The 113,568-nt window shown below is 63.2% G+C and carries 108 protein-coding genes and 3 pseudogenes (1 of these 111 cut by a window edge); 64 read left to right on the forward strand and 47 right to left on the reverse strand.

The window, feature by feature from the left end; all coding sequences use genetic code 11:
* Positions 1-911, forward strand: partial view of an NAD(P)-dependent oxidoreductase gene (locus LB552_RS12875; protein WP_224606312.1) — the 3' portion only. Its footprint begins 79 nt before the window's first position; only the last 911 of its 990 coding nucleotides appear in the window; the start codon falls outside the window, past its left edge; its stop codon occupies positions 909-911.
* Between the two features lie 19 nt (positions 912-930).
* Here LB552_RS12875 and LB552_RS12880 read toward each other — a convergent pair whose 3' ends face one another.
* Complete coding sequence (locus LB552_RS12880; RefSeq protein ID WP_095768596.1) at positions 931-1,707, reverse strand: FadR/GntR family transcriptional regulator; 777 nt, start codon at positions 1,705-1,707, stop codon at positions 931-933.
* Between the two features lie 3 nt (positions 1,708-1,710).
* Positions 1,711-3,153 (reverse strand): FAD-binding oxidoreductase, encoded by a 1,443-nt coding sequence (locus tag LB552_RS12885; protein WP_224606315.1) that lies wholly within the window; start codon positions 3,151-3,153, stop codon positions 1,711-1,713.
* A 162-nt stretch (positions 3,154-3,315) separates the two neighbouring features.
* Between LB552_RS12885 and gloA the strand changes: the two genes are divergently transcribed.
* Entirely contained in the window at positions 3,316-3,729 is a 414-nt protein-coding gene (gloA, locus tag LB552_RS12890; protein WP_041004220.1) for a lactoylglutathione lyase, read from the forward strand.
* An 83-nt stretch (positions 3,730-3,812) separates the two neighbouring features.
* Here the strand turns inward: gloA and LB552_RS12895 are convergent, their stop codons facing one another.
* The 4 genes from LB552_RS12895 to LB552_RS12910 all read right to left on the reverse strand — a co-directional run bounded on the left by LB552_RS12895 (position 3,813) and on the right by LB552_RS12910 (position 8,524).
* Positions 3,813-4,781 (reverse strand): ABC transporter permease, encoded by a 969-nt coding sequence (locus tag LB552_RS12895; protein WP_224606318.1) that lies wholly within the window; start codon positions 4,779-4,781, stop codon positions 3,813-3,815.
* Positions 4,782-4,785: 4 nt separating this feature from the next.
* Positions 4,786-6,288, reverse strand: a complete 1,503-nt coding sequence (locus LB552_RS12900; RefSeq protein ID WP_224606321.1) for a sugar ABC transporter ATP-binding protein — start codon at positions 6,286-6,288, stop codon at positions 4,786-4,788.
* Positions 6,289-6,293: 5 nt separating this feature from the next.
* Positions 6,294-7,277 (reverse strand): ABC transporter permease, encoded by a 984-nt coding sequence (locus LB552_RS12905; protein ID WP_224523127.1) that lies wholly within the window; start codon positions 7,275-7,277, stop codon positions 6,294-6,296.
* A 164-nt stretch (positions 7,278-7,441) separates the two neighbouring features.
* Positions 7,442-8,524 (reverse strand): sugar ABC transporter substrate-binding protein, encoded by a 1,083-nt coding sequence (locus LB552_RS12910; RefSeq protein ID WP_224523128.1) that lies wholly within the window; start codon positions 8,522-8,524, stop codon positions 7,442-7,444.
* Between the two features lie 207 nt (positions 8,525-8,731).
* On the opposite strand from LB552_RS12910, the gene LB552_RS12915 reads away from it, so the two are divergent.
* Positions 8,732-10,324, forward strand: a complete 1,593-nt coding sequence (locus LB552_RS12915) for a GMC family oxidoreductase (protein WP_224606324.1) — start codon at positions 8,732-8,734, stop codon at positions 10,322-10,324.
* 38 nt (positions 10,325-10,362) lie between these two features.
* Here LB552_RS12915 and LB552_RS12920 read toward each other — a convergent pair whose 3' ends face one another.
* The 5 genes from LB552_RS12920 to LB552_RS12940 form a co-directional block, all read right to left on the reverse strand.
* A complete protein-coding gene (locus LB552_RS12920) occupies positions 10,363-11,418 on the reverse strand; it encodes an ABC transporter ATP-binding protein (protein ID WP_140839203.1) in 1,056 nt (351 codons plus the stop codon).
* A gap of 26 nt (positions 11,419-11,444) precedes the next feature.
* Positions 11,445-12,185, reverse strand: a complete 741-nt coding sequence (locus tag LB552_RS12925) for a ribonuclease activity regulator RraA (RefSeq protein WP_181174716.1) — start codon at positions 12,183-12,185, stop codon at positions 11,445-11,447.
* A 94-nt stretch (positions 12,186-12,279) separates the two neighbouring features.
* Positions 12,280-13,158, reverse strand: a complete 879-nt coding sequence (locus LB552_RS12930) for a carbohydrate ABC transporter permease (protein WP_140839207.1) — start codon at positions 13,156-13,158, stop codon at positions 12,280-12,282.
* Positions 13,155-14,078, reverse strand: coding sequence for a carbohydrate ABC transporter permease (locus tag LB552_RS12935; protein ID WP_224523131.1), 924 nt, complete (start codon positions 14,076-14,078; stop codon positions 13,155-13,157). The genes LB552_RS12930 and LB552_RS12935 overlap by 4 nt, the downstream gene beginning before the upstream one ends.
* A gap of 2 nt (positions 14,079-14,080) precedes the next feature.
* Entirely contained in the window at positions 14,081-15,361 is a 1,281-nt protein-coding gene (locus LB552_RS12940; protein ID WP_224523132.1) for an ABC transporter substrate-binding protein, read from the reverse strand.
* Positions 15,362-15,705: 344 nt separating this feature from the next.
* Here LB552_RS12940 and LB552_RS12945 point away from each other — a divergent pair, with 344 nt between their 5' ends.
* Positions 15,706-16,401 (forward strand): FadR/GntR family transcriptional regulator, encoded by a 696-nt coding sequence (locus LB552_RS12945; RefSeq protein WP_224606327.1) that lies wholly within the window; start codon positions 15,706-15,708, stop codon positions 16,399-16,401.
* Positions 16,402-16,479: 78 nt separating this feature from the next.
* Here the strand turns inward: LB552_RS12945 and LB552_RS12950 are convergent, their stop codons facing one another.
* Positions 16,480-17,466: an aldo/keto reductase gene (locus LB552_RS12950; protein WP_224523136.1), complete on the reverse strand. Its 987-nt coding sequence runs from the start codon at positions 17,464-17,466 to the stop codon at positions 16,480-16,482.
* 294 nt (positions 17,467-17,760) lie between these two features.
* On the opposite strand from LB552_RS12950, the gene LB552_RS12955 reads away from it, so the two are divergent.
* A complete protein-coding gene (locus tag LB552_RS12955) occupies positions 17,761-18,918 on the forward strand; it encodes a mandelate racemase/muconate lactonizing enzyme family protein (RefSeq protein ID WP_224523138.1) in 1,158 nt (385 codons plus the stop codon).
* A gap of 73 nt (positions 18,919-18,991) precedes the next feature.
* Positions 18,992-19,876 (forward strand): NAD-dependent epimerase/dehydratase family protein, encoded by an 885-nt coding sequence (locus LB552_RS12960; RefSeq protein ID WP_224523139.1) that lies wholly within the window; start codon positions 18,992-18,994, stop codon positions 19,874-19,876.
* 456 nt (positions 19,877-20,332) lie between these two features.
* Here LB552_RS12960 and LB552_RS12965 read toward each other — a convergent pair whose 3' ends face one another.
* The gene (locus LB552_RS12965; RefSeq protein ID WP_224523141.1) at positions 20,333-21,115 is read right to left on the reverse strand and encodes a helix-turn-helix domain-containing protein; all 783 of its coding nucleotides are present in this window, start codon (positions 21,113-21,115) and stop codon (positions 20,333-20,335) included.
* Between the two features lie 110 nt (positions 21,116-21,225).
* Here LB552_RS12965 and LB552_RS12970 point away from each other — a divergent pair, with 110 nt between their 5' ends.
* The 10 genes from LB552_RS12970 to LB552_RS13015 all read left to right on the forward strand — a co-directional run bounded on the left by LB552_RS12970 (position 21,226) and on the right by LB552_RS13015 (position 34,256).
* A complete protein-coding gene (locus tag LB552_RS12970) occupies positions 21,226-23,367 on the forward strand; it encodes a hydantoinase/oxoprolinase family protein (protein WP_224606331.1) in 2,142 nt (713 codons plus the stop codon).
* A 14-nt stretch (positions 23,368-23,381) separates the two neighbouring features.
* Positions 23,382-25,577, forward strand: a complete 2,196-nt coding sequence (locus tag LB552_RS12975) for a hydantoinase B/oxoprolinase family protein (protein ID WP_224606334.1) — start codon at positions 23,382-23,384, stop codon at positions 25,575-25,577.
* A gap of 6 nt (positions 25,578-25,583) precedes the next feature.
* Positions 25,584-26,090 carry an acetone carboxylase subunit gamma gene (locus LB552_RS12980; RefSeq protein ID WP_224606337.1) on the forward strand — a complete coding sequence of 169 codons (507 nt, stop codon included), beginning with the start codon at positions 25,584-25,586 and terminating at the stop codon, positions 26,088-26,090.
* Positions 26,091-26,098: 8 nt separating this feature from the next.
* Positions 26,099-26,869: a glucose 1-dehydrogenase gene (locus LB552_RS12985; RefSeq protein WP_224606340.1), complete on the forward strand. Its 771-nt coding sequence runs from the start codon at positions 26,099-26,101 to the stop codon at positions 26,867-26,869.
* Positions 26,870-26,887: 18 nt separating this feature from the next.
* The gene (locus tag LB552_RS12990; protein ID WP_224606343.1) at positions 26,888-27,715 is read left to right on the forward strand and encodes an SDR family NAD(P)-dependent oxidoreductase; all 828 of its coding nucleotides are present in this window, start codon (positions 26,888-26,890) and stop codon (positions 27,713-27,715) included.
* Between the two features lie 130 nt (positions 27,716-27,845).
* Complete coding sequence (locus LB552_RS12995; RefSeq protein WP_224606346.1) at positions 27,846-28,736, forward strand: ABC transporter substrate-binding protein; 891 nt, start codon at positions 27,846-27,848, stop codon at positions 28,734-28,736.
* Positions 28,737-28,829: 93 nt separating this feature from the next.
* Positions 28,830-29,891 carry a glycine betaine/L-proline ABC transporter ATP-binding protein gene (locus LB552_RS13000; RefSeq protein WP_224606349.1) on the forward strand — a complete coding sequence of 354 codons (1,062 nt, stop codon included), beginning with the start codon at positions 28,830-28,832 and terminating at the stop codon, positions 29,889-29,891.
* A gap of 41 nt (positions 29,892-29,932) precedes the next feature.
* A complete protein-coding gene (locus LB552_RS13005; RefSeq protein ID WP_224606352.1) occupies positions 29,933-31,984 on the forward strand; it encodes an ABC transporter permease in 2,052 nt (683 codons plus the stop codon).
* A gap of 255 nt (positions 31,985-32,239) precedes the next feature.
* Positions 32,240-33,316, forward strand: coding sequence for a pyridoxal phosphate-dependent aminotransferase (locus LB552_RS13010; protein ID WP_224606355.1), 1,077 nt, complete (start codon positions 32,240-32,242; stop codon positions 33,314-33,316).
* Between the two features lie 22 nt (positions 33,317-33,338).
* Complete coding sequence (locus LB552_RS13015; RefSeq protein WP_224606358.1) at positions 33,339-34,256, forward strand: allantoinase PuuE; 918 nt, start codon at positions 33,339-33,341, stop codon at positions 34,254-34,256.
* 27 nt (positions 34,257-34,283) lie between these two features.
* On the opposite strand, the gene LB552_RS13020 is transcribed toward LB552_RS13015, so the two are convergent.
* The 4 genes from LB552_RS13020 to LB552_RS13035 all read right to left on the reverse strand — a co-directional run bounded on the left by LB552_RS13020 (position 34,284) and on the right by LB552_RS13035 (position 40,552).
* Positions 34,284-35,186, reverse strand: coding sequence for an SMP-30/gluconolactonase/LRE family protein (locus LB552_RS13020; protein ID WP_224606361.1), 903 nt, complete (start codon positions 35,184-35,186; stop codon positions 34,284-34,286).
* A gap of 75 nt (positions 35,187-35,261) precedes the next feature.
* On the reverse strand, positions 35,262-37,679 hold the full coding sequence (locus LB552_RS13025) for an FAD-dependent oxidoreductase (RefSeq protein ID WP_224606364.1): 2,418 nt from the start codon (positions 37,677-37,679) through the stop codon (positions 35,262-35,264).
* A 146-nt stretch (positions 37,680-37,825) separates the two neighbouring features.
* Positions 37,826-39,481 (reverse strand): ABC transporter substrate-binding protein, encoded by a 1,656-nt coding sequence (locus LB552_RS13030; protein ID WP_224606380.1) that lies wholly within the window; start codon positions 39,479-39,481, stop codon positions 37,826-37,828.
* A 177-nt stretch (positions 39,482-39,658) separates the two neighbouring features.
* Positions 39,659-40,552: a LysR substrate-binding domain-containing protein gene (locus tag LB552_RS13035; RefSeq protein WP_095768685.1), complete on the reverse strand. Its 894-nt coding sequence runs from the start codon at positions 40,550-40,552 to the stop codon at positions 39,659-39,661.
* 169 nt (positions 40,553-40,721) lie between these two features.
* Between LB552_RS13035 and LB552_RS13040 the strand changes: the two genes are divergently transcribed.
* The 9 genes from LB552_RS13040 (at position 40,722) to LB552_RS13080 (ending at position 52,080) form a co-directional block, all read left to right on the forward strand.
* On the forward strand, positions 40,722-42,119 hold the full coding sequence (locus tag LB552_RS13040; protein ID WP_224606383.1) for an MmgE/PrpD family protein: 1,398 nt from the start codon (positions 40,722-40,724) through the stop codon (positions 42,117-42,119).
* Positions 42,120-42,126: 7 nt separating this feature from the next.
* Positions 42,127-43,368, forward strand: coding sequence for an FAD-dependent oxidoreductase (locus LB552_RS13045; RefSeq protein WP_224606385.1), 1,242 nt, complete (start codon positions 42,127-42,129; stop codon positions 43,366-43,368).
* Between the two features lie 20 nt (positions 43,369-43,388).
* Positions 43,389-43,655 carry a sarcosine oxidase subunit delta gene (locus tag LB552_RS13050; RefSeq protein ID WP_263481601.1) on the forward strand — a complete coding sequence of 89 codons (267 nt, stop codon included), beginning with the start codon at positions 43,389-43,391 and terminating at the stop codon, positions 43,653-43,655.
* Positions 43,652-46,507, forward strand: coding sequence for a 2Fe-2S iron-sulfur cluster-binding protein (locus LB552_RS13055; RefSeq protein WP_224606391.1), 2,856 nt, complete (start codon positions 43,652-43,654; stop codon positions 46,505-46,507). The genes LB552_RS13050 and LB552_RS13055 overlap by 4 nt, the downstream gene beginning before the upstream one ends.
* Positions 46,508-47,089, forward strand: coding sequence for a hypothetical protein (locus LB552_RS13060; RefSeq protein ID WP_224606393.1), 582 nt, complete (start codon positions 46,508-46,510; stop codon positions 47,087-47,089).
* Between the two features lie 2 nt (positions 47,090-47,091).
* Positions 47,092-48,000 (forward strand): dihydrodipicolinate synthase family protein, encoded by a 909-nt coding sequence (locus LB552_RS13065; RefSeq protein WP_224606396.1) that lies wholly within the window; start codon positions 47,092-47,094, stop codon positions 47,998-48,000.
* Between the two features lie 7 nt (positions 48,001-48,007).
* Positions 48,008-48,976, forward strand: coding sequence for a D-2-hydroxyacid dehydrogenase (locus LB552_RS13070; RefSeq protein ID WP_224606414.1), 969 nt, complete (start codon positions 48,008-48,010; stop codon positions 48,974-48,976).
* A gap of 62 nt (positions 48,977-49,038) precedes the next feature.
* Positions 49,039-50,580 (forward strand): trimethylamine methyltransferase family protein, encoded by a 1,542-nt coding sequence (locus LB552_RS13075; RefSeq protein ID WP_224606418.1) that lies wholly within the window; start codon positions 49,039-49,041, stop codon positions 50,578-50,580.
* Positions 50,581-50,589: 9 nt separating this feature from the next.
* Positions 50,590-52,080: an N-acyl-D-amino-acid deacylase family protein gene (locus tag LB552_RS13080; protein ID WP_224606421.1), complete on the forward strand. Its 1,491-nt coding sequence runs from the start codon at positions 50,590-50,592 to the stop codon at positions 52,078-52,080.
* Here LB552_RS13080 and LB552_RS13085 read toward each other — a convergent pair.
* From LB552_RS13085 to LB552_RS13115, 7 genes are read right to left on the reverse strand one after another with little or no spacing between them, the layout of a single operon-like run.
* Positions 52,065-52,730 carry a cysteine hydrolase family protein gene (locus tag LB552_RS13085; protein ID WP_224523192.1) on the reverse strand — a complete coding sequence of 222 codons (666 nt, stop codon included), beginning with the start codon at positions 52,728-52,730 and terminating at the stop codon, positions 52,065-52,067. The genes LB552_RS13080 and LB552_RS13085 overlap by 16 nt on opposite strands.
* The gene (locus LB552_RS13090; protein ID WP_224606424.1) at positions 52,727-54,004 is read right to left on the reverse strand and encodes a Zn-dependent hydrolase; all 1,278 of its coding nucleotides are present in this window, start codon (positions 54,002-54,004) and stop codon (positions 52,727-52,729) included. The genes LB552_RS13085 and LB552_RS13090 overlap by 4 nt, the downstream gene beginning before the upstream one ends.
* Positions 54,001-55,161 (reverse strand): NAD(P)/FAD-dependent oxidoreductase, encoded by a 1,161-nt coding sequence (locus tag LB552_RS13095; RefSeq protein WP_224606427.1) that lies wholly within the window; start codon positions 55,159-55,161, stop codon positions 54,001-54,003. Before LB552_RS13095 ends, LB552_RS13090 begins: the two co-directional genes overlap by 4 nt.
* Positions 55,158-56,477 carry a Coenzyme F420 hydrogenase/dehydrogenase, beta subunit C-terminal domain gene (locus LB552_RS13100; RefSeq protein WP_224606430.1) on the reverse strand — a complete coding sequence of 440 codons (1,320 nt, stop codon included), beginning with the start codon at positions 56,475-56,477 and terminating at the stop codon, positions 55,158-55,160. The genes LB552_RS13095 and LB552_RS13100 overlap by 4 nt, the downstream gene beginning before the upstream one ends.
* A 7-nt stretch (positions 56,478-56,484) precedes the next feature.
* The gene (locus LB552_RS13105; RefSeq protein ID WP_224606450.1) at positions 56,485-57,399 is read right to left on the reverse strand and encodes a nitrilase-related carbon-nitrogen hydrolase; all 915 of its coding nucleotides are present in this window, start codon (positions 57,397-57,399) and stop codon (positions 56,485-56,487) included.
* Positions 57,384-58,814, reverse strand: coding sequence for a dihydropyrimidinase (gene hydA, locus LB552_RS13110; protein ID WP_224606453.1), 1,431 nt, complete (start codon positions 58,812-58,814; stop codon positions 57,384-57,386). The genes LB552_RS13105 and hydA overlap by 16 nt, the downstream gene beginning before the upstream one ends.
* Before the next feature lie 39 nt (positions 58,815-58,853).
* On the reverse strand, positions 58,854-59,204 hold the full coding sequence (locus tag LB552_RS13115) for a RidA family protein (protein WP_201410454.1): 351 nt from the start codon (positions 59,202-59,204) through the stop codon (positions 58,854-58,856).
* Positions 59,205-59,498: 294 nt separating this feature from the next.
* Here LB552_RS13115 and LB552_RS13120 point away from each other — a divergent pair, with 294 nt between their 5' ends.
* The 19 genes and pseudogenes from LB552_RS13120 (at position 59,499) to LB552_RS13210 (ending at position 76,738) form a co-directional block, all read left to right on the forward strand.
* Positions 59,499-60,692: an MFS transporter gene (locus LB552_RS13120; protein WP_224606456.1), complete on the forward strand. Its 1,194-nt coding sequence runs from the start codon at positions 59,499-59,501 to the stop codon at positions 60,690-60,692.
* Positions 60,692-61,453, forward strand: a complete 762-nt coding sequence (locus LB552_RS13125) for an SDR family NAD(P)-dependent oxidoreductase (protein ID WP_224606459.1) — start codon at positions 60,692-60,694, stop codon at positions 61,451-61,453. The genes LB552_RS13120 and LB552_RS13125 overlap by 1 nt, the downstream gene beginning before the upstream one ends.
* Positions 61,454-61,477: 24 nt before the next feature.
* Positions 61,478-62,500: an NAD-dependent epimerase/dehydratase family protein gene (locus tag LB552_RS13130; RefSeq protein ID WP_224606462.1), complete on the forward strand. Its 1,023-nt coding sequence runs from the start codon at positions 61,478-61,480 to the stop codon at positions 62,498-62,500.
* An 11-nt stretch (positions 62,501-62,511) separates the two neighbouring features.
* The gene (locus LB552_RS13135) at positions 62,512-63,441 is read left to right on the forward strand and encodes a polysaccharide deacetylase family protein (RefSeq protein ID WP_224543016.1); all 930 of its coding nucleotides are present in this window, start codon (positions 62,512-62,514) and stop codon (positions 63,439-63,441) included.
* Positions 63,442-63,444: 3 nt separating this feature from the next.
* Entirely contained in the window at positions 63,445-64,779 is a 1,335-nt protein-coding gene (locus LB552_RS13140; protein WP_224606465.1) for a dihydroorotase, read from the forward strand.
* Positions 64,780-64,784: 5 nt separating this feature from the next.
* On the forward strand, positions 64,785-65,558 hold the full coding sequence (locus LB552_RS13145) for an SDR family NAD(P)-dependent oxidoreductase (protein ID WP_224606467.1): 774 nt from the start codon (positions 64,785-64,787) through the stop codon (positions 65,556-65,558).
* 26 nt (positions 65,559-65,584) lie between these two features.
* Positions 65,585-65,726: pseudogene (locus LB552_RS13150) on the forward strand (MucR family transcriptional regulator); the annotation flags it as partial.
* A gap of 570 nt (positions 65,727-66,296) precedes the next feature.
* Positions 66,297-66,443, forward strand: a pseudogene (locus LB552_RS13155) (Arm DNA-binding domain-containing protein); the annotation flags it as partial.
* Between the two features lie 417 nt (positions 66,444-66,860).
* The gene (locus LB552_RS13160; protein ID WP_224606470.1) at positions 66,861-67,223 is read left to right on the forward strand and encodes a multiprotein-bridging factor 1 family protein; all 363 of its coding nucleotides are present in this window, start codon (positions 66,861-66,863) and stop codon (positions 67,221-67,223) included.
* Positions 67,224-67,360: 137 nt separating this feature from the next.
* Complete coding sequence (locus LB552_RS13165; protein WP_318012033.1) at positions 67,361-68,284, forward strand: heme-binding protein; 924 nt, start codon at positions 67,361-67,363, stop codon at positions 68,282-68,284.
* A gap of 41 nt (positions 68,285-68,325) precedes the next feature.
* Positions 68,326-70,158, forward strand: a complete 1,833-nt coding sequence (locus LB552_RS13170; protein ID WP_224606472.1) for a methanol/ethanol family PQQ-dependent dehydrogenase — start codon at positions 68,326-68,328, stop codon at positions 70,156-70,158.
* Positions 70,139-71,008 (forward strand): substrate-binding domain-containing protein, encoded by an 870-nt coding sequence (locus LB552_RS13175; protein ID WP_224606475.1) that lies wholly within the window; start codon positions 70,139-70,141, stop codon positions 71,006-71,008. The genes LB552_RS13170 and LB552_RS13175 overlap by 20 nt, the downstream gene beginning before the upstream one ends.
* Complete coding sequence (locus LB552_RS13180) at positions 71,005-71,538, forward strand: c-type cytochrome (RefSeq protein ID WP_411965970.1); 534 nt, start codon at positions 71,005-71,007, stop codon at positions 71,536-71,538. Before LB552_RS13175 ends, LB552_RS13180 begins: the two co-directional genes overlap by 4 nt.
* Positions 71,535-72,548, forward strand: coding sequence for a cytochrome c oxidase subunit II (coxB, locus tag LB552_RS13185; RefSeq protein ID WP_224606477.1), 1,014 nt, complete (start codon positions 71,535-71,537; stop codon positions 72,546-72,548). Before LB552_RS13180 ends, coxB begins: the two co-directional genes overlap by 4 nt.
* On the forward strand, positions 72,545-74,521 hold the full coding sequence (gene ctaD / locus LB552_RS13190) for a cytochrome c oxidase subunit I (RefSeq protein ID WP_224606480.1): 1,977 nt from the start codon (positions 72,545-72,547) through the stop codon (positions 74,519-74,521). The genes coxB and ctaD overlap by 4 nt, the downstream gene beginning before the upstream one ends.
* Positions 74,518-75,123: a heme-copper oxidase subunit III gene (locus LB552_RS13195; protein WP_224606483.1), complete on the forward strand. Its 606-nt coding sequence runs from the start codon at positions 74,518-74,520 to the stop codon at positions 75,121-75,123. The genes ctaD and LB552_RS13195 overlap by 4 nt, the downstream gene beginning before the upstream one ends.
* A 1-nt stretch (position 75,124) precedes the next feature.
* On the forward strand, positions 75,125-75,466 hold the full coding sequence (locus tag LB552_RS13200) for a hypothetical protein (RefSeq protein ID WP_224606486.1): 342 nt from the start codon (positions 75,125-75,127) through the stop codon (positions 75,464-75,466).
* Positions 75,463-76,341 carry a cytochrome c oxidase assembly protein gene (locus LB552_RS13205; protein WP_224606489.1) on the forward strand — a complete coding sequence of 293 codons (879 nt, stop codon included), beginning with the start codon at positions 75,463-75,465 and terminating at the stop codon, positions 76,339-76,341. Before LB552_RS13200 ends, LB552_RS13205 begins: the two co-directional genes overlap by 4 nt.
* Positions 76,322-76,738 carry a c-type cytochrome gene (locus LB552_RS13210; protein ID WP_224606492.1) on the forward strand — a complete coding sequence of 139 codons (417 nt, stop codon included), beginning with the start codon at positions 76,322-76,324 and terminating at the stop codon, positions 76,736-76,738. The genes LB552_RS13205 and LB552_RS13210 overlap by 20 nt, the downstream gene beginning before the upstream one ends.
* Here the strand turns inward: LB552_RS13210 and LB552_RS13215 are convergent, their stop codons facing one another.
* The 11 genes from LB552_RS13215 to LB552_RS13270 form a co-directional block, all read right to left on the reverse strand.
* Positions 76,739-77,545, reverse strand: coding sequence for an ABC transporter permease (locus LB552_RS13215; RefSeq protein ID WP_224606494.1), 807 nt, complete (start codon positions 77,543-77,545; stop codon positions 76,739-76,741).
* Entirely contained in the window at positions 77,542-78,267 is a 726-nt protein-coding gene (locus LB552_RS13220) for an ATP-binding cassette domain-containing protein (protein WP_224606497.1), read from the reverse strand. The genes LB552_RS13215 and LB552_RS13220 overlap by 4 nt, the downstream gene beginning before the upstream one ends.
* Complete coding sequence (locus LB552_RS13225) at positions 78,264-79,226, reverse strand: PQQ-dependent catabolism-associated beta-propeller protein (RefSeq protein WP_224606500.1); 963 nt, start codon at positions 79,224-79,226, stop codon at positions 78,264-78,266. The genes LB552_RS13220 and LB552_RS13225 overlap by 4 nt, the downstream gene beginning before the upstream one ends.
* Positions 79,214-80,434 (reverse strand): ABC transporter substrate-binding protein, encoded by a 1,221-nt coding sequence (locus tag LB552_RS13230; RefSeq protein ID WP_224606503.1) that lies wholly within the window; start codon positions 80,432-80,434, stop codon positions 79,214-79,216. Before LB552_RS13230 ends, LB552_RS13225 begins: the two co-directional genes overlap by 13 nt.
* Positions 80,435-80,617: 183 nt before the next feature.
* Positions 80,618-81,127, reverse strand: a complete 510-nt coding sequence (locus LB552_RS13235; protein WP_224606506.1) for a ferritin-like domain-containing protein — start codon at positions 81,125-81,127, stop codon at positions 80,618-80,620.
* Positions 81,128-81,202: 75 nt separating this feature from the next.
* Positions 81,203-82,069 (reverse strand): DUF3618 domain-containing protein, encoded by an 867-nt coding sequence (locus tag LB552_RS13240; protein WP_224606509.1) that lies wholly within the window; start codon positions 82,067-82,069, stop codon positions 81,203-81,205.
* Positions 82,066-82,458, reverse strand: coding sequence for a phage holin family protein (locus LB552_RS13245; protein WP_095768531.1), 393 nt, complete (start codon positions 82,456-82,458; stop codon positions 82,066-82,068). Before LB552_RS13245 ends, LB552_RS13240 begins: the two co-directional genes overlap by 4 nt.
* Entirely contained in the window at positions 82,455-83,066 is a 612-nt protein-coding gene (locus LB552_RS13250; protein ID WP_224606512.1) for a hypothetical protein, read from the reverse strand. The genes LB552_RS13245 and LB552_RS13250 overlap by 4 nt, the downstream gene beginning before the upstream one ends.
* 161 nt (positions 83,067-83,227) lie before the next feature.
* Positions 83,228-83,770: a PRC-barrel domain-containing protein gene (locus LB552_RS13255; RefSeq protein WP_224606515.1), complete on the reverse strand. Its 543-nt coding sequence runs from the start codon at positions 83,768-83,770 to the stop codon at positions 83,228-83,230.
* A gap of 576 nt (positions 83,771-84,346) precedes the next feature.
* The gene (locus LB552_RS13265) at positions 84,347-85,327 is read right to left on the reverse strand and encodes an alpha/beta fold hydrolase (protein WP_224606528.1); all 981 of its coding nucleotides are present in this window, start codon (positions 85,325-85,327) and stop codon (positions 84,347-84,349) included.
* Positions 85,328-85,384: 57 nt separating this feature from the next.
* Positions 85,385-85,627, reverse strand: a complete 243-nt coding sequence (locus tag LB552_RS13270; RefSeq protein WP_224606531.1) for a hypothetical protein — start codon at positions 85,625-85,627, stop codon at positions 85,385-85,387.
* Between the two features lie 237 nt (positions 85,628-85,864).
* On the opposite strand from LB552_RS13270, the gene LB552_RS13275 reads away from it, so the two are divergent.
* Positions 85,865-86,059 (forward strand): hypothetical protein, encoded by a 195-nt coding sequence (locus LB552_RS13275; protein WP_140839317.1) that lies wholly within the window; start codon positions 85,865-85,867, stop codon positions 86,057-86,059.
* Position 86,060: 1 nt separating this feature from the next.
* Here LB552_RS13275 and LB552_RS13280 read toward each other — a convergent pair whose 3' ends face one another.
* Positions 86,061-86,387 (reverse strand): hypothetical protein, encoded by a 327-nt coding sequence (locus LB552_RS13280; RefSeq protein WP_224606534.1) that lies wholly within the window; start codon positions 86,385-86,387, stop codon positions 86,061-86,063.
* 236 nt (positions 86,388-86,623) lie between these two features.
* Between LB552_RS13280 and LB552_RS13285 the strand changes: the two genes are divergently transcribed.
* The 7 genes from LB552_RS13285 (at position 86,624) to pqqE (ending at position 91,014) form a co-directional block, all read left to right on the forward strand.
* Entirely contained in the window at positions 86,624-86,953 is a 330-nt protein-coding gene (locus tag LB552_RS13285; protein ID WP_224523243.1) for a low affinity iron permease family protein, read from the forward strand.
* Between the two features lie 144 nt (positions 86,954-87,097).
* Positions 87,098-87,616: a ferritin-like domain-containing protein gene (locus LB552_RS13290; protein WP_095768525.1), complete on the forward strand. Its 519-nt coding sequence runs from the start codon at positions 87,098-87,100 to the stop codon at positions 87,614-87,616.
* Between the two features lie 59 nt (positions 87,617-87,675).
* A complete protein-coding gene (locus LB552_RS13295; protein WP_108702850.1) occupies positions 87,676-87,771 on the forward strand; it encodes a pyrroloquinoline quinone precursor peptide PqqA in 96 nt (31 codons plus the stop codon).
* A gap of 126 nt (positions 87,772-87,897) precedes the next feature.
* Positions 87,898-88,836, forward strand: a complete 939-nt coding sequence (gene pqqB, locus LB552_RS13300) for a pyrroloquinoline quinone biosynthesis protein PqqB (protein ID WP_224606945.1) — start codon at positions 87,898-87,900, stop codon at positions 88,834-88,836.
* A 35-nt stretch (positions 88,837-88,871) separates the two neighbouring features.
* Positions 88,872-89,591, forward strand: a complete 720-nt coding sequence (gene pqqC / locus LB552_RS13305; protein ID WP_263481602.1) for a pyrroloquinoline-quinone synthase PqqC — start codon at positions 88,872-88,874, stop codon at positions 89,589-89,591.
* Positions 89,588-89,884 carry a pyrroloquinoline quinone biosynthesis peptide chaperone PqqD gene (gene pqqD, locus LB552_RS13310; RefSeq protein WP_224606539.1) on the forward strand — a complete coding sequence of 99 codons (297 nt, stop codon included), beginning with the start codon at positions 89,588-89,590 and terminating at the stop codon, positions 89,882-89,884. Before pqqC ends, pqqD begins: the two co-directional genes overlap by 4 nt.
* A complete protein-coding gene (gene pqqE, locus LB552_RS13315) occupies positions 89,881-91,014 on the forward strand; it encodes a pyrroloquinoline quinone biosynthesis protein PqqE (RefSeq protein ID WP_224606542.1) in 1,134 nt (377 codons plus the stop codon). The genes pqqD and pqqE overlap by 4 nt, the downstream gene beginning before the upstream one ends.
* 60 nt (positions 91,015-91,074) lie before the next feature.
* Here the strand turns inward: pqqE and LB552_RS29850 are convergent, their stop codons facing one another.
* Together LB552_RS29850 and LB552_RS13325 are read right to left on the reverse strand one after the other, a co-directional pair.
* Entirely contained in the window at positions 91,075-91,329 is a 255-nt protein-coding gene (locus LB552_RS29850; RefSeq protein WP_095768520.1) for a DUF6894 family protein, read from the reverse strand.
* Between the two features lie 363 nt (positions 91,330-91,692).
* Positions 91,693-92,793, reverse strand: a complete 1,101-nt coding sequence (locus LB552_RS13325) for a mandelate racemase/muconate lactonizing enzyme family protein (RefSeq protein WP_224606545.1) — start codon at positions 92,791-92,793, stop codon at positions 91,693-91,695.
* Between the two features lie 157 nt (positions 92,794-92,950).
* Here LB552_RS13325 and LB552_RS13330 point away from each other — a divergent pair, with 157 nt between their 5' ends.
* The 7 genes from LB552_RS13330 (at position 92,951) to LB552_RS13360 (ending at position 101,169) form a co-directional block, all read left to right on the forward strand.
* Complete coding sequence (locus LB552_RS13330) at positions 92,951-93,697, forward strand: FCD domain-containing protein (protein ID WP_224523269.1); 747 nt, start codon at positions 92,951-92,953, stop codon at positions 93,695-93,697.
* A gap of 24 nt (positions 93,698-93,721) precedes the next feature.
* Positions 93,722-95,383, forward strand: a complete 1,662-nt coding sequence (locus LB552_RS13335) for a GMC family oxidoreductase (RefSeq protein WP_224606548.1) — start codon at positions 93,722-93,724, stop codon at positions 95,381-95,383.
* A 58-nt stretch (positions 95,384-95,441) separates the two neighbouring features.
* The gene (locus LB552_RS13340) at positions 95,442-96,422 is read left to right on the forward strand and encodes an ABC transporter substrate-binding protein (protein WP_224606566.1); all 981 of its coding nucleotides are present in this window, start codon (positions 95,442-95,444) and stop codon (positions 96,420-96,422) included.
* 61 nt (positions 96,423-96,483) lie between these two features.
* Positions 96,484-98,037, forward strand: a complete 1,554-nt coding sequence (locus tag LB552_RS13345; protein ID WP_224606569.1) for a sugar ABC transporter ATP-binding protein — start codon at positions 96,484-96,486, stop codon at positions 98,035-98,037.
* Positions 98,034-99,038 carry an ABC transporter permease gene (locus tag LB552_RS13350; RefSeq protein ID WP_224606572.1) on the forward strand — a complete coding sequence of 335 codons (1,005 nt, stop codon included), beginning with the start codon at positions 98,034-98,036 and terminating at the stop codon, positions 99,036-99,038. The genes LB552_RS13345 and LB552_RS13350 overlap by 4 nt, the downstream gene beginning before the upstream one ends.
* Positions 99,039-99,042: 4 nt before the next feature.
* Positions 99,043-100,011, forward strand: coding sequence for an ABC transporter permease (locus tag LB552_RS13355; RefSeq protein ID WP_224510244.1), 969 nt, complete (start codon positions 99,043-99,045; stop codon positions 100,009-100,011).
* A 198-nt stretch (positions 100,012-100,209) separates the two neighbouring features.
* Complete coding sequence (locus LB552_RS13360; protein ID WP_224606575.1) at positions 100,210-101,169, forward strand: manganese catalase family protein; 960 nt, start codon at positions 100,210-100,212, stop codon at positions 101,167-101,169.
* Positions 101,170-101,869: 700 nt separating this feature from the next.
* Here LB552_RS13360 and LB552_RS13365 read toward each other — a convergent pair.
* Together LB552_RS13365 and LB552_RS13370 are read right to left on the reverse strand one after the other, a co-directional pair.
* A complete protein-coding gene (locus LB552_RS13365; RefSeq protein ID WP_224606578.1) occupies positions 101,870-102,367 on the reverse strand; it encodes a response regulator in 498 nt (165 codons plus the stop codon).
* Entirely contained in the window at positions 102,342-104,990 is a 2,649-nt protein-coding gene (locus LB552_RS13370) for a PAS domain S-box protein (RefSeq protein WP_411965980.1), read from the reverse strand. Before LB552_RS13370 ends, LB552_RS13365 begins: the two co-directional genes overlap by 26 nt.
* A 725-nt stretch (positions 104,991-105,715) precedes the next feature.
* Between LB552_RS13370 and LB552_RS13375 the strand changes: the two genes are divergently transcribed.
* Both LB552_RS13375 and LB552_RS13380 read left to right on the forward strand, forming a co-directional pair.
* A complete protein-coding gene (locus tag LB552_RS13375; RefSeq protein ID WP_095768511.1) occupies positions 105,716-105,937 on the forward strand; it encodes a hypothetical protein in 222 nt (73 codons plus the stop codon).
* 286 nt (positions 105,938-106,223) lie between these two features.
* Positions 106,224-106,445, forward strand: a complete 222-nt coding sequence (locus LB552_RS13380; RefSeq protein ID WP_318012035.1) for a hypothetical protein — start codon at positions 106,224-106,226, stop codon at positions 106,443-106,445.
* Positions 106,446-106,536: 91 nt separating this feature from the next.
* Here LB552_RS13380 and LB552_RS13385 read toward each other — a convergent pair whose 3' ends face one another.
* From LB552_RS13385 to LB552_RS13405, 5 genes are all read right to left on the reverse strand, one after another.
* Positions 106,537-106,824: a hypothetical protein gene (locus LB552_RS13385; protein ID WP_095768510.1), complete on the reverse strand. Its 288-nt coding sequence runs from the start codon at positions 106,822-106,824 to the stop codon at positions 106,537-106,539.
* Between the two features lie 548 nt (positions 106,825-107,372).
* Positions 107,373-107,759 carry a hypothetical protein gene (locus LB552_RS13390; protein ID WP_224606584.1) on the reverse strand — a complete coding sequence of 129 codons (387 nt, stop codon included), beginning with the start codon at positions 107,757-107,759 and terminating at the stop codon, positions 107,373-107,375.
* 162 nt (positions 107,760-107,921) lie between these two features.
* Complete coding sequence (gene xth / locus LB552_RS13395) at positions 107,922-108,692, reverse strand: exodeoxyribonuclease III (RefSeq protein ID WP_224606587.1); 771 nt, start codon at positions 108,690-108,692, stop codon at positions 107,922-107,924.
* A gap of 29 nt (positions 108,693-108,721) precedes the next feature.
* Positions 108,722-109,087, reverse strand: a complete 366-nt coding sequence (locus LB552_RS13400; RefSeq protein ID WP_224606590.1) for a VOC family protein — start codon at positions 109,085-109,087, stop codon at positions 108,722-108,724.
* A 70-nt stretch (positions 109,088-109,157) separates the two neighbouring features.
* Positions 109,158-109,721, reverse strand: coding sequence for a DUF1003 domain-containing protein (locus tag LB552_RS13405; protein ID WP_224606593.1), 564 nt, complete (start codon positions 109,719-109,721; stop codon positions 109,158-109,160).
* A 184-nt stretch (positions 109,722-109,905) separates the two neighbouring features.
* Here LB552_RS13405 and LB552_RS13410 point away from each other — a divergent pair, with 184 nt between their 5' ends.
* A complete protein-coding gene (locus LB552_RS13410) occupies positions 109,906-110,544 on the forward strand; it encodes a hypothetical protein (protein WP_224606596.1) in 639 nt (212 codons plus the stop codon).
* A 15-nt stretch (positions 110,545-110,559) separates the two neighbouring features.
* Here LB552_RS13410 and LB552_RS13415 read toward each other — a convergent pair whose 3' ends face one another.
* Both LB552_RS13415 and LB552_RS13420 read right to left on the reverse strand, forming a co-directional pair.
* Positions 110,560-112,077, reverse strand: a complete 1,518-nt coding sequence (locus LB552_RS13415) for a PAS domain S-box protein (RefSeq protein WP_224606599.1) — start codon at positions 112,075-112,077, stop codon at positions 110,560-110,562.
* 214 nt (positions 112,078-112,291) lie between these two features.
* A complete protein-coding gene (locus LB552_RS13420) occupies positions 112,292-112,444 on the reverse strand; it encodes a hypothetical protein (protein WP_224606616.1) in 153 nt (50 codons plus the stop codon).
* Between the two features lie 240 nt (positions 112,445-112,684).
* Between LB552_RS13420 and LB552_RS13425 the strand changes: the two genes are divergently transcribed.
* Together LB552_RS13425 and LB552_RS13430 are read left to right on the forward strand one after the other, a co-directional pair.
* Positions 112,685-113,020: a hypothetical protein gene (locus tag LB552_RS13425; RefSeq protein ID WP_224606619.1), complete on the forward strand. Its 336-nt coding sequence runs from the start codon at positions 112,685-112,687 to the stop codon at positions 113,018-113,020.
* A gap of 218 nt (positions 113,021-113,238) precedes the next feature.
* Positions 113,239-113,467: pseudogene (locus LB552_RS13430) on the forward strand (enolase C-terminal domain-like protein); the annotation flags it as partial.
* Between the last annotated feature and the right edge of the window lie 101 nt (positions 113,468-113,568).

Here is a 113,568-nt window from a genome sequence, read left to right on the forward strand (position 1 = left end):
CCAACATGAAGCAGAAAATCGGCTTTATCGGCCTGGGCGCGATGGGCTCGGGCATGGCGGCCAACCTTCTGGCTAAAGGCTGGCCTCTGACGGTCTGGGCGCACCGAAACGAGGATGTGGCGCTGAAGCTGGTCAGCGCCGGCGCCCGCCAGGCGGCGACACTACGCGCGCTCGCTGAAGGTTGCGACATTGTTTTGATCTGCGTTACCGGTTCGCCGCAGGTCGAGGCGGTCGTGAAAGGACCGGACGGGCTTGCAGCCTCCGGCAAGCCGCTATTGATAGTCGACTGCTCGACCTCTAACCCCTCCTCGACGATAGCGCTTGCCGCAGAGCTTGCGGCGCAAGGCGTGACGCTGATCGACGCGCCGCTGGCGCGCACGCCCAAGGAAGCCGCCGAAGGCAAGCTCGACGTCATGGTCGGCGGCGCGGCGGAAGCGATCGCCCGCGCGCGGCCGGTGCTCGAAGCCTTCGCCGCGCGAATTATCCACACCGGCCCGACCGGCAGCGGCCACACCATGAAGCTGCTCAACAATTTCGTCTCTATGGGTTATTCGGCGATCTATTCCGAAGCGCTGACGCTGGGAGCAAAGGCCGGGCTGACGCCGCAGGTCTTCAACAGCGTCATTTCCGGCAGCCGCATGGACTGCGGCTTTTACCAGGCCTTCTTCGACTTCGTGCTCAACCGCAACGAGAACGCCCAGCGCTTCGCCATCGCCAATGCGCTGAAGGACATGACCTATCTCGCCTCCTTCGCCCAGGCCGCCGGTATTGCCAACCCGGTCGGCGCCGTGGTCCGCAACGGTTTTGCCACGGCGGTCGCTACGGGGCACGGAGAAAAATTCGTGCCGGCGCTGTCGGATATTGTTGCTGAGCTCAACGGCGTTTCATTGATTGAGGCTGCGGCCGAGTGAGGGAGGTGGCTGCGCGGCCCTACCCTGCCCGCCCGCGCACGGCCTTTCGCAACCTCGAATGCCGTGTCGGCGACGCGGCCTCAGCGTCGCCGCCAGGCAGTCCGACGCGTGAGGCCGCACCGGCGAGATGCCGCGTCATTGCCGCGCTCGCGCCCTTCGCGTCGCCGGCCTTGATCGCCGCCAGAATGCGTTCGTGCTCGCCCAGGGTCGTGCGCGCCATGTCGTCGGACTTCTGCTGATTGCCGGCGGCCAGGATGCTTTCGCGCACCCGCTCCGAAACGAAGACGAGAAACTGGCCCATATAGGGGTTCTGGGTGGCATCGGCGACCGCACGGTGGAAACCGAGATCGTTCTTCAGCCAGGCAACGCTGCCATAGGGAGCCATGCGCATACCGTCGAGCGCCTGTTCCATCGCCACGATATCCGCATCGGAACGGCGGGTCGCGGCCAGCGCGGCGATCTGCACTTCCAGCATGCCGCGCAGCTCGAAAAGATTGCGAAAGGAATCCGCCCGCTGCAAGGTCTCATAGTCGATCGTCAGCACCGTGGCGTTGGTCGCGTCGGCGACGAAGGCACCCCTGCCCTGCTGCGACCAGATGCGGCCCTCGGAGCGCAGCCTGGCGATCGCTTCGCGCACCACGTTGCGGCTGACCCCGAAGGTGGTCGCCAGCGCCTGCTCGGTCGGCAGCTGATCGCCGGGTTTGAGGCGTCCTTGCGCGATCTCGCGCGAGATGGAACTCGCAACCAGGGTGGATAGGTGCGGACCGCGATTGACCTTGTCGAGCTTCAGCGTCATCGCTCACCTATAGTCGAGCGCGGATGCGGACGCCAGAATGCGGCCGTTGCTCAATATATGGCGCGGATCGAAAGCATCCTTGATGCCTGCGGCGAGATCGAGCGTCACCGGATCGATGCGGTCGAGGAAGGCCCGCTGCTTGACCCGGCCAATGCCGTGCTCGGCACTGATCGAGCCACCATAGCGGTCGACGACGGCGAAAATCTCCGCTTCCGCCTCCTCGAACAGATGCTCGATCGCCTCGGCCCCCATGCCCTCCGGCGGCACGACGTTGAGATGGATGTTGCCGTCGCCGACATGGCCGTAGGTGACGGGCAGCGCGTCGGGTCTCGCCCGTCCAAGTTCGGTGAGCGCGTCGGCGACAAAATCGGCAAGCTTGGAGATCGGCACCGAAACATCGGTGCGCAGATAGCGGCCGCCGCGGCCCTGCCGCTCGACCATGATCTCGCGGTAGAGCCACAGGCGCTCGGCCTGCGCCCGGGTCGATGCCACAATGCCGTCCTCGACAAGATCCTCGACGCCGGCGAGAAAACTCAAAAGCATATCCTTGAGGTCGATAAGCCCACCGGACGAAACCTCGATCAGCACATAGGCGGGATAAGGCTTGCCGAGCGGATCGGGGAAATCCTTGCCCTCGCGCATGGTGATCTCGATACCGCCGCGCAGGATCAACTCGAAGGCGGTTAGCAAGTCGCTACAACCGCGCCGCGCCCGCGCATAGAGCGCCATTGCATCCTCGACGGAGCGTAGGCCGACAAGCGCCGTTTCGATCTGCGTCGGCTTGGGGAAGAGTTTCAGCGCCGCCGCGGTGACGATGCCGAGCGTGCCTTCCGAGCCGATGAAGACCTGCTTCAAATCGTAGCCGCGATTGTCCTTGCGCAGCACCTTCAGCCCGTTCCAGATCCGGCCGTCGGCCAGCACGACTTCGAGGCCAAGCACCAGGTCGCGCGTCATGCCGTAGCGCAGCACGTTGAAGCCGCCGGCATTGGTGGCGACATTGCCGCCGATGCGGCAGCTGCCTTGCGCTCCGAAGGTGATCGGCAGGATGCAGTCGCTCTCCTCCGCCGCGCGCTTGGCGTGCTCGAGGATGCAGCCGGCCTCGACCACCATGGCGAAGTCGATCGGACTGATCGAGCGGATCCTGTTCATGCGCTCCAGCGAGACGACGACCTCATTGCCGTCAGCCGCCACCGCCGCGCCGACAAGGCCGGTCAGCCCGCCTTGCGGCACGACGGGGATGCGCTCGGCATGACAGTGCCGCATCAGCGCCGACATTTCTTCCACCGAGCTGGGCCGCGCCACCGCCAGCGGGCGGCCGACATGGTCGCCCGACCAGTCGCGGCTGTAGCGCGCCAGGTCTTGCGGTTCGGTCAGCAGCCCGCCATCGGACAGCACGCCGGCGAGGGCGGCGATCAGCGATGCGGAAATGGGCGGCACTGCATTCATGAACTGAACCTGGACCTTCCGGAAAACGACTGGACAACCACTAATCTTGTCGTGTTATCATACAACCCTGATTGAGAACATCAAGCGATAGCATGCTTCTTCCCGAAGCGCTTGATGTGGATGGTCAGACCGGCAAATCACTGAATTCGGAGGACTTTCCCAATGAGCGACGCCCCCGGCTTTCGCTATATGCACACCATGATCAGGGTGCTCGACCTCGACAAGTCGATCGCCTTCTACACCGAGGTGCTCGGCATGACCTTGCTGCGCCGCGACGATTACCCCGGCGGCAAGTTCACCAACGCCTTTGTCGGCTATGGACCCGAGGACAAGGAAGCCGTCGTTGAGCTGACGCTGAACTGGGGCCGCGAGGAGCCCTATGAGATCGGCACCGGCTTCGGCCATCTGGCGCTCGGCGTCAACGACATCTACGCCGTCTGCGCCGAGCTCGAAAAGCGCGGTGCCAAGATCCCGCGCAAGCCCGGGCCGATGCAGCACGGCACCACACACATCGCCTTCGTCGAGGACCCGGACGGCTACAAGATCGAGCTGATCGGCCTGGACACGATGCAGTAAATTCAGCCCGGACCGCACCGGCTCACTGCCGATGCGGTCCCACTGCGTCCGCGTCTGCTTGGGAGGCGGTGCGGATAGGTTCGTCACTTGATGACCGCGATCTTGCTGCGGTCGATGGTGATGGCGACGGCGGCGATCAGCACCGCGCCGAACACCATATTTTCCAGGAAGATGTTGACGCCGACGAAGGTCATGCCGATGCGCACGATCGAGATGATCAGCGCGCCGACCGCGGTGCGCGCCACGCCGCCCAGTCCGCCGGTGATGGCCGTGCCGCCGACGATGACGGCGGCGATGGCGGGGAGCAGCAGCTGGTTGGCGAGCACCGGCGAGCCGCTTGACAGCCTGGCCGCCAGCACGACGCCGGCGATGGCCGCCAGAATGCCCGATGCGGCAAAGGCGATGATCTTGGTGCGGTCGACATTAATGCCGGCCGCCCACGCCGCCGGTTCGCCGGCCCCGACCGCGATCGCCTGGCGGCCGAAGCGGGTGTAACGCAGCGCGAGGAAGCTGACGATGCCGATCAGGGCCGAAATCAGCACCACCATCGGCAGGCCGAAAATCGTAGCGTTGATCCACGCCGTCTTTTCACGCCCGGCTTCCTCGATGGTGATGGCGCGGCCGTTGGAAACCCAGAGCGCCAGGCCCGTGACCACGCCGCCGGTAGCCAATGTCGCCACGAAGGACGGCACGCGCAGCTTGACTTGTACGATGCCGCTCAGCAGCCCGAAGGCGAGGCCAGACAGGATCGCCACCGGGAACGCTGCGAAGCCGAGCGAGGGCAGCAATTGCGCCAGCATCACACTCGCCAGCGAGGCGACCGCCTGGATCGACAAGTCGATGCCGCCGAGCAGGATGGCGAAGGTGACGCCGGTCGCCAGCATAAACAGCACGGCGGTGTTGGCAAAGAGCAGCGCCAGCGTCTCGCCGGTCAGGAAGCCGGGCGCGGCGATCTCGATGATCAGCAAAAGGGCGACAAGCAGCACCAGCGGGATGGCGCCCTGCGTCCACTTGCCCTCGAAGACCTGCTTGATGGAAAAACCTTCATTCATCGGCTTACACCATCGCTCGTAGCAACTCGACCTGATCCGGCTTGTTGCCGGGGCTGGCATCGAAGCGCGCGGTGATCTCGCCGTCGCGCATCACCAGAACCTGGTGCGACAGGCCGATCGTCTCCTCCAGCGTGTCGGAGATCAGAAGGATAGCCACGCCTTGGTCCGAGAGGTCGCGCACCAGCTCGTAAACCTCTTCCTTGGCGCCGACATCAAGCCCGCGCGTCGGATGGTCGAGCACCAGGATGCGCGAGCCCGCCGTCATCCAGCGCGCCAGCACCACCTTCTGCTGGTTGCCGCCACTGAGCTTGCGGCAGGCGGCGTCGGGCCCGGGCGCCTTGATGCTGAGCCGCTTGATCCAGTCAGCGGCAAGCCGCCGCTCCTTGCCGTAATCGATGGCGCCGTTGCGCATGACGCTCGAGAGATCCGCCAGCGAAATGTTCTCGGCGATCGACAGAAACATCACCAGGCCTTCGAGCCTGCGCTCGCGCGGCACATAGCCGATGCCCTTGCGCACTGCCGGCTCTGGCGACCTGAAGCGAACCGTCTCGCCGGCGATCTTCATCTCGCCCGCATCATGTGGCAGGAAGCCGCCGACCGTACGGGTAACCTCCTCGCGTCCGGAGCCGACGACGCCGGCGATGCCGACGATCTCTCCGGCGCGGATCGAAAGGTCGACACCATGATAGAAGCCGCTGGCGCCCAGGCCCCTGGCCTCGACCATGATCTTATCGCCCGGCGGCTGCTGACGGGCCTCGCGATAATATTCGGCCTGCAGCCCGCGCCCGACCATGATCTCGTGCAGCTCCGGCGCGGTGACTTCCGCGGCGCGGTGTTCGGCCACGACCGCGCCGTCCTTCATCGTGTAGACGCGGTCGGAAATCGCCAGCACTTCGTCGAGGCGATGCGACACGAAGACGAAGCTGGCGCGGGATTTGAGCGAGCGCACCCGCGCGAACAGAACCTCGATATCGGCGGCGTTGAGCACCGAGGTCGGCTCGTCGAGCAAGATGAGCAGCGGACGCTCGACCATCTCCTCCAGCGTCAGCGCCTTGGCGAGCTCGACCATCTGGCGCGCGGCGAAGGTCAGTTCGGAGGTGCGCGCGGTGACGTCGATGTCGACGCCGATCTTGGCCAGTTGCCGGCGCGCCGCAGCATTCATGGCGCGCCAGTTGACAAGACCGAAGCGGGTGAAGCGGTCTTCTTCGCCGAGATAGATGTTTTCGGCGACGGTCAGGTTGAGCACCAGCGATTGTTCCTGGAACACCATGCCGATGCCGTTCCTGGCCGCGTCACGGGCGTTGCGTAGCTTGAGCTGTTCGCCGTCGAGGGTGATCGTACCGCCATCCGGCCGATAGCCGCCGGCCAGCAGGCGCATCAGCGTCGACTTGCCGGCGCCGTTCTCGCCGATCAGTCCGACCACCTCGTTCGGCCGCACCTCTATGGAGACGTCGCGCAACGCCTGGACGCCGGGGAAATTCTTGATGATGCCGGTTGTATGCAGCATGGCGCTCACTTCACGATCTTCAGGCGAACGCGGTCGAGCGACAGCGCCACCGCCGCGATGATCATCAGGCCCTGCACCGTCTGCTGGATGTAAGGCGAGATGCCGAGCAGGATCATGCCATTGGCCAAAACGGTGACGATCAGCACACCGATCAGCGTATTGACGACGCCACCCTCGCCCCCGGTCAGCGCCGTGCCGCCGACGACGACGGCCGTGACCGCCGCGAACAGCCTGCCGTCGCCGATGACGGCGTGCGACTGGCCGAGCTGAGCCGCGGCAAGCACACCGGCAATGCCGAAGAAGAAGCCGGCCAGCGCAAACGCCGCGATCCGCACGCGCACGACATTGACGCCGGAGAGCTTGGTCACGTCCTCGTCGCCGCCGATCGCCAATATGTGGCGGCCAAGCCTGGTGTGATACTGGATGACCGCTGCAAGCGCGAACGCGCCGAGCGCGACCCAGACCGCCAGCGGCAGGCCGAGGAAACGGTGCAAGGCGAGATTGCGGATCGAGGCGTCGTTCAGTCGTATGGCCGAGCCGCCCAGCATATAGACCGACAGGCCAAGTCCGATGAACCACATGCCGAGCGTCGCCATGAAGGACGGGATGCGCAGCATCGTCTGGACGAGACCGCTGATGAGGCCCATGACCGTGCCGGCGGCGATCGCCGCCAGCACCGCCCACCAACCATAATCGTTGCCGTTGCTGTCATTGGCGGCGAGCAGCACCACCACCATCGCCGCCACAGACAGGGTACCCTCGACGGAAAGGTCGATGCTGCCCATCAGAATGATGAATGTCAGGCCCATCGCCAGTGTCAGCGGCACGGCGGCGGAGTTCGCTAGCCGCACCAGATTGCGCAGCTCGATGAAATTGGGATTGGCGATGGTGATCAGAACGCACAGCACGACCAGCACCGCCAACGGCGCGAGCCTGCGCCAGCGCCTGCCGCCGAGCATAGTGGCGATGCGGCCGGGGAGGAATGTCATAAGCGTTGTCCGCTCGATGTCCGAAACGGACTTCAGGGGTTCTGTATCGATTGTCAACAAACCGCTTCCCGTCTGCTGGTGACAGGCGTCGTGGCCGCGGGCGCAAGACGCCGGCAAAAAGGGGCGGGCCGCTGCCAGGGAGAAGCCGGCCCGCCCCAAACGGGTCAGGCCCGGATCGCTCCGGTCACCCGGCCCCAGAGATCGTTCCAGTCAATCTCGGGCTTCGACTCGACATTGGTCTTGTAATATTCCTCAACATTGTCGTGCGAGATCAGCACCGCCTTGCCGTAGAATTCGCGGTGTTCCGGCGGCTCCTTGGCCGGGTCGAACTTGCCTATCTTGGCGTTGTAGCCGATAGCCAGCCCCATGCCGCCCTGCCAGAACGGATCCGAGGTGATCGTGCAGGCGAACTCGCCGGTGCGCACCGCGTCGACCGCCGTCTTGATGCCGTCGACACCGACGATCGGCACCTTGCCGGCGAGGTTTTCGGCGCGCAGCGCTTCGAGCGCACCGGAGCCCATGTCGTCATTGGCGGCCCAGATGCCCTTGATGTCGTCACCGAAACGGGTCAGCAGATTGCCCATCAGGTCGAAGGCCTCGGTGGATTTCCAGTTTGCGACCTGGAAGTCGAGCAGCTTGATGTCGGGGTTCGCGGCGAGCGCAGCATCGAGGCCCTTCTTGCGTTCAATCGCTGCTGTAGTCGAGATCAGGCCGCCGAGCGCGACGATGCCGCCCTTGCCGCCCATGGCCTTGAACAGAATCTCGGCGATGGTCTTGCCGCTGGCGATGCCGTCGAACTCGATATGCGAGACATAGTTCGGGTTGAAGTCCTTGGGGTGCAGGTCGGCAGGCTTGTTCCACTGCGTCACGACATAGGCGCCGGCCTTGGCGCATGCTTCGACGATCGGGCGCGCGTCGGGCGTGTCGTTGGGATCGGAGTTGAGCACCATGTTGCCGTTGGTCTTGGCCAGCATCGCTTTGATATCGGCGATGCCCTTCTCGCTGTTGCCTTCCGAGACCAGCGTGACGTGCTCCAGCCCGGCCCATTTGGCATAAGCCTCGGCGCCGGTCTTCCACACCGCGTGATAGGGATTGGACAACGAGCGGATCGACGTCACCAGCGTCGGCTTGTCGGCCGCGCGCAGCACATTCGGCATCGCCAGCGTCGCCGCCCCGGCGGCAGCGCCCAGCATCAGCGTCCGGCGGCTCACCCTGCCGGAAAAAACAAGACCATTGCTGTCCTTCATTTCGAACCTCCCGATTGAATTGTTTCCGCCCGGCTCGTGCGCAGGGAGCGCGGCCGGGTCCTCCGGAGACGGGCCGTCAAGTTCCTCTACTTGTACGACAACCCTTCAACACGGCAACCATACCCTTTCTCTTGACGTGGCACAAGCGACTTGAGATCGTCGCGCGTAAAAGCGCGAGGCCGGATTTGCCTCGGCAAGGGAGCGAGAATGGCGGACTATATCATCGTTGGCGGCGGCTCGGCCGGCTGCGTGCTTGCCGCGAGGCTGAGCGAGGATCCAGGCCTGTCCGTCGTCCTGCTCGAGGCCGGGCCGCCCGACACCGACCGATACATCCACATGCCGGTGGGCTTCTTCAAGATGACGTCCGGGCCGCTGATCTGGGGTTATGACGCGGCACCGGGCAAGGAGATCGACGGCCGCGTCATGGTCTACCCGCAGGCGCGCGTGCTCGGCGGCGGCTCCTCGATCAACGCCCAGGTGTTCACGCGCGGCTGCCCACAGGACTATGACGACTGGGCGGCCGACTTCGGCTGCGCGGGATGGAGCTACGCCGATGTGCTGCCATATTTCGTTCGGTCCGAGGGCAACGACACTTTTGCCGGTTCCCAGCACGGCATCGACGGACCGCTCGGCGTTTCCAGCGGCACGCCGCACCCGCTGACCAGGATCTTCGTCAAGGCGGCGCAGCAGGCTGGCCTACCCTTCCGCGCCGACTTCAATGCCGGCGAGCAGGAAGGCGCCGGCTTCTACCAGACGACGACGCGCAATGGCAGGCGCTCGAGCACCGCGGTCGCCTATCTGAAACCGGCGCTCGGCCGCGGGAACCTGACGCTGCGCACCGGCGCCACGGTCAGCCGCGTCGTCGTCGAGAAGGGTCGGGCCGTCGGCGTCGAGACCATCGCCAATGGTCGCGCCGAGTTGCTGCACGCCGAGCGCGAGGTGATCGTCACCGCCGGCGCCATCGGCTCGCCGAAACTCCTGATGCTGTCCGGCATCGGCCCTGCCGCGCATCTCGAAAAGCATGACATCAAAACTGTGCATGATCTCGCTGGGGTCGGCCAGAATCTACACGATCACATGGACGTGGACGTCGTCGCGGAACTCAATGGGCCGCACGGCATCGACCGCTACAAGAAGAAGCGTTGGCAGGCCGTCGCCGGCCTCGAATATGCGCTCTTCGGCAAAGGACCGGTTGCCTCCAACATCGTCGAAGCCGGCGGTTTCTGGTGGGGCGACCGCTCGGAAAAGACGCCAGATATCCAATTTCATTTCCTGCCCGGCGCCGGTGTCGAGGAAGGCATTGGCTCGGTCCCCGGCGGCAATGGCTGCACGTTGAACTCCTACCATGTGCGCCCGCATTCGCGCGGCAGCGTCACGTTGCGCTCGGCGGATCTGCGCGATGCGCCGGTTATCGACCCCAATCCCTTCGCCGAACGCTACGACCTCGAACGCGCCATCGACGGCATCGAGATCAGCCGCGAGATCCTCTCTCAGCCGGCCTTCACCAAATACATCAGCCGCGAGCATTTGCCTGGAGCGGCGACAAAGGGCCGCGCGGCGCTCGAAGCCTTTGCCCGCCAGTATGGCCGCAGCGCCTACCATCCGGTCGGCACCTGCCGCATGGGCGGCGATGCCGACAGCGTCGTTGATCCGGAACTGCGCCTGCGCGGACTGCAAGGCTTACGCGTCTGCGACAGCTCGGTGATGCCACGCATCGTATCATCGAACACCAACGCAGCGGTGATTATGATGGCCGAGAAGGCGGCGGATATGATCACCGGGAGGACACCAGCGGCATAGCTCACTCGAAGGGAGACAGTCCGGAAGGACAGGCTCCTTTAGTTTATCCTCCTGCCGCTCTCGGCGTCGAACAGATGTACCTTATGCATCATGATCTCCAGGTTCACCTCCTGATCCGGCTTGAAGGGCGGCCGGTCCCGGATCTCCGCCATCAGGTCGACGCCATCGGCGGTCAAGGTGATTTCCTGCGCTTCACCGGTCGGCTCGACAACCTGGACTCTCGCCTGTGCGTGGTTGCCTCCGACAGCGATGTGCTGAGGACGAATCCCGTAAACCACACCTTGCTTGTCCCCCACCCCTGCCACGTGAGGCAAGGGCAGGCGTAGGCCCTGCTCCGCAATGAATGCGCCACTCTGGATGCGGCCGTTGATGAGATTCATTTCCGGCGAGCCGATAAAACCTGCGACGAACAGATTGGCCGGGTTCTCGTAGAGTTCGGAAGGGGTGCCGATCTGTTCGATGCGGCCCTTGTTCAACACCACGATGCGGTCGGCGAGCGTCATTGCTTCTGTCTGATCATGCGTGACGTAGATGCTGGTTCGTCCCAGCCGTTGGTGCAGCTTCTTGATCTCGGCACGCATCTTCACGCGCAGCTTGGCATCGAGATTGCTGAGCGGCTCGTCGAACAAGAAGGCCGCAGGGTCGCGGACGATGGCGCGGCCCATGGCGACACGCTGGCGCTGGCCGCCGGACAGTTGACGCGGCATGCGCCCGAGCAGGTCCTGCAGACCGAGGATCTCGGCCGCGGCCTTCACTCTGGAAACGATCTCTTCCCGGGGAACCTTGGCCAGCCGCAGCGCGAAGCTCATATTGTCGGCCACGCTCATATGCGGATAGAGGGCATAGCTTTGGAACACCATGGCTATGTCGCGCGACTTGGCCGGCATCTCGTCGACGACGCGTCCGCCGATGCGGATCTCGCCAGTCGTATGCTCTTCGAGCCCCGCGATGATGCGCAGCAACGTCGACTTGCCGCAGCCCGACGGACCGACCAGGACCACGAACTCGCCGCTGGCGATCTCGATGTTGACGTCGCGCAGAACTTCCACCGCCCCGAAGCTCTTGCCGAGCTGTTCTATCTGGATTGCAGACACCTATTCTTCTCCCGTACCGGCACGGCTCATTTTCGTTGAGCCTGCCGCCATGCGCGGTATTCAGCCTCGCCCTCGGGGCTCAACGGGTAGTATTTCCGCAGGTCTCCTCCTTGCGCGAGCCGCAAGCGCGAAAACTCTTCCCACTCGATATGCGCGCCGGCGAGTTCGACCAGTTTGGGGGCAAGGCCGACCGGCACGACAACCACGCCATCGTCGTCGGCGACGATGATATCGCCCGGGATGACCAGCACGTTCGAGCAGGCGATCGGAACGTTGACGGCGAAGGGAACGATGTTGGTCTGGGCATGGAAATTCGGCGTGACGCCTCGCACCCAGATGCCGATGTCGAGCGCCGCCGCCTGGGCGGAATCGCGAATACAGCCGTCGATAACGACGCCGGCGCCGCCACGCCCGGCGAAATAGGTCAGCATCATCTCGCCGAAGATACCGCTGCCTAGATCGCCACGGGCATCGACCACCACCATGTCGCCGGGCTGAGTGGGATAAAGCACGTGCCGGTGCAGTTGCCGCTCCGGCTCCTCGTATTCCGTCTCGTTGTACAGATCCTCGCGCTTCGGCATGCACTGGAGGGTCAGGGCCGGCCCCGCCGCTGTGCTGCCGAGCCTCAGCGGACGCGGCCCACGGATTTGCGGATCGCGAATGCCCATCTTGTGGTAAAGCTCGCTGGCCAGTGTCGCCGAACCGATCGCCGCCAGCGCGTCGACCAGTTCTCGTGACGGCCGGGGAATGTCCGGTATCGCCGGTATCTGGTCAGCTTCCATTCCGTTTCCTCCAATGTGCGGCGAGGTGCGAACCCTCGCTAATCGTCACTCAGTTGCATTCAACCTTAGTCGAAGCCGTTCAGCCGCGAACCGCGCCGGTCGTGAGCCCCTTGACCAGCAGCCCCTGGGCAAACCAGACGAACACCAAAGTCGGGATGACCATGAGCACGCCGGCAGCCGACATGGCGCCCCAGTCGATGCCGAACTGCGAGACGAAATTGGTGAGACCGACCGGCAGCGTCTGCGCGGCCTTGCTCGAGGTCAGCGTTAGCGCGAGCAGCAGGTCGTTCCAGGTGAAGAGGAAGGTGATGACAGCGCTGGCGCCGATGCCCGGCGCAATCAGAGGCGCGACGATCTGGACCAGCGTGCGCACGGTGCCGGCGCCATCCGACTGGGCAGCCTCCTCGATCTCTTTCGGCACATCCTGGATGAAGCCCAGAAGCAGCCAAATGGCAACCGGCAGCTTGGCGGCCGTATGGCTGAGGATCAGCGCCCAGACAGTGTCGAGCAGGCCCATGGCGGCGAACACGGCGAAGAGCGGGATGGCAAGCGCGATGACCGGGATCATGCGCATGATCAAAAGCAGCCCGAAGATCAGCATGGCGCCCGGCATCCTGAAGCGCGACAGCGCATAGGCGCAGGGGATGGCCAGCAGATGGACAAGGATGACCGTCGCCACCGAGACGATGACGGTGTTCCAGACATAGCCCATCGTGTCGTACTGGGCGAAGACCGCGACATACTGTGTCAGCGTCGCTGTCTCGGGGATGATGTGCACCGGAACCGAGAAGATATCGGCCGAGCTTCGGATCGAGGTCAGGAACAGCCACACCAGCGGAAAGACGGTGAGCGCGACTGTGACGACTAGCGCCAAATACTGACCGGCGATTCCCGCCGTGAACCGGCGGCGCCGGCGCTTTGGCATGGAACGTGCGCTGACGATGACGGCTTCGCTCATATCGCCCTCCGTTTCGCAATCAGCCACGGCACTCCGTAGAGCAGGGCGAGCACGAACAGCGACATGCCCAGCGCGATGTAGGAGACCGCCGCCGCGTGTCCGAAATCCACCGCCTGAAACGCCAGCAGGTAGGAATAGACCGTGAGCAGATTGGTGGCGCCGCCCGGGCCGCCCTGCGTCATCAGCCAGACGACGTCGAAGGTGCGGAAGGTGTCGATGATGCGCAGCATCAGCGCGATCATGATGACCGGGCGCATCAGCGGCAGAACGATGTGCCAGAAGCGCTGCCACGGCGTCGCGCCATCCACCGTGGCTGCCTCGAGCGGCTCCTGCGGCAGGGATTGCAGGCCGGCAAGGAACAGAAGCACCATCAGTGGCGTGTTCTGCCAGACGTCGGCGACGATCACCGAGACGAGCGCCCAGGTCGGGTGGTTGAGCCACGGAATGTCAGGCAGGTTGAACATGCGCAGCAGCGCGTCGACCAAGCCGTATTGGGTGTTGAACAGCCATCGGAAGTTCAGGCCGACGACGGCGGGCGCAATCATCGGGGGAACCAAAAGCAACGTGCGCGCAAGCCGCATGCCGCGCAATTTGCCGTTGACCAGCACGGCGATCGCCATGCCAGCCACCACTTCGATCGTGATGGAAACGACGCTGAAAATGGTCTGGTTTCGCAGCGCCTGGTTGAACTGGCGGCCAAAGAGCTCGTCGGTGTAGTTTCCCGTTCCGATGAATGGCGCCGACCCGCTCAGATCCCAGCGGAAGAAGCTCATGACGAAGGAGTATCCGAGCGGATAGATCAGGATGGCCAGCATCACGAGAAGCGCCGGGCTGGCCAGGAGGTAACCTCTCTGCCAGGTGTAGGGCAGCGGCGAACGTCGCCGGCGCCCTGGCGCCCGGTGCTGTGCGACGGCCGCCATTCTCAGTCGTAAGCTCCGGCCCGGCGCATGATCTCTTCCGCCTCCTTCGCCGCCTGATTGAGCGAGTCGGCGGGCGAAACCTGATCTGACAGGGCTTGCTCGATGGCCGAGAACATCAAGGTGCAGACCTTCGAGAAGCCGGCGAGCTTGGGCCATTCCTTACCGTTCGCGATCGTCGTCTCGAGTTGCTGCAGCCAAGTGGCCTGCGGGCCCTTGGCCGCAGCGATCACTTCCTTGGCCAGACTCTGGCTGCTCGGGAAGTTGGTGAACTGGTCGAACTGGAGCCGCTGGGCGTCGGTACTGACCGTGTATTTGATGAACTCGACGGCGGGTTCCTTGCGTCCGGATTGGCCGTTCAGCGCCATGGCATGCGAGATGGCGCATGAGATCGCCTCCTTGTCCCGCACATAGGGCGCCGTCGACCATTTACCGACGACGCGCGAGGTTTCCGGATTAGACAGGGTGGCGAAGGCGCCCGGCCAATCGAAAGTGGCATAGACCGTGCCGGACGAGAATTCCGTCGAGTTCTCGTTCCATTGATAGCCAACGGCGTCGGGCGGCACGATTTTGTGCTTCTGGATCAGATCGCGATAGAAGGTGAGCGCCTTGATGCCGGCTTCGGAATTGAACGCCGGCTTGTTGGCCTGGTCGACCCAGTCACCGCCTGCCTGCCAAAGCAGGTCGCTGAAGGTGCGCTGGGCGGGGTCCCCCTGCCCCGGCACGACAAGGCCATAGTGCCCGTTGCCAGTGAGTTTTAGCCCGACATCGACGAGTTCTTCCCAGGTTCCGGCCGGCTTCAGGCCCTTCTCTTGGTAGATGTCGCTGCGGTAATACTGAACGCGCGCATCCATGTTGCGCGGAATCGCCGCCAGATTTCCGGTCTTGGGATCGCGCAGGTATTTAACCGCGACGGGATAGAAATCTGCCAGCTCGGAGTCGCTGAAATAGCTGTTCAGCGGCGCGAAATGGTTGAAGTAGGAATCGATCTGCGCGGTGTGGGTGCTGTAGACATCGTACTGGCTCGACCGTGCCGCGCTCAACGTGACCACCTTCGCCGTCAGGGGCGTGAATTCCAGGAGGTCGTAGCGAACCTTGATGCCGGTCTTGGCGGTGAAGTCCTGGACGATCTTCTCCCAATATTTGGGATAGAGCGGGCCGCCCGTGATCAGCAATGCGGTGATCTCTTTAGCGTCTGCCCTGGCAACCCACGGCGCCGCAAGCGAGCCGGCCGTCACCGCCGCGCTCGCGGCAAGGAATTTGCGTCTCGATAAGGTTCCGGACATCACAATCTCCTCCTGGTTTGATGGATCGGTCCGTCCAGGGACGGCCGACGACTTTCGCCCTCGACAGTCCGCCGGCGTGCTCCTCCCGCGGCGAGACTGCCTGTATGGGTTCCCGGACGACGCTTGCGAGCCTCCGGGCGATCGGGCACTTGCGCTCCAACACGCCTCAGTTGGTAAGGCGTATCGATCTTGATCTCGGACGGCGGCAAGAGGGCACGGCGACTGGACACCGCTCGATCCCTTTCCGCAGGCCGTGTTATAGGCTAGTGAGCGTTTTTATGAGATAAGTTGACTGCATATCTAGCTATCAGCCTATAAGCTTATCAGACAAGTGGATGTTAGTGATGGATACCGTCGAGGTCAAGCTTCAAACTTTGCCCAAGCAGGTAGCTGGTGTGCTGGCGCGACGCATCGCCGCCAGCGGTGTCGCCGGCGCCCAGGGGCCCTCGGAACAGCAGATCCTTCAGGAGTTCGGGGTCTCGCGCGCGGTCGCGCGAGAGGCGCTGAAGATCCTGGCGTCGCTCGATATGATCGAGATCGCGCAGGGCCGGCGCGTGGTGCTGCGTCCAGCCGAGGAGTGGGACTATCTCAGCCCATTGCTCATCGACTGGCTGCCGCACGAGCAGATGCGCGAGATCCTGGCCGAAGCGCACGCTACGCGGATCATCATCGAACCGTCCATCGCCGCCATCGCGGCCAAGCATATGACCAAGGAAAACCTCGAGCGTCTTGGCACCTTGCTGGCGGCGATGTCGGCCAGCGAGGACAATCCGGATGCCTATCTGAAGCTCGATCTGGATTTCCACATGGAGATTTGCCGCGCGGCGCAGAACAGGATTCTCGACCGTTTCATGTATTCGTCCCGATGGTGGCAGATGGCAAGCAGGCGCATCAGCAATCAGATGCCCCATGCGCTTCCCTCCGCGACCGAAATGCACAGGGCAATCTACGAGGCGCTCGTGGCGCGCGATGAAAAGCGAGCCGAAGAAGCGATGCGCCGGCACCTCAAGAAAACCACAGCGGTCGGCTTGCCTCGGTGAAGAAGCAGCGCAGCCAGCATTTGCGCTGGCCGCGCCGCAGCGTGCCGGGAGGACACGGCGTTGAATTGAGAGGCGGCCCTAGGCCCTCTTCGCTTGTTGTTCCTGGCGCTGGCGTGCGCGGAAACCGAACATGTCGCCCTTGTCCTTGATTTCCGCCCAGATCGGGGCCGTGATCCTGTCGATGGCGGCAATGTCCGCGTCGGGAATCGTCCAGCCGGCGCTCTCGACGTTTTCCTCCAGCTCCTTGACGGTGCGGGCGCCGACCAGCGGCGAGCTGACGCCCGGCCTGCTGGTGAGCCACTGGATCGCAAGCTGCGGAACCGTCTTGCCGTAGCGCGCCGCGATCGGCTTGAGGAGGTCGACGGCATTCACCGCCCGCTCATAGGTGCCCGGCTGGAACAGCACCGTTGTGCGCCGCTCATCGCCCTCGACGAATTTCGTGCCCGGTGACAGCGTGCCGGTGAGCAGTCCCTGAGCCAGGCCGCTGTATGGCATGACGCCGATATTGTGCTTGCGGCAATAAGGCAGCGTTTCGGCCTCAACCTCGCGCCAGAGCATGTTGTAGGGCGGCTGCAGCACGTCGATGACGCCATGCTGGCGGGCGCTGTCCATGTCGGCGGTGCTGAAATTCGAGACGCCGACCGCCTTGATCCGTCCTGACGCGCGCAGCCGCTCCATCATCTCCATGGTCGGGCCGATCGGAAACTGCGAGTTCGGCCAGTGGACGAAATAGACGTCGACATGGTCTGTCTGCATGCGCTTCAGCGAACCGTCGAGCGCCGCCTCTATCGCGGCGGGTTCCAGATGATTGGGCGCGACCTTGGTCGCGATGACGGCCTTGTCGCGGCGGCCGGCCAGTGCCTCGCCGACGACTTCCTCGGCATGGCCGTGTCCATAGGCCTCGGCCGTATCGATTAGCGTGATGCCAAGCTCGAGCGCGCGTCGGATCACCCGGATCGATTCCTTATCGTCGGCCGCGCCCCAAAACGCGCCCGACATGCCCCAAGTCCCAAGTCCGATTTCCGATACCTTGACCGGCGACGATCCCAGCTGTCGCTGTTGCATCCTGTTCCTCCCGATTGGCGGCATATATGGGCCACGGCCCTGCCGTTACCCAATTTATACGCTTATATACTCGTCTAACAAGTGCGTTCTCCGGGAATCGCAATTCGTTGCCAAAAAACCGCAAATTCCCAAATAATTCAAGGTAGGGCGGGAGGCTCTGAAGCCGGCTGACGCAAAATCTCTCAAAGGGGGTTTACGCCCCATTCGGCAATCTTGTATGCTTATTAGACAAGTTGGCATTTAGCCAGAATTATGTGCTGTAAAGTGCGACGCCATTACGGGGAGAAGGATCCGATGAAGATCGTGGATATCAAGACAGCGGTCGTCGCCTATCACGGCAAGGCGACGCTGATCCGGATCGATACGGACGCCGGTATCTCCGGTTATGGCGAAGCCAACCCCGATGCAGGTGCCGCCGCAATCGTGGGGCTGATTTCGGAACTGAAGTCGGAATTGATCGGCCAGGATCCGCGCAATGTCGAATATTGCTGGGACAAGATCCGCCGCGATCACGTGTTTTCCGGCGCGCAGGCCGGCGTCTTTCTCATCGCCCTCACCGGGCTCGAAATGGCCCTGTGGGACGTGGCGGCGAAAGCCGCCGGCCAGCCGCTCTACCGCATGTTCGGCGGCAAGTTCCGCGACCGGATAAGGCTCTACGCGGATTGCGGCGACGGCGATGACGAATCGGGATCGCCGCAGGGCTGTGCGGCGCGCGCGCGCCGCATGGTTGAGGAGGGCTTCACCGCGCTCAAGTTCGACATCGACAATCTGCACCATCCAACGAAATTCGACCGGATGAACCACACCATCAACGGCGCGGAACTCCGCTTCATGGTGGAGCGTGTGGCGGCGGTGCGCGAAGCGGTCGGCCCCGACATCGATCTCTGCATCGATTTGCATGCGCGCTACGACGTGCTGAGCGCCAGCCGCATCGCCGCCGAGATGGAGCGCTTCAATCTTCTGTGGCTCGAAGAGCCGATCCCGGCGGAAAATGTCGAGGCTCTGAAGCAGATCAGAATGCGTACGAAAACGCCGATCTGCGTCGGTGAAAACCTCTATCTGCGCTGGGGCTTTCGCGAGCTGTTCCAGAATTACGGCGCCGACGTCGTCATGCCCGATGTGCCGAAATGCGGCGGCCTCGCCGAAAGCCGCAAGATCGCGAACCTCGCCGAGATGTACTACGTGCCCTTCGCGCCGCATCTTGTGTCGACGCCGCTGGGCACGATGGCGACATGCCATGTCTGCGCCAGCGTGCCGAACTTCCTGGTGCTGGAATGGCACGCGCTCGAGGAACGGGACGCGTGGGACAGCTATGTCCGCCTGCCGGACGGCGCAAGGTCCATCGTCGAGGACGGCCATATCGCGGTGTCCGACGTTCCCGGCATCGGCGTCGAGCTCGACATGGATGGTGTGTGCAAGCACGCGGTTCCTGGCTTCGGCATTTTTGAGTAGCGGATGATCGGATGAAGACTCTTCTGGCCGGGCGCTGCGCTGCTCGGCAAAAAGAGACCGTCAGGAGGAGGCCATGGGCAAGCGGATCGTTTTCACCGGCGGCAGCGGCAAGATCGGCCGCCACGTCATACCTTACCTTCTAAAGCGCGGGCATCATGTTCTCAACCTCGACCTGACGCCGTTGGACATGCCCGGGGTCGATACTGTTATTACCAACCTTGCGGATGCCGGCGAAGCCTACAATGCACTGACGCTGCATTTCGGGTTCAACGAATATTTCGGCGGCAAGGGCCGCCGGCCGGTCGATGCGGTGGTCCATTTCGCGGCGCTGCCGCGGATATTCCTGCGGCCGGACAACGCCATGTTCGCCGCCAATGTGCAGTCGACCTACAACGTGATCGAAGCCGCCACCAAGCTCGGTATCCGCAAGATCGTCACGGCTTCCAGCGAAACGGTCTATGGCGTCTGCTTTGCCGAAGGCGAACGCGACTTCTCATCGTTTCCGGTGGATGAGGACTACGACGTCGATCCGACCGACAGCTACGGCCTCTCCAAACTGCTCGGCGAAAAAATCGCACGATCTTTCGCCTCCCGCACGGGAGCCGACATTTATGCCCTGCGGATCGGTGGCGTCGTCGAGCCGAAGGACTATGCCCGCTTTCCGGAATTCCTGGCCGATCCCTCGAAGCGGCGGCGCGACGCCTGGACCTATATGGACGTGCGCGATCTCGGTCAGATCGTCGACCTGTGCGTCGAGAGGGACGGGTTGGGATTCCAGATATTCAACGCCGTCAACGACACCATCGTGTCTGAATTGCCGACGGCGGAGTTTCTCAGGAAGCATGTGCCCAACATACCGGTCACCCGCGCCATGGACGCATTTGAGGGACCGATCTCCAACCGGAAGCTGCGCGACGTCCTTGGGTTCCGGCAAGAGTATGACTGGCGGACACAGTGACCCGATCGTGCCCCACGGGCAGCGGCGACCGGCTTGATAGAGCCACTATATCCGGCCGATCTCTGACCAGCTCGTTCCAAGCGTCAGGCCGGTGACAAGCCACCCAGGCCGAATGCCGCGCCGTATCACAATCGGCAGAGCGTCAACATGATTTCTCTTCCGAGCTTACTAGCGATGAAGGTACCTCTCACCTCGGGCAAGGTCCGTCCGCGCGGTCAGTTCTTGTCGAGGTCGAGAGATTTACAGCGACTAAACCTGTAGGGACGTTTCAACCCCGGAAGTCAAAGGATAAGCTGCGGTTGGCGTTTGGGCCGCAAGCGGGCCGGCAGCTTAGGGCAGCGAACCTTCAAGAACGGACATTATTCTCGCATTGTGATCTGGCTCAGAACCGATATCCGGCCGCAAGAGCATTGAATCGATCCGGTTCAGCGATTCGCTGCTCCTGACCGATGTCAGCTACGCTGCTGGGCCCAGATGTTGGAAGAACTGCAGGAACAATTCACGCTCGGTGGTGATGTCGAGCTTTTCATAGATGCGGCGGCGGTGGTTCTTCACCGTGCCGACGGTGATGCCGAGCCGCTCGGCAATGTTGGCGGTGGGATGGCCGGCGAGGATGAGCTGCACCAACTCGCGCTCGCGCGATGAAAGCTCGGGCCAGAGGCTTTCCGGAACTCTGGGCTTCTGCTGCGGCGAGGCGCCGGGACCACTGGGCGCCGAGGTGCGGGAGAAGTCTGAGCCGCGTGCTTTGATGTCCAGCGCATGCAGCGCCTCGAACACCGGCAATCGCTCGGTGAGCAGCGCGATCTCGCTGTCCTTGAACGACACCGTCGAGCGGTCGAGGAAGATGCCGAGGCACCAGTCGCCGCCATCGGCCAGCATGATGCCGACCTCGTCGCAGATTTCCGACTGCGCCAGGAAACCGGCTATGTACTGCCCGCGTTTGGCCTCCTCGTTGGCCAGACCTTTCAGCGGCATGATGCCTAGCCGGCGCTGGCTGCGCCACGAGGCATAGAACGGATCGAAGACGTAGTAATTGTCGAGATAGCGCCGCACCATCTCGTCGGAGAAGCGCCGGTGCTTGACGAATTCCGGCGTCTTGGTCGCCGAGTAGCGCGTCACCGTCACCAGGTCATGCGCGATGTCGGCGCCGATCAGGTCGATCAGGCAGTCGACATGCCGGTCGGTGCCGGTGGCGGCGATCGCCTTGGCCAGCGGCGCCCAGATGTTGCCCATGCGCATGCCCTTTTCTCGGCGAACCCGGCTCAAGCGTCATTGTGTCTTTAGGCATATGGCGCGATCCGGTTTTGGGAATCTAGCCTGCGGTCACTCTCGGCAAGGGAAAGCGACCCGTGGACCAGATTACCACCAACCCAATCGTCATCGGCATCGACGCCGGTGGCACCATGACCGACACGATCCTTGTCGATCAGGACGGCCACTTCAAGATCGGCAAGTCGGCGACCACTCCGAAGAACGAGGCCGAGGGCTTCCTCGCCTCCGCCGAGGATGCGGCCGATGCCTGGGGCATCTCGCTGCAGGACCTGTTCTCAGGCGTCAATGTCGTGCTCTATTCCGGCACCGGTATGCTCAACACGCTGTTGTCGCGCACCGGCCGCAAGCTCGGGCTGATCACCACCAAGGGCCTCGAGGACATGATCCTCATGGGCCGCGGCCTGCAGGCCTGGGCCGACTATTCCTATGCCGACCGCCTGCACGCGGTCACCCATCACCATCCCGATCCGCTGGTGCCGCGCCGCCGCACCCATGGCGTCACCGAGCGCATCGACCAGTTCGGCGACGTCATCCTGCCGCTCTACGAGCACGAGGTGCATGCGGCCGCCAAGAAGCTGATTGCCGACAAGGTCGAGGCGATCTGCATCATGACCATCTTCTCTCACGTCAATCCGGCGCATGAGAAACGCATTGCCGAGATCTGCCGCGAGGAGATCGCCACCGCCGGCGCCGACATCCTCGTCTACACCAGCCATGAGGTGCGTCCGGTCATCCGCGAGCAGTCGCGGCTGAACTCGGTGCTGATCGAGGCCTACGCCACTTCGCGCGGCCGCAAGCAGCTCAAGGGCATTGAGGACGTCTCCAAGAAATACGGCTTCAAATATGGCGTGCAGACGCTGCTCTCCTTCGGTGGCCTGACCTCGATCGACCATCCGCGCCTGCACGAGACGATGATCTCCGGGCCGATCGGCGGCATTCTCGGCGCGGCCTATGTCGGCAAGCTGATTGGCAACGACTCGCTGATCTGCTCGGATATGGGCGGCACGTCCTTCGACATGGGCGTCATCACGCGCGGCCAGACGCGGATCGAGAACGAGCCGCTGATGGACCGCTTCAAGCTCAACGTGCCGACGCTGCATCTCGACACGATCGGCGCTGGCGCCGGCATGATCCTGAAGGTCGACCCGCTGACCCGAAAAGTCTCGCTCGGACCGGAAAGCGCCGGTTCCGATCCCGGCCCGATCTGCTTCGCCAAGGGCGGCACCGAACCAACCATCGCCGATTGCGATGCTATCCTCGGCCGCTTGAACCCGCATTACTTCCTCGGCGGCAAGGTCGTGCTGCAGGTCGAGAAGGCGCGCAAAGCCTTCGAGGAGAAATGCGCCCGCGTTCTCGGCGTCGGTGTCGAGGAAGCTGCCGAAGGCATGATCGACATGCTGGAGGCCGACGCTAACAATGCGCTCCGCCGCGTCATCTCCGGCCAGGGCATTCACCCCTCGGAATTCACGCTTCTGTCCTATGGCGGCTCGGGGCCATTGCATCTCGCCGGCTGCTCTAGGGGCATCGGCTTCAAGGACATCATCACCTTCCAGTTCGCCGCAGCCTTCTCGGCCTTCGGCTGCACCACGGCCGATTTCATGCGCCGCCATTCGGTGTCGACGCAGATCGACATCGGCGCCCGCGCCAGCGATGACGAATTGCAGACCTTTGGCAAGAAGGTGACCAATGTCTGGGACGATCTCACCAAGGCTGCGGTCGACGAAATGATCGCCGACGGCCACAGCCACGACAAGATCAAGACCGTGCCGTTCCTGATGATGCGCTACACCGGCCAGCTCGAGGACGTCGAGGTCATGGCGCCGCTGTCGGCGGTTCGCTCGGCCGACGACATGCGCAAGGTCATCGCCGAGTTCGAGGCGGTCTATGCCAAGGTCAACCACCGCGTCTCGCGCTATGGCGAGGCCGGCTTCTCGATCACCGAGCTCGGGCTGATCGCCACCGCCGACAAGGTCAAGCCGATGCTGGTCAAGCGGCCGCTCGGCAAATCCGATCCGGCGTCCGCCCACAAGGGCGTGCGCGAGGTCTATATCGGGGGCCGCTGGCACAAGGCGAATCTCTACGAGATGGACTTGCTGCAACCCGGCCACGAAGTTGTCGGCCCCGCCATCATCGAACATCCGGCGACGACGCTCGTCGTCCATCCGCAGGATCGCGTCCATGTCGATGAATGGACGCTGCTTCACTACACTCACGCTTGAGAAGGGCGAACGCCATGCTGGACAAACCCGCCTCTGCGCTGCGCATCCGCGAAAGGCTGCTCGAATCCGAACGGCTGATGGACGAGACCGGCTGCTATGACGGCATCACCGAGCTCAAGCTGCGCAACCAGGATCCGCTGAAATTCGAGACGCTGCACACCAAATTGCGCGCCTACTGCGTATCGGCCCGCGAGATGGCGCGCCGCATCTCCGCCTCGCCCGGCGTGCGCGAGGTCGGCGAGATGGTCGTCGCCATCTACACGCCGGAAGGCGATGCCATCGCGCTTTCCAACGGCATCATGGTGCATGTGCACACGATGAGCCGCTTCATCAAATGGATGATCCGCAACGGCTACGAGGAAAACCCGCAGATCCGTGATGGCGACATCTTCGCCAACAATGACGCCTTCATCGGCACCGTGCAGGTGCCGGATGTGATGGACGTGGTGCCGATCTTCCATTCCGGCAAGCTCGTCGGCTGGGCCGGTGCGGTCTGCCACGAGCTCGAAGCCGGCGGCATCACGCCGGGCGGCGACGTTGCGCTGGCGCAGGAACGTTTCACCGAGGGCCTCTTCGTCTGCGCCGAGAAGGTCGGCGAGAACGACGAGCTTCGGCGCGACTACGTCATCCGCTGCGAGCGCAATCTCCGCATGCCGATCTACTGGGTGCTGGACGAGAAGGCCAAGGTGGCGTCGTGCATCGACATGCGCGAAAGCGTCAAGGCGCTGATCGACGAGATCGGCCTCGACTACTGGATGCAGGTGTCGAAGGAATTCATCGAGGAGGGCCGCCGCGCCCAGCTCGCCCGCACGCGCCAGCTCACTGTGCCCGGCATCTATCGCGGCCACACTTTTTACGGGCACGTCACCAAGGGCAAGCCCGGCTACCAGCCGCTCGGCGATCCCGACTGGCTCTACAACATGCCGATCGAGATGGAGATCACCACCGACGGCAAGATCGTCATGGACTTCGAGGGCACGCAGCCCTGGGGCTACCATTCGATGAACTGTACGCCGGCCGGCATGGATGGCGGCATGTTCGTGACGCTGACCCAGCACATGAACTTCGAAGGTCTCGTCAATGACGGCGCCTGGATGGCGACCGAACTGAAGCTGCCCAAGGGCACCTGGACCAACCCCGACAACGAGATGGTGGCGACGGCGACTTCCTGGGCGTTGCTTTTGCCCGCCTATGGCGTCTTCCAGCGGCTCCTGTCGCGCTCCTTCATCGCCCGCGGCTTCGTCGAGGAGGCCTTTGTCGGCCAGGTCAACAGCCCGATGATCGAGATGGGGGGCACCAGCCAATACGGCACGCCCTTCGGCATGGCGCATTTCGAATGCGCCGCCGCCGGCTCCGGCGCTTTAGCCATCAAGGATGGGCTCGACACCGCCTATGTCGGCTGGAACCCGGAATCCGATATGGGCAACATCGAGATCTGGGAACAGAACATGCCGATGCTCTATATCGGCCGCTCCATCGTCCCCAACTCCGGCGGCGCCGGCAAATATCGCGGCGGCTGCTCCTTCCTGTCGACCTGGCTGGTGAGCAAGACCGATCATCTCAGGCTGGTCACGTCCGAACATTCCTCGCGCGTCTTCGACAATGGCGGGCTTTGCGGCGGCTATCCGGCGCCGACCTGCCAGAAGCACCGCGCAGTGCGCGAGAGCAACATCTTCGAGCTGGCCGAAAATGGCGCGCCGCTGGCCCACCACACCGGCACCAACCCGTACCGCTCGGAGCTGGAAATGCGGCTGGAAGGCGAGCATGTGACGCTCGAAGGGCCATACATCACAGCACCCCACAAAACCGGCGACGTCTTCACCCATTCCTACAATGGCGGCGGCGGTTACGGCGATGTGCTCGAGCGCGATCCGGTCAAGACCGCCTGGGATGTCGAGAACGGCTTCCTCACCAAGGAGGCTGCCGAAGGCATCTTCGGCATCGTGCTCGATGAGGACGAGGAAGGCTTCCCGATCGCCAATCTGGAGGCCACCAACCGCCATCGTGCCGAGATGCGGGCGCGACGTTTGGCTCGTGCAAAGCCGGTTTCGGAGTGGATCGCCAAGGAGCGCGAGCGGGTGAAGGCGGCCGATTTCGCGCCCGAGGTGAGGAAGATGTATGTCAGCGCGATCAAGCTTTCGCCGCGCTTCACCAAGGATTTTTCGACCTTCTGGGATGTCGACGCCAAATCGACCTTCGGCGTGGAGTAAGGGACCATGACCTCATACAGCAACGAAGTCATCGCCGACCTGGTTGCCGGCACGCTGCCCTGGCCGCAGACGCGCCGCATCATGAGCGCCTACAAGGACGACGACCGCTTCTTCAAATATGTCTCGGTGCTGCAGGACCGCGTCGGCTGGAGCGATCCGATCCTGCTTCCGGTCGGCGACCATCTCTTCATCTGCCAGAGCGGCGACGAGCGGGTGACGAAATGCGAATGCGGCCATTCCTTCGGCGATTATCGCAAGAACTGGAAGCTGAAGGCGGCGATCATCGTGCGCGACAGCGAGGAGACGCTGCGCGAGATCTACCCCAACAGCGATCTGCCGGATCCGGACTGGATGGAGATCCGCGAATTCATCTGCCCTGAATGTGGCACGCTGCATGAGGTCGAGGCGGCCGCGCCCGGCTGTCCGATCGTGCATGATTTCGAGCCCGATCTCGAAGGGTTCTATCGCGATTGGCTGGGCAAGCCGCTGGAGCCGTCGAACAAAGGAGGCTGATGCCGCAAATGGGCCGCGTCGCAGGTAAGGTGGCGCTCGTTACCGGGGCCGGTCTCGGCCTCGGACGGGCGTCGTCGCTTTTGCTGGCGTCGGAAGGCGCCAGGCTCGTCGTCAGCGACATAGACGAGAGGCTCGCCGGCGATACGGCGGCGCAGATTGTCAAAGTTGGCGGCGAGGCGTTGGCGCTTCGCCATGACGTCTCGAAGCCCGAGGATTGGTCTGCCGCCATGGCGGCGATCGAGCAGCGCTTCGGCCGGCTCGACGTGCTGGTCAACAATGCCGGCATCGCCATCGCTCGGAACATCGAGGATACCTCTTTAGCCGAATGGCGGCGCACCATGGCGATCAACCTCGACGGCGTCTTCCTCGGCTGCCAGGAAGGCATCAAGCTGATGAAGAAATCCGGCGGCGGATCGATCATCAATCTCTCTTCCATCGACGGCGTCATCGGCGAGGCGGATCTTGCCGCCTACTGCGCCTCCAAGGGCGGCGTGCGCACCTTGACCAAGGCGGTGGCCGTACACTGTGCCGAGCAGCGCTACGGCATCCGCTGCAATTCGATCCACCCCGGCTATATCTGGACGCCGCAGACCGAGAATTATCTGCGCGATTTGGGCACGCTCGAGCAGGAGAAGGCGAAGGCGCTGTCGCGCCATCCGATCGGCTTCCTCGGCGAACCCAACGACATCGCCTACATGGTCCTCTACCTCGCCTCGGACGAATCGAAATTCGTCACCGGCTCCGAAATGATCGTCGACGGAGGCTATCTTGCAGTGTGAACACGGAGCACGTTCGCGATGACCAACCTCACCGGCCGCAGCGCCATCGTTACCGGCGGCTTTTCCGGCATGGGTTTTGCCATCGCCACGGCGCTCGCCAAGGCCGGCGCCAATGTCGCCGTCGGCTCCTACGTGGCGCCGCCGCACGCGGACAGGGCGGATGCCGCCTACTATCCCGGCGCCGACGAGATCGAGCGCGTCAAGTCAGCGCTGGCCGCCCACGGCACCAAGGTGCACGCCGCCCATCTCGACGTGCGCGACAGCGCGCTCACCAACCTCTTCTTTGCCGAAGCCCAGGCGGCCGTCGGCCCGGCAGACATCCTGGTCAACGCCGCCGGCACCACGGCCGAGCAACCGGTCTGCGGCCATTCCGACGAGCTCTGGGATAAGATCGTCGACACCAATCTCACCGGGGCGTTCCGTACGACCCGCGCGGTCCTGCCCGGCATGATCGAACGCGGCTGGGGCCGCATCGTCAACATCGGCTCGACCGCGGCTTCCGTCGGCTGGAAGGACAATCCCGCTTACTGCGCCTCCAAGGCCGGCCTGCTCGGGCTGACGCGTTGCGTAGCGCTCGAAGGCGCAGCGCACGGCGTCACCTGCGTCATGATCAGCCCGACCTGGGTTGAGACCGAGCTGATGCGCCGCAACGTGGCGCAGGTCGTCGAGCGTGAAGGCAAGGGCCGCAGCGCAGAGGAACTGATGGACGAGTTCAGGAAAGGCAATCCCCAGGGGCGCATGATGCAGCCGGAGGAAATCGCGGCGCTCGCCGTCTTCCTTTGCTCGGACCTCGCCAGGGGGATCACCATGGAAAACATCCAGATCACCGGCGGCGCCTTGTGGTAGCGTCGGTGGGGGGTGATGGATTCCGGTCTCGTGGGAGGAGACCGGCATAGACGGAAGGACCATCAACAGACAGGGGAACTGACATGAAAATAAGAAATGCCTTGCAAGGGGCGGTCTTGGCCTCGTGCTGATGCTTGCCGCAACGACGGCCGGGCAAAGCGCCGATCTTGGCGCGAAGGACGAGCCGATCAAGCTCGCCATGCTGGAATGGACGGGCGCGCACGTCTCCACGCACATCGCAGGCCAGCTTCTGGAGAAGCTCGGCTATAAGGTCGAATACGTCACCGCCGGCAATTTCCCGCAATTTTCGGGCCTCGCCGACGGCTCGCTCAGCGCATCGGTCGAGATCTGGTTGAACAATGTCGGCGACATCTATCCGAAAGTGCTGGCCGCCAAGCAGATCGAGGACATCGGCAAGCTCGATCTGAAGACGCAGGAAGGCTGGATCTATCCGAAATTCATGGAAAAGGTCTGCCCCGGCCTGCCGGACTGGACTGCGCTGAACAAGCCCGAATGCGTGCAGGCATTGGCGACGCCCGAAACCGCGCCCAATGGCCGCTTCCTCGATTACCCGGCCGATTGGGGCTCGCGCGCGGCCACCATCCTTGCCGACAACAACATGCCCTACACCGCTGTGCCGTCGGGCTCCGAAGGCGCGCTGGTGGCCGAGTTGGAAGCCGCCGAAGCCGCCAAGACGCCGCTCATCATGATGTTCTGGGGTCCGCACTACGCGCTGGCCGAGAACGACGTCGGCTGGGTGACGATGCCGCCCTGCAAGGAGCAGACCAACGAGCACTGCATCACGCCCCCCGACGTCGACAAGATCGTCTGGTCGGGCTTTGGCGCCAAATGGCCGGCGGCTTACGCCTTCCTCAAGGCCTTCAAGATGGATGCGACCGAGCAGCAGAAGATGATGCTGGCCGTCGACAAGCAAGGCAAGGATCTCGACGCCGTCGTCAAGGAATGGATCGACAAGAACGAGACGGTGTGGAAACCTTGGCTCGACGCCGCCAAGGGATAATTCGCCGATGTGCCTGGCAAAGGCTGAGGGCACCATAGGCCCGGTTTCCGCACTGCGCGGAGCCGGGCGGGCGATCGGCACGGGTGGTTGAGGATGAACACGGCCGCGCGTCCGATAAAGCTTGCCTGCCGAAATGTCTGGAAGGTCTATGGCCGGCGCCCGGCCTATTACTTCGACTCGCGCGGCTATATCATCGATCCCGATGCGCTGGCCGAGCGCCTGCGCGCCGAGGCGCATCTGCCGGCCGTGGTCGATGCCAGCTTCGAGGTGGCGACCGGCGAGATATTCGTCATCATGGGTCTGTCCGGCTCCGGCAAGTCGACCCTGGTGCGCTGCCTGTCGCGCCTGGTCGAGCCGAGCGCCGGCGAGATACTGCTCGACGGTAGGAACCTGCTTGCCGCCAGCGGCAAGGAGCTGATCGAGCTGCGCCGCCACGCCATGGGCATGGTGTTCCAGAATTTCGGCCTGCTGCCGTATCTGAACGTGTTGGGCAATGTCGCCTTCCCGCTGAAAATTCAGGGCAAGCCGGCGAAGGAACGCGAGGCGCGCGCCCGCGAGATGATCGCGCTGGTCGGACTCGAAGGCCGCGAGGCATCCTTCCCGCACCAGCTCTCCGGCGGCCAGCAGCAGCGCGTCGGCATCGCCCGTTCGCTTGCGGTGGGGCCGGAGCTCTGGTTTCTCGACGAGCCGTTCTCGGCGCTCGATCCGCTGATCCGCAAGCAGATGCAGGATGAGTTCCTGCGCCTGCAGCGCATGCTGAAGAAGACTATCATCTTCATCACCCACGATATCGCCGAGGCCTTCCGGCTTGCCGACAGGCTGGCGATCATGCGGGCCGGCAAGATCGTGCAAATCGGCCGTCCCGCCGACATCGTGCTCAACCCGGCCGACGACTATGTCGCGCAGTTCACCGAGGACATGCCGCTGTTGCGCGTCATCACGGCCGGCGACATCGCCACGCCCGCCAATGGCGCGCTGTTGCCGGAACGAAGCGTCGTCGCCGACACCAGCCTCGAGGCGCTCATCCCGCAACTCGCCGCGGGCGCCACGGCCTTCACCGTTTCCGGGGTGGGTGACAGCCCGCCGGCGGTGCTCGACGCCAGCGCCGTGCTCGCGGTGCTCGAACGCGAGCAGGCAAGGCGCAAGAACTCATGACGGCGCCGGCCGCGGCATTTCGACCCTCATCGCGGTTCGTGGTGGAACCGGCGCTTCTGCCTTGGTGCGGCCTGGCCGTGCTGACGGCGCTTTGCCTGCTTCTCAAAACCGAGCTTCCCTGGCTGGTCAATTTCCCCAAGCAATGGACGCTGCCGCTGGCTACCTACATCAACGCCGTGACCGACATTGTCGTCGCCGTCATCCAACCAGCCTTCCGGGCGCTGTCCGCTTTGCTCGATGCGCCGATGCGCGGCGCGCGGCTGGCGCTCGCCTGGCTGCCCTGGCCGGCGGTGATGCTGGCGATCGCCGCCCTTGCGCTGAAGTCGGGCGGTGAGCGGTTGGCGATCTTCGCGCTCGCCACGCTCGCCTATATCCTGCTCGCCGGCTACTGGCCGCAGAGCATGAACACGCTGGCGCTGGTGCTGCTGGCGGTGCCGATCTCCACCGTGCTCGGCTTCCTGCTTGGCTTTCTGGGTTACGCCCGCCCGCGCTGGCGTCCGGTCCTGCTCGGCGCGCTCGACCTGATGCAGACGGTGCCGGCCTTCGCCTATCTCATTCCGCTCCTGCTCCTGTTCGGCTTCGGTCCGGTGGTTGGGCTGATCGCCTCGGCGATCTATGCGACGCCGCCGATGGTCCGCAACACCATGCTCGGATTGGACCGTGTGCCGGCGGCCATCAGCGAGGCCGGCTTGATGAGCGGCTGCACACGCCGTCAGCAATTCTGGCAGGTCGAGGTGCCGACTGCGCTGCCGCAGCTTCTCGTCGGCTTCAACCAGACGACCATGGCGGCGCTGTCGATGGTCATCGTCGCCGCCATTATCGGTGGCTTCGAGGATATTGGCTGGGAGGTGCTCTCCTCGATGCGCAAGGCCGAGTTCGGCCAGAGCATCCTCTCCGGCCTCGTCATCGCGCTGCTCGCCATCCTCATCGACCGCCTCACCATCGGCTTCGCGAAGGCGCCGGAGACCGGGCCGACGCCCGCCATGCGCTGGATGACGCCGCGCCGGTTGGCCTTGTCACTGGCGGGTGCGCTGGCTCTCGCCGTGGTCATCCGATTGGCCGCGCCAGATGCGGCGCTTCTGCCGGAAACCGGTCTGCGCATGCAGATGGGCGCCGTCAACCAATGGCTGCTGGCGCTCGTGCGCGACTACGCCTGGTTCTTCAACGGCGTGCGCAATGCGGTGCTCTACTGCCTGCTTCTGCCGATGCGCGTCGGCATTGCCGGCTCGGCGACGCCGGCAATGTGGGGCTTCACATTGCCATCTTCGGTGCTCGCCGCCTATCTCGTCCTGGTGCTGGCCTTGGCCGTGTTGGCGCTGCGCGGCTTCGGTTGGCGCGGGGCGCTGGCCGTGCTGGCCGCCGGCCTTGTTCTCTATACCGGCTTTCTCGATCTCCCCTGGCCTGCCTTCATCCTTGCCGTCGCGTTGCTTGCCGGCCAGGTGGCCGGGCCGCGGCTCGGTTTTTTCGCGCTTGTCGGCTTCGGGCTGATCCTGGTCAACGGGCTGTGGCCGCAACTTGTGCAGTCGCTCTATCTCTGCACGCTGGCGGTCCTGCTCTGCCTTCTGATCGGCGGCGCGCTCGGCACATGGGCGGCGCACAGCGATCGAGTCTCGCATATCCTGAAGCCGATCTGCGACGCGCTGCAGACGATGCCGCAATTCGTCTTCCTCGTCCCGGCGCTGATGTTCTTCAAGGTGGGCGAGTTCACGGCGCTGATCGCCATCATGCTCTACGCCATCGTGCCGCCGATCCGCTATGTCGAGCACGGGCTGCGGCATGTCCGTCCCGATGTCGTCGAGGCGGTCGAGCAGATGGGCGCGACGCCGATGCAGACCTTGCTGCAGGCCAAGCTGCCGCTGGCTTTGCCGGTCGTCATGCTTGGCCTCAACCAGACCATCATGGCGACGCTGTCGATGCTGGCAATCGCCGCGCTCGTCGGCACGCGCGATCTTGGCCAGGCAGTCTATGTCGCGCTCGGCAAGGCCGATGCCGGCATGGGCCTGATCGCCGGCCTGTCGATCGCCTTCCTGGCGATCCTCGCCGACCGGCTGATCCAGGCGGGCGTCAGCGGCAGGGCCGACGAAGTCAGCTGAATCTGACGCCACAAAGCCGCGAAACCGCTAAGTTATTGAAAAACAACATGATTGGTCCGGAGGCGCCGATAGCGGAGACTTCAGGCCGGCCTATGTGATCCAAGAAAAGAGCCTGGACATGGCCCCTCCCATGGGCCAGATTCCCGCAGTCATTGCACCGGCTAATTTTGCTTTGCGGCTTGGTCGCGGTGCCATAGCTTCCGTTCCGGAAGACCTTGCCGACAAATTTGGTCGCCAGACCTGCATGGATATGCCGTGCCTGTGAAAGCAACTACCCATGTCCAGGCCATGTCCGCTTTTGCCTTGGCGAATTTCGGTGGCTTCGACCGGCCCACGCTAGCCCAGAACGAGAGCGCCTTCCCGCCTAGCCCGAAGGCAATCGAAGCCGGCCGGGTCGCTGTGGCACGCAGCCATCTCTACCCGGACCCGGACTGGACCTTGCTGCGCGACGCGATCGCAAGATCCTATGGGATCGAGCGTGATCTCATCCTGTGCGGCGCGGGTTCGATGGAGCTAATTGCCTGCACCATCGCGGCCTTCGCCGGACCGGGCGCTGACGTGCTGGGTACGGACTATGCCTATAATTTCGCCGCCTCGGCGGCCGCGCGCGTCGGGGCGACCTATGCCAAAGCGCAGGAGCGCGGCTTTGAGGTCTCGATCGACGCCGTCCTGGCGGCGGTGACGTCGGGGACGCGTATCGTGTTCGTCTGCAATCCGGGCAACCCGACCGGCACGCGCATCAAGAACGCGGAGCTGCTGCGCCTGCGCGCCGCCCTTCCCGGCGACGTTCTCCTGATGGTCGACCAAGCCTATGGCGAATTCGACGATCAGGATCCGCAAGCCGTCTTCGCGCTGGCCGGGCGCGGCGACACCGTCATCCTGCGCAGTCTGTCCAAGGCATATGGGCTGGCCGGCGCGCGCATCGGCTGGGGCTTGTTCGCGCCGCGGATCGCCGCCGAGGTGCGCAAGATGCAGAACTCCAACCAGGTCTCGACGGTGAGCCTCGCCATGGCCGCCGCGGCGCTAGAGGACCAAGCCTATATGCGCGCAATCGTAACCCGCACCGCCGACATTCGCGACCGCTTCGCGCAAGGCTTGCGAGCCGGCGGATATGAGGTCCCCGAGAGCCGGACCAATTTCGTCCTGATCCGTTTTGCCGACGCGGCGGCAGCGGCCGCCGCCGACAGTGCCCTGCGCGGCGTCGACATTATCGTGCGCGGCCTCTCCGGTTACGGCCTGACCGACTGCCTGCGCATCACCATCGGGCCGCAGGAAGTCATGGACCGCGCGCTGCGTATCCTGACCGCCCTGCGCGGCCGGCAATGCTGGTAAGGGCTTCATCCGAGGGGATTTCATGACGTCAGACGCACCGTACCTGCCCGCCCGCGATTTCATCGGCTATGGCGAGCGGCCTCCGCCGGCCGAGTGGCCGGGCGGCGCAAAATTGGCGCTCAACATCGTCGTCAATTACGAGGAAGGTGCGGAATACTCGATCGGCGAAGGCGACGGCGTTTCCGAAACGATCCTGTCCGACCTTGCCGTCGCGCCCGCCGTGCCGGGCCTGCGCAACCGCAACATGGAATCGCTTTATGAATACGGTTCGCGTGTCGGCGTCTGGCGGCTCATCTCGCTGTTCCGGGACAAGGGCGTCATCCCGACCTTCTACATTGTCGGGCGCGCGCTTGAGATCAACCCGGCGGCTGGCAAGGCGATCGCAGCACTTGGCAGCGACATCGTCTGCCACGGCTGGCGCTGGATCGACTACGCCCCGCTCAGCGAGGAGGAAGAGCGCCAGCACATCGCCATGACGGTGGACACGGTGCGAAACATCACCGGCATCGATCCCTTCGGGTGGTACACCGGCCGGCCAAGCCTCAACACGAGAAGGCTGGTGGTCGAGCATGGCGGCTTCCTGTTCGACTGCGACGACTACAATGACGACCTGCCCTATTTCGTCGATGTCGGCGCCAAGCGGCACCTCGTCGTGCCGCACAGCTTCGACAACAATGACAGCCGCTTTTCGCGCGGTTCAGGCTTGGAGACCGGTAGCCAGTTCTTCGACTATGTCAGCGACGGCGTCGACTGGCTGCTGAAGGAAGGCCAGAAGACCCCGCGCATGATGACGGTGTCGCTGCATTGCCGGCTGGCGGCGCGGCCGGGGCGAATGGTCGGGCTGGATCGCTTCCTCGACAAGATCACCGCCAATCCCGACATCTGGGTCTGCCGCCGCTCCGACCTCGCCCGCCACTGGCTGGACCGGTTCGGCGGCTAAGCCACCGAGCCGTTACCAGCGAAGTCTCTATTTATTCGGCACCTCATAGACCTTGCCGTGCCAGGGTGCTGCATCGATCTGGTCGAGCGCCATCACATAAAGCACTTTCTCGTCCGGTCCGAAGGCGAAGTTCGGCATCGACGGCGACGGCACCGAAAGCGTGCGCAAGAGCTTGGCGTCTTTGTCCACGACGATGATCTTGCCTGGCGAGTCGAGCGAGCGCGGGCTCTGGCCGATATACATCTCGCCTTCTTTGTCCATCTTGATGCCGTCGGGCCAGATATGCGGCTGGTTCGGGAACAGATCGTCGAGCCGCAGGAACACGCGGCGGTTGCTCAAGGTGTGGTCGGACGAAACGTCGAACTCGATGATCCGGTTGTCCTCGGTCTCGACCAGATAGAGGATCTTGCCGTCATTCGACATGACAAGGCCGTTGGCATTGTGCAGGTCGCCGGCGACCTTCTTCACGCTGCCGTCCTTGCCGATGTAATAGGCCGAAGCGTCGATCAGCGGACCGCCCTTGCCGGAGCCGGTGAAATAGACGCCACCATCCTTGTCCGGCGCGAAATCGTTCGGTCCGCTGAACGGCTTGCCGTCCGTGTCCTTGTCATAGGCAGGCAGCGTCTTGCCGTCGGCCGAGATGCGGCCGATCGTGTTGTTGTCGTAGCAGGTGACGAGGAACTCGCCGGTGGTGGTCGGCAGTACGGCCGAGGGGCCGCAGCCATCCATCTTCCAGAAAATGTCGTTCTTCTTGCCGTCCCAGACAGTGACCGTGCCGCGGCCATATTCGACGTAGAACAGCTTGTCCTGATACCAGATAGGACCTTCGGCGAACCAGGCGTCGTCGTTGACGACCTTGATGTCGGCAGCATGAGCCGCGGACGTCAGGACCAGGGCAAGCATCGTGCCCAGCAAATGCCGTTTGATCATGCGATTCCCCTCTGTTTTGGTTGTTGGAAGTCCTCTTCGACTCTCGTGTGCTCCCAGTGGCCGGCTGTTCGCGCCTTACGACCGCAGCCGCTTGCCCTCCGGGTCGAAGGGCGGATGCGCGAGCAGCACCGCATCATGCGGCCGCCCGAGGATGGCGACAGTCACCTTGTCGCCGGCCTTGGCGGTTCCAGCCTTGACGTAGCCCATCGCCAGCGACTGAGCGACGAAATAGCCATAGGCGCCCGATGACACCTGGCCGATCGGCGTGCCGTCCGGCAGGAAGATCGGCTCGCCGCCGGTGGCGTCCGCGTCCTTGGCCGACACGGAAAGCATGATGAGTTCATCCCGCGCCGGCTTATCGGCGACGGCGAGATAGGCGTCGCGGTTGAGGAATTGCTTGTCCGTCTTGATCAGGCGATCGAGCTTGACCTCCTGCGGCCAGTATTCCGGCGAGTATTCGCGGCTCCAGCTGCCATAGCCCTTTTCGACGCGCAGCGACATCAGCGCCCGTGAGCCGACCGGCCCGGCGCCGACTTCCGCGCCCGCCTTGAGCAGCGCGCGGTAGAGCTCGACCTGGTCGGCCGACTTGCAGTGCAGCTCCCAGCCAAGATCGCCGGTGAAGGAAACCCTCAACGCCACGACATCGACGCCGGCGACGGTGATCTGCCGCGAGCGCATGAACGGGAAGGCCTCGTTCGACAGATCATCATTGGTGAGCCGCTGCAGGAGCTCGCGCGATTTCGGGCCGGCGACGTTGAAGCCGCCGAGATCCTCGGTACGCGAGCGGAAGGTCGTGCCTTCCGGCAGCGGCACCGATTTGAAGAAGCGCTGGTGGAAGCGTTCGGCCATGCCCGAGCCGATCACCATGAACTCGTCTTCCGCCAGCCTGGTCACGGTGAAGTCGCCGGCAATGCCGCCGCGCTTGCCGATCAGCGGCGTCAGGCAAGAGTTGCCGACCTTGGCCGGCATGCGATTGGCGAAGAGCGCGTTCAGCCAGGCTTCCGCGTCCGGCCCCTTTATCTCGTATTTGGCAAAATTGGAGATGTCGATGATGCCGGCATGCTCGCGCAGCATACGCGCCTCGCGGCCGACCGGCCCCCACCAGTTCTGCCGAGTGAAGCCGATCGTTTCCTCGCGCGGCTCGCCTTCGGCCGCGAACCAAAGCGGATGCTCCCAGCCGAAATTGAGGCCGAACACGGCGCCCATCTCCTTCTGCATCTCGTAAACCGGCCGTGTCCGCACCGGACGGCCGGCGGCGCGCTCCTCGTTCGGGAAATGGATCTTGAAACGGTGGCTGTACTGGTCCTGCACGCGCGCCTTGGTGAAGGCCTTGCCGGCCCAATGGCCGAAGCGCGCCATGTCCCAGCCGAACATGTCGAGCGAAGGCTCTCCCTCGATCATCCACTCGGCGGCGAGCTTGCCCATGCCGCCTGATTGCGAGAAGCCGGGGATAATGCCGTTGCAGCAGAAATAATTGCTGAGCTCCGGCGCCGGTCCGAACAGCACCGCGCTGTCGGGAGACCAGATCATCGGACCGTTGATCACCTTCTTGACGCCGGCGGCCGCGACCGCCGGCACGCGCTGGATGGCGCGCATCATGTTTTCCTCGATGCGGTCGAGATCGTCGGGAAACAGCTCGTGGCCGAAATCCATCGGCGTGCCGTCCTCGGCCCAGAATTTCATGTTGCGTTCGTAGGCGCCGATCAGCAGCCCCAAACCTTCCTGGCGCAGATAATATTCGCCGTCGCGATCGGCGACCGATGGCAGCCGCCGTCCCATCGATGCGATTTCCGGAATGGTTTCGGTGACGAAATACTGGTGCTCGGTCGGGATCAGCGGGAGTTGCAGCCCAGCCATGGCGGCGACCTCCCTGCCCCACAGGCCGGCGGCGTTGACTACCCATTGGGTGCGGATATCGCCCTTTGGCGTGCGCACGATCCAGCTGCCGTCCGCTTGCGCCTCGGTCGCCGTGACCGGGGTGAAGCGATGGATTTCCGCGCCGCGCTGCCGCGCCCCCGCGGCGTAAGCCGCCGTCACGCCCGACGGATCGACATTGCCGCCCTCCGGCTCATACATGATGCAACGAATGCCGTCGAAATCGACCAGCGGATGCAGTCGCTCCGCTTCGTCGCGACCGACCTCGTAGAAGTTCATCTTGTAGCGCCGCGCCTTGGCTTCCTGCAGCCGCAGCTGATGCTCGCGGGCCTCGGTCTGGGCCAGATAGAGCGAACCCGGCTGGAAGATACCACAGCCCTGGCCGGTCTCCGCTTCCAGCTCCTTGTAGAGCGCCATCGTGTAGTGCTGCAGCCGGCTGATATTGGTGGAATCATGCAGGCCGTGGATGTTGGCGGCCGCGTGCCAGGTCGAACCGGAGGTCAGCTCGCTGCGTTCCAGAAGCACGACATCCGTCCAGCCGAACTTGGCGAGATGATAGAGGATCGAGCAGCCGATCAGACCACCGCCAATGACAACGGCTTGTGCATGAGTACGCATATCGAGATTTCTTCCCTTTGTTCGGCGACTTTGCTTCGCGCTCTTTGGCAGCGCTATGGCATTTCAATTAGCTGACTGATCGGTCGCAGTCGCCAGCGAATTCAGGGGCGCAAACCGCGCCCCTGAATGGTGTTTGAGCTGCCGGTCTAGGCCCTATCCAACCACACCTTGTCGAGCTGCAGTTCGAACGTCTGGTGCATGCCGAGGTTCTTCACATAGGTGGCGTGGTGGCGGTAGAGCGAGCGCCAGAACGCTTGGACCAGGATGCCGGAGTCCTGCAGGATGAACTCCACGTCTTTCATCAGCTCCTTGCGCTTGGCCGGGTCGGCGATGGCCATGGCTTCGTTGAGCTTCTTGTCGAACTCCGGATTGGCGTAGCCGGACTCGTTCCACGCCTCACCGCTGCGATAGGCGATCGCCAGCACCTGCACCCCCAGCGGCCGCATGCCCCAGTCGGTGGTCGACCACGGATATTTCGTCCAGTCGTTCCAGAACGAGGAGCCCGGGATGATGGTGCGCTTGACCTTGAATCCGGCGTCGCGCATCTGCGCAGCGACGACATCGGCCGGGTCCTTCACATAGTCGGCGTCGTAGGAGATCAGCTCGAATTCGTGATCCGTCTGGCCGGCCTCGGCCATCAGCGCCTTTGCCTTGGCCAGGTCGCGCGGGACTTTGGGCAGTTCGTAATATTCCGGGTGGATCGGGCAGACATGATGGTTTTCGGCGATCTGCCCCAGGCCGCTATAGCCGAGTTTCAGCACCGTCTCGTTGTCGACCGCAAGCTGGATGGCGTTGCGCACGCGCTTGTCGTCATAGGGCTTGTTGGTCACGTTGGTGCGCAGCACGATCGTGCCGGCGGTGACAACCTGCTCCTTGACCAGGCCCATGCTGTCATAGAGATCGACCGTGCCGCCGACCGTCTGGTAGTTGCAGTCGATCTCGCCGGCCTCGAAGGCGCTGCCGATGGCGGGGTTGGATGCGTCCGATCCGTAGTCGATCCAGTCGACGCCGTCGAGATAGGGCTCGCCGCCGAACCAGGTGAAATCCTTGCGCCGCCGCACCGAGGCGGATTCGCCGACCTTGTAGGAGATCAGCTCATACGGGCCGGTGCCAGGCGTCTTCAGCATATTGGCGCCGTTCTTGTCGAAGTCGCGATGGACGATAACCGCCGGATAGTCGGAGAAGCCCGGGATGATGGTAACGTCGGACTGATTGCATTTCAGCTTCACCGTATGGTCGTCGACCTTGGTGATGGCGCCTTTGGTAGCTTTTTTCGTAGCGGCGTCGATCAGCGAGCCCATGCGCCCGGCCATCGAGTTGCCCTCGGCCGCCTTATCGCACCAGCGCTCGATGTTGTAGACGATGTCGTCGGCGTTGAAGTCGTCGCCATTCGACCATTTCACGCCCTTGCGCAGATGCAGCGTGTATTCGGTGGCGTCGTCGCTCACCTCCCAGCTCTCGACCAGATGGCCCTCGAAGGTGAAGTCGGTGGTGTAGCGGATCATGTAATCGTTGCACTGGCGCATGACATTGGCGATTTCCGACCAGTCCCAGGCGCGCGGATCCTTCATGTCCTTGATGATCATCTGCATCTTCAGGATGCCGCCCTTCTTGCCGGGCACGGCTGCCGAGGCCTTGGCCGGCTCCATCCCTGCCATCGCATAGGCAAGCGCCGTTGAAGCACCCATCACGCTTGCCATGGCTAGGAATTCGCGGCGGTCCATCCGCCCGCCTTTGACTTCAGCTGCGTAGCTTTCGATGACCGCCGGCACGCGGTCACCGTTGCTCTTGAACATTGTCATCGTTGTTCTCCGGTTCAGGGCTTTCCGCCCGTTGGATTCCCCTTGCGGCTCAGCATGTTAGGGGTGATGCAAAAATCGCGGAAGGGCTCGACCCTTCACAAACCGCAGAAAACCGGCCCTTGAGGCCTAAAAAAACAATGGCATTGGCTAGCTAAATTTTTGAAGGAGCGGATAGCCCTATGGTCGGGCGGCGTCTTCCTTGGCCCTGGACAAGATCCATTCCCTCACTGTTCGGGCGATATTTCCCTTCGAAAGCTGGCTCTCGGTGAGATAGTAATTCCAGGGACTTGGCGGCCGCACCGGAAACGGCTCGACGAGAAGCCCGCGGCGCATATAGGCATGCGCCAGCGAGCGCTGCGTGGCAACGAGCCCCGCCCCCATCGCGGCGAGCTCGAGCGCGATGTTGGAGGCGTTGGTCGACAGGCCCTTGTCATGGTCCTCCATGTCAACGCCGAGCGCCTCGGTCACCGCCTGCCAGTATTCCTGGCGGCCATGCACGAAGATCCAGTCCACCTTTAGCATGTCCTGCGGCGTCTTCAGCGCATGCTCGCCCTCGAGCAAGGCAGGGGCGCAGAGCAGCACCAGTTCGTCGTTCCAGAGCGGGATCGCCGCCGGCGGCCTGTCATCGAAACGCCGCGTGGAGATTGTGATGTCGGCGATCTGCTCGTTCAGATCCTCCCAGATCGTGCCGTGCAGGACGATCTCGATCTCAGGATGCCTCTTGCGGAAGGCGGCCATGCAGCCCGCCAGCCAGTTTTCCGCAAGGCTCATCGGGCACGAAACCACGACTGTCCGGTTGCGAGAGGACGCGACGATCGCCTCAGTCGCCTGGTCGATCTGGTCGAGCGCCTGGCGCAAGGTCGGCAGGAACGCCTCCCCCATCTCGGTCAACTTCAGGCTGCGCGGATAGCGGATGAACAGCTGCCGGCCGATATAATGTTCGAGCGCGCGCACATGCGTGCTGACCGCGGCTTGCGTGTAGCCCAGTTCCTTGGCAGCGGTGGTAAAGCTCAGATGCCTGGCCGAGCTCTCGAACGAGCGGATATAGTTCAAGGGGGGTGGCGGCTTCATCCCGGTCTCCTGTTCCACAGTCGCCTAGCTATCGCATGGGCAACCGGGCGTTCAATCGCAGACAAGCGACATGGCATCAATATTTTTGGCCAAAGCCGCCAAACTAATCGCGTGCCTGCGCGATGAACCCAATTTAATGATGTTGTGAGAAGACAGGGGAGATAAGCGCGTGGCTGTGCCGTCATACCGGCGTGAGGGGCCTGTCGTCAGTTCCGATACGTTCACACGCCTGGCCGATTTCGTGCTGCGGCGTCCAGCTTCCGTCTTCCCTCAGCCGGTGCTCGAACAGGCCCGTTACCTCCTGCTCGACACGCTGGGCATCGCCGTTGCGGCAGGACCGATGGAGGCAGGCCGCATCGCCCGCGACGCCGCCGTCCTGCTCTATGGCTCGGGCGACCCGCAATATTCCGCCCGCATGCTGTTCGACGGACGGCGCGCCAGCATTGCCGGCGCGGCCTATGCCGTCGCCACGCAGATCGACAATCTCGACGCCCACGACGGCTACAGCCCCACCAAAGGCCATATCGGCGTGGCGGTCGTACCGGCGCTTGCAGCACTCGCGGAGGCGAGGCCCGACCTCACCGGGCCGGAGGCGCTGGCGTCCCTGGTCGTCGGCTACGAAATCGCCGGCCGGGCCGGCATCGCCTTGCATGCGACGGTGAGCGACTATCATACCTCCGGCGCCTGGAACGCCCTGGGCGTTGCGGCGATCGCGGCACGGCAGCGGCGGCTCGACGAAACGCAACTGCGCGAGGCGCTGGGCATTGCCGAGTATCATGGCCCGCGCAGCCAGATGATGCGCGAGATCGCCACGCCAACCATGCTGCATGACGGCTCCGGCCTCGGCGCTCTCGTCGGCCTCTCCGCGGCGGTGCTGGCCGAGCGCGGCTTCACCGGCGCGCCGGCGATCACGGTAGAGGCGCCGGAGGTCGCGACCCATTGGCAGGACCTCGGCGTCTTCTGGCAGTCGCTCCATCAATACCTTAAACCCTACCCGATCTGCCGCTGGGCGCATGCGGCCATTGATGCCGTGCGTGGACTTTGCCTGGCGCACAACCTTGCCCCGTCCGACATCGGCCATGTCCAGGTCAACAGCTTCCACTATGCCGCAACGCTCTTCGACGGCATGCCGGACACGACCTCGAAGGCGCAATACAGCCTGCGCTTCGCCGTGGCGACCTTCATCCTCCATCGGCGCATCGGGCTCGAGCATATTTCCGGCTCCGGGCTCGTGGACGCCACGGTCGCGGACATGCTGACGCGCATCACCGTGACCGAAACCGAGCGCCACAGCGCCCGCTTCCCGGCCGGCCGCTGGGCCGACGTCGTCATCACGACGACGGACGGACGTGTGCTGGCGTCCGGCGACGTGCATGCGCGCGGCGGCCCGGAAGCGCCGATGACCAGGCAGGACGTCGAGGCCAAATACATGGAGTTCGCCGCGCCCGTGCTCGGATCTAGCCGCGCCGCTGCGATCCGCGACGCGGTGCTTTCGCTCGACGACCGCAACAGCCGCTTCTCCGATCTCTCGGCGCTGCTCTACGATCCTCCCAAGATTTCGAGCTGAGCGCGCAATGCCCCTCAGGCTCCTGAAATACGGTCTCAGCAGGGACTATCCGGTGAGCGGCGACATCCCCGCCACGCCCGAGCTGAAGCCGGCCTATGACGTCGTCATCATCGGCGGCGGCGGGCATGGACTGTCCTGCGCGCATCATCTTGCAAAGTACCACAGCATAAAGAGTGTGGCGGTGCTGGAGAAAGCCTATCTCGCCGGCGGCAACACGGCGCGCAACACCACCACCATCCGCTCCAACTACATCACGCCGGAAGGCATCGCTTTCTACAAAGAAGGCGTCGAGCTGTTCGAGCGGCTCTCGCACGAGCTCGATTTCAACGTCATGTTCTCGCAGCGCGGCCAGCTTACGTTGGCGCATAGCGAGGCGACGATGCGCAGCTTCCACATGCGTGCCGAAATGGGCAAGCATATGGGCACGCGCACCGAGGTCGTCGACCAGAAGGGCGTCGAGGAGCTCTGTCCGCTTTTGAATATGGACTATGGCGGTCCGCTCGAAATCCTCGGCGGGCTCTGGCATGCCGACGGCGGGACGGCGCGCCATGACGCCGTCGCCTGGGGCTACGCCGCCCAGGCGTCGCGACGTGGCGTCGAGATCCACCAGCGCACCGAGGTGCAAGACTTCGAGGTCGTCGGCGACCGGGTTCAGGCCGTCAAGACGAACAGGGGCCGCGTCGCTTGCGGTCAGGTGCTGATCGCCACCGGCGGCATGAACTACGACGTGGCCCTGATGGCAGGCGTTGAGCTTCCTATCCGCTGCTATCCGCTGCAGGCAATGGTGACCCAGCCCTTGAAACCCTGGCTGCACACGCTGGTCTCGTCCGTTTCGCTGCACACCTATCTCGTGCAATCCTCGCGCGGCGAAATCGTCATCGGCGGCGGCTCCGATCCCTACCAGCTCTATTCGACGCGCTCGACGCTCGACATGAAGGAGCATCTTGCCGAAGGCGCCGTCCACCTCTTCCCCTTTCTGCAAGGTGTGCGCCTGCTCCGGCAGTGGGCCGGCATCACCGACATGACGCCGGACTACAGCCCGATCATGGGTGCCAGCCCCCTCGCCAATCTCTGGCTCGATTGCGGCTGGGGCACCTGGGGCTTCAAGGCGACGCCTGTCGCCGGCAAGCGCATGGCGCAGACCATCGCCGACGGCCGGGTGCCCGATATCCTCAAACCATTTGCATTGGAGCGCTTCGAAACCTTCCGGCTGCTCAATGAAATGGGCGCGACTGCCGCCAGCCATTAGCCATGAAACCACACTGACCGATGAAACTGCTTCCCTGCCCCATGAACGGCCTGCGCAACATCGACGAGTTCCAGTCCTTTGGCCCGGTGCGTGCGCGGCCGGATCCGGACGCAACCGCCGATACCGAATGGTCGCGCCATCTGTTCCGCGCCGAGAACCGCAAGGGCATCGTGGTCGAGTGGTGGCGACACGTGCCGAGCAACTATTTTTTCCTGGCCGAACGCGATCTCGTGAGCAACGAGATCATCTGCACCTTCGATGCGTCCGAGCTGCGGGACCGCGCATGAACCGGCTGCTCGCCCCTTTCGGAAGCCGCATCGATCGAAGCCGGCCTATCCGCTTCACCTTCGAAGGCAAGCCTTTTAAAGGCTATGAAGGCGACAGCATCGCCAGCGCCCTCGCCGCTTCCGGCCAATGGGTGTTGTCGCGCTCGTTCAAATATCATCGACCGCGTGGCATCCTGTCGATGACCGGGACCGACGCCAACGCGCTGGTGCAATTGCCATTCGAACCGAACGCTGCAGCCGAGCGCACGCCGATCAGAGAAGGGCTGCGGGTCAGCGCGCAGAACGTCAACGGCTCGCTTGAGCGCGACCGCGATGCCATCATGGACAGGTTCGGCCGCTTCCTGCCGGTCGGGTTCTACTACCGCACGTTCATGGGTCCGCGCCGCGATAGCTGGCTGAAATTCTGGGAGCCGGTGATCCGTCGCAAGGCGGGCCTGGGCGTGGTCGACACCAAGGCCCCGCACCGGCATTTCGACAAGACGCATCTGCATTGCGACCTGCTCGTCGTCGGCGCCGGCCCGGCGGGATTGAGCGCCGCGATCGCCGCTGCTGAAGCTGGCGCCGATGTGGTGCTGTGCGACGAGAATCCTGAGATCGGCGGCTCGCTGAGCTATGGCCGCTACGATCCGACCATCCTCTCCGGTCTATTGGCAAGGCTCGAGTCGCTGCCCAATCTCAAGGTGCTGACCGGCACGGTCTGCAATGGGTGGTATGAAGACAACTGGCTGCCGCTGATCGAGGGCGATCGCCTCTATCGCACGCGCGCTCGCGAGGTGATCCTGGCGACCGGCGCCATCGAGCAGCCAGCCGTCTTCCGCAACAACGACCTGCCCGGGATCATGCTCGGCAGCGCCGCCCAACGGCTGATCCGGCACTATGGCGTGCGCCCTGGCACCAGCGCCGTGGCGCTCGCCGCCAATGACGACGGCTACCGGACGGCGCTCGACCTGCTGGATGCGGGTGTGTCGGTCGTCGAGCTTGTCGATCCGAGACCCGCTGGCGAGGCCGGTCCGTTGGAAACCGAACTGCGCAGCAAGGGCGTCACCATCCGCAAAGGCGCGACTATCGAAGCGGCGGAAGGCACAGTCGGAAATCGCCATCTTGCCCGCGTCCGTGTCGGCGGGAGCTGGATTGCTTGCGACCTGCTGACGGTTTCGATCGGCCAGGCGCCAGCATGGCAATTGCCGTGCCAGGCCGGCGGCAAGGTCGGCTATGATGCCGGCATGCAAACGATGACGATCACGTTGCCGAAAGGTCCCGTCCATCTCGCCGGCGCCGTTGCCGGATCGGATGATCTTGAGGACGCGATCGCCAGCGGCCGGCGCGCGGCGGCAGCAGCGCTCGTGCGACTCGGCCATGCGGTCGCCGATGAGCCTCAGGTCACGGCGAAGACCATTCGGCCGCGCTATGTGCAGCCGATTGTCGCCGACCCCAAGGGACGTGACTTCGTCGACTTCGACGAGGATCTGCAAGTCAAGGATCTGCAGAACGCGACCAAGGACGGCTATCGCGAGATCGAGCTGGTAAAGCGCTTCACCACGGTCGGCATGGGCCCGAGTCAGGGTCGCCATTCGGCCTTGGCGACCGCCCGCATCGTCGCCGAGGCAACCGGTCGCACGGTCGGCGAGATCGGCATCACCATGGCGCGGCCTCCTGTCGGGCCGGAAACGCTCGGCGTGCTTGCCGGTCACCACGAGGCGCTGGAGCGCCGCACGGCGCTGCATGCAAGGCACATCGCGCTGAACGCCGCAATGAAGCCGGTCGGCGCATGGTGGCGGCCTTATTACTATGGTGACGCAAGCAGCGCTGACGAGTCTGTCCGCCAGGAAATCCTGGCCGTGCGCGAAGGCGTCGGCCTGCTCGATGTCTCGACGCTCGGCAAGCTGGAGATCCGCGGGCCGGATGCCGGCGAATTTCTCGACCGCCTCTACACGATGGCGCATGCCAATCAGCCGGTGGGTCGTGTCCGCTATTGCCTGATGCTGAACGAGATGGGCTCGGTGGTCGACGACGGCGTTGCCTACCGGATGGCCGAGGATCAGTTCTATGTGACGGCAACCACCGGCGCCGTCGCGCGCGTCTATGCCGACATGCTGTTCTGGAATGCCGAGTGGCGTCTGAAGGTCGACGTGCTCAACCTCACCGGCGCCTTCTCCGGCCTCAACGTCACCGGACCCAAGGCGCGCCAGGTGCTCGAAGCGCTGGAGAGCGACATCGACTTCAGCCGCGACGCCTTCCCCTATCTCAGCGGCCGCGACGGCACCGTCGCCGGTGTCCCGGTCCGCGTGATGCGCATCGGCTTCACCGGCGAGCTGAGCTATGAATTGCACTGCCCTTCGAGCCTGGCGCCGAGCCTCTGGGATGCGGTGATGGCGGCGGGCCGGCCGCATGGCCTGCTTCCCTACGGACTGGAGGCGTCGCGTATACTGCGGCTGGAGAAGGGCCATATCCTGATCGGCCAGGATACGGATGCGATCACCACGCCTGAAGAATTGGGGTTCGGCTGGGCGGTCTCGAAGAAGAAGCCGTTCTTCGTCGGCAAGCGCTCTATCGAGATGCGCGCAAGGCTCGGCCATACCCGCAAGCTGGTCGGCCTGCAATTCTCCGCCGGCGCCCGCAACATTCCCGGCGAGAGCTGCCTGGTGCTGCGCGGCGGCGCGCCTGTCGGCCAGATCACCTCGGTGGGATTTTCACCATCTCTAGGGACACACATCGCGCTCGCCTATGTCCATGTCGACGACCAGGCGGAAGGCAGCCGCGTGACGGTGAAGTGCCGCAATGGTGAACTGGTCGAAGTGCCGGTCGTCGCCCATGCCTTCTTCGACCCGACCAACGCGCGGCAGGAGATCTAGATGGCCGCCAGCACCGCGATGCGCATCTACCCCTTCATGCCGGGCGGCGCGGCCGGCAGCACGAAGCTGATTTCCGGCGCGGTCGTGCTGAGCGACCTCACGGGCCGCCCGCGCTTTGGTCTGAAAGGCGGCGGCAGTGCCGCCTGGCTTGCCGCGCAGGGCGTTACGCTGCCGGCCGTCAACCGCATCGGCGACCACCGCGGCATGCGGGTTCTGCGCCTCGGCAACGAGGACATCCTGCTTCTCGCGGAGGACGCCGGCGAGACTCTCGCCGAAGTCAAAGCGGCCTGGCAGGCCGCGACGGCGCCGAAAGGCTACTCCTCATGGCGCGAGGAAGGCTGGGCATGGATGCGCCTTTCCGGTCCTGGTTTTGCCGAAGCGATGAGCGCGCTTTGCGCGCTGGACCTGAGACCGCAAAAATTCGGCGCCGACGATATCGCCCAGACACGCGTCGGCCATATCGAGGCCGTGACGTTCCGTTCGCCGGCGGGTTTCGACATACTCTTCGACGTCACCGCTTCGGCCTACTTCGCCCGCGCCGTCGCGGCTGTGGCCGGCCACACAGACCAGCATAGAGGATAGTCATGACCCGCCCGCAAGGAACCATCGCCCCGATCCTGACGCCGTTCGAAGATGACGGCCGCATCGCGCGCGATCTGTGGATCTCCCACGCCAAATGGGTGCTCGGCCAAGGCGCGCATTTCCTCTCGCCCTTCGGCACGACGGGCGAAGCGCTCTCGGTGTCCTTGCGCGAGCGCATGCAGGCGCTGGAATGGCTGGTCGAGGCCGGCATCGCGCCGGACCGGCTGATGCCCGGCACCGGCGTCACCGCGTTGCCAGAAACGGTCGAATTGTCGGCCCATGCCGTCGATCTCGGCTGCGCCGCTGTCATGGTGCTGCCGTCCTTCTTCTACACCGGCGCCGGCGACAACGGTCAGGCGCGCTACTACAGCGAGCTGATCGAGAAGGTGGCAAAACCTTCGATGCGCGTGATCCTCTACCACATCCCGCAGAACTCCGGCGTGCCGGTCAGCCCTGCCCTGGCGGCCAGGCTGAGCAAGGCGTTCCCAAACACCGTTGTCGCCTACAAGGACAGCGCCGGCGACTGGAACAACACCGCCGCCGTCATCGCCGCCGCGCCCGATATCTCGGTCTTTCCGAGCTCCGAGGCGCAGCTCACCAAGGGTCTGGCGAGCGGCGCGGCCGGCTGCATTTCGGCCACGGTCAATTTGAACGCCGCCGCCATTCGCCGCCTCTATGACGCGGCCCGGCAGGGCGAGGACGTCGCCGAAGCCGATGGCGCTATCAAGACGTTCCGGAAGGTCATCCAGGATGCCGGGTTGATCCCTGCGATGAAGGCGGTGCTTGCGGTCAAATCCGGCGACCGGCGCTGGCTGAACCTGCGCGCGCCGCATGAGAATGCGACGCTCGAGAACGGCCGGGCGCTGCTTGCCGTCCTCGGCAGCGCCGCCGATCATATCGGCCGCGATTGAGATCGCGATGTCGGCGCGCCCAACAATCATCCTGCACACCGACAAGCCTGCCGGCGCGCTCGCGGTGCTTGCCGAGACACATCCGGATCTGGATGTTCATGCCTGCGACACCTATGCCGGCCTTCCCGCTTTGATCGAGCGGACCGCCGCGGAAGTAGTCTATTCGATCCGCTTCGACGGCACGCCGCACTATCCGCGCCAGGCCCTCGTCGAGAGCCCGACGGTGAAATGGGTGTCGATCGGCGGCTCTGGCACCGACCATCTCGGTCGCTGGGATCCGAATCATGTGACGGTGACGAACTCGGCCGGCGTCGCCGCCGGTATGCTGGCCGAATATGCGCTCGGAGCCATGCTCTCCTTCTCGCTCGACCTGCGCGGTTTCGAGCGCCGGCAACAGGCCCGCCAATGGGGCGGCGGCCGCGTCGAGCCGATCGAGGGTAAGACCGTCCTCATCGTCGGCCTCGGCAAGACCGGTGAGGCCGTCGCGCGCCGCGCGCAGGCGATGGGCATGCGCACCCTGGGCATCCGCGCGCGACCGAAACCGATGCCGTCGCTCGACGAGGTGCATGGGCCCGACGCGCTGCTGCCTCTGACCGGCCGTGCAGATTTCATCGTCTGCTGCGTGCCTCTGCTGTCCACCACGCGCGGCCTGCTGGGCGAGGCCGCTTTCGCCGCGATGAAGCCGTCCGTCGTTCTCATCGATATTTCGCGCGGCGGCGTCATCGAGGAAAAGGCCCTTCTCGCCGCGCTTGATGCGGGGCGGATCAAGGGCGCGGCGCTCGACGTCTTTGCGACCGAACCGCTCCCGGCGGAGCATCCGCTCTGGAGCTACGACAACGTTGCCGTCACGCCGCATTGCGCTGCGGTTTATGACGGCTGGGACATCAAGTCGGTGCGCATGTTCGCCGACAATCTGGCGCGCTACCGCAAAGGCGAGCCGCTGGAGAATGTGGTCAATCCGGAACGCGGCTACTGAAAGCAATTCCAGGAAAAGTGCAGCGGTTTTCCGGGCGAGAACAAGAATCGAAGGGGAATGCTATGTCACAGGACAGGCGCGGCGGTGGCCGCAGATCGAAGCTCGGGCGCGGTGGCGGCGGCATCGCGCAGCTGCCGTGGCAGAGCGTCAAGAACCCCTACCCGCCTATGCAGCTGCTTGACGAGGAGCGCATGGAGCAGTTGCACAAGACCTCGATGCGCATCCTGTCGGAGCTCGGGATCCGCGTCATGAGCGAAAAGGTTATGGACCTGTTCGCCAAGGCTGGCGCCATCGTCGATCGCGAGGAGCGGACCATCCGCATCGACGAGAGCATCGTGACGGAAGCTCTGAGCAACGTGCCCTCCTCCTTCACGCTGACCAGCCGCAATCCGGACAAGCAGATCCATTTCGGCGGCAATTCACTGGTTTTCGGCCTGGTCGCCGGTCCGCCCAATGTGCATGACCGCATCAACGGCCGCCGTCCGGGCAACCTCCCCGACTACCAGAACTTCATCCGGCTGGCGCACCACTTCAACGCCATCCACATCATCGGCAACCAGGTGGTGGCGCCGATCGAGCTGCCGGCGAATTCCCGCCATCTCGACACCTACCATGCCAATCTGACACTGAGCGATCTCTCCTTCCATTGCACGGCGATCGGCCGCGCCAGGGCGATGGACGGCGTCAACATGATGGCGATCGCGCGCGGCATCTCGGTCGAGGAGATGCGCGCCTCGCCGGGCGTCACCACGATCATCTCGATCAACTCGCCGCGCCTGTTCGATGACGCGATGGCGGAAGGCCTGATCGCCATGGCCGAGCACGGCCAGCCGGTGACGGTGACGCCCTTCACGCTGATGGGCGCGATGACACCGGTGACGCTGGCCGCCGCGCTCTGCCAGCAGAACGCTGAGGCGCTGTTCGGCGTGACGCTGACCCAGCTCGTCAACCCCGGCACGCCGGTGATGTATGGCGCCTTCACCTCCAATGTCGACATGAAGTCGGGCGCGCCGGCCTTCGGCACGCCGGAAAACGCCAAGGCCAACATCATCGCCGGCCAATTGGCGCGGCGCTACAACCTGCCCTACCGCACCTCAAATGCGAATGCCTCCAACGTGGTCGACTTGCAGGCCGCCTACGAGACCGAAATGGCGACATGGGGCGCGGTGCTCGGCGGCGCCAATTTGGTCTATCACGCCGCCGGCTGGCTCGAGGGCGGGCTGACGGCGTCCTACGAAAAGCTCGTGCTCGACGTCGAGATCCTGCAGAACATGATGGAGTTCCTGCGGCCCTTGCCCTTCCAGGAGGACGACCTCGGCTTCGAAGCCATCAAGTCGGTGCCGGCCGGCGGCCATTTCTTCGGCGCCGAGCACACCATGTCGCGCTACACCACCGCCTTCTACCAGCCGATGCTCTCCAACTGGCAGAACTACGGCGCCTGGCAGGAAGCCGGCGGCAAGGATGCGCTGGAGCGGGCGACAGAGCTCTGGCAGCAGGCGCTGCACGACTATGAGGAGCCGGTCATGGATCCCGCAATCCGCGAGGAGCTCGACGCCTATGTCGCGCGCCGCCGCGAGGAGATCGCCGCCAATCCGGAAGCTTAGGACACTACAATGCCTTACGACCTCGTTATCCGCCACGCGACGCTGATCGCCGGCGACGGCTCGGCACCGTTCGAGGCCGACATCGCCGTTACCGGCGACAGAATCGCGGCGATCGGCCGGCTGGACGATGAGCACGGCATCGAGGAAATCGATGCTCTGGGCAAGGTCGTCGCGCCCGGCTTCATCGACGTGCACACCCATGATGACGGCGCGCTGCTTTCGCCGCGCGGCATGGACCCGAAGATCAGCCAGGGCGTGACGACGGTGATCGCCGGCAATTGCGGTGTCAGCCTGGCGCCTCTGCTGCTCGACAAGACACCGCCGCCGCCCTTCACGCTGGTCGGCGGCCGCGAGAACTTCCGCTTCGGCCGCTTCGCCGATTATGTTGCGGAGCTGAAGCGGCGCGGCATCGCCACCAACGCGGCCCTGCTCGTCGGCCACACCACCTTGCGCCAGCGCTGCATGCCGGTGACCGATCGGCCAGCCGATAAGGCCGAAACGGCGGCAATGCAGGAGGCAGTAGCCGAGGCCATGGCGGAAGGTGCGTTCGGCCTCAGCACCGGGCTCGACTATCCGCCGGCCGTCAACTCATCGACCGATGAGGTCAAGGCTCTCGCCGCCACAGCGGCAGGCCTGGGCGGTCCGTATGTCACCCACACGCGCAACTATTTCGAGGCGATGGACGAGGCGATCGAGGAAGCGATCGACATTGCCGGTCATGCTGGCGGCAAGCTGTTCATCTCGCATCACCAGTGCACCGGCCGCGCCAATTTCGGCAAGAGCCTGCCCTCTCTCGCGCGCATCGATCGGGCGCGCGAGACGATGGACATCGGCATGGATGTCTATCCCTATGCCGCGAGTTCGACGGTGCTTCGGCTGGAGCGCTGCGACACCGGCTTGAAGATCCTCATCACCTGGTCCGATCCGCATCCTGAGATGGCGAGGCGCGAGATCGCCGACATTGCCCGCGAATGGAACTGCACCGAGCGCGAGGCCGGTGAGCGGCTGTTGCCGGCAGGTGCCGTCTATTTCCAGCTCGATGAGGAGGATGTGCGCAACATCATCGCCCATCCGCGCACCATGATCGGCTCCGACGGCCTGCCGCACGACATCCACCCGCATCCGCGCCTCTGGGGTACTTTTCCGCGCGTGCTCGGACATTACGCGCGGGATATAGGGTTGCTCACTCTGGAGGAAGCCGTGTTCCGCATGACCGGCCTGCCTGCGCGTGAATTCGGCATACAGGAGCGCGGTATTCTCGCCGAAGGCAATTTCGCCGATCTCGTCATCTTCGACCCCGAGACGATCATCGACACCGCCACCTTCGAGGAGCCGCGCCGGCCCGCCGCCGGCATCGACCATGTCTTCGTCAACGGCGTCTCGGTCTGGCGTGGCGGCAGAGCCACCGGAGCGCTGCCCGGCGCGGTTCTCAAGCCTTCGGCTTCAAAGACGATATTCAAAGGCGCATGCGGCTGTGGCGCCGATCACAGCGCCTCGTAGATCCGGTCTACGCTCTCCAGCGTATAGGCGAATTCCACCGGCCGCGTGCAGCGCCAGCCCTCGAAGGGCTGTTCGGCAAGCGCCTTCAACGCCTGCCGCAGACGCAATATGCCGCCGCCATAGAGCCGGTTCGCCATGTCGAGCATGCCGGTGCGGTGCATGGCTTCCGTCATGCTGCCGCAGGCCTCTTTCACCAGCCAGACGCGAAAACCCTGATAAACCGCATCGAACACGCTCTCCGTCACACAGCTGTCGGTGAGCACGCCGGTGACAACAAGGTTTTCAACCCCGAGCGCGGCGAGGCGCTGCGAAAGATCGGTGCGGCGAAAGGCGCTCGGCCAGTGTTTGTGGATGACGATGTCGCCGGGCACGGCCGCCACCTCGGCGCAGATGTCCGCGCCTTCGCTGCCCGCGACGGCGGAGCGGAATTCTTCGGTCAGGATCTCCTCCTGACGCGCGTAGCCTTCACGCTCTTCCGGCTTGACCCAAGCCTGAGCGTGGATGACCGGCACGCCAGCCTTGCGGGCGGCCTCGATCAGCGCTGCGGCATTGGCCAGCACCGCGTCGTAGCCGACGACCGGCCATGCCGCGCCGGGTCGGTACTCATTCTGCAGGTCGATGACGAGCAAGGCAGTCTTGGCGAGGTTCATGGCTGATCCAGGAGATTGTCGAAGTCGGTGACGAAGCGCAGAAGCAGACGTATCGCCTGATCGAGATCGGCGATCTCCATCGCTTCATGCGGATTGTGGCTGCCGTTTTCGTTGCGCACGAAGAGCATGGCGGTCGGAATGCCCGCGCCGGCGAACGTGGCCGCATCGTGCCCTGCTCCGCTCGGCACATGCGGCGCCCTCATCTGCAATGCGGTCGCGGCGCGGTCGAGCCTAGCGATCAACGCCGGCGACATGGTCGCCGGCTCCCAGGTGAAGCGCGGGCCGGTCTCGAAGCTCACCCGACGCTTGCCGCCAACCTCCGTGAGAATAGTCTGCAGCCGCGCCTCGATCCGCTCCAGAACGGCCGCCTCGGCGCTTCGCACATCGAGTGTGAAACCGAGCTCACCCAGAACACGGCTGCCGCCATGCTGCGTCGGATCGGACTGCACGCGGCCGAAGGTGATGGTGGCCTCACGCCCTTCGCGTTCGAGCGCATCCCATTCGGTTTCGAGCGCGGCGACCAGATCGGCAAAGCCAAGCACGCTGTCATGCCGGGCGAAGCGCGGCTCGGCGCCGGAATGGGCGTAGGCGCCAAGGCATTTGGCGTCGACATAGCGGAATCCGCCGGCAATCCCAGTAACGATGCCGACCGGCGCACCGGCTGCGATCAGGCGCGGTCCTTGCTCGATATGCACTTCGATAAAGGCCGCGATCCGGCCGGCATCGATGCCCGGCATGCCCCGCCGCACGACATCAGGGTCGAAACCTTCCTCGCGCATGTGCTCGGCCAGTGTGCGGCCGCTGTCGGAGCGCCTGGCTTCGAGCGCCCGTGGCTCCAGCAGGCCAAGCGCTGCCTGGCTGCCGGGGTAGGACAGCGGAAACCAGATGGCCTCCTCCGCCCGCGTTGCCAACACGATGAGGTCGCGTGGCAAGCGGATGCCCTGCCCGACCAGTTCGGCCATCACCGCCAGGCCCGCTACCACGCCGGCGGCGCCATCGAAATTGCCGCCATGCGCCACGCTGTCGAGATGCGAGCCGATGACGATCGCCGGCAAGTCCGGGTCACGGCCTTTCAGCGTCAAATAGAGGTTGCCGGCGGCATCGACGCGCGCGACAGCGCCGAGCTTTTCCGCCTCCTTGCGCACAAAGTCATGGGCGAAGCGTTCGCCGGTTCCGTAAGCGACGCGCGTGATTCCCGGCGCGTCCGTCGTAGCTTCGGCCAGCGCGTCCAGGATGCGTCCCGCCAGTTTGCCACCGGCCGTCAGTGAGCTCATGAAGCGACCTGCTGGGCTTCGCCGTCACCGCCGCGCAGCCTGTGCGGTGTGAGTTCCGCAAGCGACACGCCTTGCCTTGCGACATCGTCGGGCAGCCCGCCGCCGGCGATCAGGCTGGCGCAGACGCGCGACAGCGCCGGCGAGGTCTTAATGCCGTAGCCGCCCTGCCCGACCAGCCAGACGAAATCCGGAAATTCGTCATCCGGCCCGACCACTGGCGACCCGTCGGCGACAAATGTCCGCAAGCCCGCCCAGGAGCGCGACACGCGCTGCACCTCGATTGTCGTTGCCCGTTCGAGACGCTCGGCGCCGATCGCGACATCGATGTCTTCGGCAAATGCGTCCATCGGCGTCGACGGCGTGGCGTCGGCCGGCGACACGAACAATTGCCCAGCATCCGGCTTGAAATAGAATTCCGCGCCGACATCGTTGACCAGCGGCCAGTCGCTAATGTCGACACCCGCAGGTGCGGGAATGTTGAAGGCGGTGCGGCGCTTTGGCTGCAGGCCGACCGGGCGCACGCCAGCCATCGCAGCGACCTCGTCGCCCCAGGCGCCAGCCGCATTGACGATCAGCGGCGCAAGGAATGTTCCCGCCTCCGTCTCGACCCGCCATAGACCACCCTGTCGGCCGATGGTCCGTACACCCGCCCTGGTGACGATGCGCGCGCCATGCGCTCGCGCGCCGCGCAAAAAACCCTGGTGCAGGCCGTTGACGTCGATGTCCATCGAATGCGGTTCGATATAGGCGCCGGCGAGGTAGTCCCGGCGCAGCACCGGCACGCGCGCAATCGCCTCCGCCGGCGTCATCGCGACGATCGAGGGAACGAGCGCCTGCGCGGCCGCCAGATCTTCACGCAAAAGGTCGAGTTGGTCAGTGCGCGCCACGGTGATCATGCCGCGCTTGCTGAGCAGCGGATAATCACAAAAACCCGTCGGCGGCTCGGTGAGAAACGCCCGGCTGGCGAGCACGATGCGGCGGATGACGCCGTTGCCGTAATTCTCGGTGAAGCTCGCCGCCGAGCGTCCCGTGGTGTGATAGCCGCAATGGCTCTCGCGCTCGAGCAGCACGACCTTTTTGTCGCGCGAAATCTCGAAGGCAGCGCCGGCGCCGGCCATGCCCCCGCCGATGATTATGACTTCGGTCTGCTCGCTCATCGGCGCTCGTCCTCCACGACCATTTTGCGCGGCACGGCTGGCGGCTCGCCCAGGCGGCCGCGCCGGGCGCGATCGCGGGCACCGCGACTCTCGGCCAGATTCTCGACCGGCGAATTCTGAAAGGCGCAATCCCGCAATGCGAGATCGCTGACAAAAGGCACCGGCTTGCCTGCGATTGCCATGCCTGTCAGCCGCGCCCACACGGCGCGCCGCTTGCGCACTTGATGCGACTGCAATTCGCTGATCTCGGCGATGCCGCTCTCCCGCTTGATCTGCAGTACGCCAGTCTCAACGGCCGCGTCGAACAGCTCCAGCCCGCGCTTCGTGCGCACGATGATGCCGTTGAGTGGCTCGTCCTCGACGGCCGGTCCGCCGTTCAGCCAGGAATCCGATACCGCGATATCCGCCACCTGCCCGATCGCGTCGGGGCAGATCTTGCAGCGCGGCTGGATCATCCATTTGTCCTCGTCTTCCCACAGCTGCCGATAGCTGATCTCGAAGGCGCGGCCGTCTCTGGTTTCGACGCGGTTCAGGCCAGGATTTCCATATCCCCGGTAGCGGAAGAGAGCGAGCTCGTCCTCACGAAGGCCAAAACGCTCCAGCACCTGTTCCGACTTGGTCAGGTCAGAGGCCCCGCCGCAGACGAAGGCGAGCGCATAGCGCATATATTCCTCGACACGCAGATCGAGCCGCGCCAGGTTTCGCACCGCGGTGATGTCGCAGGGCTTGGCGATCAGGGCGAACGGCTCGCCGCGGTCGAGGATGTCGTTGAAATCCACCAGCGTCGCCGCCGGCCCATAGCGCGAGCCGGCGCCTTCGAGCACCGAAGCGCTGTCGAAGCTTAGCCTTCGTTCCGTGCGCATCGGCATGGAACGCGAGGCCGCGACGTGCAGCACGAACTTGACCCGTCCCGAGTCGAGCAGGAACTGCCCGAGCGCCGTCAGCGTCCCGCCGCCGGAGCCGACAAACCGCACTGTGGGATTTCCAGCGGAGCCGAGCACAAGCCGTTCAACAGGCCCCCAGACGGTATCCGCTAGCCTGGCCTCGCGCCGTTGCGCCGGAGGCGGACCGGCGATCCTCGTTCCTGGGCAGACGGCGTTGATCTTCGCCAAAGTCGCCTTATCCAACGCCTGCCTCGCCACTGGCCGCTCTCGGCCTTCCGGCGTCATCACCATCTCGATTTCTCCAGCACCGGCAATCGAGACGCAAAGGCCGCAACCGATGCAAAGTCCGTTCTCCACGATGTCGCCAAGCGACAGCGGGTCGGTTGGGAGCGCCGCGGTGTCCTGACTGTATCCGGTTTCGATCAGGCCCATCGCGGTCTCAGACAGGCTCCGAGATGCGCTTGTACTGGTCGGGGCGGCGATAGAGCTCGAAGTTGAAATTCACCTTCCGGCAGGTCTCGATCAGATCGAGATCGGCGCGGTGGACAATGACCTCGTCGTCGAGCGACATCGCCTGCGCGGCGATCTCGCCGGTCGGCGCGATGATGCAGGATCCGCCGATCAGCGCTTGCCCGTCTTCCAGGCCCGCCTTGGCGGCGGCGCCTATCCAAAGCGTGTTCTGGTAGGCGCCGGCCTGCATCGGCAGATGATTGTGGAACATTCTCAGATGCGCCAGCGCCGGCGCCTCGTCGAGCAGCAGCGGCGTGTTGTAGCCGAGCAGCGCCACCTCGGCGCTGTTGAGGCATAGCATGCGATAGGTCTCGGGCCAGCGGCGGTCATTACAGATGGCGAGACCTACGCGCACGCCGCGATAGTCGAAGACCGGAAAGCCGAGGTTGCCGGGTTCGAAGTAGCGCCGTTCGAGATGGGTGGTCGTGCCTGCTTCCGGCTCGCTCGAACCCGGCACATGCATCTTGCGATAGCGGCCGATGGAGGCGCCCTCCGGCCCGACCAGATCCATCGTGTTGAAATGGCGCCTGCGACCCTCTTCATGCGCCAGTTCGCAATAACCCAGCGCGAACCCGACCTTCAGCCGCGCGGCGGCATCGTAGAGCCGCTGCGTCTCGGGTCCCGGCATCGAGACTTCGAAGAAGGCATCGATCTCGGCCTGGTCGTCGATGCGCCAGCGCGGGAAGAAAGTGGTCAGCGCCATTTCCGGAAACACCGCGATCTCGGCGCCGGAAGCCGCTGCCTTTTCGAGCAGATGCACCAGCCGCCCGACTGTCTCGGCGCGCGTGGCGCTGCGCTGGATCGGTCCGGTCTGGCAAACGGCGATGGTCAGGCATCGAGCCATGGTGTCCAATCCTCGACTGGTTTTCCCAAAAGCGCCGGATCGGCGGCGGCGCGCGCCACGAAGCGCCCGAACCCCGGTTCGGCCTGCAGCTTGCCGTCGGCGACCACCGGCACGCCGCGCACCAGGACGGTGGTCGGCCGGCCGGTGACGACCTTGCCCTCATAGGGCGTGAAATCGACGTGCGAATGCAGCGCCTTGTGCCCGAGCGTCCAGCGCGCAGCCGGATCCCACAGCGCGAGGTCCGCGTCGAGCCCGACGGCGATCCTGCCCTTGCGATCGGCGAAGCCGTAGATCGAGGCGGCGTTGCGCGAGGTGAGGTCGAGATAGCGCTCGAGCGTCAGGCGGCCTGTGAGCAGCCCTTCCGAAAACAGCAGCGGCAGGCGCGTCTCGATGCCGGGAATGCCGCTCAGCGTCGTCGTGAAACCGGGTGTTTCGGAGCGGCCGATCTTGTCGGCGAAATAATATGGCGAATGGTCCGACGACCAGAGGTCGATGCCGCCGTTAATCAGCTCCTGCCACAGATGCTCATGGCTGCGCGGCGACCGCGGCGGCGGCGAAAAGACGAAGCGGGCCGCGTCGACTGCGTCGCGGTCGAGGTCAGCCGCCCCGAGAAACAGATATTGCGGACAGGTCTCGGCGATGGCGGCCACCCCGCGCGCCTTCGCTCGCGCCACTTCCTCCGCCGACTGCCAGGACGATACATGCACGATAGTCATGCGCGCGCCGGTCATCTCGGCGAAGGCTAAAGCGCGATGCGTCGCCTCGCGCTCCATCGTCTCGCTGTGGGCGACGACATGATAGCGGATATCGGTGCGGCCGAGATCGATCAGCCGCTGTCGCGTGCGCCGGATCGCGGCGTCATTTTCGGCATGGACCATGACGATCCAGCCTAGTCGTCTCGCCGTATCGAGCACTCGGAAGAACAGGTTGTCGTCGACGGCAAAACCCCGATAGGTCATGAACAGCTTGACCGAGGCGATACCGCGCCCGGCAAGCGCGTCGAGTTGGGCCTCGACATCGGCGCCGGTGCCCATGGTCACCACGGCATGCAGCCCGTAGTCGATCACGGAGCGCCCCGCCGCACGCTCCAGCGCGCGGTCGATGGCACCGACCGTCGTCATGTCCTGTCCAGGCATGCCAAACGGGACGATGCAGGTTGTGCCGCCAAACGCTGCTGAGACCGTGCCAGACTGGAAATCGTCGGCATTGCCCGCCCCGCCCCAGACCGGCTGGTCGAGATGGCAATGCGCATCGATGCCGCCGGGCATCACCCAACGGCCGCCGGCGTCGATCGATTTTCCCCCGGTCAGGCCTTTGCCGATGGCGGCGATCCGGCCGCCGTCGATGCCGATATCGTATTCGGCCCAGCCGTCGTCGAGCGCAACGCGCCCGCCCTTGATCACCAGCTCATGCATTGGCCAGCTCTTCTGTTCAAATCGGCCGTGCCGGCCGGCTCAGGCGACAGCCGCCGTCACCATGATCTCGACGCGATATTGGTCGCCGGCAAGCCGCGCTTCCACCGTCGCGCGCACCGGCATGGCGCTCCTGTCGATCCAGGCGTCCCAGGCGGCATTCATCATCTCGAAGTCGGCGATGTCACGGAGCCAAATCTGTGCGCTGAGCAGCTTCGACTTGTCGCTGCCGGCCTTGGCGAGAAGCGCGTCGATCTTGGCCAGGATCTGCTTGGTCTGGCTGGTGGTGTCGCCGGAAAGATCGTCAGCGGTCAGCCCGGCCACATAGACGATGCCATTATAGCGGAGCACCCGGCAGAAGCGCTGGCCGTTTTCGAGGCGTTCGATCGTCATGCTGTTCCCCTTCTGCTGGTTTCCAGATCTGGTTTTTGCCTATGGTAAGGAGGGTGCAAAACGACTGTAAAGCCCGCGCCACGCCGCGACGCCGCTTTCCTTTGCCGGCATGGCCAAAAAAATTGAAGCCATAGCCGCGTCAATCTTCGTTTGTGGCGATCGCCACAAAGTGTAGCTTCTCATCGGGCTGCCGTCGGTCAACGGTGCCGCCAGGGAGCCGCCGCAGCCGCATTCATGAGGTCGATCGCTCAATCCGCGATGAGGCTTTGGCACAATGCGGAGCGCTCCCGTGCCATGCTGCCGATCATGGTCGGCGTCTGCCTGGCCTGCATCGGCAGCGCCATGCTGACAACGGCGGTATCGCTGCATCTCGGCAAGCCGGGTATTTCTCCCCAGGTCGTGCAGATCGTGCTGACCGCATATCCCGTGGGCTTCCTCGTCGGATGCCTGGTCACGCGCCCGGCGGTCGCCCAATACGGCCATGAGCGCACTTTCGTGGTGATCCTGGTGTTGGCGCTGCTGGCGGCTTGCGGCTTCGTCTTCACCGATTTCCTGCCGAGCTGGATCTGCTTTCGCCTGCTTGGCGGCCTGGCGATGGCGTCGCTGTTCGTCGTCTGCGAAAGCTGGATCAACCTCTATGCCGAGCAGCATAACCGCGGCGCGCTGTTTTCCATCTACATGTTGACGACGGCGATCGCCGTGCTGTTGGGACAAGTTCTTGTCGGCATGGTCGGCCCGCAATCCCCGCATCTGTTCCCGGTCGCCGCCGCGACGGTGCTGCTGGCGCTGATCTCCAAATTCGTCGGCGGGCGCTGGCCGGCGCTGCCGGCAACGCCTGGCGAGGCAGAACATGCCGCCGCCGCGAGACCGGTCAAGCGCCTCGGCCCGCTGGCGCTCTTTCGTCTGGCGCCGGTGACGGTCGTGGCGATCTTCCAGGGCGGCATCACCAACATGAACATCTTCGTGCTGACGCCGATCTACGGCACGCAGATCGGGCTGTCGGCGGCAACGACGGTCGGGCTGGTTACGACCATCAGCATCGCCGGCATGCTGGCGCAGACACCAGTCGGCTGGCTGTCGGACAGGTTTGAGCGGCGAATCATATTGCTTGTCCAGGGCGTCCTGTCCGTCACGCTCTGCGCTGCGATCGCCTGGCTCGGCAATTTTTCGGTGCCGCTGCTCTTCGTGCTGTTCTTCCTCTATGGCTGCACGGCGCTCACCGTTTATCCCGTGGCGATGGCCTTCGGCGCCTCGCAATTGCACAGCCGGCACATGGTCGGCGCTTCCGGCACGCTGCTCCTGCTCTATTCGATCGGCAATGTCGCGACGCCCGGCATTTCCGCCGGCCTGATGGACCGCATGGGCGCGCCGGCCATGTTCCTCTTGCTCGGCGGCGGCGCCGTGCTGGTGACGATAGCTGCCTGCTACAATCTTTTACGCCGGCCGGTCATCGCGCCGGCGATGCAGGCAGTCGAGGAGCAGGTCTGATGACGGATGCAATGAACCGCATGAAGGGCAGCGTCATTCTCATCGCCGGTGCTGCCAGCGGCATCGGTGCGGCGATTGCACGACGCTGCACTGCCGAAGGCGCAAGCGTCGTCTGCGCGGATTACGATCTTGAGGCTGCGACGAAGCTTGCCGAAGCGCTTGGCCCTGCCGCCGCCGCTTGCCAGTGCGATGTGACGAACATCGAGTCCGCCGAAGCGGCCGTCGCGTTCGCCCGGCAAAAATTCGGCCGGCTCGACGGGCTGGTGCACAATGCCGCGGCCCCCTCCACACACGCCACCGTCGTCGATCTCGATGAGGGTGCGTGGCGGCACGAGATCGATATCGGCCTGACCGGCGCCTTTCTGATGAGCAAGTTCGCCGTGCCGCTGATCGCCGCAAGCGGCGGCGGCTCGATCGTCTTCATCGGCTCGCAATTCGGGCGCGTCGCCACGACCAAGGCCGTCGCCTATTGCGCTGCCAAGGCCGGGCTGATCCACCTTGCCAAGGCGATGGCCGTGGACCACGCGCCCGACAAGGTTCGCGTCAACAGCCTGTCGCCCGGCGCGGTGGCCACGACCCGCCTGCTGCGCTGGTTCGCCGATTTCGAGGCCGCCAATGCCGGCCTTGGTCCCGCCCATCTGCTCGGCCGCATCGCCGATCCTGACGAGATCGCCGCGGCGGCGGCTTTCCTGCTTTCCTCGGACGCATCCTTCGTCACCGGATCCGACATGCTCGTGGACGGCGGCTATGCGACGCGCTGAGCCCGTATTTTCAAAGGAGTTCCCATGACCCTGCTCGTCACTGGCGGCACCGGCTTCGTCATGAGCGTGGTTGCCCGCGCTTGGCTGGATCGCGACCCTCTGGCCCGCGCCGTGATCCTCGACCGCTCCGGCCTCGACGCAGCCGCTGAGAAGCATTTCGCGCCGGTGCGCGACCGGCTGACGATAATCGCCGCCGATATCCTCGACCCGCAAGCCTGGTCCGCGACGCTCGACCAGCAAGGCATCACGGTAATCGTCCACGGCGCGACGATCACGCCGATCTCACGCGGCAGCGCTTCGGAGGCCAAGCGCCAGCCGGAGGCCGAGGATCCGGCACGCATCGTCGACGTCAATCTGATGGGCACCGTGCGCATGCTGGAGTGGGCGCGCGCGAGGCCCGGCCTCAAGCGCTTCGTCTATGTCAGTTCCGGTTCGGTCTACCGCCACAACGGGCCCGACTGGAGTAGCGAGCCGCTGCCGGAAGACGGCTATGTCGCGCCGCTGACGCTCTACGGCATCTCGAAATTCGCTTCCGAGATGGTCACCAACCGCTATGCCGACCTGTTTAACCTGTCGGCGGTCTCGGTGCGGCTTGCTTCCGTCTACGGGCCGATGGACCGCGCCACCGAGAGCCGCAACTTTCGCCATGTCCCCAACCGCGTCGCGCATATGGCTCTGGCCGGCGAGACGATCAGGCCGAACAGCCTGGAGCCTGTCGGCGACTATGTCGCCTCGACCGACGTTGCCGCAGCGATCCTCGCGCTGATCGACGCGCCGCACCTCAATTACCGTCACTACAATATCGGCTCCGGCTCGAGCCAGACCATCGGCGAGATCATCGGTTGGGCAAAGGAACGCGTGCCGGGGCTGAAGGCCGAGGTGGCATCAGGAGAAGACGCCAACATCGTCCAGGACGTGGCGCTGAAAGGCGGTATGTGGGGCGCCTATGACATCGCCCGCATCCTGCGCGACACCACATGGCGGCCGCGTCCCGGCAAGGAAGCCTTCCACGCCTATATGGACTGGATTGCCGCCAACGAAAGCTGAGGAGAGTACCGATGCCGATCGATCTCCAGCATGCCCAGCCGCGCGACTTTGTCGGCTATGGCCCGCATCCGCCCTTCGTCACCTGGCCGGGCGGCGTGAAGCTCGCTGTCAACCTCGTGCTTAACTACGAGGAAGGTTCGGAATACAACTGGCTGGATGATGGCCGCAACGACAATTGGGGCGAATACAATCTGACCAGCAGCCCGCCGGTGCGCGATCTCGGCACCGAGACGCATTTTGAATATGGCAGCCGCGCCGGCGTCTGGCGCCTGGTGCGCCTCTTCGATCGCTACGACATTCCGGTCACCTTTTCCGCCTGCGCCGTGGCGCTGGAGCGCAACCCGCCTTTGGTCGAGTGGATGAAGAGCCGCCGCCACGACCTGATGGGCCATGGCCTGCGCTGGATCGACTACACGATGATGGAGCGCGGCGAGGAAGAGCGTCACCTGCACGAAGCCATCGCGCTTTACGAGAAGCTGCTCGGCAAGCGGCCGCTCGGCTGGAACTGCCGCTCGCTGCCCAGCGTCAACACGCGCGACCTTCTGGTGAAGGAAGGCGGCTTCCTTTACCACTCCGATCCCTGCAATGACGACCTGCCTTATTTCCTCGACCACCGGGGCACGGAGATACTGGTCGTCCCCTACTCCAAGACGCTCAACGACAGCCGCTATCTGGTGGCTCCGGGCTATAGCAATCCCCGCGACTTCGCCGAGGACTGCCGCTCGGCCATCGACTATATGCTCTCCGAAGCCGACGAGACCGGCGGCCGCATGCTGACCATCGGCATCCACGCCCGCTGGACGGGCCAGCCCAACCGCGCATCGGGTCTACGCGAGGTGATCGAGCATGTCCAACAAAGCGACGGCGCCGCCTTCATGCGCCGCGAGGACATCGCCCGCTTCTGGCATGCGAACCATACCCGCATCGAACAGCGCGGCTGAGCGATGTTCGAAACGCTGATCCGCGGTGGAATGGTGGTGAATGCCGAAGGCATCAGCCACAGCGATATCGGAATCGCCGCGGGCAAGGTCGCCGCAATCGTCGCGCCCGGCGAAGCCGCCGAAGCCAGGATGGTCGTCGATGCCTCAGACTGTTTCTTGCTGCCAGGTCTGGTCGATGCGCATGCACATCTGCGCGACCCTGGCCTGACTCAAAAGGAAGATTTCTCCTCCGGCACGCATGCGGCCGCACTCGGCGGCGTGACGACAGTGCTCGACATGCCGACCGATGAACCGTGGACGGCCACGCCAACGCAACTCGCCGACAAAATGGCGATCGCCGAAGGCCGCATCCATGTCGACGTCGGCCTGCAGGCCGTGATCAGCCGCGACCTGTCGCTCATCCCGGGCCTGCTTAGCCTTGCGCCGGTGTCGTTCGAGCTGTTCACCGCCGACGTGCCGGACGCCTTCCTCTTTGCCTCGCTCGACGCGGTCGCCGAAGCGCTCAAAGCTTTTGCCGGTGCCGATACGCTGATCGGCATTTCACCCGGCGATCAATCGATCCTGAACGGCAGCGCTATGCGCGACCGCTCGGGCGCCATCGCCGCCTTTCTGGACAGCCGGCCGCCGCTGGCCGAAGCCAACGGCATCGCCCGCGCCCTTGTCGTCGCGGCCTCGGCGGAGGCAAAAATCCACGTCCGGCAGATCAATTCCGAACTGGGTGTCGAGACCTGGAGCCGGCTGCGCGGCATGGCCGACGCCAGCGTCGAGACGACGCCGCAGAACCTGTTCTTCACAGCGCAAGATTACGAAGCTCTGGGCGCTAATCTGAAGGCTTCGCCGCCCTTGCGGTCGCCGCATGACGTCGATGCGCTGCACGCTGCGCTCGGCGCGGGACTGATCGACATCGTCGCCACCGACCATGCTCCGCACGCACCGGCCGAGAAGGCGGCGCCTTATGCGGCTTTCGCTGACATTCCGGGCGGCATGCCGGGATTGCAGACGCTGCTTCCCACCATGCTGAAGCTGGTCGATGACGGGCTCATCGCCCTCCCCGATCTGGTGCGCATGTGCTCTCGCAATCCGGCCGAGCGCTTCGGCCTCGGCCGACGCAAAGGCCGCATCGCCGCCGGCTACGACGCCGATCTGCTGATCCTCGATCCGCACCAACCCAGCACGATCGCCAATGCCGACCAGGTGTCTCGGGCCGGCTATACGCCCTTCGACGGTTGGGCCGTGAAAGCGCGCCTGACCAACGTCTTCCTGCGCGGCCGCGAGATCGTGCGCGCAGGCAGGCTGGTCGGCCCGGCGCAGGGAAAGATCGTCACCCGGGAGAGCTGAACACCATGGCCTGGCTCGCAGGTAAAACCGTCATCGTCACCGGAGCGAGCTCCGGCATCGGCCGTGCCATCGCGCTGAAATTCGCGGCGGAGGGCGCGAACGTCGTCGTTGCCGACATGGTGGAGCAGCCGATCGAGGACGGCGAGAGCACCACCGACATGATCCGCTCGGCCGGCGGCGCTGCAATCTACGTCAAGACCGACATATCCGACTGGAGTGCCGTCGATGCGCTGGTGGGCGCAACGGTTGCGCGGTTCGGTCGCCTCGACGTGATGGTCAACAATGCCGCGATCTACACCAGCACCAACCTGATCGAGACCACGCCGGAACAGTGGAACCGCGTCATCGGTGTCAACCTGACCGGGTTCTTCTACTGCAACAAGCGCGCCGTCACGCAGATGCTCACACAGGCGCCGCTCAATGAGGTGCGCGGCCGGATCATCAACATCTCCTCGCAGCACGGCATGGTCGCCTGCCCCGGCGATTTTCCCTATTCGGTGAGCAAGGGCGGCATCGTGCAGATGACGCGCCAGATCGCAGTCGACCATGCCGACGACCTGATCGTCTGCAACGCCATCGCGCCGGGCAAGATCATCACCGGCAAGCCGGGCGTCGCCAACGATCCTGGTGCGCTCGAGTATTCGCGCCGGCGCACGCCGTGGCCGCGGCTCGGGCATCCTAACGACGTGGCGGGCGCGGCGCTGTTCCTGGCCAGCGATATGGCCAGCTTCGTCACCGGGATAAACCTGATGGTTGACGGCGGCTGGATGGCCGGCTGACGAGTGATTGCCGGGCCGCTCTGGCAACCAGGCACGGGATGACGCCTGACGAATACCGGGCGAAGTGGGGACTGGCGAAGGACTACCCTAATGATTGCCCCAAACTATTCGGCCGCCCGATCGGAATCTCGAACTAACGAAGGAAAGCGTCCGGCCTCGAGTTTCTAGGGCGTGGGCAAAGCGCGGGCAAGCCGTGGGCGAAGCCATTTTTTTCGCAATGAAATCAAAGGTCATGGTGGGCCCGGAGGGTGTGAGGTCGTCAAGCAAAATCAATGGCTTACAGGATGGTTAGCCAACCCATATCCTTCGTATCGTCTCGTATGGTCTGGCGAACCGGATAAGAACCCGAAATGAGCCACCTTCTTATTCGCTAATCGTAGGTCGAAGGTTCGATTCCTGCCGGGTTCACCACTTGGGCTCGCTATAGTCTCACCTGACGTTGTTAAGGTCGGTATTCCGGGCAACACCGCCCTATCGCTCACTGAAAATCCTCGTGTCAGTGGTTCGAATCCGCCTCTGGGCACCATCCCCTCTTCTCCCGACAGTCCCTATCGCCGAAGCTTCTACGCCGCAGCCTCTGCAAACGCCTGAAATTGTTGGCCTTTTCGGGTCAGTTCGCGAATTTGAGCGCGGTTGGGCCGTTTCGAGTGCATTTGGTCCAACGGCGGGTGGGGATGGTATTTTCGTTGGTATTGGACATCCTGTTGGTATCGAAACAGCCAAAGGGAGGTCTCACGAATGGCCCTTTCTGATGTGAAATGCCGAAACGCTCGCCCCGCTACTAAGCTTGTGAAACTCTCTGACAGTTGCGGACTCCAACTGTGGGTGCAGCCTACGGGATCTCGCCTCTGGCGCCTCGCATATCGCTTTGACGGCAAGCACCGGCGCGCGCCTCCGTGAAGTCGATGCTTGATGCCCAGCTTTCCGCTTGTTGATCGCAACATAGACGTGGGTGCGTCGAAGTTCTTGATTTATCGCGGGCAAAGATCAGAAGCTCTCCAGGATGGCTCCGTATCGCTCGGCCCTACCTTTTGAACGGCGATTTAGCCATTAAAGCTACCAACGCGTCCCCTGGACCGCACGACACGTGCAATTACATACAGTGGCAAATCCTAATAAGGAAAAATACGCCCACTCCATAAGGGATGACGAGAAGTCCGAGGGCGATCCAATAGCCCGGCTGCGCTATTGCCGCGAAATCTAAGCGAAGCTGTTTCATTGCCATCAAACGATGCGCCAACATCGTTGTTCCAGGGGGGCAACGGTCCGAGCGCAGCATGACGTTCCCGATTTTTGCCAGCAATGGAACATGTTCTTGAGTTTTCAATTCGTGGCAGGATCAAAAAGCAGTGGAGATGTTTGGTGGCTCCTTTAACGCCAGAGCAGGTGACGGCGGCTCGGGCCCTGTTGAACTGGTCTCGGGTCAGCCTCGGGGCCAAGTGCGATTTGAGCGAGGTGGATATTCGCGAATTTGAGCGCGGTGGCCGTCTCCCCTCGCCAGAAAAGCTGCTTGCCGTGCGCCAGGCATTCCGGGCCGCCGGTATCGTGTTTTTCGGCCAGGACAGCTCGGGCAAGCCTGCCCTCCGATTGCAAATACCGGCTCTTGTTCCGATCATCAATCGTAGTGATGGCGGGGCTGGGACAATCGGCAACAGCGAAATGTAGCCGCTCTTCATCCCGATCGGGGGCGAGCGGTTCGGGGAAATCGCCTCTCAATCAGGTCGAGGTAGCATTGCAAGCCTGCCGCAGCCGCAAACAGTCGAGCTTGCCAACGCTATGGTCCGACCTGTCGCGGACATTTGGTGCGGCCAGTGATCCAAACTGGTTCCGCTGCCCGGCGTCCTTACTTGCCAGCGGTCTTGGTCGGCTACAAACCTCTTCGTGAAGGAGGAACAAAGCAGCCGGCTGTCAGTTCGGTAACATTCAACAAATTGTTCCGGATCATGGCTCATCGTCGGTTTTCGTTGCTAGCTTTGGGCCTTCTGGTCTTGGCGTTTGGCTCGACGCAGCAAAACGCCGCTCACGCGCAAGCGCCCTGCCCGGCCGATCACGACAAGCTGCTTTCGGCCTTGAAGGCCAACGTCAAGGCGAGCGGCGGCCCCGCGAATGGCGGCTTCGAGACCAATGAATGGGCGGCAATCGTTGCCCGCGACGGCACCGTCTGCGCCGTTGCCTTCAGTGGACCCACGGCCGATGCGCAATGGCCGGGCAGCCGGCTGATCGCGGCCGAGAAGGCCAACACGGCCAATGGCCTCAGCCTAGTGAACATGGCGCTGTCGACAGCCAATCTCTATGCCGGGGTGCAACCAGGCGGACCGCTGTTCGGTCTGCAGACCACCAATCCTGTCAACCAGGCAGCGGCTTACACAGGCGACCCCAAGACGTTCGGCAGCGCCAACGATCCGCTGATCGGCGAGCCGATCGGCGGCGTCGTCGTGTTCGGCGGGGGCCTGGCTCTCTACGACGGCAAGGCGATCGTCGGTGGCCTCGGGATCAGCGGCGATTCCTCCTGCGCTGACCACAACGTCGCCTGGCGCGTTCGGGCCGCCCTGGGGTTCGATAAGGTTCCGGCGGGCGTCAACCCCAACCGCAAGGATGCCATCATCTACGATCTTGATCCCGGCGGGAAAAGCGCCTCGGGCTGGGGCCACCCGCTTTGTGCCGGGCACGAGGCCGATATAGCGGCGGAAATCGGTTCCGGCGTCGGAGGTTCGACTCCGAAATGAAGCAAGCAGCGCAACCGGTACGATCCTGCGGGGAAGCCCCGATGACCAAGCGCTCGTCGGCGCCCCGAAAACATTCTCCGGGCGCCATTGCAGCGATGCTGTTGGTCTGCGCCCCCTTGCTGACAGCCGCTTCGGAATCGCCGCCGGCACCCGCGATCTCACCGCCTGCCGCGGCCGCGCCGCCCGATGACGGGCAATGGACGATGCCCGCCAAGAACTACGCCTCGACCCGCTATAGCGAGCTCGCCGAGATCAATGAACGCAACGTCAAGAATCTGCAGGTCGCCTTCACCTTTTCCACCGGGGTGAACAAGGGCCAGGAAGCGGCGCCCTTGGTAGTCGGCAGCACGATGTACATCGTGAGCCCGTTTCCCAACATCGTCTACGCGCTCGATCTCTCCAAGCCCGGCGCGCCGATGAAATGGAAATACGAACCCAATCCTGAGCCCGCCGCGCAAGGGGTTGCCTGCTGCGATGTCGTCAACCGCGGTGCTGCCTTCGCGAATGGACGCATATTCTTCAACACGCTCGACGGCCACACCATCGCGCTCGATGCGAACACCGGCCAGCCGGTCTGGAACGCGCATGTCGGCAACATCAATATCGGCGAAACCATCACCATGGCGCCGCTTGTGGTGAAAGGCAAAGTGCTGGTCGGCAATTCCGGCGGCGAGATGGGCGTTCGCGGCTGGGTCAAGGCGCTCGACGCTGGCGACGGTCATGTCGTCTGGACGGCTTACAACACCGGCCCCGACAAGGAGGTGCTGATCGGCCCGGACTTCAAGCCGCATTACGACATGGACAAAGGCAAAGATCTCGGCGTCACGACATGGCCGCCGGAGGCCTGGAAGATCGGCGGCGGCAATATGTGGGGCTGGATTTCCTACGATCCGGATCTCAACCTTATCTTCCACGGCACCGGCAATCCCGGCCCCTGGAATCCCGATCTGCGGCCCGGCGACAACAAATGGACATCGGGCATTTTCGCCCGCGACCCCGATACCGGAGCGGCGAAATGGTTCTACCAGTGGACCCCGCACGACCTGCACGACTATGACGGCATCAATGAGCAGATCCTGCTCGACATGAACTGGCAGGGCAAGCCGCGCAAGGTGCTGGTCCGGCCGGAACGCAACGGCTATCTCTACGTCCTTGATCGCACCACCGGCGAGGTCCTGTCCGCAAAGCCTTATGGCCCCGTCAACTCCAGCAAGGGCGTGGATCTCAAGACCGGCCGCCTGATCGAAAACCCGGACAAGCTGACGGGCACCGGCAAGGTCGTCCGCGACATCTGCCCGACCGCGTCGGGCCTCAAGGACTGGCAGCCTTCCGCCTTCTCTCCGAAGACCGGTCTGCTCTACATCCCGCACAACAATCTGTGCATGGACGAAGAAGGCGTCGAGGTGAACTACATCGCCGGCACGCCCTACGTCGGGATGAACGTCCGCATGATCCCGGGGCCGGGCGGCAATCGCGGCGCCTTCACGGCGTGGGATATCGCGGCCGAAAAACCCGCCTGGAGCCTCAAGGAGAATTTCCCGGTGTGGAGCGGCGCGGTTGTCACCGCCGGCGATGTGGTCTTTTATGGAACGATGGAAGGCTGGTTCAAGGCGGTGAGCGCCAAGACCGGCGACCTGCTCTGGCAGTTCAAGACCTCGTCCGGCATTATCGGCCAGCCCATCACCTATCGCGGCCCGGACGGCCACCAATACGTCGCCATCTTGTCCGGCGTCGGCGGATGGGCAGGCGCCATCGTTTCGGGCGATCTCGACCCGCGTGATGCCACCGCCGCGCTCGGTTTCGTCAATGCGATGAAGGACCTGAAGAACGCGACCACGGCGGGAGGCACGCTCTATGTGTTCCGGCTGCCCTGATGTGTTCGGTGTGATCCACAGTGGGGCGCGGAAGGCTTTCCCGCCGATAGCGCTCGGCATCACCGCGCTCGCCTTGCTGCTCTTGCCGGCGACGGCCGGCGCTCGTGAACTCAGGGTCTGCGCCGACCCTAACAACCTGCCCTTTTCCAATGCAGCCGGACAGGGATTCGAGAACAGGATCGCCGAAATCATCGCCGCCGATCTCGGCGCGAAGCTGACCTACACCTGGTGGGCGCAGCGCCGCGGCTTCGTGCGCAACACGCTGAAGGCGGGTCTCTGCGATCTCGTGCCCGGCACGCCGGCCAATCTCGAAATGCTGCGCACCACCACTCCCTACTACCGATCGTCCTATGTCTTCGTGACCCGCCAGGACGGTCCCGACGTGGCCTCCTTCAACGACCCGCGGCTGCGCTACATGCGCATCGGCGTTCAACTCATCGGCGACGACGGAGCCAACTCGCCTCCGGTCCAGGCGCTCGGCCGCCGCGGCATCATCGGTCACTTGGTGGGCTATCCGGTCTATGGCGACTACTCCGCCCCCAATCCGCCGGCCCGCATCGTGGAGGCGGTGGCGAGCGGCGAGATCGACCTAGCCGTGGTATGGGGCCCGCTTGCCGGCTATTTTGCCCAGAAGCAGAAGGTCCCGCTGCGCATCACGCCGGTTGCGCCTCGCATCGACGGACCGCAATTACCCATGATCTACGATATTTCGATGGGCGTGCGGCGCGAGGACGACGCCTTGCGCGGCGACGTGAACAATGCCTTGGCCAGGCACAAGGCGGAGATCGATGCATTGCTGGCGCAGTATGGCGTGCCGCGCCTCGATGCCTTGGGGAGCACGGTGCGATGAGGTGCGCTGCCGCTATGCTCTTTCCTGTGGTGCTGATGCTCGTTGCCTGCCAGCGCGAGGAACGGGACACGCACCCCCAATCGGCCCTCGGCTCGGGCGAGCAGCCGACGCCGGTGACAACTCTGGAACCCGGCGGGCAGCGGCCCTCCCCCACAGACAACAAAGCGGCGAGCTTCGAGGCCAATGCCTTTCATCTGAGCGAAGGCAAGCGCCTGTTCGGCTGGTTCAACTGTTCAGGATGCCATGCCAATGGCGGCGGCGGCATGGGCCCGGCGCTGATGGACGAAAAGTGGATCTATGGCAGCTCGATGGAAAGCATCCATGCCACGATCCGCGACGGCCGTCCGAACGGCATGCCCACCTTCCGCGACAAGATCCCGGACGACCAGATCTGGGAGCTTGCGGCATTCGTTCGCTCGTTGAGCGGCAAAGCGCCTTCCTCCGCCGCGCCGTCGCGCAATGACGACATGATGGCGCATCCATCGGAAAACCGTATGCCGAATGCCGCCACGCTGGGGAAGTCGCCGTGAAACGCTTCGCCCCGATTGCATTCGCCACGGCAATCGCCCTGTTTCTTCAGGGATGCGCAGGCTGGCAATCGGCGCTCGACCCGAAAGGTCCCGCGGCAAGTGAGCTCGCATGGCTGATCTGGCTCTTCACCGGCCTGTGCGCGGCGGTGTGGGTGCTGGTGATGATCGCTCTTGCCTTGCCATTGATGATGCGGCCACGAGAGCGCGCCGAGCCGCTTGTAATCGACGCCGATGCCGACAATCGCAAGCTGCGCGTGGTGTTGACCTCGGTCGGGCTGACCGCCGTGATCCTGGTCGGCCTCACGCTGCTCAGCTTCTTTGCCAACAGGACGCTTGCGGCGATCGGCTCGGATGCCGCGTTGACCATTCGCGTCACAGGTCATCAATGGTGGTGGGAGGTGCGCTACGAGGATGCTACGCCGAGCCGCATCTTGACGACGGCGAACGAGATCCACATTCCAGCCGGCGAGCCGGTGCGGCTTCTTATCACCTCGACCGACGTTATCCATTCCTTCTGGATCCCGAGCCTTTCCGGCAAGCTCGACCTCATTCCCGGCCGCATGAACGTGCTCGATATCAAGGCGGACAAGCCCGGCGTCTATCGGGGCCAATGCGCCGAGTTCTGCGGCGCGCAGCACGCCAACATGGGCACCTTCATCATCGCCGAACCGCGCGAAAAGTTCGACACCTGGTGGAACGATCAGCTGCAACCGGCCGCCGCTCCAATGAGCGATGAGGCCAAGGCAGGCGAGGACCTGTTCCTGAAACGCCCTTGCGTCATGTGTCACAAAGTCGGCGGCACCCCCGCAGGCGGAACGGTCGCTCCCGACCTGACGCATATAGCCAGCCGGCAAACGCTTGCGGCCGGAACATTGACGATGAGCCGCGGCAATCTCGCCGCCTGGATAGCGGACCCGCAAGGCATCAAGCCGGGTTCTCACATGCCGGTAGCCGATCTGAGCGGCGACGAGCTCAACGCCATCGTCGCCTATCTCGAGGGGCTGAAATGAGCAGCGCGGATCTGACCAGCGAACGCGATCTGCCGCCCGAACGCGAGGCGTCCGCCAAAGGCGATCTTGCACCCGAGCGCGACGGACCGCGCGACACCGGCTTGGACGATGCCAGCCTGCATCGGTGGCTGGCGCGGACGTGGCGCACGCCTCCCGGTATCATCGGCGCGCTGTCGAGCGTCGACCATAAGGTCATCGCCCGCCGATACCTGATCACCGCCTTTCTGTTTCTGTGTTTGGGCGGCCTCAACGCCGTTGTCATGCGCATCCAACTCTCGGGTCCGCGGCGCGGCCTGATCGGGCCGGATCTCTACAACCAGCTGTTTACGATGCATGGCGTCACCATGATGTTCCTGTTCGCTGTGCCCATCGTCCAGGCGACAGGAATCTATCTGGTGCCGTTAATGGTCGGCACCCGCAACATCGCCTTTCCGCGCCTCAATGCCTTCAGCTATTGGGTCTATGTCTCAGGAGGCCTCTTCGCCTGGGTGTCCTTCGCCCTCTCGATGGCGCCGGATGTCGGCTGGTTCGCCTATGTGCCGCTGTCCGGGCCGGAATACGCTCCAGGCAAGCGCGCCGACGTCTGGGCGCAGATGATCACCTATACAGAAGTATCATCCCTGGCGGTCGCCGTCGCGACAATCGTCACTGTGTTCAAGCAGCGGGCACCCGGCATGTCGCTCGACAAGATCCCGCTCTACGTCTGGGCATTGCTGGTCACGTCCTTCGTCGTCGTCTTCGCCATGCCGGCGGTAATGGTCACTTCGACCTTCCTGATCCTCGACCGGCTCGTCGGCACGCATATCTTCAACCCGGCGGAAGGCGGCGACGCGCTGCTGTTCCAGCATCTTTTCTGGTTCTTCGGACATCCCGAAGTCTACATCATCTTCCTGCCGGCGACAGGAATGGTGTCCGCCATCATCCCCGCCTTCGCACGGCGCCCGGCCTTCGGTCATCTCGGGCTGGTTCTGTCGCTCATCGCGGTCGGTTTCCTATCGTTCGGCCTCTGGGTCCACCACATGTTCGCGACCGGGCTGCCGAAACTGGGGGCCAGCTTCTTCACCGCCTCGAGCATGATGATCGCAATCCCCAACGGCGTTCAGATCTTCTGCTGGCTGGCGACTCTCTGGGACAGCAGACCCGTGATCCGCACGCCGCTGCTGTTCGTCTTCGGCTTCTTCTTCACCTTCGTCATCGGCGGACTGACTGGCGTCATGCTTGCCTCCGTGCCGCTCGATCTGCAGGTGCACGACACTTATTTCGTCGTCGCTCACTTCCATTACGTGCTGATCGGCGGCTCGGTCTTTCCGCTGCTCGGAGCTGCCTATTTCTGGTTTCCCAAAGTCACCGGCCGCATGATGAGCGAGCGCCTCGGGCGTTGGCACTTTTGGCTGGCGATGGTCGGCTTCAACGCGGCCTTCTTCCCCATGCACATCGTCGGCCTGTGGGGCATGCCGCGCAGGGTCTACACCTATCCGGCCGAGCTCGGCTGGGGGAACATCAATTTCTTCATCAGCGCCGGCGCGGTGCTCTTCTTCCTGAGCTTCGTGCTGTTTGCCTTCAACCTCGTCCACAGCGCATTGAGGGGTGCGCCTGCCGGCAACAATCCCTGGGACGCCGGCACGCTCGAATGGGCGACGTCCTCGCCGCCGCCCAGCTACAATTTCGCGCGCATTCCGATCGTGACGAATGTCGAGCCGCTCTGGGCGGAACGCGAGGCGCTCCCCGTCGCGACCGGGCTTCGCGTCGACGTGCGCGAGTTGGTCGTCTCGACGGTGGCGGAAGCCCGTCCCGACATCCGCGAGAAATCTGCGACGCCGTCGATCTGGCCGCTGCTGGCGGCGATCGCCGTCGGCGGCACCTTCCTCTACTCGATCTTCACGCCCTGGGCGATCGTCTGGGGCGCCGCGCCGATCGCCATCACCTTGATCGGATGGTTCTGGCCCAAGGGCGATCCGGAGGACGAGGAATGAACCAGCGTCCCGCGATGGATCTTTCCGGCCTCCCGAGCTTTGGACACGGCCCGCGCAGCCCGACCTGGTGGGGCACGCTTGGCTTCATGGCGTTGGAGGGCACGGGCTTTGCGCTGGCCGCCGGCGCCTATCTCTATCTCGCGACCTTGTGGCCCAACTGGCGGCTAAGCGCTCCGCAGCCCAACCATTGGCCGGGAACGATCGTGACGCTGCTTCTCATCGCCAGCCTGGTTCCCAACCACATACTGAACGGCTACGCCAAGCAATGCGCTATCGGACCGGTGCGGATCGGCATGGTGGTGATGTCGCTGCTCGGCATCGCGCCGCTCGTCGTGCGCTGGTTCGAATTTCCCGCGCTGAACATCTACTGGGACACGAACGCCTACGGCTCGATGCTGTGGGTGCTGCTCGGCCTTCACACGACGCATCTGATCACCGACGTCGGCGACACAATCGTTCTGACGGTGCTGATGTTCACGCACCATGGCTACAGCGGACGGCGCTTCGGCGACGTCGGCGACAATGTCTTCTACTGGGATTTCGTGGTCCTCACCTGGATCCCGATCTACCTGCTCATCTACTGGGTACCGAGGCTGGGCTGAAATGCGCGCGCTGCGACTGGGCACGTCCTGGGGTGGTTTGTTGTCGGGGCCTTTGGCCTGGGCAATCTCGACGCAGTTGAACTATTCGCTCGTGCACTGGCAGTGCAATCGCCAGGTGCAGGTCGTGCTCCCGGTGGCGCTGTTGCTGGCCGTATTTTCTCTGCTGGGCGGCGCGCTATCTTGGCGGGCGAAGCGGCAAGGCGGCGCCGCCTTCAAGCCTGAGCGCACGCGCAGCACCGAGCGTTTCGTCGCCGATCTCGGCATGCTCGCGGCGCTGCTGTTCGCCCTCGTCATCCTCATGCAGGGCAGCGCGGCGCTTATCCTCGACGAGTGCCTGCGATGAGCCTCGAGACCTTCTTTTCGACCTCGATCTGCTATGGCGCCGGCGCGCCCGAGGCCGGATGGACGTTGGCGTTTCCCATCACGCTTCCCTTGGCAGTGCTCGCGCTTATTTATGCGCTCGGCGCAAGCCGGCTATGGCGCCGCAGCGGCCGGGGCCGACCGGAGCGGCTACGACAGGCTCTGTTGTTCGCGGCCGGTTGGGGCGGGTTGACGGGAGCGCTGGTCAGCCCGATACACGCGCTCGGCGAGCGCGTGTTCTCAGCCCACATGATCGAGCACGAGTTGCTGATGGCCGTAGCGGCACCGCTTCTTGTCGCCGCCTGCCCCGGCGCGGCCTTGATGTGGGCATTGCCGGCCAAACTTCGCCGAGGGACAGGAAAGCTCACCCACGGCAAGGTGCTGCAGGCGCTCTGGGCCCTCGCCGCGCGCCCGCTCAGCGCGACGGTCCTTCATGGGATAGCAATCTGGACCTGGCACATTCCGGCGCTGTTCGAGGCAGCGCTGCAGCAGGGGGTGCTGCATTATGCGCAGCATGCGAGTTTCCTCGGCACTGCCTTGCTGTTCTGGTGGGCGCTTCTGCCACGCTACGGCCGACGGCAAACCTATGGCAGCTCCGTCATGCATCTTTTCTTCACCTCGCTGCATACCGGCCTGCTCGGCGTCCTGTTGCTGTTATCGCCAAAACTCTGGTATCCGGCGAATGCCTCCGGCGCGGCGATCTGGGGCCTGAGCCCGATCGAGGACCAGCAACTCGCCGGGCTAGTAATGTGGGTTCCGGCCGGCTTGATCTATGGCGGAGCGGCCTTGCTGCTCGCCGGCCTTTGGATAAGCAACAGTGGAACCAGGGAGGCAACGCATGCGCTCCGACCTGGCTAGGCTGATCAGCGGCGCCCTTGCCGCGATCCTCCTGCTGGCCGTCGCAGTCGGCGCGGCGGCCTTATGGACCGACCGGCGCGAGCGCGTCCGGCACGAGTCGGATGTGGCGACCGGCGGCGTGGGCGCACGCGCCATTCCGATCATGACCGCGAATGGCTGTTCCGGCTGCCATACGATTCCTGGCGTGCCGGGAGCGCAAGGCCAGGTCGGGCCGCGCCTCGACGGCAGCCTAGCCGGCCGTGTCTATATCGGCGGCGTTCTGGCAAACAATCCGGAGAACCTGATCCGCTGGATCCGGTCGGCAAGGGAAATCAACCCGCACACCGCCATGCCGTCGACAAGGATCACCGAGCAGCAGGCCCGCGATATCGCGGCCTATCTCTATGCCCTCAGATAATCAGCCTTCGCCGCCGCGCCGGGACCACAAGCCGCGGCCTGGATCGTAGCCGACCACCGCCGCCATGAAGAATGCCCCAAGGCAGGCGACAACGACGAGCATGGAAACCACATCGAACCGAAGGTAGAGCGCGAAGCGGATCAGTTCGACCGCCGAGCTGAATGGGTTCCAGGCGGCGATCGTCGCCAGCATCGGGCCGGCTTCGGCGAGCCGCCAGATCGGATAGAGCGCCGTCGAGGCAAAGAACATCGGGAAAATGACGAAGTTCATCACGCCGGCGAAGTTCTCCATCTGGGTCGAGATCGAGGACACCAATAGGCCGAACGCACCGAGCATCAGACCCGACAGCACGAGCGCCGGAAACACGGCAACATAGCCCAGGATCGGCGGCCGCACGTCCCAGAAGCGCGCCACGAAGAGGAACAGGTAGACCAGCGGCAGGCCGACGATCACGCTGGCCAGCAGGCGCGCGGCAAGCAGGTACCAGCGCGGCAAAGGTGCCGTCAGCAGCAGGCGCATGCTGCCCATCTCGCGGTCGTAGACCATGGCCAGCGAGCTTGCCATGGCATGAAACAGCAGCATCATGGCCACCAGCCCGGGCACAACATAGACCTCGTAGAGGACATAAGTCTGGTAAGGCGGCGTGATCGACAGGCCGAGTACCGAGCGGAAGCCGGCGGCGAAGATCGCCAGCCAGACAAGCGGACGGACCATCGCGGAGAACAGGCGCGCGCGCTGCCGCAGCGTGCGCAGCATTTCCCGCTGCAAGATGCCGCGGAGCGCCCGCAATGCGTGATGCGTCTTCATGGCGACCCCGTCAGCGAGGCGAATGCCTCCGCGATGCTTTCGACCCCAAGCTCGGGAGAGATGCGATCAGCGCGACCGGCCCAGCGCACCCTGCCCTGATCCAGCACGACGATGTCGTCATCGGCTCCCACTTCTTCGAGGAAATGCGTCGCCCACACAACGGCAATGCCGCGCTCGCGGCAAAGCTCTCTCACATGCCGCTCGAGCGCGCGCCGTCCCGGCACGTCGAGCCCGGCGGTCGGCTCGTCGAGCAGCAGCAGGCGCGGACCATGCATCAGCGCCCTTGCGATCTCCACGCGTCGGCGCTGACCGCCGGACAGCGCGCGGGTGGGATGATCGATCCTGTCCAGCACTCCCAGGCGGCTGAGTTCCTCCCTGGAGCGCTGCTTGCTCAAGTCTGCGGGAATCCCGTGCAGGGCCGCGTGGTAGCGCAGGTTCTCCCCCGCCGTAAGGTCGAGATCGAGCGTCGGCAGTTGGAAAACGATGCCCATTTGCGCGAGGGCGGCGGATGGGTTCGCCTCCATCGCCTGGCCAAAGACATGCACAGATCCTGCCCGCGCGTGATAGAGACCAGTGATCAGCGAGAACAAAGTCGTCTTGCCGGCCCCGTTGCGTCCAAGCAGGACGCACATCCTCCCTTCAGCCACAGCGAACGAGACCCCCTGGAGAACCCGCCGGTTTCCGAAACTGTGGCCCAGCTCCTCGACCGACAGCGCGTTCATGGGCCGATCACGACGCCCCATGGGCCGCGCCCCACCGGCAGCGATTTCACCACCTCCTGATTCTCCAGGTCAATGAAGGAGACATCGCCCGAGTTGCCGTTGGCGCTGATCAGGCGCTTCTGGTCGTCCGAGAGCGCGACATGCCAGGGCCGCTGGCCGACGAGGTAGAGGCGCCGGACCGTGAGGGTCTTGGTGTCGACCTCGGCAATCCTATTGGCCGGACCGAGCGCTACATAGGCGCTCGCGCCGTCGCGCGACATCAAGATACCGACCGCCTGCACGCCCTCGCGCCGAATACCCGGCACCTCGAACTCGATCTTGCCCGTTTGAGCGCGCGTCGCGGCGTCGAACACCGTGGCGGTGCCGCGGATTTCGGACGACACCCACAATTGCTTGCCGTCCGGCGAGAACGCCGCCGCGCGCGGCCGCGTGTCGATGAGCAGGTTGTCGATGAGCTCGAGCGTGGCGGCATCGATAAGATGGACCATGCTCGTGGTCTCGGAGGTGCAGGCGACCGTTCGGCCGTCGGCACTAACCGCCATACCTTCCGGCTCCACCCCGACATCGACGGTGCCGATAACCTTGGCCGCCGCGATATCCACGACCGAAACCAGATTGTCCTTCTCATTGGCCACAAAGAGCCGTTTGCCATCCGGGTGGACGACGAAAAATTCCGGATCGGCGCCGGAAGGCAATCGACCGACCACCTGCCGCTTGGCGAGATCGACCATGTCGATGCGGTTATCGTCGCCTTCGGCAACGAACAGCGTCTTCTTGTCGATCGAAAGCGCCATTCCGCGCGGACGCCGGCCGACTTCGATCGTGTCCTGAAGGGTCATGGTCGCCCCGTCGACGACCGCGACGGTGTTGTCCTGCTCGTTGGAAACGTAAATCGTCTCCGCCCCGGCGGAAGGAGCGAGGATCAACATCGAAAGGACGAGCGCGATCAGAACTTGCACGTGCTCTCCTCCAGATCGACGCCCAGAGTGTCCAGCGTCGTACGCTGGTGAAGGAAGCCCGGCTGTGGCGAACTCGAGACGAGCAGGCGAGGGCCAGCGATAAGGATGGGCTGGCGCATCTGCCCGTCCCACGGACGGAAACTCAGCCCCTGTCCCTTGAAGCCGGCGAGAAGGAAATCATCGCTGCGCAGATAGTTTCCGATCGCGGTCGGATCGAGACTGTGCAGCCGCGTTGCCGCCTCGCCAACGCTTCTGACGGCAAGCCAGGCGGCGTAGTCGCTGGGCAGCATCCAGCGCCCGGCCAGCTTGTGGAAGCGATCCTGGAGCTGCGTGGCGCCCCACTCCTCGTTGACCGCACTCCAGCCGGTTGCGACCAGCCCTTGCGTCCCGGCCACCGGCCTCGGAAGAGCGGTGCGCCCCTCGAGATAGGCGCCGAATTCATCGGCTTCGTCGGCTGCGACCAGAACATCATAGTCGCTGACTTGCGTGGCGGCGGGGATCTCGGTCTGCAGCGTGACGTGCCCCGTGTCCGCGCGGCCATTGGCGGGCCGGAACGTCCAGGGCTGGTCGACAGTGATTTCCGCTCCGAAGCGCGTCGCGGCGCGCCTTAAGGCAGCCGCCATCGCCTGATCCTGCGGATGCGGGCCGACCAGCAGGAACCAGTGCTGCCAGCGTTTCCAGATCAGATATTGCGCCAGGGCGTCGGCGAGCATGGCGTGGCTCGGAATTGTGTGCAGCACGTTCTTGCGGCAATCCTCCTGACGCAGGCGATCATCGGGTGCGCGGCTGTTGAACAGCGTCATCCGCTCGGCGCCAGGAGCTGCGCTCGCCTGCAGCAATTGGGGGGCATCCAGATCGGCAACCACAAAGCTGAGGCGGGCGGCGGCGAATTCCTTGATCGCTTCGGCTGGCGTCTCGCCGGGCTTGAGGATGACTTGCTGCAACCGGAATTGCTGGCCGAGAAAGCGGCCGGTGCTGGCATCGTCGGCGATGCCGAGCCGGGCACCTTGCAGGCCGTCGTCGGTGACGACCTCGTCCAGCGGCCCGAGGGGCAGAGGTGGTTTGCGCTGTTCGCCGAGATAGCCGATCACCAACGTCTGTGGCTCGGCCAGACCGGGCAGGGCGATGGCGAGCAGCACGAGAATCGTCAGCGCCAGCCGCATCCGGCTCAGGTCGGGCAAGCCAAGTCGGATGTTCAATATCGGCATGGGCACTCCAGGATGGGAGCGACCCTAATGTTTTGAAAGAAGGAATGTTCCTGGATTCATGCCAACCGGGCCCGCCCCATTCAACCATCGGGGCGGGCCCAGCCTTCGACCGGTAGAGGGAGGACCGACCGCGACCCTAACAGCTGGAAATGCGGATTGTTCCTGGCGGTGGTCTGTCCCAAGTCAGCGTTTCGCCTTGTCGCTGTCGGCGTCCGCCCGCGTCAGGAACTTTTGCGTGACTTGCGGCAGGTTGCTCTTCAACCACTCGGCCATGGCTTCTTCTTCGCGCAGGTTCTGTTCGCAAACCCGGGCAATCTCAGCCTCGCCCGCGGCGTTGGCCGCGGCGATGAGGATCGTATAGGACGCGATTTCCATGTGCTCGAACGTGTAGCTCGCCAGAGAGCCTTTCATGACTTCGTCGCCGGCGAAGACGCCGCTGATCGACTGCGCTGTAGCGGTCAGCTTGCCGCCTGCGTCTTTCAACATGGAGGAACCTTCATCGAGGCCATCTAGGCAGGTTTTCAGCCGCCTCGCCTGCTCTTTCGTCTCTTCCAGATGGCTGCGAACTCGCTCGCTGAGTTCAGGGTAGCTCTCAATCCGGCTCAATTGCCCCGACAGCATCGTCTCTGCCTGTTCCTCCATGGCGTGAGCGTCCCTCAGCCATTGGACAAGCCATTCGCGCGATTCAGCCATTGCGGTGTCTCCATCTATCTGACGCCGCCCGAACCGAGGGAGGCGCGCATTGTTCCTTGAGTGTTGAAAAAGCGGCTACGATTTCCCGGACGAGGACGCGTCGGAATCGGAAAGTTTCTCGCGCACCGATTCGTCGGCCTTGTCGGCCGCGGCTTTGACGACCCCGCCGACCTTGTCGGCCAGCGTGCCCTCGCTCGACGCCTGCCGTCCGGCTTCGTCGCTTGCCGACTGGTAGGCTTCCGCCGCGACTTGCGTTGCGGTGTCGAGGCCTTCTTTCAAAGTGTCTTCGGCACTATCCCGAAGCCTCTCGCGATAGGTGCCCAATCGCTCGTCCTCGACCTCTGTGTGGGGCAGCATGGCGCCGATCGCAGCTCCGATGGCGAGGCCGACGGCAGCCACCGCGAGAGGCTGGTCCTGAAGCAGACTTTGTGCCGAGCGGCCGGCACTCGTTGCCATATCGGCCGCAGCCGCCGCCGAGCTCACCAGTGTGTCGGCTGCGCTGCTTGCCACGTTCGACACTGTGCCGGCAGCTTCGTTAGCCATTCCCGAGACAGTTCCGGCCGCCCCGCTGGCCGCTTCGGCGACGGAGCCTGCCGCATCCGAGGCGGTCGAACCTATTCCAGCGCCGAACGCTCCATGATCGAGGCCAGGACCGCGCCGCGTCACACCATCGGTACCAGCCGGGGTGGCGGAGGCGCCACTGCCTAACATCAGCCAGGCCAGGCCCGCGCCGATCACCGTCAGCGGCAATGGATTGTCCCGAACCTGGGCCTTCAGGTTGTGAAGCATTTCGGAGCCCGCGCCGCCTCTGAAATGCCCGGTGAATTCGTCAAAGAGCTGCCCTGGGGTCATCTTGTCGCGAATGGAGTCTGCGGTCGCCACCACTCTTGCGCGCGTGGCTTCCGCTTCGCGTTCGAGCTCTGCTGCGGATCTCTCGGTCATCTCGCTTGTTCCTTGATCACGTTCACGTCACGCTTGAGCTGTTCCTGTGTACGGTCCGGCGCGAGCTCGGAAGGCGCCATGCTCGCCATGCCGGTCCGCAACAGGATCACGCCAAGCACGGCCACGACCACGCCCACGAGCAAAGCGGACCACCCGGCGCCCAGACCAAGGCGGGCCAGAGCGATCACGAGCGCCTGCAACAAAACCAGCAGCGCAGCGAGCAGGCATATCGCGCCGCCCAGCACCTCGACGGCGCCTGCGCCAGCCTTGGTCGCGTTCTCCGAGATCTCCGCTCTTAGGAGCCTCGCCTCCGTTTGCACGAGCGTGCTCACCTGTTGCGCCAGATCGGCGACCAATGTGCCGAGACTTGGATTATCGTGAGTGCTCATTTCTTCAGCTCCGCTGCCTTGCCGGGTATGCCGCCGTCGGAACCCCAATTTGAGGGAGCGCTGTCCCGTCGTGCACTCCTTCCCAGGCCGGTTTGTCCGGAATGTCCAGACTTGGCCGCGGCCTGCGTCGGGCGGCGCGTGCCGGGCGGCGAAGCCTTCATGAAGCGGCCGAGTGCCAATCCCGCCAAAACCGAACCGGCAAGAAGCGCTCCAGGATTCTCGCGGCCAAAGGACTGAACGTCTTCGAGCACTTGTCCGAACGGCTTCTCCTTCAACGAGGAGGACAGCCGCTCCAGCCCGCTTGCGGCCTCCTGCATGAACTTCGAGGCCGCACTCTGGTCGCTGTTAGCCAAGTGATCGCTCGCGGCGCGCAGGGCGCCGCCGAAAACCGACAGGCTCGATCCGATATCTCGCTGCGTCTGCTCGGCCTTTTCGGAGACGGCCTGCTGGGCTTCGGTGGCATACGCTCCAGCCCTGCGGGCGACCTCGTCGCGGGCATCGTGGAGAACTTCGCCGGCGCTTTGGGTTTCTTGCTGGATCCGGTCGGAAACTTCGTCCTTCGCCTTGGCGAAATCGGACTCGGGGCCTCGATCATCCTCGCGCTGCATGGTGCCTCCTAGTGAAAGCCGAGGAAGGAAAGCACTGCGAGCACAACGACGATCAGTCCGATGAGATAGATGACACTGTTCATGGTGCAGCCTCCTCGATGCAATCCGAACTTCCGGCCGGCTACGATGTTCCCCTGGACGAGCAGCTTTTTAGCGAGTTCTCATTTGCCCATGGGCTTTACCCTCAAAGCGGCAAGCTCCTCGTCTGGGCAAAGCAGCCTGGGGTGTGTCGGATCGGAAATATTGATCTTGTCCCAGGGAATGCGATAAAGGCCCTCGCGGCGCCTCAGCGCGAAGAAGTCGAGCAATGCAGCGCCGACAGTGGAAGCGGACAAGCGCTCGAATGCGGCGAAGATGCCGACATGAAATTCGGTGGCGACGAGGTCGTCGCCGTCCCGCTCCGCGATGATCTCTTCGATATAGCCGATGCTCCTGCCGCGCTCGGAAAATACGGGCCTGCCGGCAAGATGCTCGAAATTTACAGTCGCCATCCTCGCCCAGATGAGCTGGTAGCGGAACAATGCACCGGCCTGCGCCGCCGTCGCCATCGAGCCGACCTCCACGAAGCCGCCGACGCTGGTCACGACACCGAGTGAAATTTCGAGCAGCTTCTTCATTGCTGCTGCGCAAATACTGGCGATAGGCCGCAGCGAGATCGCCTTGCGCGGCCCGAAGCTCCTGTTGCGCCTGACCGACCTGGGCATCCTGTTCCGCCTCGACCGCGTCCTTGGCCCGCCTTGCCGCATTCGACAGCCGGCTAACAGCCACTGCCAACGAATCTCGCTTTCCCCGGTCGGAGGGAGACGCCGATTCCACTTGCCGGCCGGCGGCGAGTGTCTCGGCGAAGGTTTGCAATGCAGAGGACGCATAATGGGACGGCGCGGCGCCGGAGAGCCAGGCGTCGCTCAACAGCACTGCCGCCTGCGCCGTCGAGGCGGCACGCTTCGATTGCTGGTCAATCGTTTTAGACGAGGAGCAAGAGGCAAGCGCCAGCAGGGGCAGGAAAGTCCGGCTCGGCCGGGCAACGGTGCGCGACATCTTCCCCTCGCTGCAATCGCATCAAATCCTGAAGATCAAGCCGCAGCCACGCGAAAGTTCCTCCGTGTTCGGGTTTTGCGCCGCCGATTGCCTGTTGCAGGGCGCGCGCGAAGATCGGGTTCGGCTTTTCCACCCTGACCGGGAATTGCAATTTCTTTGTCGGTAAAATACGTGGCTGGTTCTACGTTGGAAGCCAGCCGAATCTCGGCCGTATTACGTTGTTCCGCGGACCGCGCACCTAATCATGTCGTGCGAGCCGGTTGCTTCGCCATGTCACCAATGTTGGCAAGAGCCGCAACCTTGTCGATCATCGCTAGGATCACCTGCGGATTGCTTTGATGCACCATATGTCCCGCATCCAAAACGATTTCTACGAGCGAGTGGCTTATCTCTGATTGCAGGCGCACTGCCTCGGCCTTGGCATCGAACAGCTGGTCGCCCGCGCCGGCAATTATCCCGACAGGGACGGCGATGTCGGCATATCGGCGATTTGGGAAGAGTGCCGATACCAGCATCAGAAAGGATTCAGCGGATATGGAGCGCAGCTGCGAGGGCCGGCTCGCCAATCCTCTTGTCATCGCCGCAAAAGGCATCGCGACCGTTGCCGGATGAAAAATCTGCTTCATCGCCCAATGCCAGTTCAGCCTGACCAGCGAAGGCAGCAAAGCGTGGCGCAGCACCGTCCCGAGCAGTGGAACCGCCGGCAGCGCGGAAATGGCAAGGGCCAGTCTCGGCGACGGGTAATGATAGCCGGCGACGACAACGACGCCAGCTACCGACCGGCGATGCCGGCGCGCCATCTCGAGCGCCACCGCTGCACCCCAGGAATGGCCGACAACCATGTAGCGCCCGATGCCGAGTTTCGCGACCGCGGCATCGATGACGTCGGCCTGGGCAGCTGCGGTCCAAGGTCTGCCGGCCGGGCGTGGACTCATGCCGAAGCCGGGCCTGTCGAAGGCAAGTACGCGATATCTGGCGGCGGCTCTGCCGAAGATGCCGCTTGTCGTGAAGTCTTCCGCCGAGGCGCCATTGCCGTGCAACAGCAGAAGCGGTTGCCCATTGCCCGCCTCCAGGAAATGCAGCTTCGTTCCCCGGAGATGGATGAAGCGCCCGAGCGGACGTGCGGCTAACGTCCGTCGCGCAAGCTGGCCATTGTACAGGGACAAGCCAACCGCTGCCGCCGCAAGCAACAGAAGCAGGTTCTTCCTGAACTTTGCCGTCATCGTTGGAAATCAGGCGGTGTGGCGGAGCAGGCGACTTTACAGCCGCCCTGCTCGTTATCAGGCCGACCCTTTCTGAGGCAGCTCGGTCTCGTCCTCGACTTGCTCGCGCAGGCTCTGCTCGGCCTCCTTCTTAGCCCCGGCCGACGGCTTTTGCCGGGCGAGCTCGCGATCCACAATCTTGCGCGAGCCTTCAACCGGATCTTCCTGCGGCGAATCCCTGTCCGCTCCTGTTTGCTGGCCGGTCCGATCGCTGCTTGGGGTTGATCGCGCGGGATCGTCGTTTTGGCGGGGCTTCGTCATTGAGCACCTTCTCCGCTTTCATCGGATGTCTGCTGACTTCCGGGCAGGTTGGAAGCCGGCCAAACCTCTGTGGCCGGCCTTTGTTCCGTGGGCAGCGGGATCGACCTCGTTACTGCTCCGCAGCCGGGAGCAGCAACAGCCTCTTGCAACAAATGTGGTTGAGGCTGAACCGCTGCACTTCTACGAGTGCGGCAAGCGTCCGGTTGCGTCCTGCGTCCGCCTCGCGAGGAAGGAACCATGACGCGCCACTCTCAACTCAGTCTTTTGGAATTCGAAGCGCTAACGCAGGCAGCTTCGAAACTGTCGAAGGATCACGGCGGAACGCTGGAAAGCTTGGTGACCTCCCTGTTCGAAGCGCTGCGCGAAGGAGAGACTTGCCCAAAGACGGTTCTGGACGCGGTAATTTCGACGCTGACCAAGGAGAACCGCTAGACTAGACAGCCGGCTTGCCGGAGCCCTCGGCATCATCCTGTTCAGGCTCGACATCTTCCAGGGCATCGATGACAGGCGCCAGCGAATTCTCGTGATCAGCACTGGATTCCGACCCTCTGTTTTCCTCGCCCGCTTTGTCTAGTGCACGTTGGATGGAGTCCTCAATGTTGCCCACCTCCTGCTCGCGCACCTCGCGACCGTAGCCGGCGGCATCGGCGTCTTGCTCGAATTGCTGCGCCAGCATCGCAACGCTGACCTCGGTGTCGGTCGGCAAGTTGCCGACATTCTCTGCCAGCCAGCTTCGCAGGAATTCCTTTGTCGCATTCATGGAGCACCTCCTCCTCGACGCGAGATAACTGGACGGGGACGCCGATGTTCCGCAAATCCGAAACGGCGGGGAATGGACGGATCGCTGCACGGTGGGGAGCTTGAACACTCTGAGGAGACACTCGATGGCTTTCCACGGCGAGAGCGCTTGAAACGAGGGGGACGTTCCCGCCTCGAGCTAGGTTCCAGCCCAACGTATCCAGCGGGAACCCGGATTGCGCTCAGCCGTTCGCAGGCATGGCAACATTGCAGCTTCGAGAAGCGCTGACCAAAGTCGGCACACTGACGTCCCGACCGGCGGCCTTTTTGATTTTGGGCGGCTACACTCTTGCTTGGTACGTCTTCGAGCGGGAGACACTTGACTGGCACGGCGCCGCGACGCTGATCACCTGGGCAATGACGCTGTTTATTCAAAGGGCCGAGCATCGCGACACCCAAGCATTGCAGGCGAAACTCGATGAGCTGATCAAGGCGAACGCCAAGGCTCGCAACGAGATCGCCGGAATGGACGACAAAGAGCCGGAGGAAATCGAGCGGATGCGCGATGTCGGACGAGGCGGAAGTTGACGTCTCCTCAACCGGACTGCCTTCGGAGCTAAGTCGTTGTGAGCACGGCGCCAGCGATGATGACACTCTTGTCGGAACTTCGGGTCTCCGGGCGGATTAGGAAGAGTGCCGCAGGCGCATCCCTACACCCAAGGAGGACCTAAGATGCCGAAAAAAGCTTCGTCCGCGACCTCGAACGGCTTGGAAAGCCTGTTCCTGGACGGACTAAAAGACATTTATTACGCTGAAAAAAAGATCCTGAAGGCTTTGCCAAAGCTGGCGAAAGCAGCACAGTCCGAAAAGATAAGCGCCGCTTTCGAAAAGCACCTCAAGGAAACTGAAGACCAGGTGGACCGCCTGGAACAAGTCTTCGACATGCTCGGCAAGCCGGCCAGGGGCAAGACCTGCCCTGCTATCGACGGAATCATCGAGGAGGGCTCGGAAATCCTCGAAGAGTACAAGGACGAGCCGGCGCTTGACGCAGGGCTGGTTGGCGCCGCGCAAGCGGTCGAGCATTATGAAATCGCACGCTACGGCACGCTGATTGCATGGGCCGAACAGCTCGGTCTCAAGGATGCTCTTCCGCTGCTCCGACAAACGTTGAAGGAAGAATCGGCAACCGACGAGGCGCTCAACGCTCTTGGCGAGAGCGACGCCAATCAACGTGCTTTGCAGGCCGCCTAGCAAAGTGGACCACTTGGCCCTAACGGCCGTCGATCTTATGGTTGCAGAAGGAGAACTCGATGAAGAAGACCTGGAAGAAACCAACCATGTGTCAGGTGGCGGCGGGCTTTGAGATATCGCGATATCTGCCTGCTGAAATCCGGCCGAAAAAGTAGCCCGTGAATTTGCATGCCCTGCTCAACGGGGCATGCAATTCTTTGCGATATCAGAAGACGCGGACGCCAATCGACCGCAGCCGTAAAAGTGGCGCCGGTCAGTTGGCCCGCTGGGCATGCATTGCCATGCGCGTGAAGATCGTCGGATCGGCGGCGGGAGGCGGCTTTCCGCAGTGGAATTGCAATTACCGCCTGAGCCGCGCGGCTCGCAGGGGCATGCCCGGCGTGCGTTCGCGAACCCAATCATCCATCGCCGTATCGGCGGATGGGACAGGTTGGGTCCTCTTCAACGCGTCGCCCGACATCCGCCAGCAGATTGCGCAAGCGTCCGAGCTGCAGCCCGCGGCCGATGCACCGCTGCGCTCGACGCCTATCCGCGCGGTGGTGCTGACCAATGCCGACGTGGACCATATCGCCGGCCTGCTCAGCCTGCGTGAGCGGCAGCCTTTCGCGATCTATGCGACCGCGCAGGTGCTCGCGACACTGGCGGCCAATTCGATCTTCAATGTCCTTGATCCGGCGATCGTGCCACGGCGTCTCTTGGCGCCGACACAGGAGATGGCTATCTGCGGCGCGGACGGCCACCCGACCGGCGTGATCGTCCGCAGCTTTCCGGTGCCGGGCAAGATAGCGCTCTACCTCGAGCAAAGAGGCGATCCCGCCGCCGATTTCAGCTCGGACACCGGCGACACGATCGGCGTCCGCATCAGCGAGACCGGCGGTCGTGCCGCGGTTTTTTACATACCGGGCTGCGCGCGCATCGATGCCGCGCTGCGCACGCGCCTGGCCGGCGCCGCCTGCCTTCTGTTCGACGGCACCGTCTACACGGACGACGAGATGATCACGGCCGGCGTCGGCCAGAAAACCGGCGCGCGCATGGGGCACATCGCAATGTCCGGAGAAGCAGGTTCTATCGCCGGCCTGGCCGATGTGAAGATCGGTCGCCGTATCTTCATCCATATCAACAACACCAATCCTGTTCTGGACGAGAATTCCGCCGAACACGCGGCGGTCAAGGCGGCTGGCTGGGAAGTCGCCAGCGATGGCATGGAGCTTGAATTGTGAGCGATTTCCACGACGCGGCCCGAGGCGGACTGTCTATGAGCGAGCTCGAGGCCGTGCTGCGGCAGGTCGGCGACGAGCGCTATCATAACCGCCATCCTTTCCATCATAGGATGACCGGCGGCGCCTTGTCGAAGGTCGAAATGCAGGCCTGGGCGCTAAACCGTTATTGCTATCAGGCCGTCATTCCGCGCAAGGACGCCATGATCCTGGCGCGTGCCGAGGATCCGGCGTTTCGCGCCGCCTGGCGCAAGCGCATCGAAGACCATGACGGTGATGACGGCTGGAGCGGCGGCATCGCGCGCTGGCTGCACCTGGCGAGCTCTCTTGGGCTCGATGCCGAAGCCGTCAAGGGCGAAAAGCTGGCCCTGCCGGCGACCCGTTTCGCCGTCGGCGCCTATCTTTCCTTCTGCACGAACCATACGCTGCTCGAGGCGGTCGCGTCATCGCTGACCGAGATGTTCTCGCCGACGATCATTGGCGAGCGGGTGCCGGCGATGCTGGCCAGATACGACTACATCACCGAGGATACGCTGGCCTATTTCAGCCGGCGGCCCGAACAGGCATCGCGCGACGCCGACTTCGCCCTCGCCTATGTGCTGGCCCATGCCGACACGGCCGAACGCCAGCAGCAGGCGATCGATGCGCTGGTGTTCAAATGCGACATACTCTGGGCCATGCTCGATGCGCTCCAGCATGCTTACGGCGCGCCGGGAAACATACCGCCCGGCGCCTTCCGCCCGGAGGCGGCCTTATGACGGCACTGCGGGAAAGGGCCATCGTGTCGTTGCGGTCGGCGCCATCGCTGCCCAGGCATGTGCGCATCCAGTACGATCCCGTGCGGCAGGCCTTCGCCGTGCTTTCGCCGGAGAAGGTATTCTGGCCGAACGAGATCAGTCTCGACATACTGCGCCGCTGCGACGGCCGGTCCATCGTCGAGCGCATCATTGCCGATCTTGCGGCCGACTATGACGCGGATCCGGAGGACGTGGCGGCCGACGTCATCGCCTTCCTGCAGGAATGGTCGGACAAACTTTTGGTGAAGCTATGAGTGCGCCCCTCCTGCCTCCGATCGGCATGCTGGCGGAACTGACGCATCGCTGCCCGCTGCAGTGCCCTTATTGCTCCAATCCGCTCGAACTGCTGAAGGCCAACCACGAGCTCGACACGCAGACCTGGCTCGATCTGTTCTCGCAGGCCGCCGATCTCGGTGTCCTGCAGGTGCATCTTTCCGGCGGCGAGCCGACGCTGCGTCGCGACCTCGAGCAATTGATCGCCGGGCTTTCGGCGCGCAGCGTCTACACCAACCTCATCACCGCCGGCGTCGGCATTGCCGAGGGCCGCATCGAGGCCTTTGCCGAAGCCGGTCTCGACCACCTGCAACTAAGCTTCCAGGGCGCCCGTCCGGCGACCACCGACCCTATCGGCAACCACCGGGGCAGCCACGAGAAGAAGCTGGAGACGGCACGCCGCGCCCGCGCGGCCGGGCTGCCCCTCACCATCAATGCGCCGGTCCATCGCCACAACATCGAGGAAGTGCCGGAATTCATCGATCTCGCCCTCTCCTTGGATGCGGAGCGGCTGGAGATCGCGAACGTCCAATATGCCGGTTGGGCGCTCGCCAACCGCGACAGGCTGATGCCCGACCTGGCGGCGGTCAACCGGCAGGCGGACATCGTCACGGCGGCACGCGAAAGGCTCGCCGGAATCATGAACATCGATTTTGTCACGCCGGATTATTTTGCCGTGTATCCCAAGCCATGCATGGGGGGCTGGGCGCGCGACGCCTTCATGGTCGCGCCCGACGGCACCGTGTTGCCGTGCCATGCCGCCCAGACCATTCCCTCGCTGCGCTTCGAGCGCTTCGGAGACCGCAGGCTCGCCGAAATCTGGGCCGACTCACCGGCATTCAGCGCCTTCCGCGGCACCGACTGGATGCAGGAGCCGTGCCGAAGCTGCGAGCGCCGCGAGGTCGATTGGGGCGGCTGCAGGTGTCAGGCAATGGCGATCGCCGGCGATGCGGCGGCAACGGATCCGGCCTGCATCAAGTCGCCGATCCACAAGCGAATGGCGATGCTGGCCGACGCCGCGCAGGCCGCGCCGGAGGGAAATGAAAGCTTCATTTTCCGGCGGATCGGCGCCACCCCACGTGACGCGCGCACTGATCATGGCCCCCGATGACGGCCCACCCAAAAATGTTCGGCGGCGGACCCACTTCGACGCAACCTCTTGCGACGCCTCTCACCGGCCAACCAGGTGCAAGAGCGGCAGCGATTGTGAGACCGTGAGAGTTGCTGAATATATCGCCCTGCCGGTTTCATCATGGACCGAGATCGCCAGGGTCTCATCGACGTCGCTCTCAGCCATTTCGTCGACGGCGATGTCGTGCAGCGTCTTAAGCGCTTCTCGTCGCATGTCGCGCAGGCTGTCCAGTTCAACCCACGCATCGGCAAATCGCTGCCCGTTTCTCGTAACTTCGAAAACGTACCGTGGCATTCAGCCATTGTGAGCACTTCGGATGCCAGCGCATTTAAATTTGAGTGATCGCAATGGGCTGAGGGACGAGGTCTCGCAAAAAAGTTGATACCTTGCGCGATAGTAGCAGTCGGACATTTGCTTCATTGGCCAGGTGCTCCGCTTCCGCCTGCGACAGCCCAATCAGCGATATGTCATTCGCTTCTGCCGGGAGATCACTTGATCGGCCGCCGTGGACCAGCCACTCGCCGTTCGGCGGGTGCTGCTTATTCGCGGCGCGCTCCTTTTCCAGCGCGATAGCCTCTCGACGCTTCGAAGCGACCGTGGCTGGTCCGCTCGGCAAGCTGGCTCTTTCGGGCCAGGTCGGTCCGTTACCGATCTGGCTTAGACCCTCTCCTCAAAGCCATCCAGCTTACGCCAGTCAAAGCTGACACCAATGCCTGGCTCGTCTGGGGCGACTGCCAGCCCATCCTGCAGCCTGAGCGGACGAGTGGTGTACAGGTCGATGTCGAAACTGTGCGCCTCCACCCAACCAGCGTTTGATTGGCCTGCGACCAAACTGACATGTAGTTCCTGCATGCCGTGGCTGCACACCGGAATTCCAGCCTTGCGCGCAAGCTCGGCGACCCGCAACCAGCCTGTGATGCCGCCACAGTTCGACGCGTCTGGTTGGATGTAGGATAGCTTCGACCACGCGAAGGCATGCTCGAACTCCTCGATCACATGCAGGTTCTCGCCCATGGCCAGCGGCATGCCCGTCGCCTCGGCAATGGCAGCGTAGCCCTGGTAATCGTCAGGTATGATGGGCTCCTCGAACCAGAGCAGCTCGTAAGACGCGAATGCTTTCGCCGCTTCGATCGCCCGATGAATGTCGAGCGCGTAATTGGCGTCCACCATGAACGGGGTGTGCGGCCCGATGCGCTCGCGGATCGCCTTAACTCGGGCGACATCCTCCGCGAGGTCGTCTTTGCCGACCTTGATCTTCACAGCATTGAACCCGGCGGCGAGATAGGAGTCGATGCTCGCCAGCAACTGATCGAGGGAGAAGTTCAGGTCGATGCCGCCGCGATATGCCTTGGCTGTCTTGCCGGCCCTGCCTGCCATTTCCCAGAGTGGCCGGCCGATGCGCCGGCCCTGCAGATCCCAGAGCGCTATGTCGAGCGCAGAAATCGCAAAGGACGCGATGCCGCCGCGTCCAACATAATGGATGTGCCATAGCATCCCATCATGGAGCCCCTCGATGTCGGTCGCGTCCCGTCCTTTCAGGAACGGCGCCAGATCGTGCACGATCATGGCTCCGATCGCATGCCCGCCTTTACCTCCAGTGTAGGTGTAACCAGTCCCTTCGCTGCCGTCCGCCAGCCTCAGGGTCGCTGTCACCAGCTCAAAATGCGTGTGAGCACCATGCTTGGCGTCGGTCATTACTTCACGCAGCGGCACCCGGAAAAGCCGAACCTCCACGTCCGTGATTATTGTATCGCCCATTGCGAGGCTCTCGTCGTCTGGCCTATTTTCGTCATACCATAATTGCACTCTATCGGGCTGATCGCAACCAGATCGGTGATCCACCGCACTTTTGGTCCGATGATAACTCGCTGGACCTTGTGCTTTGGTCCGATCTGCGCATTAATGACTGCGTGAAGTGGAGGACGGCTTGTTAAGTACACCACAGCATCTTGGAACGCGGGCCACGAGCGGAGCTGCTCGCGCGGCAGACGCCATGGTGATTGGAATCGAAGCGGATATCGTCTCCGGCAAGCTCGGTGATGGCAGCTTCCTGCCGGCCGAGCGCGAGTTGATGGCCGAGTACGGGGTTGGCCGCGGCGTGGTGCGTGAAGCGGTCGCTCGCCTGGCAAGCCGCGGTCTTATCGAAGCGCGTCCACGCTTTCGCCCAGTGGTCCGCCGGCCGGGGCTGGACGCGGCGCTCGGCGCTTTGGAAGGTGTTGTCGGCCACCTGCTAAGCGCTCAGGCGGGAGTGAAAAACCTCTACGATACCCGGGTCTTTCTTGAAGCCGCTCTTGCGCGCAACGCCGCCATCCATGCGCGCAAGGACGACGTGGCCACGCTCAGATCAGCGCTCGAGATGAACGAGGCGGCGATACCGGATTCGGAAAAATTCTATGCCACCGACGTAGGATTTCACGCCGTGCTCTACCAGATTACGCGCAACCCGGTGATGCCCGCAGTGCACAAGGCCTTCACCGCGTGGCTGTCGCCGCATTGGATGCGCATGCCCCGATCGCCCGAGCGCAACCGCATCAATTTCCTGAGCCACCGCGAAATCTGCATGGCGATCATCGAGCGAGATCCGGATGGCGCCGAGCGGGCGCTGCTCAATCATCTTTCCGCGGCTTGGGAGTATGTCCGTGGCACATTTGAAATGTCGTGAGGGCCGGAGGGAGGACCGGCGAGAATGACGCAGACTTACGATCATATCGTGGTGGGCGGCGGAGCAGCGGGTTGCGTGGTCGCGGCGCGGCTGGTGAGGGCAGGACGGCGGGTCCTGCTTCTCGAAGCCGGGCATTCGCATCACCACCCGCTGCTCGATATGCCGCCGGGGATCTTCAAGATGATCAATGGCTCGAAGTTCATGCGCTATTACCGCACCGAGCCGCAGCAGCACCTGGATGGACGTCAACACGAAATCTCGCAAGGCAACGTGCTGGGCGGCGGCACCTCGGTCAACGCCCAGGTCTATATGCGCGGCCGTGCCTCGGACTATGACGAATGGGATGAGTTGCTGCGCGGCAACAATGCCGGCATCCGCTGGAACTGGCAGGCGGTGCTGCCCCACTTCACGGGCATGGAAGGCAATAACCGCCTCGGCGGCGAGTTGCATGGCAGCGAAGGACCGTTGCTTGTCTCCGACCCCGGTCACATTGACGACGTTTCGCGTTGGTTTGTACAGGCGGTCCAACGGCTCGGACTGCCCTACAATCATGACTTCAACGGGCCGTCGCAACGCGGAGTGGGCTTCTATCAGTTCATGAACCGGCGCGGGAAGCGTAGCAGCGCTGCCTATGCGTTTATCGAGCCATTGGCTAAGGATCCCAGGCTGACGCTGAGGCTGAATTCTGCCGCGAGGCAGTTGCTGATCCAGAACGAGCGCGCAAAGGGTGTAATCTACACTGACCAATCGGGAACCGAGCACGAGGCCTATGCGGACGGCGACGTGATCGTCTCGTCGGGCGCGCTGGTATCGCCGCAACTCCTTATGCTGTCAGGTATTGGCCCGGCCGAGGAACTTTCCAGACATGACATTGCCTGCGTCGTCGACCTTCCAGGCGTCGGCCAGAACCTGATCGACCATCCGGAAGTGCCGATCATTGCCACGGCAAACGGGCCTTACGGCTACTTTAAGCAAGGCCAGGGTTGGCGGATGATCAAGAACGGCTTGCATTTCAAGCTGTTCGGCGCCGGTACGATCCTGTCCGCGGGAGTCGAGGCTGGGGCTTTTGTCAATCCGACCGACCCGGACGGCGAACCGACGATCCAGGCTTTTTGCGTGCCCCATGTGTACCTGGACCGCGATATCCTGACCCTGGTCGAGAATACCTACGGCCTCACTGTTACGACCGTGGTCGTCAAGCCGAAGTCCCGTGGCTTCGTGAAGCTGCGTTCGGCAGATCCGAACGACATGCCGGTCGTCTCTCCGCACCTGCTCAAACATCAAGACGACATGAAGCAGATGATTGCCGGCCAGCGCTATTTCCTGAAGGCATTCCACGCGAAGCCACTGGCGGACCGCGTCAAGGCTGTAGCCGTCCCCCGGGAAGACGACCTCAGCGACGCGGCGCTCGAAAGGCACTGCAAGCGCTTCGTCAAAACGAATTACCATCCGGCCGGCACCTGCCGCATGGGCCCGGACAGCGATCGAATGGCCGTTCTGGACGCGGCCATGCGGGTGCGCGGGATAGAGAACCTGCGCGTTGCCGACATGTCGGTGTGCCCTAACATCAACGCCGGCAACACGGCTGCACCCGCCATGATGCTGGGCGACCGCTGCGCCGATTTCATTTTGGAAGCGGGCGCAGTGACTCAATCGAGGGCGGAGTCTGCAAGCGAGCTGACCTAGCCCGCCATAGGCGAGGAATATTCAACGGCGTCAAAACGCGACAACCAAGGAGGAAAGCATGATCATTACCCGTCGGAAATTGTTGGTAGGCTCCGCCGTCGGCGTGGCCGCTCTTACCCTCGCTCCACGCGCCTTCGCCGCGCTCCCGCCACTTGCCAAGAAAGACAAGTACAAGGTTGGCTTCGCCCAGACCGAGAGCAACAATCCATGGCGGCTGGCTGAAACCAAAAGCATGCAGGATGAGGCTGCAAAGCTCGGCCATCAGCTCGTTTATGCTGATGCCGCCGGATCCTCGGCCAAGCAGGCCTCCGACGTAAACTCCATGATCGCGCAGGGCGTCGACGCGATTTTCCTGCCTCCCCGCGAGGACAAGCCGTTGGTGCCGGTCATCCTGGCCGCGCGTGATGCCGGCATCCCGGTCTTTCTCATTGACCGCGATGTGGACCATACCATGGCCAAGCCTGGCCAGGATTACGTCACCTTCATCGGCTCCGACTTCATCAATGAGGGTAACCGCATCGCCGAATGGGTGGTGAAGAACGCAAATGGAAAATCGAAGATCATCGAGCTGGAAGGCACCACCGGTTCCTCGCCAGCCAACGATCGCAAGAAGGGGTTTGACGACATCATCGCCAAGCACTCGGAATTCAAGATTGTCGCCTCACAGTCGGGCGACTTCGCTCGCGACAAGGGCCGCCAGGTGGCCGAGACGTTGCTGCAGGCCCATCCTGAAGCCGATATCATCTATGCCCATAATGACGAGATGGCGCTCGGCGCGATCGCAGCTCTCGAGGCCGCCGGCAAGACGCCCGGAAAAGATGTGCTGATCGTCTCGATCGACGGCGAAAAGGACGGCGTGCAAGCAATCGTCGATGGCAAGATCGGCGCCATCTGCGGCTGCAGCCCGCTTTTCGGACCGAAGGCTTTCGCCACGATGGCTGACTATGCCGCGGGGAAGCAAATCCCGCCCTTCATCAAGAACGACGACGACTTCTACGATGGCACGAACGCAAAGGATAAGATCAGTACGGCGTTCTGAGTTGTCTGGATAAAGGGGCGCCTCCCCGCCTCGGCGGGGAGGCTTTTTCGGAGCTTTGCTGATGACGCGGCCGCCGGACGGACCTTCCACGCTGCTTCTCGACATGCGCGACATCCAAAAGCGTTTCGCCGGCATACCGGCGCTGGCGGATGCGTCGCTTTCCGTGCGCTCAGGCGAGGTCCATGCCCTGATAGGCCAGAACGGCGCGGGCAAATCAACGCTGATCAAGGTCTTGACCGGATACTACCGCAAGGATGCCGGGCAAGTGCTGTTCGAAGGCGAGCCCTTTGAGGTCCACTCGCCCCACCAGGCACAAGTCAACGGCATCAGCACGATCTATCAGGAGATCAATTTGGTCCCGCTACGGTCAGTGACGGAGAACATTTGCCTGGGTCGGGAACAGCGCCGTTACGGCCTGCTCGACTGGAATGCCATGCACGCGGAAGCCGAGCGCCTGCTGAGCCGCTTCGCAATTGGCATCGATGTTCGCCGTCCGCTTGGCGAGTTCAACACTGCAACACAGCAGATGGTCGCGATCGCGCGGGCTATAGGGTTCTCCGCTCGCCTTGTCATTATGGACGAACCGACCTCGTCGCTCGACGAACGCGAAGTGGGAGTGCTGTTCAGCGTCATTCATCAGTTGAAGGCTGAAGGGGTGTCCGTCATTTTTGTAAGCCACAGGCTCGACGAGTTGTATGAGGTCTGCGACCAAGTCACGATCATGCGCGACGGCCGCACCGTGCGCAGCGCCGCAATGGAAGAAATCGGCAAACTGGAACTTGTCGCAGCTATGCTTGGCCGCGATGTCGCGGCTGTCGAGGGTCACGCCACAGCCTTCGGCGAGCGCGACCGCTCTAGAATCGGGGATGTAATGTTTTCGGCCCGAGGGCTTGGGGCCGGGCAGGCTGTGCGCAATGTGAGCTTCGATCTCCGGCGCGGCGAGATCGCGGGCTTTGCGGGCCTCCTCGGCGCAGGTCGCACCGAAACCGCACGGCTCGTGTTCGGTGCCGATCGCTCAAGCGCCGGCCAGATGACGATGGAGGGTGCCGCGTACCACCCCGACCGTCCCGCCGACGCGATCGCCGCCGGGATGGGCTTCTGCACCGAGGACCGCAAGGGCGAAGGTATCGTGCCGGAGATGACGGTGGCAGAAAACCTCACCCTTGCCTTGCTTCCGAAAATCAGCCGCAACGGCGTGCTGGACGACTCGCGTCAGCGCGAAATCGTCGAGCGGTTCATCCGCGAGCTCGGCATTAAATGCTCCGGACCCAATCAGAAGGTGCGGGAGCTTTCGGGTGGGAACCAGCAGAAAGTGCTGCTTGCCCGCTGGCTGGCGATGAATCCGAAGCTACTCATACTCGACGAGCCGACAAGGGGAATCGATGTGGGTGCCAAGGGCGAGATCCAGCGTCTGATCCGGAGACTTGCAGATCAGGGCCTCGGTGTGCTCATGATCTCGTCAGAGCTGGAGGAAGTGATCGAAGGTGCGGATCGCATATTCGTTCTGCGCGATGGCGTCAGCGTGACCGAGTTGGAAGCTGAAGCCGCTAACGAAGAAAAAGTGCTGACCGCGATGGCGCACGGGACAAGCGCTTCCTCGGGGGCCACGACATGACCGAGCTGCCGAGGTCATATGCGGAGCGGGATGCCGTCGCGCGGAGCTTCGACCTCTTCGGCTTTCTGTCACGCTACGGTACCTTGATCGCACTTGTCTTGCTGGTTGCGTTCAACCTCGCCTTCACACGCAATTTCGCGACAATGCAGACGCTGAACGTCAACCTCACCCAGGTCTGCACGATCGTCATCGTAGCCGTCGGGATGACGCTGGTCATAGCCACGGGCGGCATCGATCTCTCCGTCGGATCGCTGATGGCGATTTCGGGTGCGCTGGCACCGATGATCTTCATGGGCAAGATCCTTCCGATCGGCAGCATCCACCTGGCCGTAGCTGCCGCGATGATCGTCTCGGTATTGGTGGCCGGGCTGTTGGGGCTCTTCAATGGCTGGTTGGTCGCACGCTTCCGCATCCAGCCGATTGTCGCGACACTGGTCCTGTTCATCGCCGGCCGCGGCATCGCTCAGGTGATGACCAACGGGAACCTGCAAACCTTCCGCGTACCTGAATTTCAATGGATCGGCCTTGCTCGACCATTGGACATCCCGGCGCAAGTCATCATCATGGCTGTCATTGTCGCGGCAGCTGCATGGGTGTTGAAAAAAACGCTGTTCGGGCGATGCATATTGGCGGTCGGCGGCAATGAAAAGGCTTCCGAACTCGCTGGTATTGCAGTCTCCAAGATCAAGCTTGCTGTCTATGGCATAAGCGGCCTTTGCGCCGGGCTGGCCGGGCTAATCGTGATTGCAATCAACTCCTCCAGCGACGCCAACCTGGTTGGCCTTGGTATGGAGCTCGATGCCATCGCGGCGGTTGCCGTGGGCGGCACTCTGCTCAGCGGCGGCAAGGCCACCATCATCGGTAGCCTGCTGGGCGCGCTTACCATTCAACTGGTGCGCTACACCCTTCTGGCGAACGGGGTGCCTGACGCCGCTGCCCTGGTGGTCAAGGCAGGAATCATCGCACTCGCCGTGTGGCTGCAGCAGCAGCATCGCGGGTAGTCTTATGAATCGTGCCCGCCTCGTCCGCATTATTGGCACCTACGGCGTATTGATCGCCCTGGCTGCGCTCATTCTATTCGGTTTCCTGCGCTATGATCGGTTCCTCAGCTTCTACAACGTCATGACTCTCCTGCGTTACAATTCCATGTTCGCACTGGTGGCGCTTGGTATGTGCTTCGTCATCATGACAGGGGGAATCGATCTTTCCGTGGGCTCCGTCGCTGCCTTGGGTAGCGTGGCTTCGGCATTGGCAAGCCCTTATGGAATCGTTCCTGGTCTCGCGGCGGGTATAGGCGCTGGGCTGGCCGCCGGGCTCATCAATGCGACCCTTGTCACACGCGCCAATCTGATGCCGTTCATAGCCACTCTCGCCACGATGCAGGCCGCCAGTGGCTCGGCCCTCCTGCTTGCGGGCAACCAGACCGTTTCGGTCTCCTATGAATCGGGCTTCACTGCCATCGGCCAAGGCAATTTCTGGACGTTTCCGATCCCGGCGGCGATCGCCGTCGTGGCATATCTCATTGGTTCCCTTGTCTTGAATTACACCGGTACCGGACGGGCGGTGTTGGCAATCGGCGGCGGCGAGGATGCTTCGCGTCTCATGGGCCTGCGGACCGATCGTGTGAAGTTTTTGGTCTATGTCGCGAGCGGGGGACTCGCAGGGCTCGCCGGCGTTATCCTGGCATCGCAGTTTGGGGCGGGACAGCCCATTGAAGGAGTGGGTTGGGAATTGTTCGCCATCGCAGCCGTTGTGGTCGGCGGGACGTTGCTCACCGGCGGCTCGGGTTCGGTTGTGACCACGCTCGCCGGCGTGCTCCTGCTCGGCATCCTTTTCAATGTTCTGAATTTCGAGAACGGCATGGGATGGATCTCGCTTTCAGCCTACTGGCAATCAGTGATCCGAGGACTGTTCCTCCTGGTCGTAGTGCTCCTTCAGGCCCGACTGACACGTCGGCGCCTCAACGCGCTCTGATCGTCTCGGTCCTCCCACTTAAGTATTGCATAAGGTTAGCTTGCAGGAATTCTCGTGCAAAGTCGGATCCGGGTGAGCACGCGACGTCAACGCGGCTCCGCGGATTCAGAAGACGCACGATTTAAGTCATTCTGTCTATACGCAGGAACATTCCAGGTGTCGGGAGGTTAGGAAGCCCCAACCCTTGGAGGAAGCCTCATGTTCATGCACAATAAACGACTGCAATACACCGTTCGCGTTTCCGAGCCGAATCCGAGGCTGGCGTGCATGATCATGGAGCAGTTCGGCGGCGCCGATGGCGAGCTTGCCGCCGCAATGCGCTATTTCACCCAAGGGCTGGGCGAAGACGATGTCGGCCGAAAGGACATGTTGCTCGACATAGCGACCGAGGAGCTCAGTCATCTCGAGGTCGTCGGCTCGATCGTCACCATGCTCAACAAAGGCCTGAAGGCGCAGCTGGCCGAAGGGCAGATGAAAGAAGCCGAACTGTACTTGATGGTCGGCGCAAGCGGCACGACGGCCAAAGAGTCCATCTTGTTTGGCGGCGCACCTGCGTTGTGCGACTCGGCCGGAGTCCCGTGGACTGCCGCCTATATCGATTCCCGCGGCGAGCCTACCGTCGATCTGCGGTCTAACATTGCCGCCGAGGCGCGTGCCAAGATCTATGAGCGACTGATCAACATCACCGAAGATCCCGGCGTTAAAGACGCCCTCGGATTCCTCATGACGCGCGAAATCGCGCATCAAAAATCTTTCGAGAAAGCGCTCTACGCGATCGAGAACAACTTTCCGACGGGCAAGCTCCCCGGCATTGAGAAATATGCGAGCATGTACGTCAACACGTCGCAGGGTGAAGGGGACACGAATGGGCCCTGGAATTCGGGAGACGAATGGGACCGCGTGGACGATCTTGAGGAAGTCATGCCGGCGGACGATGGCGATGGGACAGCAACAGTCAAGCTGGCGGCCAAAGACATGAAAGTGGTTACAAAAATGGGAGAGCGGACGCTTTCGGATCCCTCCTCTGATCCGACCACAGGCGCGGATATAGGCGCCGGGCCGGGGGCCGGGCGAACCAAGAATGGCGACATGGGCGGCGCCGCCAATATCAACGAGGCGCCTGTGCGCGCCGAAGCCGCTGCTCGCAAGAAAAAATAAGATTCGGGCTGATTGAACCTGCCGACCTGACGAGGCTCGGTTTCGTCTACCCGTCACCGTCCTGACGGGTAGACGAGCCCGCAAGAGCGGAGAGGCGGAATCGTCTCCCGCACCTGTCTGCACTTTTCGCTTGATGCTTCGAGCACCTTGGGTGCGAGACGTTAGTCAGCGTTGGTCGCCAGACGTTGTCGTTGCGTTTCGGTTGCGCAGGGTTCGCGAACTCTTCAGAACCGCTCGATTGCGGACCGTGTGATCATCAGCCAACAGATTGCGGCCACGCATCCAAAGCCCCAATCATGCGCCCGGCGAATTCGCCGCGCGATGGCTCGATCTCCTCAGCAGCGGCTCGTACATCAACCTGTTGTTGGCGTCCAGAATCATCCGGAGCGGAAGCAATCCCGCAGCGTTCGCCGGCCCTTCCATATCCTGCGCCCATCAGATCGAGCGCGTGAGCGCTGTCACGCATGTCGAGGAGGCAGGGTCACGACAGATCCGGACGGCCTTGCAAATCACAATCTTCTTCCGAGGATGGGGCGCGACAGCCCTAAACATAAAAAGCCGTGATCATGTACGAGCACGGCTGCCGCGATCGAGACGAACCTGCCGCAAGGCTAAGAGAACAGAGCACCTTGGCACCCAAATCAAGCACTGATGTGGCGCGCTCGGCGATCCAACCGCTTAAATGGCCCTCCCCACGCGTTCAGCTCTCGTTCTCGAGCTTCTGAAAGGCATCTCGAATGGCTGCGACGAGCGTCGCTATAGAATAGGGTTTCTGCACCCAGCCCAGCGGTCTGGCCGCCTCGGCTCGAAGCCTCAAGTCGCGATCACCGTGCGCCGTCGTAAAGATACATCGTATGCCAAGCTCGCGGTACAATTCCACGGCCGCGTCGATGCCGTCCCGCTTGCCAAGCAAGCGGATATCCATCAGGGCAAGCACCGGCTTGGTCGAGAGCGCCATACTTATCGCCTCATCGGCGCTGGTCGCGACGCCCGCTAGCGAGAAGCCTTCCGCCAGCAGTCCGGCCTCTATATCCAGCGCGATCAGGTAGTCGTCTTCGACGACCAAGATCGACTGGTTCAGAGTGGTTTCAGCGTGTCCTCCGCTCACATCATCTCGGGAGAAGACGATCTGCGGCCCGAACGATCGATTAATATCCCGCGCACGGCTCAACTCAGGTATCGCTGCTTTCGGTCGCAAGGCCAATCTCCTGGGGCATCAGACAAAAGGTCACGGTGCATCTGGACGGGTGCCGGCTAACTTCAAAAGTCCCGCCGATCTGTCGCACTAGCCCTTCTACAAGTCGCAGGCCTGACGACGACGAGCGCACCGAACTCAGTTCGAAGCCCGGGCCCTCATCCTCGACCACAAGGCTAATGGCTCGGCCGTTCTGTCTGATGGAAACACGGATGGTTCCAGGCCCATTTCCGGGCAAGCCGTACTTCACGGCATTGATCAAAAGCTCGTTGATAGTGAGCGCCAGCGGCATCGCAACGTCGTTTGGCAGTTGGATCGGATCTGCCTCGCAGAACAACTGAACAGCCGGGGGGAACATCTGTCTTGCGGTCTCGCAAACAGCTCCCAAGAAAGGTCCGGCACCGAAGTTGATGGCGTCGGGCGTGTCATAGAGGACTCGCTGAGCGGCAGCCATGGCGGCCACCCGCTTGCTGGCCTCATCCAGAACGGTGCGGGCCTCTGAACTCTTGCTGGTCCTCGCCGCAACCGAAAGCAGGGACTTCAGCATCATCATGTTGTTCTTCACGCGATGATTGAGCTCGTCGAGCAAGATCCGTTGCTGGGTTTCGGCCTGCTTACGCTCGCTCACATCGACCAGCATATTTATGGCGCCGGTGATGTTTCCAGCGGCATCGCGTATCGGGGTCGGATAGGGAATGAATGGAACCCGGGTTCCATCCGGCCGCTCGGCCACCGCTTCATATCCTCGGACGGGCCGCCCTTCGCGCAGCGAGATGGCCATGGGACATTGATCGTGGGGAAGCGGCGTTCCGTCCGGCCAGTAGAGCTTCCATGTCACGCACCATTCGTCGGTGCCAATCACGGGCGTTCGGCCGGCGAGTTGCATCGCCGCTTCATTGAAATAGGTGATCTTGCCGTCGCGATCGGTGGTGTAGATCGCGGCAGGAATGGCAGCGAGCAGGTCTTTAAGCTGGCGCTCGCTGTCTTGTATCTTCGCTTCCGCTATCCTTTTGTCAGTTATGTCTCGGGCGATTTTGGAAGCTCCGACGATACGGCCTGAGGCATCCCGCACCGGCGATATTGTGAGAGAGATATCTATCAGCGTTCCGTCTTTGCGGCGGCGAACCGTTTCGAAATGATCCACGAGTTCGCCGTTGCGGATGCGGCCTAATATCAGCGGCTCCTCGTGCTGCCGATCCTCAGGAATGATGGTGGTGATGGGCTTGCCTACCATCTCCGCGGCCGTATAGCCGAAGAGGCGCTCGGCGCCGCGGTTCCAAGTCGAGACGATGCCGTTGAGATCCTTGCTTACGATGGCGTCGTGGGACGATTCCACGATTGCCGCCAGTCGCTGGGTCGCATTCTGTGCTCTGACACGTTCAATGCCGAACCCGAGCTGGCGCGCGATTGTCCGGGCGACTTCAATCTCTTCTGCCGAGCATTCGTGCAGCTCGTCGAAATAGGCCATGAACTTGCCCAGCAGACGCCCGCCTTCGATTATCGGAATGAAACAGACCGCGCCGATGCCTTCTGTTCGGATTGCGTCTCTTAAGTTGCTCGGGAGCTCGGCGTGTTCCACATCGCGCATGCAAATTGGCTGCGGATCGTGGTCTGCTGCGGACCAGGGCGAATGGCCCTCCACGGCGCTTCGATACGCGTCCGACAAGCCCCGCCAGGCGGCAAACTTCATCACTCCGCCTTCCAAAAGCAGAATAGAAGCGCGCTGACATCTTAGCCCGCGCTGGATCGCATCGAGCGCAGCCTCGTAGACGTCTTCGCGGGTATGGGCGTGCTGCAGCATTTCGGTCAATTGATGCAGCGCAGCCTGCTCCTCGGCCCTTTGCGCGAGTGTCGCCTCGATCTCTTTGCGCTCGGTGATATCGTGCTGCACCCGTACTGCGTAGTGAAACCGCCCGATGCCGTCGTAAACGCTGGAAGAGGTTACGACAGCCCAGAAAAGCGACCCGTCCTTGCGGACGAACCGCTTCTCGATCGTGTAGCTTTTGATCTCGCCGGCGACCTGTTGGCGATATTTCGTGCGATCCGCCTCGACGTCGGAAGGAAAGGTCCGATCGAAAATAGATCGGCCAACAAGGTCCTCCTGCGTACAGCCCAAAAGACGGCACAAATGTCCGTTCACCCGCAGCAGCCGGCCTTCGGCGTCAGCTTCCACGATTCCCACACCAGCGCTGTGATAGGTCAGGGCAAGTCTCTGCTCCTGTTCGCGCAACAACTCTTCCGCTTCGACCTTGTTAGTTACGTCGAGGGTGACGCAGCGCGTGTTGAGGAACCGACCACCAGCCGAACGAACATTTGATGTTATCTCCACCCAACGGATGGAGCCGTCTTTGGCGCGCAACCTCGCGCGATAGTGTTGAAGCTGCTCATGCCGAGAAAGGCGGTTCAAAATGTCGTCGATTGCGGCGGCATCGGCGTGAAATTCCCGGATATTGCGGCCGACGTATTCCTCCGCGGAATAGCCGAGCAAGTCCAGTTCGGCTCGATTGGCGCCCAAAATGGTGCCGTCATTGGCCACTAGGTGGAGCCACGGCTGCATTCTCGAAGAAATCTTCCATCTCGTTGCCGAGGAGCAGGACCGCACGGGGCCCTTCGACCTGCTCGCCATGGGCCAGGGATTTCGCGCCAGAAATGCTGGAGGGCAAGACTCGTCGTTCCATGAAAGGTTGAATTCCCCTGAACGCAGCTTAACACCCGGTTTCGCAAGAGGTTCCAACGCGCTGGGCAATTCACCTGGCAGTAGCCGCAAGGGTTGATGCTGGAAGGCGTTCGCCGGTGCTGGGCCCACAAATCCGGCAACTCGATGACGCCGCTATTTTCTAGTCGTTTGCCGCTCGCTTGCACGACACCGCGACCTGACCAGACCCCATTTGGAAAGCAGCCAGTCAAAGATCCGGTTCCCGGCCTGGCTTCTGCCGAGAGGCTGCCCGCTCCAAGGACGCAACCGATGCTGCGGAGCGTTAATAATTCTGGACGCTAATACAAGTCGCTACATATTTAACGGTCGTGCAGTTGTCGGAGACTTAATAGGCACACGACTGCTGCCAAGGGATGACGCGCTGATTTCGGGATGGAGGGAAGATCACGCCGGCTCGGCGCCCAATGTAGCTGATTTCGTCATTCACAAGATTCTGGACACGTTCGAATACTCCGAGCGCGGCGCGGTGATCACGATGGTCGATCCAGGGCTGAACTACAGTCGCGCGAATTCATCATTAATTCATAATATCAGAAGATTCTCACGAGCTTGCATGCTGATGCTCCTCACTGTGGGCAGGCTGCGAATTCGGGCGGCGGCGAAACAGACACGAGCGGGGGGAGGAGGACTGACCAATGTCGAATAGAGAAATCGGAACATCCCGGTCGCTCGGGATGCGTGTCGCCGATCTGAGAACCAGGATGCGGGACGCCAGGATCACCGAGCATGAGATCAAGACCTTCCAGAAGGTCGCGGCCATCATGGGGCGCGGCGAAGGCTCCTTACGCATCGACGCGGACGATTTGATCGCCGCGTCCTTTCTTGCCGAGACGATGGGCGAACCGACGCTGAACTGACAGTTTCAGGTATCCCGGGTTCAGAAGCGGAGAGCCCGCGCCATGGTAAGCCTCCATTACGGGGTTGCTGTCGGCGCGGGCTTCGCCATCGTCCACGCCTTTGCCAGATTGATCAGAACGGGCGCATGCCGCGGATTTTCGATAAGCCGCGACTTGTCCGCAAGGCTCACGGTCATGGCTCTCGGCCCTTTTGCCGAACCGACCGTCAGCGCGCTGGAACATGTGCAGGGCCCGCAAGCGGCCGAAGCGAACATCCACGTCATGAGCAAGCCGCGGCTGGACGCTGGTGGCCGCACCCTTCCCGTTCTACGTGCATGCGCGCCAGCATGACTACTACCGCTGGACGCCAGCTGGGCTCAAGCAGCTAATGGTCGACGGCGGCGTCGCCGAGGAGGATGCGCAGGCGTTCGGCTGGGGTAGCAAGGCGTGCGCCAAGGCTATGTCGGTGGGCCGGTGCGGGCTCACGCCCTATGGCGAGATCTCAGCAACGATGCGGAATACTCGCTGACGGTGTAAAGCCTGGTCGAGGGGCAAATATCAGCATAATTTTTAGAGTAGCCGAGTTGGGCCGCGAACCAGCTCCAACGATTGCGCTAACTCTATGTTGCCTTCACGATCCTTGGCTTGGTCGGGCGGCGGGATTGAGTTCGTCCTTCGAGAGCCAAGGCCAGCCGCTTCTCGTCTTCGATGGCGCGATCAACTGCCTCAATTTCTTCTTGGAGCGCTTTCAGCTGAGCACCATAGCTGGAGCCTTCGCTATCCCCGATCTGAAAGCCACTTGCCCGCATTGCGTCGCGCGTATGGTGCACATTACGGACGCCTTCGCGTCGAGTCGCGACCAGGATTTCCCTGAACTCTCCAAGACGTTCAACGTGAGTGCGGGTCATTGCGTTCTCCTATCGTCGGCATAGTAAGCCGGCGGCGATTCACAACTGCCGAAACTCATAGCGCAGACGCTATAAAATCTATGGGAAAGACTCTAGACAAATCATGATCATGAAAGGTCAAATTTGAACTTCTAGCAACAGTGCACAGGCGCGGCTGGTGAAAGTTAGCTTGTCGTCTATCTACGGCGTGCTGGTCTTTTTCATAGACCGCTTGTGCTGGCCCATCCAGCTGCCGATTCTACGCTTTGATTGTCCGCTTCTAGCGAAAGCGACGCGGTCAAGAAGTTCGATATGAGGCGCTTACCACTCGGAAAAATGGAGCCCCGTTTGGACTTCCGTTGGGCCGTCTGACCCGGGGGCCTCACGAACCGGCGAACCCGCCTGCCTGAACCAAGCCGGGGCTAGCCTGCCTTTTCAAGTTCGTCCGAAGCAGGTCGAGGTCAACAGACGCTGTTGGAAAAGGTAGAGGATTTTTCGCACCCTGTTCCCCGATCGTCCGTCCAGACGATTTGGTGCTTCGCGCAGGGGTCACCGCACCGAAGAGGTATTTATTCCTGCTCTAGCCTGCCTTCAAGCTCCTTCAGAAAATGCGCTTCGTTAAGGAGCGGGTCCCAGTCCGTGCCGATGCGCTTAAGCAGTTCGCCAGCTTGGTCATCTGAGATGCCGGCCTCCCTGGCCAGCCGTGCCGCTAACTGATCCAACACGGCTTTCTCAGCCTCGGGCAAGCTGCCTTCCCGATGATGCATCGCCTCGAAGATCACCCCGAACACACTATCAACTTCCTCGTGGATTTCGCTGGCCGGAATGCCTTCTCGCTCTGCCGCTTTCATCATCTCATCGGCGAGATCACTGACGGCCATGGGATCATCTGTCATGGCGTTCGGCAGGTGCTCTGCCATCCATTTATCGAGGAAGTTGATGCCTCTGGTGCTCATTCCGGCATAAGCGGCAGGCGAACATTAGGTTCCGCTTGTGAAGGTGCGCTGAGCCCGCCACCCGCGAGGGGCGTCTGGAACGCGGTTGACATGAAGGCCTATCCGAGAAAGACCGGACGAAAGCGCAAGCACCTTGTCTTTTGAGCGGTCAAGCAAACTGTCTTAACCGAGGTCGATCCAGGCGGGTGCGTGATCGCTGGGCTTTTCCCATCCACGGGTCTCGACGTCGACACCTGCGGCCAGAATGCTCTCCGCAAGGGACGGGCTTACAAGCAGATGATCCATTCGCAGGCCGGAGCTTCGATCGTAGCCGCCGCGATACGAAAAATTCCAATAGGTGTAGATGCCCTTGCCCGGGTGGATCCGACGCATCGCATCCACCCAACCCAGGCCCAGCATGCGGGCATAGGCTTTCCTGCTTTCCGGGAAGAAGACGGCGTCACCCAACCAGCGGCGAGGTACTACGGCATCGATCTCAGTCGGGACGACGTTGAAGTCACCACAAAGCACCGTGCGCTCGCCCAAGAGCGATTTGCTGTAGTCGACAAGACGCTCGAACCAGCGCAGCTTATAATCGAATTTCGGGCCCGGCGCCGGATTGCCGTTCGGGAGGTAGATGCAACCGACGACCAGGCCGTCGATTTCAGCCTCTAGATATCGGCTGTGCGTGTCGTCGGGATCGCCAGGCAAGCCCCGGCGACGTTCGACCGGATCCCTCCCTCGCGCCAGCACCGCCACTCCGTTGTAGGATTTCTGGCCGTGCCAGATCGCGCCGAAACCGGCGTCCCGAATTGCTTCGATGGGAAATTTCTCGTCGGACGTTTTCAGTTCCTGAAGACAGACCACGTCACAGTCAGTCTCGGCCAGCCACTTCAGGAGCACCGGCAGCCGGCCGTTGACCCCGTTGACGTTGAAGGTCGCGATCCGCGTCACAATGTTTTCCTTACCTGGAGTGCGCTGCTTCAGACATCTGCGGCGAAGGCTACGGCTTCGACATTGTGGCCGTCCGGGTCGAGCACAAAAGCTGCATAATAATCCGGTGCGTATTGGGCGCGAATGCCAGGCCCGCCATTGTCGCGACCTCCGGCGGCGAGGCCTGCCTTGTAAAACGAGTGCACCATAGCGCGGGAGCCGGCTCGGAACGCTATGTGGATAGGTGCAGGAGGAGGTCCGAATGCCCCTATCCAGAGACGACCGGCATGGCCACCCAACATTGCCCAGCCCTCTCCGGATTCGAGCACGCCAAGATCGAGAGGAGCGAGCACTGCTTTGTAAAAGGCGAGCGATTTTTCTAAATTCCCGACGTTGAAGCCGATGTGGTCGAACATGCTCCTATCCTCTGATTGACCCAACCTGGTAGCGCCTCAGTTTCAAATTGCCGCTTCTATTGGCGAGCTGTCACTTGGGCGTCTGACGGTCATCCACCTCTTCAATCTTGTCCAGAACCGCCTCCGGCGCCACATCGCGCTTGAGTTCCTTGAGTTCGTGATCCGCATCGGTATCTATGTTCAGACGCTTGGCAATCTCCTCCACCAGCTTGATAAGCTTGGTGGTTTCGTGCTCGTTAAGCAGACTGACCTGCAGATCGAGGTCTGCCCTGGAATTGTCCTCCGCAGTCATTCGGTTCTGATTGATCAGCACGAAGGTCGAGAGAAAGATGGCCTCGACCGAGGCGAACATAGCCAAGATGACCAGTGATGGGTCCCAGGGTCTGACAAAGCTCAGGATGCCGAGATTGAGGGCGATCCAGATCCCGAAAAAGATAATGTGCAAGTAGACGAAGACCATGCTTCCGGCGAAGCCGCTTATCGCTGCGGCCGCGCGCTCCTCCAGCGATGCGGCCGTGGCTTCTCGTTTCCGCCTCTCGATCAGCGCCTCAATGTTTCGCGCCAGAGCAGGGGCAAGGCCTTCCGGCGCCGGCTTGGTTGGCGTGAAGTGACCGTTGCTTTTCGATGCTGCCATCCGTCCAATCCAGTCTCTTCCGTCTAGCCAGCCTAACTCGCCGATCGACAATTCGCTCCGTTGAGGGGTTCTCAGATGGCGGATATTGGAAGAATCCTCTGTCTAAGGTCGGTGGCGCCGCGTCACACCGGGTTGCCTCTTGCACCGGCGTTGTGCTTGGCCCAGCCCGGCCTATTTATGGGATATGCCCGGGCGCCGAAAAACCGAACCGACCGCCAAATTAATGGCTGAATGGCCGCTTTCACCGGCGGCGACTCTGGGATCGTCCATGCGGGCCAGGGGCATTTTCCTCAAGATACGCGCGCGCCTTCCTGCGCAGTTGAGAAAGCTGCTTCACATCGAATCCCGCGTGCTCACCTTGCGCCTTCCTGAGGACTCGGATGCCGATGTTGAAGCGGCGACTGCGATCGTGTCCAAAGCCATGCGCGACATCGAGGACCTGCCGGTCATCCCCCGCGAAGTCGAGGACATCCTGACGATCTCGTCCGGCGAGCGGCACCGCTGGCTGAAGGATGGTCGGTTGCAGAGCGCGGGGACCAGAACAGTCAAGCTTCGCGGCCGCGCCAGGAAGATCACCTTTCACGTGTTCGACCCGCGCCATATCGAGGATGTGCTCGACCGCGATCTGGTCACCGTCTGGCGCGAGGAAGACGCGGCTACCGCCGCTGAGAACCGCCGGCGCGCCGCCGCAAGAGCGGCAGTCAAGCGCGCACAAAAGAAGGGCCGCGAGGCTGCCCATTCAGCCAGGAATGGCCGAGACGAAAACTCGGAGGCCAAACTGCGCGGATGGGAAGATTTTGAGAGCGATGGGCTGCTGCGCTGACAAGCGGCTCGGGCATCAGACCGAGAATCTTTCACTATCGATCGTGATCTCAAGGACAATTCCGGCGGGGTCCCAATCTCGCACGACTCCGCCAAGCTCATTCGCGGCGGCGCGGATCAGGCGGCTCCCGAAGCCTTCGTCTTCGGTTGCGACCGGAGGTGGTCCTCCTACCTCTCTCCACTGGACACTCACCTTACCGTCTCTATTGGAGCAAGCGATCTCGATCGAGCCGTCGGGCGCCGAGAGGCTCCCATGTTTGGCAGCGTTTGTGGCGAATTCGTGTAGCAGGAGAGAAAGCGGCGTGATCATCGCTGGAGGCACCGGGAGATCGGTGCCACTGATCGCGAAGCGGGGCTGGTCGTCAGTTCCATGCCGGTATGGCGCGAGGATTGCGGCGATCAATGCATGTAGGCTCGTCGCGACCTGAACGGATGGGCCAGTCGAGGGGAGCATCGTCAGCGCATGCGCCCGCGCGAGGGCGCCGAGGCGGTCAGAAACGGTGGAGGCGAGCGCGGCCGGAGTTTCAGCAGCTGGCGCGCTCAAATTGACGATGGTCCTTGCGATGGCAAAGAGGTTCTTCACGCGGTGGTCCATCTCGCGAAGCAGCAACTCCCGCTGCTCCTGCGCCCGCAGCCGCTCGGAAATGTCACGGCCGATCTTGGAGACACCGACAATTGCGCCAGACGCGTCCGCGATGGGGGAAGCGGTCAAAGAGATGGGAATGCTGCTGCCATCCTTGCGCAGGCGAACGGTCTCGAAATGCTCGACATGCTCTCCATTGCGAATGCGCACCAGGATCTGCCGCTCCTCGATCTGCCGATCGGGCGGTATCAGCAACATGAGCGGACGTCCGACCATTTCCTTGCGGCCGTAGCCGTAGAGACGCTCAGCGCCGCTGTTCCAGTCCGTGACGATGCCATCCAAATCGGTCGCGATGATTGCATCATCCGAGGATTCGACGAGCGCGCTCAGTCGCGTCGCACTGGTTTTCGCCCGCTCCCGTTCGATCGCAAACCCGAGCTGACGGGCAATGGTCAACGCAAGTTCGCGTTCACGATCCCCGAAGCGATGGCGTGCCGGATAGTAGACCATGAACTTGCCGATGAGCTCGCGGGAGGTGGCAAGCGGGATGAAAGCCAGCGCTTCGATTCCCTCGCCAAGGACCGTGTCGATGATCTGCCGAGATTCACCGCTGAGACGAATATCCTCGACAAAGATAGGCTCGGCATCGTGCTCCCCGGGCGTCCACGGCGTGTGACCGTTAACTGCCTCGCGGTATTCATTAGAGAGTGAGCGCCAGGCGACGAAGCTCATGACGCCGTGGCTGTCAAATCTCAGGATCGAGGCGCGTGACGAACCGAGGGCGTCGCATATGGCATCCAGGGCCGCATCGTAGATCTCGCCAAGGCCGTTGGCACGGTAAAGTCGGTCGGTGAGACGAAAGAGGACGGCCTGCTCGCGGACAATATCGCCGTCGGCCGGCTCAAGCTGGCCTCGGCCCATGCCCGGATCACTCACGGCTCCGTGCTGCATGGCTCTGTCCCACGGATGGCTCTATTGAAAAGTTCGGCCATCCTCGACCAAATAGCACCGCGTCCAGGGTCCAGGTCCTTGGACTGCTCGATCAAGACCCCATGCCAAAGAATATGCGCCCTGCGCAGTTTCGCAATAGGGACTTGGGGCATGACGTTGATTAGGACCGTCAGTCGTTATCCGTGCGGCTTTACGCTGACTGCGACTCAGCCTGTCACGTCTTCGGCGGCCCGCAGCGTCCTTTCAGCACGGCGATCTCGGTCTCATGGTCGCCGCCGGACATTGATGAGACCGGCACACCGATGAGGAATACACCTAGCGCATCACCGGTCACCGCCTTGTTCTGCTGATTTGTCAGGACCGCCAAGCGCTCTTTGTCGGCTTGTGTGCAGGGGCCAGCATTGCTATTTTGTCCGGTGGTGTAGCGCAGCCTACAACGCAAACGATCGCAGCGACGGTTAAAGCAAACCGCTTCATAGTCCCCCCCAAAATCTCAAACCCGCTGCCAACGTTGCTTAGCTTGGCACGGATGGCAAGCGGTCAAACTCGGATTCGACAACAAAATGCAAATGGAGCATTATGCCAGCCGGTGTCGGGGGATGCCTCAATGGATTTGCGATCGTATTTTGCCGCGGCGAGCGTGACACTTTTGTCGGGTTGTGCTGCCGACTATTTCAACAATTACGACACGATGACGCTTGCGTCCGGCGACGCAAACAACACCAATTCGCCTTTGCAAACGGTCGATCCGTTTAATCCGCACAGCAACAACACGCATATCGAAGGCGACGGGCAACGCAGCGTGGCTGTTGTCCAACGCTATCGCGTGCCTACAGCTTCGCCGCGCATGTGTTTCATTCGCCCTATTAAACCCGGCCGAACCCATTGCGTGGCGGGCCGCTTCATGCCCTTCGGCATGGCATCGGCTGGCGCGAGCCGGTAGCGTCAGTAGTGCCGACATTTCAAGACCTGTCCGGCTTCGCCCGCAACGATGGCTGTCCCACCGATCAGACCTCAGCGACTCCAGGGCCGACCGCGCAGGGTGCGGCAAGATCGGCCGCTCCGATGATGGCAACCCGACCATATCTCGACTCAAGCGGGAGCAGCAGAGCGACCCGATGGTGACATTTGGAATCTAGCCGTTCCGCGATCCTGCCGCAGAAGGAGATCGCCGCGCTCGGCTCGACGCCGATCGCGCTCGGCGAACGGCTCTACAGCGGGTGGGACTTCAAGTCGGTGTTCGAGGAAGCGGTGTCGGCCGGATCTGTCGCACGCCGGCGGCATCACCAAATGCCGCAAGATCGCGGCGATGGCCGAAGCCTATGACGTGGCTGTGGCGCCGCACTGTCCGCTCGGGCCGATCGCGCTGGCCGCATGCCTGCAGCTCGACTGAAGCGACCGTCGACGGAAGAGGTCGCCACCGGGAGAGGCAATCGAGCTCCTCAACGCGAAGCTCCCCCGGCTGTTGTCGGCAGCATTCTATTGGATGAT

It is taken from the genome of Mesorhizobium sp. CA7 (genome assembly GCF_020165015.1).
GTDB lineage: Bacteria > Pseudomonadota > Alphaproteobacteria > Rhizobiales > Rhizobiaceae > Mesorhizobium.

What these genes read in the sequence shown, in the direction of transcription:
- LB552_RS13350 (WP_224606572.1), top strand. Translation starts at nt 98,034, where the DNA reads ATGACCGAGCTGCCGAGGTCATATGCGGAGCGGGATGCCGTCGCGCGG.
- LB552_RS13195 (WP_224606483.1), top strand. Translation starts at nt 74,518, where the DNA reads ATGAACCAGCGTCCCGCGATGGATCTTTCCGGCCTCCCGAGCTTTGGA.
- LB552_RS29850 (WP_095768520.1), bottom strand. Translation starts at nt 91,329, where the DNA reads ATGCCACGGTACGTTTTCGAAGTTACGAGAAACGGGCAGCGATTTGCC.
- LB552_RS13065 (WP_224606396.1), top strand. Translation starts at nt 47,092, where the DNA reads ATGACCCGCCCGCAAGGAACCATCGCCCCGATCCTGACGCCGTTCGAA.
- LB552_RS13335 (WP_224606548.1), top strand. Translation starts at nt 93,722, where the DNA reads ATGACGCAGACTTACGATCATATCGTGGTGGGCGGCGGAGCAGCGGGT.
- LB552_RS13340 (WP_224606566.1), top strand. Translation starts at nt 95,442, where the DNA reads ATGATCATTACCCGTCGGAAATTGTTGGTAGGCTCCGCCGTCGGCGTG.
- LB552_RS12945 (WP_224606327.1), top strand. Translation starts at nt 15,706, where the DNA reads ATGGATACCGTCGAGGTCAAGCTTCAAACTTTGCCCAAGCAGGTAGCT.
- LB552_RS12900 (WP_224606321.1), bottom strand. Translation starts at nt 6,288, where the DNA reads ATGCTGCATACAACCGGCATCATCAAGAATTTCCCCGGCGTCCAGGCG.
- LB552_RS13375 (WP_095768511.1), top strand. Translation starts at nt 105,716, where the DNA reads ATGTCGAATAGAGAAATCGGAACATCCCGGTCGCTCGGGATGCGTGTC.
- LB552_RS13015 (WP_224606358.1), top strand. Translation starts at nt 33,339, where the DNA reads ATGACGTCAGACGCACCGTACCTGCCCGCCCGCGATTTCATCGGCTAT.
- LB552_RS13160 (WP_224606470.1), top strand. Translation starts at nt 66,861, where the DNA reads ATGGAACATGTTCTTGAGTTTTCAATTCGTGGCAGGATCAAAAAGCAG.
- LB552_RS13290 (WP_095768525.1), top strand. Translation starts at nt 87,098, where the DNA reads ATGCCGAAAAAAGCTTCGTCCGCGACCTCGAACGGCTTGGAAAGCCTG.
- LB552_RS13325 (WP_224606545.1), bottom strand. Translation starts at nt 92,793, where the DNA reads ATGGGCGATACAATAATCACGGACGTGGAGGTTCGGCTTTTCCGGGTG.
- LB552_RS13085 (WP_224523192.1), bottom strand. Translation starts at nt 52,730, where the DNA reads ATGAACCTCGCCAAGACTGCCTTGCTCGTCATCGACCTGCAGAATGAG.
- LB552_RS13130 (WP_224606462.1), top strand. Translation starts at nt 61,478, where the DNA reads ATGACCCTGCTCGTCACTGGCGGCACCGGCTTCGTCATGAGCGTGGTT.
- LB552_RS13415 (WP_224606599.1), bottom strand. Translation starts at nt 112,077, where the DNA reads ATGCAGCACGGAGCCGTGAGTGATCCGGGCATGGGCCGAGGCCAGCTT.
- pqqD (WP_224606539.1), top strand. Translation starts at nt 89,588, where the DNA reads ATGACGGCACTGCGGGAAAGGGCCATCGTGTCGTTGCGGTCGGCGCCA.
- LB552_RS12975 (WP_224606334.1), top strand. Translation starts at nt 23,382, where the DNA reads ATGCTGGACAAACCCGCCTCTGCGCTGCGCATCCGCGAAAGGCTGCTC.
- LB552_RS12885 (WP_224606315.1), bottom strand. Translation starts at nt 3,153, where the DNA reads ATGAATGCAGTGCCGCCCATTTCCGCATCGCTGATCGCCGCCCTCGCC.
- LB552_RS12950 (WP_224523136.1), bottom strand. Translation starts at nt 17,466, where the DNA reads ATGCAACAGCGACAGCTGGGATCGTCGCCGGTCAAGGTATCGGAAATC.
- LB552_RS12985 (WP_224606340.1), top strand. Translation starts at nt 26,099, where the DNA reads ATGGGCCGCGTCGCAGGTAAGGTGGCGCTCGTTACCGGGGCCGGTCTC.
- pqqE (WP_224606542.1), top strand. Translation starts at nt 89,881, where the DNA reads ATGAGTGCGCCCCTCCTGCCTCCGATCGGCATGCTGGCGGAACTGACG.
- LB552_RS13235 (WP_224606506.1), bottom strand. Translation starts at nt 81,127, where the DNA reads ATGGCTGAATCGCGCGAATGGCTTGTCCAATGGCTGAGGGACGCTCAC.
- LB552_RS13095 (WP_224606427.1), bottom strand. Translation starts at nt 55,161, where the DNA reads ATGAGCGAGCAGACCGAAGTCATAATCATCGGCGGGGGCATGGCCGGC.
- LB552_RS13405 (WP_224606593.1), bottom strand. Translation starts at nt 109,721, where the DNA reads ATGGCAGCATCGAAAAGCAACGGTCACTTCACGCCAACCAAGCCGGCG.
- pqqB (WP_224606945.1), top strand. Translation starts at nt 87,898, where the DNA reads ATGCGCGTGAAGATCGTCGGATCGGCGGCGGGAGGCGGCTTTCCGCAG.
- LB552_RS13105 (WP_224606450.1), bottom strand. Translation starts at nt 57,399, where the DNA reads ATGGCTCGATGCCTGACCATCGCCGTTTGCCAGACCGGACCGATCCAG.
- LB552_RS13345 (WP_224606569.1), top strand. Translation starts at nt 96,484, where the DNA reads ATGACGCGGCCGCCGGACGGACCTTCCACGCTGCTTCTCGACATGCGC.
- LB552_RS13250 (WP_224606512.1), bottom strand. Translation starts at nt 83,066, where the DNA reads ATGCAGCGCGAGGATGATCGAGGCCCCGAGTCCGATTTCGCCAAGGCG.
- LB552_RS13265 (WP_224606528.1), bottom strand. Translation starts at nt 85,327, where the DNA reads ATGACGGCAAAGTTCAGGAAGAACCTGCTTCTGTTGCTTGCGGCGGCA.
- LB552_RS13200 (WP_224606486.1), top strand. Translation starts at nt 75,125, where the DNA reads ATGCGCGCGCTGCGACTGGGCACGTCCTGGGGTGGTTTGTTGTCGGGG.
- ctaD (WP_224606480.1), top strand. Translation starts at nt 72,545, where the DNA reads ATGAGCAGCGCGGATCTGACCAGCGAACGCGATCTGCCGCCCGAACGC.
- LB552_RS12915 (WP_224606324.1), top strand. Translation starts at nt 8,732, where the DNA reads ATGGCGGACTATATCATCGTTGGCGGCGGCTCGGCCGGCTGCGTGCTT.
- LB552_RS12935 (WP_224523131.1), bottom strand. Translation starts at nt 14,078, where the DNA reads ATGGCGGCCGTCGCACAGCACCGGGCGCCAGGGCGCCGGCGACGTTCG.
- LB552_RS12880 (WP_095768596.1), bottom strand. Translation starts at nt 1,707, where the DNA reads ATGACGCTGAAGCTCGACAAGGTCAATCGCGGTCCGCACCTATCCACC.
- LB552_RS12990 (WP_224606343.1), top strand. Translation starts at nt 26,888, where the DNA reads ATGACCAACCTCACCGGCCGCAGCGCCATCGTTACCGGCGGCTTTTCC.
- LB552_RS13385 (WP_095768510.1), bottom strand. Translation starts at nt 106,824, where the DNA reads ATGACCCGCACTCACGTTGAACGTCTTGGAGAGTTCAGGGAAATCCTG.
- LB552_RS13070 (WP_224606414.1), top strand. Translation starts at nt 48,008, where the DNA reads ATGTCGGCGCGCCCAACAATCATCCTGCACACCGACAAGCCTGCCGGC.
- LB552_RS12910 (WP_224523128.1), bottom strand. Translation starts at nt 8,524, where the DNA reads ATGAAGGACAGCAATGGTCTTGTTTTTTCCGGCAGGGTGAGCCGCCGG.
- LB552_RS13175 (WP_224606475.1), top strand. Translation starts at nt 70,139, where the DNA reads ATGTGTTCCGGCTGCCCTGATGTGTTCGGTGTGATCCACAGTGGGGCG.
- LB552_RS13245 (WP_095768531.1), bottom strand. Translation starts at nt 82,458, where the DNA reads ATGAGCACTCACGATAATCCAAGTCTCGGCACATTGGTCGCCGATCTG.
- LB552_RS13210 (WP_224606492.1), top strand. Translation starts at nt 76,322, where the DNA reads ATGCGCTCCGACCTGGCTAGGCTGATCAGCGGCGCCCTTGCCGCGATC.
- LB552_RS13060 (WP_224606393.1), top strand. Translation starts at nt 46,508, where the DNA reads ATGGCCGCCAGCACCGCGATGCGCATCTACCCCTTCATGCCGGGCGGC.
- LB552_RS13255 (WP_224606515.1), bottom strand. Translation starts at nt 83,770, where the DNA reads ATGCCCAGGTCGGTCAGGCGCAACAGGAGCTTCGGGCCGCGCAAGGCG.
- LB552_RS13140 (WP_224606465.1), top strand. Translation starts at nt 63,445, where the DNA reads ATGTTCGAAACGCTGATCCGCGGTGGAATGGTGGTGAATGCCGAAGGC.
- LB552_RS13270 (WP_224606531.1), bottom strand. Translation starts at nt 85,627, where the DNA reads ATGACGAAGCCCCGCCAAAACGACGATCCCGCGCGATCAACCCCAAGC.
- LB552_RS13410 (WP_224606596.1), top strand. Translation starts at nt 109,906, where the DNA reads ATGCCCGGGCGCCGAAAAACCGAACCGACCGCCAAATTAATGGCTGAA.
- LB552_RS12940 (WP_224523132.1), bottom strand. Translation starts at nt 15,361, where the DNA reads ATGTCCGGAACCTTATCGAGACGCAAATTCCTTGCCGCGAGCGCGGCG.
- LB552_RS13355 (WP_224510244.1), top strand. Translation starts at nt 99,043, where the DNA reads ATGAATCGTGCCCGCCTCGTCCGCATTATTGGCACCTACGGCGTATTG.
- LB552_RS12955 (WP_224523138.1), top strand. Translation starts at nt 17,761, where the DNA reads ATGAAGATCGTGGATATCAAGACAGCGGTCGTCGCCTATCACGGCAAG.
- LB552_RS12995 (WP_224606346.1), top strand. Translation starts at nt 27,846, where the DNA reads ATGCTTGCCGCAACGACGGCCGGGCAAAGCGCCGATCTTGGCGCGAAG.
- LB552_RS13125 (WP_224606459.1), top strand. Translation starts at nt 60,692, where the DNA reads ATGACGGATGCAATGAACCGCATGAAGGGCAGCGTCATTCTCATCGCC.
- LB552_RS13275 (WP_140839317.1), top strand. Translation starts at nt 85,865, where the DNA reads ATGACGCGCCACTCTCAACTCAGTCTTTTGGAATTCGAAGCGCTAACG.
- pqqC (WP_263481602.1), top strand. Translation starts at nt 88,872, where the DNA reads ATGAGCGAGCTCGAGGCCGTGCTGCGGCAGGTCGGCGACGAGCGCTAT.
- LB552_RS12980 (WP_224606337.1), top strand. Translation starts at nt 25,584, where the DNA reads ATGACCTCATACAGCAACGAAGTCATCGCCGACCTGGTTGCCGGCACG.
- LB552_RS13050 (WP_263481601.1), top strand. Translation starts at nt 43,389, where the DNA reads ATGAAACTGCTTCCCTGCCCCATGAACGGCCTGCGCAACATCGACGAG.
- LB552_RS12960 (WP_224523139.1), top strand. Translation starts at nt 18,992, where the DNA reads ATGGGCAAGCGGATCGTTTTCACCGGCGGCAGCGGCAAGATCGGCCGC.
- LB552_RS13135 (WP_224543016.1), top strand. Translation starts at nt 62,512, where the DNA reads ATGCCGATCGATCTCCAGCATGCCCAGCCGCGCGACTTTGTCGGCTAT.
- LB552_RS13360 (WP_224606575.1), top strand. Translation starts at nt 100,210, where the DNA reads ATGTTCATGCACAATAAACGACTGCAATACACCGTTCGCGTTTCCGAG.
- LB552_RS13390 (WP_224606584.1), bottom strand. Translation starts at nt 107,759, where the DNA reads ATGAGCACCAGAGGCATCAACTTCCTCGATAAATGGATGGCAGAGCAC.
- LB552_RS13205 (WP_224606489.1), top strand. Translation starts at nt 75,463, where the DNA reads ATGAGCCTCGAGACCTTCTTTTCGACCTCGATCTGCTATGGCGCCGGC.
- LB552_RS13025 (WP_224606364.1), bottom strand. Translation starts at nt 37,679, where the DNA reads ATGCGTACTCATGCACAAGCCGTTGTCATTGGCGGTGGTCTGATCGGC.
- LB552_RS13120 (WP_224606456.1), top strand. Translation starts at nt 59,499, where the DNA reads ATGCTGCCGATCATGGTCGGCGTCTGCCTGGCCTGCATCGGCAGCGCC.
- LB552_RS12965 (WP_224523141.1), bottom strand. Translation starts at nt 21,115, where the DNA reads ATGCGCATGGGCAACATCTGGGCGCCGCTGGCCAAGGCGATCGCCGCC.
- hydA (WP_224606453.1), bottom strand. Translation starts at nt 58,814, where the DNA reads ATGCATGAGCTGGTGATCAAGGGCGGGCGCGTTGCGCTCGACGACGGC.
- LB552_RS13145 (WP_224606467.1), top strand. Translation starts at nt 64,785, where the DNA reads ATGGCCTGGCTCGCAGGTAAAACCGTCATCGTCACCGGAGCGAGCTCC.
- LB552_RS13215 (WP_224606494.1), bottom strand. Translation starts at nt 77,545, where the DNA reads ATGAAGACGCATCACGCATTGCGGGCGCTCCGCGGCATCTTGCAGCGG.
- LB552_RS13220 (WP_224606497.1), bottom strand. Translation starts at nt 78,267, where the DNA reads ATGAACGCGCTGTCGGTCGAGGAGCTGGGCCACAGTTTCGGAAACCGG.
- LB552_RS13045 (WP_224606385.1), top strand. Translation starts at nt 42,127, where the DNA reads ATGCCCCTCAGGCTCCTGAAATACGGTCTCAGCAGGGACTATCCGGTG.
- LB552_RS13180 (WP_411965970.1), top strand. Translation starts at nt 71,005, where the DNA reads ATGAGGTGCGCTGCCGCTATGCTCTTTCCTGTGGTGCTGATGCTCGTT.
- LB552_RS13080 (WP_224606421.1), top strand. Translation starts at nt 50,590, where the DNA reads ATGCCTTACGACCTCGTTATCCGCCACGCGACGCTGATCGCCGGCGAC.
- LB552_RS12895 (WP_224606318.1), bottom strand. Translation starts at nt 4,781, where the DNA reads ATGAATGAAGGTTTTTCCATCAAGCAGGTCTTCGAGGGCAAGTGGACG.
- LB552_RS13230 (WP_224606503.1), bottom strand. Translation starts at nt 80,434, where the DNA reads ATGCCGATATTGAACATCCGACTTGGCTTGCCCGACCTGAGCCGGATG.
- LB552_RS12930 (WP_140839207.1), bottom strand. Translation starts at nt 13,158, where the DNA reads ATGAGCGAAGCCGTCATCGTCAGCGCACGTTCCATGCCAAAGCGCCGG.
- LB552_RS13170 (WP_224606472.1), top strand. Translation starts at nt 68,326, where the DNA reads ATGACCAAGCGCTCGTCGGCGCCCCGAAAACATTCTCCGGGCGCCATT.
- LB552_RS13020 (WP_224606361.1), bottom strand. Translation starts at nt 35,186, where the DNA reads ATGATCAAACGGCATTTGCTGGGCACGATGCTTGCCCTGGTCCTGACG.
- LB552_RS13285 (WP_224523243.1), top strand. Translation starts at nt 86,624, where the DNA reads ATGGCAACATTGCAGCTTCGAGAAGCGCTGACCAAAGTCGGCACACTG.
- LB552_RS13030 (WP_224606380.1), bottom strand. Translation starts at nt 39,481, where the DNA reads ATGACAATGTTCAAGAGCAACGGTGACCGCGTGCCGGCGGTCATCGAA.
- LB552_RS13000 (WP_224606349.1), top strand. Translation starts at nt 28,830, where the DNA reads ATGAACACGGCCGCGCGTCCGATAAAGCTTGCCTGCCGAAATGTCTGG.
- LB552_RS13425 (WP_224606619.1), top strand. Translation starts at nt 112,685, where the DNA reads ATGGATTTGCGATCGTATTTTGCCGCGGCGAGCGTGACACTTTTGTCG.
- LB552_RS13370 (WP_411965980.1), bottom strand. Translation starts at nt 104,990, where the DNA reads ATGGCGAGCAGGTCGAAGGGCCCCGTGCGGTCCTGCTCCTCGGCAACG.
- LB552_RS13400 (WP_224606590.1), bottom strand. Translation starts at nt 109,087, where the DNA reads ATGTTCGACCACATCGGCTTCAACGTCGGGAATTTAGAAAAATCGCTC.
- LB552_RS13090 (WP_224606424.1), bottom strand. Translation starts at nt 54,004, where the DNA reads ATGAGCTCACTGACGGCCGGTGGCAAACTGGCGGGACGCATCCTGGAC.
- LB552_RS13075 (WP_224606418.1), top strand. Translation starts at nt 49,039, where the DNA reads ATGTCACAGGACAGGCGCGGCGGTGGCCGCAGATCGAAGCTCGGGCGC.
- LB552_RS13115 (WP_201410454.1), bottom strand. Translation starts at nt 59,204, where the DNA reads ATGACGATCGAACGCCTCGAAAACGGCCAGCGCTTCTGCCGGGTGCTC.
- LB552_RS13280 (WP_224606534.1), bottom strand. Translation starts at nt 86,387, where the DNA reads ATGAATGCGACAAAGGAATTCCTGCGAAGCTGGCTGGCAGAGAATGTC.
- LB552_RS13035 (WP_095768685.1), bottom strand. Translation starts at nt 40,552, where the DNA reads ATGAAGCCGCCACCCCCCTTGAACTATATCCGCTCGTTCGAGAGCTCG.
- LB552_RS13295 (WP_108702850.1), top strand. Translation starts at nt 87,676, where the DNA reads ATGAAGAAGACCTGGAAGAAACCAACCATGTGTCAGGTGGCGGCGGGC.
- LB552_RS13240 (WP_224606509.1), bottom strand. Translation starts at nt 82,069, where the DNA reads ATGACCGAGAGATCCGCAGCAGAGCTCGAACGCGAAGCGGAAGCCACG.
- LB552_RS12905 (WP_224523127.1), bottom strand. Translation starts at nt 7,277, where the DNA reads ATGACATTCCTCCCCGGCCGCATCGCCACTATGCTCGGCGGCAGGCGC.
- gloA (WP_041004220.1), top strand. Translation starts at nt 3,316, where the DNA reads ATGAGCGACGCCCCCGGCTTTCGCTATATGCACACCATGATCAGGGTG.
- LB552_RS13055 (WP_224606391.1), top strand. Translation starts at nt 43,652, where the DNA reads ATGAACCGGCTGCTCGCCCCTTTCGGAAGCCGCATCGATCGAAGCCGG.
- LB552_RS13100 (WP_224606430.1), bottom strand. Translation starts at nt 56,477, where the DNA reads ATGGGCCTGATCGAAACCGGATACAGTCAGGACACCGCGGCGCTCCCA.